Genomic DNA, 115,343 nt, shown 5'->3' on the forward strand with positions numbered 1-115,343 from the left:
AGACTCGGTCAGTCCGAGGACAACCTGTTGAGGCTCCACACCTAGAGCCCGGTTCTGATTGAATCAGAACCGGGCTCTAATCTTTGTTTTGACGCGTTTTCTTTACGCGAACCGGTGTCCACTTCGCTCGAAAACACTCTAGATCGCGTGTGAGCGTCCAAACACCAGCGTGAGATTGTTGGACGGCATCTCGATCACCTCGACAAGCGCCAGACCGGCGCTCGCCGCCAGCGCTTCCACGGCCTCGATATCGCGCACGCCCCATTCGGGATTGCCCTCACGCAGGCTTGAATCGAACACCGCATTGCTGAGGGCGGTGTGCTTGCCGCCGCGCTTGAACGGACCGTAGAGAAACAGCAACCCGTCCACCCGCAAATAGCGTCCGGCGCCGGCCAACAATCCCTCGGCGACGCTCCACGGTGCGATATGAACCACGTTGGCGCAGAACACGGCCAGCACGTCGGCAGGGCCGCGGCCATCCTGCATTTCAGAGCACCAATCCGGGTCGGATAGATCGATCCGCAGCGGCAGCCGGATATTTGAAAGCTGCGCATGTGCCCGCCACGCGACAATGCTTGCGAGATGCCGATCGTTAAGGTCGCTCGGCCACCACGTGATCTCGGGAAGATGCCGCGCGAAATCCACCGCATGCTGGCCGGTGCCGCTGCCAACCTCAATCACATCCCCGGATTTTCCGGCCAGGAAGCGCTGCAACACCGCCCGGATCGCCTGATGATTGCGGTGAAATGCCGACGCGTCGAGGCGGCCGTCGGGCTCAACCGGCCGGCCGTCCTTACCGAATTCGACGACATAGTCAGCCACGAAATTCTCCCGGATTTTCTGGCGAGGCTCATCGGATTTAACCTGCCACGGCGCCAACCGCAAAGCCTGACATGGCGTCCGATACCGTTTATGCTGCGGTCACCCATATTCTGGCAGCCGGAACCATGCCTTGACCGACCATTTCCCGAGGACGCTTTTTCGCACGCTCGCCTTGACGCTCGTGATCGGCGCTGCCGCGCCGTTCCCGGCGGCGCGCGCACAATCGGTCTCCGAGGGTCAAAGACTGGCTTTCGATCGCGGCAAGGGCAATTGCCTCACCTGCCACGAGATCAAGGGGGGCGACCTTCCCGGGACCATCGGGCCTGTGCTGCGAGACATCAAAAGCAAATATCCCGATCGTAACGATCTCGTCGCGATCCTCACCGATGAAACCCGGCGCAACCCGCAAACCGTCATGCCGCCGTTCGGGCGCAATCGAATTCTGACCGAGCAGGAAATCAACGCGATCGTCGATTTCCTGCAGACCTTGTGATGGCCCGCGGCATAGCGTCGCGCGGCGCAGGAGACCTCAGATGAGAACCGTTCACACCGACTTGCCGGCCACGCGCCGCCTGATCCTCAGGGGCGCCGGCGCGATTGCGCTGACAGGCCTTGGCATCATGTCGTTCGGTATCGCTCCGGTCTTCGCCGCAGCCAACGACAAATACCCGGATGACGCGTTCAAGCAGAAGGGCGCTGCGGACGCGATCAAATCGCTCTATGGCCGCACCGCCGAACCCTCGGACAAGGTCAAACTCGATGCGCCTGAAATCGCGGAAAACGGCGCAGTGGTTCCGATATCGGTCACCACGACGCTTGCGGACGTGACGTCGATCGCATTTCTGGCCTCGGAGAACCCCAATGCGCTGGCGGCGGTTTACCGGATTCCGCCGGGCACGCTGCCGAACGTGGCCAATCGCCTCAAAATGGCGAAAACCTGCGACGTCATCGTGATCGTGGAAGCCGGCGGCAAGCTTTATAGCGCCACCAAAGAGGTCAAGGTGACCGTCGGCGGCTGCGGCGGATGAGCACGTGATCCGCACGGTTTTGAATGCAAGGTTTTTGAATGAAGGAGTATCCTGATGGCATCGACGATTCGCGTGCGCGCGACCTCGAGCGGAGAGACCACGGAAGTCCAGGTGCTGATCCAGCATCCAATGGATTCCGGCTTCGTCAAGGATGCCAAAGGCGAGACCATTCCGCCGCATTTCATCCGGGAATTGACCTTCGAATATGACGGCAAAAACGTCTTCATCGCGGATTGGGGCGCTGCGGTCTCCAAGGACCCCTATGTCAAATTCAGCTTCAAGGGCGGCAAGAAGGGCGACGATTTGAAAATTAGCTGGATCGATAATAAAGGCGAGACCGACACCACCACGGCGAAGATCCAGTGAGTTTGCGATCTTTCATCCGCATGGCCTTGGCCGCTGTTGCGCTGGCCGCGTTGACGCTGGCAGCACCCGCCGCCGATACGCCCGATCCCGTAGCCGATGCGAAAGCGTTCCGGAATTTTTTCGTCACGAAGTTTCCCAAGGTAAAGCTCGAGGACTTCGTCAACGGTCCGTATTCGATGAATGAGGGCATGCGCCGGCAATGGGAAGAGAAGGAACAATTCCCGCCCTATGAGTTCTCCCTCGATACCGGCAAGGAAATGTTCTCCAGGCCGTTCAAGAACGGCAAGAGTTACGCCGATTGTTTTCCGAATCAAGGCATCGGCGTCCGTCAGAACTATCCCTATTTCGACACCAACGAAGGCAAGGTCATCACGCTTGAACTGGCGTTGAACAAATGCCGCGAGGCCAATGGCGAATCCGCGCTCTCCTATGTGCGGGACGACATGGCCGCGCTGACCGCCTATATGGCGTTCACCTCGCGCGGCAAGCCGTTCGACATCAAGATTCCCGACGATCCCCGCGCGCTCGAGGCCTACCAGAACGGCAAGCGCTACTTCTATACGCGGCGCGGGCAGCTCAATTTCTCCTGCGCCACCTGCCATGTGCAAAATCCCGGCGAGCGGATCCGCGCCGAAATACTCGCGCCCGCGCTCGGAATTTTAAACGCAATGCCGATCTACCGTTCCGAATGGGGGGGCATGGGCACGATCAGCCGGCGCTTTACTAGCTGCAACAGCCAGATTCGCGGCGTGCCGCTCGAACCGCAGGCCGAAGAATACCGCGACCTCGAATATTACCTGTCTTATGTGAGCAATGGACTGCCGATTTCCGGCCCGGGATCGCGGCCATGAACATGACGGGAATCATCTTGCGGATATCGACCTTCACGCTGGCCTCCCTGCTGGTGATCGCCAACGCGACCTCGGTACCGGCCGCAAGCTCCGAGGCAGATTTCAAGGCCGCCTATGCCGCCGCTGAAGCCACCAACAAGGAAGCCGGCGGGTTGCGTAACCAATGGACCGTGACGGCAGAAGCCCTGGCCGATGCCAGGAAGGCCGCCGACAAGGGCGACTTCGACCGCGCCGTTGCGTCGGCAAAGGAAGCCGAAGCGCTCGCCAAGGCATCGATCTTCCAGGCCACCAGCGAAAAAGAAGCCTGGAAGAATCTCGAGATACGGTAGGCCCTGGGAGAGATGCGCAGACATCGCATGACCATTCGCCGCCGGGATTTGCTTAAACTCGCAGGCGCGGCCGCACTTGCGGGCGGAGCGCCGCGCCTGGCGCGGAGCGCCGACAATTCAGGCGTCTACGATCTCGAACGCTTCGGCAATGCGCGCATCCTGCATATGACCGACACCCATGCACAGTTGCTTCCGGGATATTTTCGCGAACCCAGCGTCAATCTCGGACTTGGCACGATGCAGGGCCAGCCGCCGCATCTGGTCGGCCGCGCCTTTCTGGATCGTTTCGGGATTAAGCCGGATAGCGCCGACGCCTATGCATTCACCTCGCTCGATTTCGAAAAATCCGCCGCGCGCTTCGGCAAGCTCGGCGGCTTCGCGCATCTGAAAACGCTGATCGATCGCCTGCGCAACGATGTCGGCCCGGGTCGCTCGCTGCTGCTCGACGGCGGCGATCTGTGGCAGGGAACAGGCTTGGCCAATATCATGCAGGGCGCCCACATGGTCGAGGCCGCCAACCTGCTCGGCATCGAGGCCATGACCGGCCATTGGGAATTTACCTATGGCGAGGACGCGCTGCGCCGCAACCTCGAACGCTTCAAGGGCGAATTCTTGGCGCAGAATGTCTACCTGACCGACGAAGCCGCGTTCAACGACGCCAAAGCCTTCGACCCTGCGACCAAGCGGGTGTTCAAGCCGTCCATGATCAAGGAGATCGGCGGGCATCGCATCGCGGTGATCGGCCAGGCCTTTCCTTACGTGCCGATCGCTCATCCAAAGCGTTTCACGCCGGACTGGACGTTCGGCATCCGCGACGAGGAATTGCAGAAACTGGTCGACGGCTTGCGAAACAACGACAAGGTCGATGCCGTGGTGCTGCTGTCGCACAACGGCATGGACGTCGACCTCAAGCTCGCCAGCCGCGTGCGCGGCATCGATGTCATTCTCGGCGGCCATACCCATGACGCCGTTCCGCAGCCTGTCCCCGTGACCAATGCCGGCGGCATCACGCTCGTCACCAATGCCGGCTCGAACGGAAAATTCCTCGGCGTGCTCGATCTAGAAGTCGCGCGAGGCCGGGTCAGCAATGTCAGATACCGGCTGCTGCCGGTGTTCTCGGAATTGCTGAAGCCCGATGCGGCGATGGCGGCACTGATCGAAAAGACCCGCGCGCCGCAGGCCGCCGTCTATGCCGAGAAGATTGCGACCGCAGATCGCCTGCTCTATCGCCGCGATAATTTCAACGGCACGGTGGATCAACTGATCTGCGACGGGTTGCGTACGCAGTTGGAGGCGGAAATCGCACTGTCGCCGGGCTTCCGCTGGGGCTCCAGCTTTCTGCCGGGCCAGCCCCTGACGATGGAAGACGTGCTGGCCGAGACCGCCATCACCTATCCGGAAACCTACGTCCAGCGAATGACCGGCACCCAGATCAAGGATGCCCTTGAAGACGTCTGCGACAATCTCTTCAACCCCGACCCGTACCATCAGCAGGGCGGCGACATGGTTCGGGTCGGCGGCTTTATTTATACGTGTACGCCCGCGGAAGGCATCGGGCGCCGGATTTCCGATCTGAAGCTCGGCAATGGTCGCGCAATCGAGGCCGGCAAGACCTACAAGGTGGCCGGATGGGCGTCGGTCAATGAGCAGAAAGGGATTCCGGTTTGGGATGTCCTGGCCCGGCACCTCGGCGGGGGCAAACCGCCGGATGGGCGCAACACCGGCGTAACGCTCAGGGGTGTGGACGGCAACCCGGGCATCGCGGGATAGGGGTGAGACATTTGGCGCAGATACGCCGGAGTTATGTTCAGCCTTTTTGCATGGTAGTAACAGGAATCAGTTCGCAGGCGCGCCATCCATGATCTTTCGCCAGCTATTCGACAGCGTATCGGGAACCTACAGTTATCTGCTGGCCAGCCGCGCGGGCGGCGAGGCGTTGATCCTCGATCCCGTGCTCGAGAAAGTTGACCGCTACTGTCAGTTGCTGCGCGAACTCGATCTGCGGCTGGTCAAGGCCGTCGATACGCATCTGCACGCCGACCATGTCACGGGGCTCGGCGAGCTGCGCGACCGCACCCACTGCGTCACCATCATGGGCGAACAGACCAGGGCCGACGTGGTCGCGATGCGCGTCTCCGATGGCGACAAGGTCATGATCGAGGGAATGAGCCTCGACGTCATGTATACGCCGGGCCACACCGACGATTCCTATAGTTATTTGATGGGCGATCGCGTGTTCACCGGCGATACGCTCCTGATCCGCGGCACCGGCCGCACCGATTTCCAGAACGGCAGCGCCCGGGCGCAGTATGATTCGATTTTCGGCCGGCTGCTCAAATTGCCGGATGAAACGATGGTATTCCCGGCCCACGACTACAAGGGCGATACAGTTTCCACCATCGGCGAAGAGAAACGCTACAATCCGCGGCTGCAGGTCCGCTCAGTCGATGAATATATCGAGCTGATGAACAATCTGAAGCTGCCGAATCCAAAAATGATGGATGTCGCAGTGCCGGCCAACATGCATGTCGGCCTGCATCAGGACGAACTGGCCAAACAGGGGCAGGCGCTCAGCGCCCTTGAGGCGATCGAGGGTCTCGGCCGTCCCGATATCCTGCTGGTCGACCTTCGTGAAACCAGCGAGCGCATCAAGCACGGAATGCTGTCAGGCGCGCTTCACGCGCCGTATCCCGGCATCGACGAAAGCCTGCAGCCCGGCGGAATGTTGCGTGAAGTGGCGGCTGCGACCGGGCGGCGCATCGTGTTTTTCTGTGCCTTCGGCGAGCGCTCGGCGATGGCGGTGGCTGCCGCCAAGACCGCGGGCCTCGACAATACCGCACATATCGCCGGCGGCATCGACGCCTGGAAGAAAGCCGGCGGCCCGGTGCAGACGGGCTGAGCTAGATTTCTGCCCACGGCACGATCACAGCCTCGCGCCGATATTCTGCGCGGTAGGCGCTGATCCGAAACACATCCGCCATCACCTGTTCCGACAGCGCCTCGGCGGGAGCGCCGTGCGACACCAGACGGCCATCCGAGAGCACCCGCACCGTATCTGCGAATCGTGCGGCGAGCCCGAGATCATGTGTCACCACGATCACCAATGTGCCGTTGTCGGCGGCCATGCGCAGGCTTTTCATCACATCGATCTGGTGGCGCGGGTCGAGCGAGGATGTCGGCTCGTCCGCCAGGATCACCGGCGCCTCGACCGCGAATACCCGCGCCAGCGCGACGCGGCTGCGCTCGCCTCCGGACAACTCGGTGACGCGGCGATCGCTGAATGCGACGACATCGGCCACCTGCATCGCGCGCAACACCGCGTCGGAGTCTTTCGCCGACAAACGCGACGGGTCGGTCGCGCCATGCGGATACCGGCCGAGCGCCACAATATCCCGCGCTGGCAGCGGCCAATGCACGATGTGGCCCTGCGCCAGATAGCCAAATCGCCGTGCTCGCTCGCGCAACGACAGCGACGACAGTTCCTCACCGCCGACTTGAATGGCGCCGTTGGAAGGCACCAATCCGGCCAGCGCACGCAGCAACGTGGTCTTGCCGGCGCCGTTCGGCCCGACCAGCGCGACCAGATGGCCTGAGCTCAGCGACAACGAAATATCATTCAGGACGACACGACCGGCCAGCGTCACGCCGAGACCTCGCGCAGTAAGAATATCTGGCGCGGTAAGAAAGTCCGGCGCGGTCATGCGACGCCTCCACCGAGCGCGCGCCGCTCGCGCATGATCAGATAAAGGAAGAACGGTACGCCGATGATCGACGTCAGCACACCGACCTTGATGTCGCTGGTCGATGGAATGAGGCGCACCGCAATATCGGCCGCCAGCAGCAATGCCGCGCCGGTCAGCGCGCTCGGAACCAGCAGCCGCGCCGGATCGTGACCGATCAGCGGCCGCATCAGGTGCGGCGCGACCAGGCCGATGAAACCGATCGTGCCTGATACCGCGACCGCGCCGCCGACGCCGAGCGCAACGCCCGTGATCACCAGCAGCCGCAGCCGATCAACATCAACGCCAAGGCTTTGCGCCGTTTCCTCGCCAAGGCTGAGCGCGCGGAACGCATTGCGCTGGCTGAACAGAATGACCGCACCCGCGACAATGAACGGCAACGCCAGCACGACATGGCGAAAGCTGCGATCTTCCAATGAGCCGAGCAGCCAGAACGCAATCTCGAGCACAATGAAGGGATTGCTGGAGAGATTCATCACCAGCGCGGTCGCGGCCCCGGCAAGGCTGGATATCGCAAGCCCGGCCAGAATCAGAAGCAACAGCCCGGCGTTGCGGCCCGCGATCACGAGCAGCGCAAACACCGAGGCGAACGCGACCACTATCGCCGCGACCGGAAGCGCCCAGGACCGCACATCAGCCACGCCGAGCGCAATCATCAGCACGGCGCCGAAAGCGGCCGATTGCGGCGCCCCAAACAACGAGGGCGACGCCAGCGGATTTCGCAACAACCCCTGCAGGGCTGCGCCGGCGAGGCCGAGCATGGCGCCGATCGCGCATCCCAGAATCATGCGCGGCAGCCGGATTTCATTGACGATCACCTGCTGAACGTCGCTGCCGCTACCGAACAGGGCTTCGATCACCGTCAGCGGCGACAACCGCACCGGTCCGATCCCGAGCGAGACCAATGCCAGCATGACGACGAGCACAATAAGTACTGCGACCACGCCGGCGCGCCGACGTGCCGCAGCGTCGACCGTCACAATGACGTTCTCAGCTCTCATCAATCCATTCCCGGACCTATCCCAGCGCAGACATTCGATTCATGGCACAAAGAAGCGCATGCGACAAAATAGACGCATCGTCCCGTCAGGATTAACAGAAAGCGGCGCCGCGACATTCAACTGTCCTGCAGATCGCTGATTTGAACTGAAAAACGCTGTTTTCCGGCATTTCAGGCCTCAAAGAAGCCCTTTCACCGGGCAAATGCGTGGTAAGACTGCATCCGGGGTTGTCGCACGCTGGTGCGCGCCGATGAATTTTGAGGCCTTTGATGAATGACGAACCGAAAACTGCCGCCGAATTGAAGGAGATCCGGCTGAACCGGAAGATCGCCCAGGATGCCGAAGGCATCAAGGCCATGGCCGATATCGCTGCTGCGGATATTGCAATAAGAAAGCGGACGGCAGATCTGCGCGCGATCCGATTGGCAAAAGAAGCCGCCGACCGCGAGAAGCCAGTAGAACCCAAAACCAAGTCCAAAAAGAAGAAAACGAGCTAAATGATAAATGACGACGACAGCCGCGTCGATACGCGGCTCAACGAGGCTGAACACGTGGCGAACGAACCGAAAAACAGCAAAGCCGAGCGCGACGCCGCATTCAAGGCCGTTACCGACAATATGGCGAAGCTGAAAGCGTTGCGTCTGGCCCGCGAGGCCGTTGAACCCCCACGCCCGGCTCCAGCGTCCAAAAAGGCACGCGCCAAACCGAAGGCGTCTGGAGAAAAGGGCCCGGCGCTATCCGACTGGCTGGCAGGCCAGCAAAGCGGCGGACGAAGAACTTAAAGCCTCTCCGATTTCGGCGCGGGACAAACACGGTGCGTTTGTCCCGCGGAAACCAGTCTTCCTTTTTGTGAAGCTCTACACCGGCGCGGGCCACTCGACCATCGAGCGGGTCTTGGTCGCGGCATCGTAGACCTGCACCTGAAGCATCTGGAACTGATTCTTCAATGCCATGCCCGCCTCTTCGGCGGCTTCGACTGTGGCGTGGTGCGATTTGAAGTGTCCATCCACTACCAGCGAGTAGCCGTCAGTCGGCGCCTTGTCGGCGCGAATGATTTTACGCGGCTGGTGTTCTTCTGCTTCGATCTTCGGCTTCTTCATACGTGGCTCCTGAATCATGGTCCGATCAAATCGGACCGTGATCTCATTTGTTTGTTGTGAGCATGATCTGTGGACAAACGCTCGACGTCAGTCCGGAGGAAAACCGGCTTCCGCTTTTCAGAATCATGCTCGGGTTGCGGCTTCCCTTTACACCGATTGTCGGAAAAAGGCAGGGAAAGATTGTCCAATTCCAGCTGATTTGCAGCTAATATACTCCTGCAAAGGCGGTGAGATTGAGGTCGCGGGCGTGACTCTTGCCGCCGAACAGAGGATGCGACATGGACGGAACCGGTAGAGATAATCAACCTCCCAAAAATGAACCTCCAAAGAAAGACGGCGGCAAAGCAGGGAAACCACCGCTGGCCGCGACCGAAGACGACGACAGCGAAGACGGCGACTTCGCCACGCCGAAGCGTGACCGCAATGGCGACGACGATCAGCCGCTTTGAGAGATTGAAATATCCCGCAAAATTCCGCGGTTGATGTTCACGCCAGAGCTGTGTTTTTGAGGGCTGCCATGCAGCCATATTCATAGACAAATAACCGGCTCGGCCGATAGTTTCCCGCGCAAACCGGGATCCGAAATGGCCGACGTTCTCGCCGCATCGCAGCAAGCCAAACCTCAAGCGAAGGCCCAGGCGAAGACCGACGAATCGCTGCGCACCCTCGCCGCGATTTCGACGGCACATTGGGTCAGCCATTTTCACATCTTCGTGCTGCCGATGCTGTTTCCCTTTCTGAAGCAGCAACTCGGCGTCGGCTATATCGAATTGGGCTTTGCGCTGACTGTCTTCGCCGTCACATCCGGCCTGACGCAAGCGCCGATTGGCTATCTGGCCGATCATATCGGCGCCCGCAAAATCCTGCTGATCGGCCTCACCGTAGGCGGCCTCGCGCTGATCATGCTCGGCCTGCATCTGAGTTACGCCTGGCTGATCGCCAGCGCGGTGCTGCTGGGGCTCGCCAACAGTGTCTATCATCCGGCCAATTACGCGATTCTTTCGGCCCACATGAACGGGGCGCGGATGGGCCGCGCCTTTTCGATCCACTCCTTCGCCGGTTTCCTCGGCGGCGCCGTTGCGCCCGCCATCATCGCGGCGCTGGTGGCGATGACCGGAGGTCTGGGCGCGCTGATCATCGCCGGCGCTGTGGGGCCGCTGGTCGCGCTATTGCTGCTCGTCGTCGGCATTCCCGATGCAAGTGCAGCGGACCGGCAGATCGAGGGCACGCAAGCACCGCGGCAAAACGTCATCACACCTGCTCTCATTGTGCTGACGATCTTTTTCATGCTGCTCAGCCTGTCCAGTGCCGGCATCAGCAATTTCGGCGTGGTCGCGCTGATGAGCGGCTATGGCGCATCCTTTTCAAACGCCAATATCGCGCTGACGGCATATCTCGGCGCCAGTGCGATCGGCGTGCTGGCGGGCGGCTTTCTCGCCGACCATACCCAGCGCCATGGACGGGTGGCTTCCGGCTGCTTTGCGATCAATGCGGTTATTGTCACCGTTATCGCGACGATCGATTTGCCGTTGCCGCTGCTGATGGCTGCGATGGCGTCGGCGGGATTCCTCGGCGGCGTGATCGCGCCTTCGCGCGATATGCTGGTACGCAACGCAGCACCTGCGGGCGCCGCCGGCCGCGCCTTCGGGATTGTCTCCACCGGCTTCAATGTCGGCGGCATCATCAGCCCATTGCTGTTCGGCTGGATCATGGATCAGAATTTGCCGCATTGGGTATTCGGCACGTCGGTCGTGTTCATGGTCCTGACGGTCCTGCTTGCGCTCGTCACCGAACGCGGGCCACAGGACAGTTCAGCGGCCACTGACGGAAAACCGGCGTATCCCGGCGCCTGATCCCGGACATTTCATCAAGACTGAGATCGTCACCTCAGGGATTGTCAGGCGAATTTCGGTTGCGGGACTTCACCCGCCAGGCGTGCGCGCTCGGTATCGGGCCAGAGCAGCAATAGGCCAAGCAGTCCGGACACGACCAAAATGACGGCGTTGATCGTAAAACCTGTCATGTAGCCATCCAGCATGCCTGACGCGCGCTGGATCACGCCACCCATCACCAGCGGCGCCAGAATCCCGGCCAACGTGTAGATCGCGCCGTAGATCCCGATGATGGCGCCGCGCTGGGACACCGGCGTGAACTCTCCGATCATCGGCGCACAGACCACATAGATTGATGCACAAAGCCCGGAGCCGATCACCAGCAAGGCGATCTGCAGGTTCGCGCCTTCGGCATAGGGAACAGCGGCGAAGACCAGCCCGCTGACGATCAACGGGACCGAACCAAGCACCCCGCGCGCGCCGCGGGTGGAAACGCCGCGCGCCATCAGCACCTGCGACGCCCATCCGGTCAGCAGCAAGACCACCGCACCGGATATCCATGGCAAGATCGAAATCCACCCCGCATCCGTTTGCGAGAAGCCAAGCCCTTTGACGATGAAGGGCGTGAACCAGGTCAGCCCCAGCGAGAGCGCCCAATAGGCGCCGAAAGTCGCGACGCAGCAGCCGACAAAGGTCCGCGAGGTCAGCAGCCGGAGATAGGGAATACGAGGCTCCGCGATCGCCAGCGCGGCGGTTTGAACCAGCGGGCCTTCCTTGCCCATAACCAGCCACGCCACCACCCACATCAGACCGACGATGCCGAGCGCGCCGAACGCATGGTGCCAGTTGTAATTGACGATCACCCAGTTCAACGCCGGTACCGCCAGGATGATGCCGAATGCCGAGCCCTGCGCCAGTACCGCGGTGGGGAGAGCCCGCTTGTCGTCCGGAAACCATTTGTAGATCGCATGCACGGCTACCGCGCCCGCTGGCCCCTCACCGGCGCCGAGGATCACGCGGCAGATCAACAGCGTGGTGAAACTGACGGTGCCCACCATCGGAAACTGCGCCAGCGCCCATATCACCGCCAACACGAGCAAAACCCAGCGCGTGTCGATGCGATTGACGATGAATCCGACGACGATGGCCGAAATCGAAAACAGAAAGAAGAACGACGAGCCGAGCAACCCGAATTGCTCCGGCTCAAGCTTCAACTCGGCCATGATCGGCACGCCGGCAAGGCCGACTACGATCTTGTCCGCGAAATTCACCAGCATGAAGAGAAACAGCAGAAACGTGATTTTCCAGCCGCCCTTTGGCGTCGGTTGCACGATCATGGCCTCTCCTCGTTCGCCGGCTCCGTCCGATTCAAGCCGCGCTTTATGCTATCCAAGGCTCGTTAATCAATGCAACCGGACATTTAGACGAGATCTGGCTTGCATTACAGCAACATCGGCGGCCGCGAATGCTGCCTGACGCTGCTTCCAAGGCAAATTGCAACCAGATCACGATCGCGTCGCCGGCGACATTGAGACCGTGATCTCCGGCGATCGTCTTGATATGTTGCATGGCTGACAGAGGGGTTTTCATGGTCGCACGCTTCGCATGACAATTGGCCACCAGATCGTGCTGAGCGTCCGCAACCTGACCAAGGCCTATCGCTCCGCCGGAGAAGAGATCGCCGTGCTCCGCGGGGTGAATCTGAGCATCACGGCGGGCGAGCGCGTCGCGCTAACCGGCGAATCCGGCAGCGGCAAGAGCACGCTGCTGCATCTGATCGCGGGCCTGGATCAGGCCGACAGCGGCGAAATCAGGCTCGACGATACCTTGATTTCGGATCTCAGCGATGCCGGCCGCGCGGCAATGCGGCGCGACCGGCTGGGACTGGTGTTTCAGCAGTTCAATCTGATCCCGAGCTTGAATGTCAGGGACAATCTCGTGTTTCAATCGCGCATTGCCGGCCGGCATGATGCGGCCTGGCATGCGGAACTGGTCGAACGGCTTGGGCTCGGCGACCTCCTGAACCGCTATCCCGAACAATTGTCCGGGGGCCAGCAACAACGCGTCGCAATCGGCCGCTCGCTGGCGATAAAGCCGCTACTTTTGCTGGCCGACGAACCCACCGGCAACCTCGATGAGGCGACCGCCGATGACGTGCTCGCGCTGACGCGTGATCTGGTGACCCGAACCGGCTGCGGCTTTCTGATGGTGACCCACAGCACGCGGCTGGCTGCGACGCTCGACCGGCACATCAATCTCAGCGCGGGGCTGGTCGCATGAGCCGCATCCTGTGGATTCTCGCGGTTCTACTCAGCCACTGGCGCCGGCACCCGATGCAACTCGCAACCTTGCTGATCGGACTGATTTCCGCGACAGCGCTGTGGAGCGGCGTGCAGGCGCTGAATCAGCAGGCGCGCAGCAGTTACGACCGCGCCGCGGCCGCTTTCGGCGGCGCCAGAACGGCTGTGCTGGTCAGCCGCAACGGCGCAACATTTTCGCAGCAGCTCTTTGTCGATCTGCGCCGCGCCGGATGGCCAGTGTCGCCCGTTCTCGAAGGCCGCGTTCAAATCGAAGGGCGATCGTTCAGGCTGCTCGGGGTAGACCCCGTCACGTTGCCGTCGGAAGTCGGGAATGCACCGGCGATCGGCAGAGCCGGCTTGCAATCTTTCGTCACGCCGCCGGGAGAAATGCTGGTCTCGCCCGAGACGCTTTCCAGTCTTGGCGTTGCGGAAGGCACCTCGCCACAGGCGAACGGCAGCATCTTGCCGCCGCTGCGCGTGCAGGCGCAGCTTGTGCCCGACCTGCTGGTGGTCGATATCGGTATCGCCCAGCAACTGCTCAAAATGCCCGGCCAGGTTTCCCGGCTGTTGATCGGCAAGACCAAGGGTACGCGCACGCCGCTTGAAAATGTCGCCGGCGACAAGCTCCGCCTGATCGAGCCAGACGCCGAGACCGATCTCGCACGTCTCACCGACAGTTTTCATCTGAACCTGACCGCGTTCGGACTGCTGTCCTTTTTCGTCGGGCTGTTCATCGTCAATTCCGCGATCGGCCTGGCCTTCGAGCAGCGCTTGCCGATGCTGCGAACCTTGCGGGCCTGCGGCGTATCCGCGCGCCTGCTGAACACCGTGTTGCTGGTTGAGCTGATATCGCTGGCGCTGGTGGCGGGCATCGTCGGCCTGGTGTGCGGGTACCTGATCGCCGCGGCGCTGCTACCAGATGTCGCAGCCTCGCTGCGCGGCCTGTATGGCGCGCAGATTCCCGGCCAATTGACGCTCAAGCCGGAATGGTGGGCCGCGGGCCTCGTCATCAGCGTGCTCGGCGCATTGGCGGCCGCGACCGCCAGTCTGTTGAAAGCGGTCCGCCTGCCGCTGCTGGCAGCCGCGCAGCCCTATGCCTGGCAACAGGCGCAGCACCGATGGCTGATCTTGCAAAGCGCGGTTGCGCTCGCCGTGTTCGCCGCCGCGGCGGCGCTGTTGTGGTACGGCGATTCACTGCTCTCGGGATTTGCCGTGCTCGCAGGCTTGTTGCTCGGCGCGGCGCTGGGATTGCCGGCGGTCCTGGAGCTGATGCTGTCGCTGGGCCAGCGGCGGGCGCATCATGCGCTCGCGATATGGTTCTGGGCCGATAGCCGCCAGCAGCTTTCCGGATTATCATTGGCATTGATGGCGTTGCTGCTCGCGCTCGCGGTCAATGTCGGCGTCGGCACCATGGTCGAAAGCTTCAGCCGAACTTTTATCAGTTGGCTCGACGGAAGATTGGCGGCGGATGTTTATATCAACGCTGCCGACGATGCGCAGGCCGTCGACATCAAGACGTGGCTTCGCGATCGTCCCGAAGTCGATGCGATCCTGCCGGGCGGCCGGGCCGAGACGCAAATCGATGGTGCGCCGGTCGAGATTTTCGGCCTCGCCGATCACGCCACCTACCGCGATCGCTGGCCGCTGTTGCAATCAGCCGACAGGGCCTGGATCCGGCTGCGCGCCGGCGATACCGGTTTTATCAGCGAGCAATTGGCGCGGCGCATGAAGCTCGCTGTCGGCGATCAGATCGAGGTCCCAGCACCGGGCGGAAACTGGACGCTTGAGGTGGTCGGCATCTATGCGGATTACGGCAACCCCAAAGGTCAGATCGCCGTCAATTTCGCGGCGCTGACTCGCCGCTTTCCCGGAATACCACTGACGCGCATGGGCCTGCGTGTGGCGCCTGCCGCGGTGCCGGCGCTGATATCGGCGCTGCAGGATAAATTCGCGCTCGATAGCCGCAACCTAGTGGATCAGGCGACACTGAAGGCGGAATCGACACGCATCTTCAACCGGACCTTTGCGGTGACCGCGGCGCTGAACGCTTTCACGCTCGGGGTCGCCGGTGTCGCCTTGCTGACCAGCCTGTTGACCCTGAGCAATTCCCGCCTGCCTCAGTTGGCGCCGCTATGGGCGATCGGCATCACACGACGGCGGCTTGCCGCCATTGAATTACTGAAGACGCTTTCAGTCGCGCTGATCACAACCCTGCTCGCGCTGCCGCTTGGCCTTTTGGTTGCCTGGTGCCTGCTCGCGGTGGTGAATGTAAAAGCATTCGGCTGGCGGTTGCCGTTTCATGTCTTCCCACTGCAATTACTCGAACTCCTCGGCGTCGCCATGGCGGCGGCGCTGATCGCCGCTTTGCTTCCCGTTCTCAGACTGGCGCGCATGCAGCCGGCGGCTCTCGTCAAGATTTTTGCCAATGAGCGGTAAGTCTCCGATATCCCGTCGCGCTTTTGCGGGCGGAGCGCTTGCCCTCGCGCTCAGCCACCAAAACGCTTTGGCGCAGGGCTTTGCCGGCCTGGGCATGAGCGGAAGCGGCTTCGCGCCTGTCGTTCCCGGCAAGACTTTTGTCTTTCCTGCCGACCATGGCCCGCATCCGCAGTTTCGGATCGAGTGGTGGTATGTGACGGCTAACCTCAGGGATTCCACCGGCACGGCGTATGGCGCGCAATGGACCTTGTTTCGTCAGGCGACGGTGCCGGGCGCCCAGCAGGAGGGATGGGCCAACCAACAAATCTGGATGGGCCACGTCGCGGTGACCCGCGCGGATACGCACAGATACAGCGAAACATTCGCGCGCGGCGGGATCGGCCAGGCCGGCGTCGAGGCTAAGCCTTTTCAGGCCTGGATCGATTCCTGGGAGATGCGCGGCTCTGACCAGATGCGCGACGCCATGCTGGCGCCGCTTGAACTCAAGGCTTCGGGCGCGGACTTCGCCTACACGCTGCGGCTCGACGCCGATCGTCCGCTGGTGCTGCAAGGCGACGCCGGTTACAGCCGCAAATCCGAGCGCGGGCAGGCCTCGTATTATTTCAGCCAACCGTATTTTGAAGTCAGCGGTAGCATCACCATCGACGACAAGCCCACCGGCGTGACCGGAAAGGCCTGGATGGACCGGGAATGGAGCAGCCAGCCGCTTGCTGCAGATCAAACCGGATGGGACTGGTTCTCGCTGCATCTGGACTCCGGCGACAAGCTGATGTTGTTTCGGCTGCGTCAGACCGACGGCAACAGCTACTGTTCCGGCAACTGGATTTCGCGCGACGGCAAGTCCGAACAGCTCTCGTCCACCGACATCACGATGACACCGAAGGCCCAGGCCGAGATCGCAGGACGTAAGCTTCCGATCACCTGGGACATTGCGATTCCCTCGCACGCCCTGACGATCGAATGTAGCCCCTTGAACGCCCGGTGCTGGATGGGAACGAGCTTTCCCTATTGGGAAGGGCCGATCAGCTTCAAGGGCAGCCACACCGGGTTAGGATATCTTGAAATGACCGGCTATTGAGATTGCAAACGGCAATATGCCGGGGGCGATCTTCACGCCCGGAACGATGTTTCACGATCGGCTTAAAAAGGATTCCGCGATGTTTCAGTTCACGGCACTCGTCACCTTGCTGTCGATCCTGTTTTATTTCTTCACCAGCATGCAGGTATCGAAGGCGCGCGTGGCGTTTGGCATCAAGGCGCCTACCGTCTCCGGTAATCCGGACTTCGAGCGGGTGTTCCGCGTCCAGATGAACACGCTGGAATGGATGCCGATTTTCCTGCCCTCGCTGTGGCTGTTTGCGTTCTATATCAGTGACGCGCTGGCCGCGGCCCTCGGCCTGGTCTGGATTATCGGCCGCGTCCTCTATTTGACCGGCTACTCGCAGGCCGCCGCCAAACGGGGGCTAGGTTTCGGAATACAGGCCGCCGCGGCCATTCTGCTTTGGCTGGGCGCGCTCGGCGCCATTATCTGGCGCCTTATTCATGCCTGAAATGGGATCGTTCGGCTTCGCAAGATCTGTATCTGCCTGTTGCAAAAGGCAAAACATCAGGGAACAAGCACTGCGAGCAAACGCCGCAGGCCCTTATTTGACTTCAAGCCGGTCCCAAGTTTAAGTACCTAAGCGGCAGTAGAGCGGCACTGCCTCATTTTAGAATGTTGGCTTTTGTAGTGCTTTCCGCACGCGAGAGCTGTAGCGAGCGCATCGCATTATGAATCATTATTTCAAGCGCCAGCTTGCGGATTATGTCGAGTACCACCGCAACCCCTGGAACAGCGTGATGCATGTATTTGGCATCGTGTTTTTATTCCTTGGCGCGATTCTTCCCATCAGCCTCTGGTCTTTCGATGCCTTTGGCATACCAACCACTATTGTGCCTGTCCTCGTCCTGCCGCTCTTGATCTATTGGTTCTTGCTCGACGCGGCCCTCGGCATGGGGATCCTGGGTGCTGCGGTCATTTTACTTTCAACCGCTGCCTTTATCGTGAATCACGCAAGCACCGCCAGCGTGTGGGCTATCTCGGCTGTCCTGATCGTCATCGGCATCGGCTGTCAAATTGTCGGACATCGCGTGTTCGAACGACGCCAGCCGGCACTGGTGGACAACCCAAGTCACTTTCTGCTCGGACCGATGTTTGTAATGGCAAAATTATTTATCGCGCTTGGCTTCCGGCAGGATCTGGCCGCGATCCTCGCAAGCGCTCCGCAGCCAGAGGAACATCAGGTCGAGCTGCTGCCGCGTTCATGACCAGAATACTTGTCACTGGCGGCAACGGCTTTATCGGACAGCACCTGGTATCGGCGCTCGTCGCCCGCAATCGACAGGTGCGTGTTCTCGATCTGATTCCCCCGGCTCACGCCTTGCCGGATGTGCAATACGTCCAAGGCTCGGTGCTCGATCCCGATCTGGTGGATGAGACACTGCACGACATCGGCGAAGTATATCACCTCGCGGCGCTTCCGGGGATGTGGTTGCCGAACAAGGCCAACTTTCAAGCCGTGAACTATCACGGCACGGAAATTGTCATCACGGCCGCACGCAAAAAAGGCGTTTCACGTTTTCTGCATTGCTCGACCGAATCCATCCTATTCCCCGCACCATCATCACTCCCCGTCGGCCCGCAAGGCTTGGCGCCACTCGATGACATGCCGGGCCTGTATACGCGTTCGAAAATGCTGGCGGAGCAGTATGCCGTGCATGCCGTATCAACCGGCTTCCCGCTGGTTATCGGCACGCCGACGATGCCGATCGGCCCCCACGATCACAACCTGACGCCACCGACCGCGATGCTCCTGCATTTCATGGACGGACGTTTGCACCTGTATCTCGATTTCATCGTGAATCTCGTCGATGTGCGCGATGTCGCAGCGGGCCTGATTCTGACGATGGAGCATGGGCAGATCGGGCATCGCTACATTCTCGGCAGCGAGGGTGTCAGGCTGAAGAGAATTCTGGAATTGGTGGCGGCGATCAGCGGCCGCCGCAATCTCGCCGTTCCGGTTTCCGGCCGCTTCGCGGAACTGGCTGCTTCCGCGATCGAGTTCATCGCCGATCACGTGACGCGCCGTACCCCGACCGGTACCGCGGAAGGTGTCCGAATTGCATTGCGGGCGACCGACTTACCGATCGAAAAGGCGCGGCAAGAGCTCGGCTATGCGCCCCGGCCGGTTGAGCCCGCGCTGCGCGACACAATTACCTATCTGCTTGGCAGCCGTGGCAGGCAATAACGAGCAATTTCGCCTCGAATCCCGGCAGATCCGTCATTTGCCAGCACAAGGCAATCAGGAATATAAGCTGACCCATGATACATGATCAGAACCCAATTTTGGCTTTCGTCTGGAGCGGATGGACCGCTACCTGGCCCACGGCATTGCTCGCCATCATCTGGGCCGCATGGCTCATCAGCTGGGGCATCGGCTCGTTCTTTTCCGGGCGAACCGAAAAGCATGTCAGGACCTGGGATTCGCGGGCCTATCGTATTCCCATTCTCGTCGGCGCCGTCCTGCTGACACCATGGACCGAGCGTATCCTGGGCATCCAGCCGCTCTGGAATGTCGGCACCGGCGGTACATATTTACTCGCCGTACTGACCGTGGCCGGCACGCTGTTTACATGGTGGGCGCGAATTCATCTGGGACGATTCTGGTCGAACGCCATCACGCGCAAGGAAGGTCACCGGGTGATCGACACCGGTCCTTACGGACTGGTTCGCCATCCGATCTATACCGGACTGATTGCTGCGATGCTGGCGACGGGCATTGCGGTGGGGACCATCACCGCGCTGCTCGGCACCGTCCTGATCGCCTTCGGGCTCTGGCAGAAGGCCCGCATGGAAGAAGGTTTTCTGACCGCGGAACTCGGCGCAGAGGCTTACGGAAGCTACTGCCACCGCGTTCCCATGCTGGTTCCATTCCTGCCGCAAAGCTGAACGCTTAGCATATAGAGATATCAGCTTTATCAGCGCTTGGGCGGCGACTGCGCCGAGACTTCCGCAAGCGGCGCCATATGGCGGGGGACGACGACACGTTCGCCCGGCACCAGCGGTGTATTGCCTGCTCCCTTATTGGCCTGGGTCACCGACCAGAGCGGCACGTGGTAAAATGTCGCGATCGTCTGCAGGCTATCGCCCGGGCGGGCGAACACCGACATGCCGCTGTCCCACAGGTCGATGGCGGCACTGGGCGGAACGACATAACGAAGCGGCAGCGTCTCTCCCTCAAACCCGCCGGACATGGTTGCGACCTGCAAAACCTTGCTGACCAGCTGCTCCTGGATGGTGTCGTTTTTTTCGATATTGATGTGCCAGACTTCTTCATGCTCCGAGAGGTCGAAGCTTGCGAAATGACCCCGGAATCCCCGCTTCGCCTTGATATTGCTGCCCCCGAAAACGCTCTTCGACAGAAAGATATTGAGATAGCGCTCGATATTAAGCGGCACCTCGGGACTAATCTGAGGCGGGTCGATCGTAACCACGAAGCTCACCGGAATATTTTCGGCCTCAAGAATTTCGGAAAATATCAGCGCGCAATACCCACCCATGGAGTGCCCGATCAGAATGATCGGCTGCGGCTTCTCGCGATATTCGCGGACCGCACCCGCGGCGATGATGCGGCAAATCGTGAACTCATAAACGTCGGCGGTGATGCCGATCTTTTCGATCCGCTCCGTCAGATGGTCCATCCCGCGCGAGAAGATCGGACCGAGCGCGCCACGAAACAAGTAAACCCGCGCATGGGGCACGGCGGGCGGGGGAGCGGCGTCCGGCGAAGGTGTCGCGATCCCGGTCTGTGCAGCGACCGGACCCATGAAAGCCAGGTCAGGGTCGCCACACAGCAGCAGGGCCGACAGCAGCGCGCCAAAAACGATCTTCGCAACGGACGTCGGCTTGATCATGCGCACCACGAATCATCCTAAACGCCGTTGACTCATCGCATATAGAGCCAGTCGGCATGTTCCGGGAATAGCCGGTGGGACACGCCATATGCGGACAACAGATTAGATTCGCCGGATTGGTAAAATTATGGCGTCGATCGACGCCCAAGGCCGCCGGCGTGGCGTTTACCTTTACCGGGCGAAGGCCACAGCATCGATGGCGCTGATCACTTTGCGCTGCATGATCTCGTTCTTCTCGATGTTGAGATGTCCGACACCCGGGACGTTCACGTTCACATTTTCCAGCTTGCCATGCAGACCAGCCGTCGGCTTCACCGGCTCGCCATTGCCATTGGCGATGTAGAAATTGATGTAACGTCCGACGCGCCCGTGCAGGCTGGTGCGAAACACCGAATCCAGGCCGATCGCCAGTTTGACGGGCGCACCGAGCTGGTCGAGCCGCGCGACCATGTCAGGCAGCACCGTCGCACCCGAGGAGTGCCCGACCAGAATGATGGTCTTCACCTTCCCGCTCTTGTAGTCCGCGGCAGCTTGCTCGGCGAGCGAAGCCCAGCCGAGATAATTGGTGACGGTGACCGGGATACCCTGTGCTTCCAGTTTTGCCGCGATGTCATCCAGACCCATCGAGAAGATATTGAGCACGCCACGCAGCAGATAAACGTGAGCCGTCGATCCCTGAGCTAGAGGCGCCGCCTCCACGGGTGTGCCGATCGAGAGCAGCATCATCGACAGCGCGATGGCTGCGGCTTGCAGCGGTCGTATCCATCGCCGGGCCAGCAAGCGACGTCCGCTGATTGATCCCGTGTAACCGCCAAATGACGTCATTGTTTCCTCGTGGAGGCATAGCCGAGCCGGCCGGAAAGTAGCCTCCGCATACTCGCATCTGCAACAAAAGGCAAAACGCCCGGGAATTTAATCCGGGCGTCGTGGCTCCCTTGCAACACCGTCGATAGATCGGGATTCTGCTTGGAACTTGGTAGGGTATTTCACAACTGCGCGTGACCGGCGCATCGTCCGAACATCACGAAATTGCGATCACTTGGTGAGCGGGCAGCCGCTCTCCTTGGCGGACGGGAACGCCTTGTCGCCGGGCACCACTGCGAGCTGCTTGTAGTAATCCCAGGGCTTCTTGGACTCCGACGGTTTCTTGACCTCGAACAGATAGAGGTCGTGCACCATGCGGCCGTTTTCGAGCACCTTGCCGCCCTGGGCAAACACGTCGTCGACCGGCAGTTCCTTCAGCTTCTTGGCCACCGCGTCGGAGTCCTTGGTGCCGGCGGCTTTCACCGCTTTGAGATATTGCAGCGTCGCGGAGTAAGTGCCGGCCTGAATCATGTTGGGCATGCGGCCGGTCAGCTTCATGAAGCGTTCCGAGAACGCGCGGGTCTTGTCGTTCTGGTCCCAGTAGAAACCCTCCGTCAGCACCAGCCCCTGCGCGGCCTGCAGCCCGAGGCCGTGCACTTCGGCGAGCGTCATCAGCAGGCCGGCCAGCTTCTGGCCGCCGGCGACGATGCCGAATTCCGCCGCCTGCTTGATCGAATTGGTGGTGTCGAGACCGGCATTGGCGAGCCCGATGATTTTCGCCTTCGAGCTTTGTGCCTGCAGCAGGAACGATGAGAAGTCCGACGAGTTCAGGGGAATGCGAACCGATCCCAGCACCTTGCCGCCATTTGCGGTGACGATCTCGCTGGTATCTTTTTCGAGCGCATAGCCGAAAGCGTAATCGGCGGTCATGAAGAACCAGCTATCGCCGCCAGCCTTGACCAGCGCGCCGCCGGTACCGACCGCAAGCGCGTGGGTATCGAATGCCCAGTGAAAGCCGTAGGGCGTGCAGGCGTCACCGGTGATGCGTGAGGTCGCCGCACCGACGACGATGTCGATCTTTTTCTTTTCCCCGGATAGCTGCTGCACGGCGAGCGCCACCGACGACGTCGTCAGTTCGGTGATCATGTCGACACCCTCGACCTCATACCAGCGTCGCGCGATGCTGGAGGCCAGATCGGGCTTGTTCTGATGGTCGGCGGTGATGATCTCGATCTTCTGACCGAGCAAGGTAGTGTCACCAAAATCCTCGATCGCCATCTTGGCGGCCTCGAAGGAATACTTGCCGCCGTAATCAGCATAAACACCGGATTGGTCGTTCAGGATGCCGATCTTGACCCCCTGCGCCGACGCCGGAACCGCAAGCAACAAACCGCATGCCGTAACGGCAGCCGGCAACATTCCCGATTTCATATTGGCCTCCCCAGGATTCTTGTTAGGGTTCTTGTTTCGAGATTCTCGTTTCGAGCATGATATTTTATAACCCTGCGACTGCCCACCTATTTCGCATGCGCCATTAGTATCGAATGCGTCACGACGCGAAATCGATGATCGGCGATCCGCTATCCGGCGGACGCCGGGGTTTTCTTATGCGATCCATCCGCGAGGTTGCGCACGATCATGTAGAAGATTGGCGTGAAGATCAGCCCGAACAAGGTCACGCCGAGCATGCCGAAGAACACCGCGACGCCGACCGCCTGACGCATTTCCGATCCCGAGCCGGTTGAAACAACTAGCGGCAGCACACCGAGAATGAACGCGAAGGACGTCATCAGGATCGGACGCAGCCGCAGCCGGCAGGCCTCGATGACCGCTTCCAGACGCTCGCGGCCCTCGAGCTCGATATCGCGGGCAAACTCGACGATCAGAATGGCGTTCTTCGCGGCCAATCCCACCAGCACCACAAAGCCGATCTGGGTCAGGATGTTGACGTCCTGCCCCATCACCCGCACGCCGATCGTCGCAGCCAGCAAACACATCGGCACGATCAAAATCACCGCGAACGGCAAGCTCCAGCTGCCATATTGTGCGGCCAGCACCAGGAATACGAACAGCACGCAGATCGGAAACACATAGAGGCCCGCATTGCCGCCGGTGACCTGTTGATAGGACAGGTCGGTCCAGTCGTACGAGAAACCGCTGGGCAGTGTTTGCTCCGCCAGCCGCTTCATGATGTTGATCGCCGTCGTCGAACTCGTTCCGGGCGTCGTATCGCCCTGAAGTTCGGAGGATGGATACAGATTGTAGCGCGCGACCCGGTCGGGTCCCGAGGTGTCGTGGAAATCCACCACACTGCCGAGCATCACCATGTCGCCAGCCGCGTTGCGCGTGCGCAAACGGGCGAGATCGGAAGTCTCCTTGCGGAATGGCAGATCCGCCTGCGCGGTGACGTGGTAGGTCCGGCCGAGGATATTGAAGTCGTTGACATAGGCGGAGCCGAAATAGGTCTCGATGGCATCCGTCACACCCTGGATCGGCACACCAAGTTTCTGCGCCTTGATGCGATCGATATCGACGAACACCTGCGGTGTATTCGCGGTAAATGGCGAGAACACCGAGGTCAGCCCCGGCTCCTTGCCGGCCGCCGCGACGAGTTCATCGGTGGCCGCCGCCAGCAATTCGGGACCACGGCCCTGCCGGTCCTGGATACGCATGGTGAAACCGCCGCCGGTACCGATGCCGGGAATCGACGGCGGCGGAATGACGATAATGAAAGCACCCTCGAGCGCCGACAGCCGCTTTCGTAGTTCGCCCGTGACGCTGGCGGCGGTCAGTCCCTTTTTCAACCGCACTTCCGGTTCGTCGAATACCGGAAATAGCGCGGCTGCATTGCTGGCCTGGGTGCGGGTCGCACCGGACAATCCGGCGAACACCGCCACGCGAACGATACCGGGCGTGTCCAGTGCAATCCTCTCGATCTCACGGACGACCTCGGTGGTTCGCGCCAGCGAGGCGGCGCCGGGCAATTGCACCGAGACGATGATGTAACCACGATCCTGCGCCGGGATGAACCCTTGCGGTGTTGTGACGAGCAGCCATCCGGCACTGCCGATCAATGCCACATAGATCAGCAGCATGACAACCGAATGCCTGATCACGAATTCGGCGGCGCTGCCATAGAGATGCGATAGCCGGTCAAAGCCGCGGTTGAAAACGCCGGTGAACTTTTCCCAGCCGCGCCCGATTATATTCCAGCTTGGGAGGGGACGCTTCTCCGCGTGCGGCTCCAGGATCAGCGACGCCAGCGCGGGTGAAAGCGTCAGCGAGCAGAAACAGGAGATCGCGGTCGCCACCGCGATCGTGATAGCGAATTGCTGAAAGAACTGTCCGGAAATGCCGCCGAGGAACGCGGTCGGCACGAACACCGCGCATAGCACCAGCGCGATCGACACCAGCGCGCCGCCGACTTCCTCCATCGTGCGCAACGCCGCATCACGCCGGCTCATGCCGTCGCGCAGATGCCGCTCGACATTCTCCACCACCACGATCGCGTCGTCGACCACGATCCCGACCGCGAGCACGAGGCCAAACAGCGTCAGGTTATTGATTGCAAAGCCGAGCGCAGCCATCGCCGCGAAAGTGCCGACCAGCGACACCGGGATCGCGACGATGGGAATGATGGCGGGACGCCAGCCCTGCAGAAACACCAGCACGACAATGACGACGAGGGCCATCGCTTCATAAATCGTCTTGATCAGTTCGCTCACCGACTGCGCGATGAACTCAGTCGGGTTGTAGCCGATGTTGTAGTCGAGCCCCTTCGGGAAGTCGGCCTTGAGCCTGACCATCGCATCGGAAATGTTTTTCGCCGTCGCCAGGGCGTTCGAGCCAGGACGCTGGGTCACCAGCATCGCGACCGCGGTTTTCCGCAGCAGGAAACTGTTGGTGGTGTAATCCAACGCGCCCAGTTCAATCCGGGCCACGTCACGCAGCTTCACTGTGCGCCCGTCGGATCCGGCCTTGACGAGGATATCCTCGAATTGCCGGATATCCTTCAACCGGCCGGTGAAGGTGAGATTGGGCTGGAAAGCCCGGTCCGCGATCGGCGGCGCGGCGAGCTGGCCGCCGGTGATCTGCAGGTTCTGGGCGCGGATCGCGGCCAGCACGTCGCCCGCGGTTAGTCCCAGATTCGCGATCTTGTCGGGATCGAGCCACAGCCGCATGGAATAATCGCGCGCGCCGAAAATCTGAATGTCGCCGATGCCATCAAGCCGAAGCAACTGGTCGCGCACCTGAAGCAGCGCATAGTTGCTGATATAGAGCTGGTCGAACGTGTCGTCGGGCGACAGCATGAACACGACCATCAGGATGTCGGGGCTGTTCTTGCGCGTGACGACGCCGTTGCGCTGCACTTCATCCGGCAATTGCGGCTGCGCGATCGCGACCCGGTTCTGAACCAGCACCTGCGCCTTGTCGAGATCGGTGCCAAGCTTGAACGTGACGGTGATCGTGAGCTGGCCGTTCGAGGTCGCCTGGCTGTAGAGGTAGAGCATGTCCTCGACGCCGTTGATCTGCTGCTCGATCGGCGCGGCGACGGTATCGGAAACGGTTTGCGCGGAGGCGCCGGGATATTGCGTGGTGACCACCACGGTCGGCGGCACGACTTGCGGATATTCCGCCACCGGCAACGTGGTGTAGGCGATGGCGCCGACGATCAACAGCACGATCGACATCACCATCGCCAGGATCGGACGATTGATGGAAAGCTGGCCGAGGTTCATGTCTTGTTACCGGCAGGAGCGGCCTTGGCGGCGTGCGGGCTTACCTTCGCCCCGACGCGCGCGCGCTGCAGGCCCTCCACAATCACCCGGTCTTCCGGCTTCAAGCCCTCGCGGATCACGCGCAGGCCATCGTCGAGCGGACCGAGGGTGACCGCCCGCGCCTCCACAGTATCGTCATCCTTGACCACGAAGACGATCTTGCGCGTCTGGTCGGTCGCCACGGCCACATCCGGTATCAGCAGCGCTTCGTAGGGCGCGCTGCCGATCAGCCGCACCCGGCCGAACTGGCCGGGCAGGATCGAATAATCCTTGTTCGGGACCACCGCCCGCTGACGCAGCGTACCGGTCGAAACATCCAGCCGGTTGTCGATGAAATCCATCTTGCCTTCACGCGACGGCTTGGTTTCGCCGGTCAGCGTCACTTGGACCGGATTTGGCGTGTCGCGCGAACTGGGACGCTTACCTTCAAAGTACAGCCGATTGTCTTTGAGATAAGTCGCCTCATCGACATCGAAATAAATGTAGATCGGATCCAGCGAGACGATCGAAGTCAGGAGCGTCGATGCACCGTCGCTGCCCTGCACGAGATTGCCGACGCTGACGAGATGGCGGCTCACCCTGCCGTCGATCGGGGCCACCACATGGCTGAATTCGATATTGAGCTGCGCGGCCTTGAGCAGGCCTTCGGCCTGTGTCTCCGCAGCCTTTGCCGCCTGCAAAGCCTGGCGGCGCTGATCGACCACCTGTTCGGAGACCGCACTGGTCTGGACCAGATTGAGGCCGCGATCGAGTTCGCGCTTGGCAAGCTCCGCCTTGGCGCGCGCATCCGCGAGCTGGCCGTCAGCCTGTTGGGCAACGGCTTCGAAGGGACGGGAATCGATGACGTACAACAGGTCTCCGGTCTTGACGAAGGCGCCGTCGCGGAATTCGACGCTGTTGACGAATCCGCCGACCCGGGCGCGGACCTGAACTTCTTCGACCGCTTCAAACCGCCCGGTGAACTCGTCCCAATCCGTGACCGTGCGCTTGGTCGGCTGCGCAATCGTCACCGGTGGCGCGGCAGCCGCGGCTGGCGCTGGCGGCTTATCGCCGCAGCCGGACAAGGTGACTGCGATCAGAACGACCAACGGCCCAAGATGGCAGAATGAACGGACATTGACAGGCCGAGCTAACCGCTCCGATTTCTCCGTCACGCGCAATTCCATCTCCTCTGCACTTTTTGCCGCGATCAAACGAGGCACCGTCACCTGCGGCAGGATCAAGACGAGATCGCCCCGCAGTCTGTTCAAGAACCGGCCGGGATCAAGCAAAATCGTTACGCACCGGCGCGGCAGGCTCCTAGCTACACCCGCGCCAGCCGATATTATTGTAAAAATCTACCAGAGACCGCATCGACCGCTGGTAGCACCGGGACGCTCGCCCAAGCATCCGTCCAGACGTCTTAAAACTGTCGCGCAAAGCGGGGCGGGGATCATTTTGTGGTTCCCCTCCTCGCAGTTACTCCGCTAAATTGTCTGCAAAGCTACAATAAAAATCAGATCGTCCGGGGAGGACAACGTCGTGCACAAGGGACGTGCTGTTTGCAGTGCGGCAGGCGGAAGCATGTTCGGCCGTCGCGCCGCCATGGTCGAGCCGAGCGATGAGTCTGCGGCCCGCGCGTTTCCTGCGGCCGTCGCCATGCGCGATCCCGCAACCTCCGCGATCGATAAAATCCCCAAACGAAAGACCGACAGTCCCGCGCAGATGCGCGGAATGCTTTTTCTGGCCGCATAAGATCATCGGAGGAAAAATGTATCCCGGCAAGCAAGCTTATCTCCGTCCCCTGCAGCCCGCCTTCATCATGGCAAACTCCGGCGAGACCGTGAGCTATGCCGAGCTGGAAGCGCGCAGCAATCGCCTCGCGCATTTGTTTCGCAACCACGGCATGAAGCGGCTCGATCACTATGCGATCTACATGGAGAACAACAGCCGCTACCTCGAAGCCTGCGCCGCGGGCGAGAGATCCGGCCTGTATTACACCTGCGTCAATTCGTACCTGACGGGAAGCGAACTGGCTTACATCGTCGATAACAGCGAATCCCGCATTCTCATCACATCGGTTGCAAAGCTTGAGGTGGCGCGGGAGGCCCTCAAGCTCTGTCCGAAGATAGAACTCTGTATTATCGTCGATGGCGAGAGCGAGAGCGAGAGCATCGTCGGCCTGCAGGAAGCGACGCGCAGATTGCCCAGGACACCCATCGCGGACGAGTGCATCGGCACCGCGATGCTTTATTCGTCGGGTACGACCGGACGGCCGAAAGGCATCTTGCGGCCGCTGGCCGAGAATCCGCCGGCACAGCAAATGCCGCTGTTCGATTTCCTGCAAAGGCTCTGGCAGTACCGCGAAGGCATGATCTACCTGTCGCCGGCGCCGCTTTATCATTCGGCGCCACAGGCCGCGGTCAACCTCGCCATCCGGATCGGCGCCACCGTCATCATCATGGAGAGCTTCGATCCGGAGCGTTATCTCGAACTGGTCGAGAAATGGGGCGTGACCCACAGCCAGTTGGTGCCGACCATGTTCTCGCGCATGCTGAAGCTGCCGGAAGCCACGCGGCGTCGCTACGATCTGTCATCTCTCGAGATCGCGGTCCATGCCGCGGCGCCCTGCCCGTCCCTGGTGAAGGACGACATGATCAAATGGTGGGGACCGATCATCCATGAATATTACGGCGCCACCGAAGGTCTTGGATTTACCGCATGCAACAGCACCGAATGGCTGGCGCACCGGGGAACCGTCGGCAAGGTGCTGCTCGGCGAACTCCACATTCTCGATCAGGACATGCAGCCATCCCCCGCCGGCAAGCCCGGCACGGTCTGGTTCAAGACCGCATCGCCGTTTGAATATTTCAAGGACCCGAACAAGACCAGCGAAGCCCGCTCGCCCGATGGCAGCATGAGCACCGTCGGCGACGTCGGTTATGTCGACAGCGACGGCTATCTGCATCTGACCGATCGCGCGACCTTCATGATCATCTCGGGAGGCGTGAATATCTATCCGCAGGAATGCGAAAACCTCCTAATCACCCATCCCAAGATCGCGGACGCCGCGGTGTTCGGCGTTCCCAATGCCGATCTTGGCGAAGAGGTCAAAGCGGTGGTGCAGCCGATGCCGGGGATCGCGGCGTGTCCGGATCTCGCCGAGGAGCTGATTCAGTTCTGCAGCCAGTCGCTGTCGCGCCAGAAAGTGCCGCGCTCGATCGACTTTGAGGCGGAACTGCCGCGGCTTCCGACCGGAAAACTCTACAAGCGGTTGTTGCGCGATCGCTACTGGGGCGACAAGACCTCGCGAATTCTGTGAGGGAACGTTATCCGATCCTGCGCGGTATTCCGCGCCAAACAACACGTCTGGATTGTGCCGGCGAAGAAACCTACCCGCTTAATCGGCCCGCCATTTCCAGCTTTGTGGCAAAACCGCGGCTTGATTGATCGCTCGGTTTTTGCTGAAATACGGGCAGGCTGAGGTGTCAAATGAAGTGGATCAAGGAGCGCGACCTTTTTATCGCGCAAACCATGGCGTTCGTGCAATCCGTCACCGGCAAGAAGCCGGCGGCTGAAGCGCGGATGACCCCGCTGGACCTTCTGTTTCAGTCGCCCCTGGTCCAGTCCCCTCTGGCCCAGTCAGCGCCGGTTGACGAGATCGCGGCGGAAGATCGGCGAGTCGAGATTTTGAAGGCCGAGGCCGTACAGGCAGCCGCTGTGCAGACGGGGACGCTGAAAATCGAGACCGCGCAGTCCACTCTCTCGTCCCCGGCCATCACTGACGTCCGCCAGGAAATCCGCGGAAGGATCGCTGCGTTTCGCGCCCATCAGGAGCTTTTCCACCGGGAACGCGATGCCTATTACAATTCGGTCCTGACACGGGTTCACGCAGCGACGGGGCATGCGTCCGGGGCGCCGGACGACCAGCCCTCCAAGTCTTGATTCTAAAGTCCTGATCCGGGCCTTTTGCCCTCGGAAACGCCTCCCATGGCGTGAATTTTGCAACTTTTCACCGGATCGCCGTTGCCAGTAACGCGCGAAACTAACCTGAGGAGCAACGCCATGATGCTACTGAATCGCAGAAATTTGCTGGGCACGGGATCGGCCATGCTGGCGCTTGCGGCATTCGGCAACAAGTTCGCGCTGGCAGCGGGAACGCCGGGATTGACCACCCACATGCTCGACACCGCCAATGGCAAGCCTGCGGAAGGCGTCAAGATCGACTTCAGCGTACTCGAGGGCAGTGCCTACAAGCTGATCCGGACGGTTCACACCAACGCCGATGGCCGCAACGCTGAGCCCCTGCTGACGCCGGAAAACATGAAGGCCGGCCAATATGAGCTGGTGTTCTATATCGGCGAATATTTCACCAAGCTCGGCACCGTGCTGCCCAATCCGCCTTTCCTGGAGAAGGCCGTGATTCAATTCGGCATGGCCGATGCTGCATCGCATTATCATGTGCCGATTCTGGCCACGCCCTGGAGCTACACCACCTATCGCGGCAGCTAACCTTCCACCGAGGTCAAGCGAGGGCACCGACATGATGATCCATCGCAGGACGTTGTCTTCCTTGATTGGCGCCCTCGTGCTTGCCTTGATGTCCGTCTTGCTGCCTGGGCCATTCACGATTGCAGCCGCGATCGCCGGCCCGGCAGACATGGCGCCGGTCAACGCCATGGACCGCGCCGCCTTCGTTCAAAAGTTCGGCGGCATTTTCGAGAACTCGCCCTGGGTTGCCGAGCAGGCGTGGGAGAAGCGGCCGTTTGCCAGCCTCGATGACATGCATGCGGCCATGGTCGCCGTGGCGAAATACGCCCCGGCAACCCTGCAACTCACGCTGCTGCAGAGCCATCCTGATCTGGCCGGCAAGGAAGCCCAGGCCGGCGCGATGACGGCGTCATCGGTCGCCGAGCAGGCCAGCGCCGGGCTCAACGCGCTCTCGCATGACGAGATGACGCAGATCTCGAACCTCAACGCCGCTTATAAGAAGAAATTCGGATTCCCCTTCATCATCGCGGTGCGCATGCACACCAAGGAGGGCATCCTGTTCGAATTTAACCGCCGGCTGCAGAACGACACCCAGACCGAGTTCGCCAATGATCTGCAGAACGTCTACATCATCACGCGGTTGCGGCTGAACAAGCTGCTGGATGCAAGCTAGCGTTTTCGAGCGAAGTGGGCACCGGTTCTCCGTTCCGATTCAATCGGAACGGAGATTTTAAAATCTTCGCGCGACATTTTGCTGGTCGCTGGCCAGATTTTCGGCCTCGACCGCCCGGCGAAATCCATCGCGGGCTTGCAAGCGTTGCCAATAGGCCGCGACCGCCGGTCCAAAATCCCTGGAAAGCCCGATCCTCTGCGCCAGCAATAGCGCGTAGCCGACCGAGATATCGGCCGCGGTAAAGCGGTCCGCGCAAAGCGTCTCGCTTTTGGCTGTTGCGGCTTCCACCGCGCGCAACCGGCCGAAGAACCATTTCGCGTAATCGGTCGCCACCTGCGGACTTCGTCGTTCCTCCGGCTCAAGCTGCGTGTAGCGCAGCACCAGCGTCTGCGGAAATGTCAGCGTCGCCTCGCCGAAATGCAGCCAGTTGATAAACGCGCCGTAGTCGGGCTCATCGACGCCAACCGCGAGCGGTGTCGGTCCGTAGCGCGACACCAGATACTGCGCGATCCCGGCGGATTCCGTCATCCGCGTTTCGCCATCGAGCAAGAGCGGAATGGTGCCGAGCGGATTGATGCCAAGATATTCCTTGGCGAAGACCCTCGGCGGAAACGGCAGCATCTTGAGTTCATAGGGCAGTCCAAGCTCTTCGAGCGTCCAGAGCGGCCGGAACGAGCGCGCCGCCGCGCAGTGATAAAGCGTGATCATACCGTTTCGCCTTTATCATTGAGGGCGACATGCGGCGATCAACCAGGTTCATGCGCCTGCCACGTTAGAATTATTCGATGCAACAAAATTATCAGTGCAACAAGATGGTTCGATCCCGTGATTTGCTACCACGAAGTGTGCTAGCATTGGGGGTCTGATCATGGTGAGGGGGCGGGAATGCACCTTGCGAGAGCGCCTATCGGCCTGCTGATTGCGGGCGCCGTTGCATTTGCAGCAACCGCCACAGTTCGGGCGCAGCCTGCCGCAAGCGGGCCCCCGGCGGTAGGTATCATTGAAGTGGCCAAGCGGCCGATTACCGAATCCAGCGAATTTCTCGGCAGGATCGAGGCAGTCAATCGGGTTAACGTGGTCGCGCGCGTAACCGCCTTTCTGGAAAAGCGGCTGTTCAAGGAAGGCACCGAGATCAAGACCGGAGATAAACTCTATGGTCTTGAGCGCGCACCGTTCGAGGCCGATCTCGCGTCGAAGCAGGCGCAGGTGGCGCAGTTGCAGGCGACGCTCGAAAACGCCAAATTGACCACCGACCGGGCGCGGACCTTGCTCGGCGGCCCGGCCGGTCAACAATCGACCTACGACGCCGCGATTGCCAACCAGCGCAGCTTCGAAGCGCAGGTGCAGTCCGCCCAGGCCCAGGTGCAATCCTCCCAGATCAACCTCGACTATACCGATATCCGCTCGCCCATCGACGGCTTGGTCGGTCGCACCGCTGTGACCGAAGGCAACGTTGTCACCCCGGGGGCGGGCGTGCTGACAACCATCGTCAGCCAGGATCCGATGTACGTTACCTTCCCGATTTCGGTGCGCGAGGAGTTGGCGTTGCGCGAACGTTACGCGACGCGAGGCGGTTTCAACGCGGTCGTGATCAAGCTTCGCCTGCCGGACGGTCGCCTTTATGAACAGACCGGCAAACTGAACTTCGTCAACAACACCATCGCGCAAAGCACCGACACCTTCCTGATGCGCGGCGACATCCCCAATCCGACACTGCATGATCCTGCCACCACGGACGGTTCGATACGCGAACTTACCGACGGCGAATTTGTCACCGTGTTGCTGGAAGGGGTCCAGCCGGTCGAGGTGCTGGCGGTTCCGCGCTCCGCCGTGCTGTCGGACCAGCAGGGCGATTATGTTTTCACGGTCGGCGCGGACAACAAGGCCGAGCAGCGCAGGATTCAGCTTGGACAGTCGACCTCCACGGTGGCCGCCGTCATCAGCGGGATTTCGCTCGGCGACAAGGTGATCGTTGAGGGCCTGCAACGGGTGCGCCCGGGCCAGCCAGTCTCGCCCGGGCCGGCGAGCGCGCTGATCCAGTCCAGCATGAGGGCCGTCGCAAGTGACGGCCGTACGCAGATCGATGGAGGCGGCGCCGGCGAAGCGAAGCCAGCGGGCAACGGCCGATGATTTCCTCCGTCTTTATCGACCGTCCCCGTCTCGCGATTGTGATTGCGATCGTCATCAACATCGCGGGTGCCCTCGCGCTGCTGCAGATTCCGGTATCGCAATTTCCGGACATCGTGCCACCGCAGGTCACCGTGACGGGCGTATTCCCCGGCGCCTCCGCGGATGTGGTTGAGACCAGCGTCGCCCAGCCGCTCGAGGCGCAAGTGGTCGGCGTCGATCGCGCGCTGTATATGAAATCCACCAGCGGCAACGACGGCAGCTACACGCTCACGGTGTCGTTCGCGCTCGGCACCAATCCTGACATCAACACCGTGAACGTGAATAACCGCGTTCAAACCGCGATTTCGCAACTGCCGCCCGAGGTGCAGGCGCAGGGTCTGGTGGTGCAGAAAAAATCATCGGCGATCCTGCAGTTCATCGTGCTCTACAGTGACAATGGCAAGCAGGATCCGCTGTTCATCACGAATTATGCCATCATCAACGTGCTCGACGCGATTTCTCGCACTCCCGGCGTCGGCCAGGCCAGCCTGTTCGCGAAACTGAATTATTCGATGCGAATCTGGTTCGATACGCAGCGGCTCACCAGCCTCAATCTGGCGCCCTCCGACGTCATCGCCGCAATCCGTGCCCAGAGCGTGCAGGCGCCGGTCGGCCGCATCGGCGCGCGGCCGATCAGTGACCAGCAACAATTCCAGTTCAACGTGCAGACGCTGGGAAGGCTGACCACCACGGAGCAGTTTGGCAAAATCGTATTGCGGGCGAATCCGGATGGCTCGGTGCTGCGGATCAGCGACGTCGCCCGCGTCGAAATCGGCGCGCAAAATCTCGACAGCGAATCGCGGATCGATGGCCGCGCCGGTGTGCCGATCGGCATTTATCTTGCGCCCGGTGCCAATGCCGTGACGACGGCGAAGGCCGTGCAGACGACCCTGCACAACCTGTCGGGACGGTTTCCGGCGGGGCTCACCTATCTGGTACAATACGATTCCACCACGTTTGTGAGCGACACCATCGCCGAGGTGCTCAAGACGCTTGGCGAAGCTTTCGTCCTCGTGGTGATCGTGGTGTTTTTGTTCCTTGGCAATTTGCGCGCCACCGTGATCCCGGCAGTTGCGGTTCCGGTCAGCCTGATCGGCGCCTTCGCCGTGCTGCTGGTGCTCGGCTATTCGGCCAATACAGTGTCGTTGCTGGCGATGGTGCTCGCGATCGGCATCGTGGTCGATGACGCCATTGTTGTGGTCGAGAACGTCGAGCGCGTGATGGAGGAAGAACCGGATCTTTCGCCAGCCGACGCCACCAAGAAAGCCATGGCCCAGATCACCGCGCCGATCATCGCTATCACGCTGGTGCTGCTGTCGGTGTTCGTGCCGATTGCCTTCATTCCCGGAATTTCCGGCACGCTGTTCCGCCAGTTCGCGGTGACGATCAGCGCCGCGATGGTGATCTCGGCTATGAATGCACTGACACTGTCACCCGCTTTGTGTGCGGTGTTCCTGCGTCACAACGGACCGCCGCGCGGCATCATGGGGCGCGTGCTCGGCGGCATCGACTGGGTTCGCGACCGCTACGCCAGCGGCGTCCGCAGGCTGGTGCGAATGGCCGCACTGTCGCTCGTGCTGGTGGTGGTGTTCGCAGGCGGCGTATTCGGCGTGTCGCTCTTGACACCGACCGGGTTCCTTCCGGAAGAGGATCAGGGCGCATTCTTTATCTCGGTGCAATTGCCGGACGGCGCATCGGTGGCGCGTACCAGCGAGGTAACCAAGCAGGTTGAAGACCTGCTGAAGCAGATGCCCGCCATCGAACACACGCTCTCGATCGTCGGCTTTTCGCTGCTCGACGGAGCCTCCGAGCCGAACAACGCCTTCATGGTAGCGCGGCTGAAACCGTTCGCGGACCGCAAGGCGGCGGCCGATTCGGCGCAGGCGCTGATCCGGCGTACGTTCGGCGCGGGCTCGCAGATCCGGCAGGCCAACGTGCTCCCGTTCAATCTGCCGCCGATCATCGGGCTCTCGACCAGCGGCGGTTTCGAATACCAGCTCGAAGCGCTGGAGGGGCAGGATCCGGTCGCGATAGGCAGCGTTACCAGCGGGCTGATCGGCGCCGCCAACCGTAACCCGCAGCTCGCACGCGTGTTCTCGACCTTCACGGCGACCAACCCGTCGGTTTTTCTCGACATCGACCGCGCCAAGGCGCAGGCGCTCGGTCTCAACATCAGCGACGTATTCACCGCATTGCAGGCGACGCTCGGCGGCATCTATGTCAATAACTTCAATCTCTATGGCCGCACCTGGCAGGTCAACGTTCAGGGCGAGGCATCCGATCGCGGCGACATTTCCGACATCTGGCAAATCTATGTGCGAAACGCCACCGGCGAGATGGTGCCGATCCGCTCCATCGCGAGCCTCAAGATCGTGACCGGACCGCAGGTGATCACCCGCTATAACAATTACCGGTCGGTCACGGTGAACGGCAGCCCGGCCGCGGGCATCTCGTCGGGCACAGCGCTCGCCGCCATGACGGACATTTCCAGTAACACGCTGCCGGGGGGCTACAGTTTCGAATGGACCGGCACCGCCTATCAGGAGCACGAGGCCTCCGGCCAGACCGGCACCATTCTCGCGCTGGCGGTTCTATTCGCTTATTTGTTCCTGGTTGCACTCTATGAAAGCTGGATGATCCCTATACCCGTGCTGCTGTCGGTCGTCGTTGGCGTGCTCGGGTCTTACCTCGGCATCAAGATCGCCGGCTTGAATCTCGATCTTTACGGCCAGATCGGGCTGGTGGTGCTGATCGCACTGGCCGCCAAGAACGGTATCCTCATCGTCGAGTTCGCCAAGGAGCAGCGCGAGAGTGGCGTCGCGATCGCAGACGCCGCGATAGCCGGTGCGCAGATGCGCTTTCGCGCCGTGATGATGACCTCGATTGCCTTCATTCTCGGTTTGCTGCCGCTGGTCGTCGCCACCGGCGCCGCCGAGATCAGCCGCAGGGCTGTCGGGACCGCTGTTTTTGGCGGCATGCTTGCCGCCAGCTCGATCGGGATCTTCCTGGTGCCTATGCTTTACGTGACGTTCCAGCAATTGCGCGAACGGGCGAAGAAGCGCTTCGGCGAAGCCGGCAACATGCCGCATCCACCGGCGACCCGCGCCTGAAGAGAGCGCAGAGCGGGGTTGGATCGGACGCCGGTGAACACTGGTCCCGCGCTGTTGCGTGATGACTGGCACCAAACGTAAGCTTGATAACAAGACTGCAAAACGGGAGGCCGAGCGTGACAAACCTGACGAGATTTGCCCTGGGCACGCTCGCCATCGTTGGCATTGCGTTTTGTGGAGGCGCGATGGCGCAGACCCCAAATGCGCCTGCACCATCGGCGGCCACATCAAACTCGTTTCCGGCATGGGCCTATCCATGGGCGCCGGATTTCAAGTCCGCGCCCGATGACGGCGTGCCGAGGCACGTTCCCGACAGCACGCAGGCGTTCACCATCACGCAGGAGCGCGATCTTTTCTTCGCGCCGGACTGGCATCCTGACGATCATCCCGCGATGCCGGACGTCGTCGCGCATGGCAGACCGCCCGACGTGCGGGCCTGTGGCGCATGTCATCGCGTCGAAGGCACCGGTGGCCCCGAGAACGCCAGTCTGGCCGGTCTTCCCGCGGCCTATATCGCCCAGCAGATGGCCGACTATAAGAGCGGCGCGCGGAAATTTGCGGGCCCGCAACGCGTTCCGGTGCTGCTGATGACGGCGATCGCCAAGGCCACCAGCGATGAAGATGTCCAGGCCGCCGCCGCCTATTTCTCCTCGCTCAAGCCCAAATCATTGATCAAGGTCGTCGAGGCCGACACGATCCCGAAAACGCAGATCGCACGCGTGTTCTATGCCCTCGTGAAAGATGGCGGCACCGAACCGATCGGGGAGCGCATCGTCGAAACTCCCGTCAACGCGGAACAATTCGAGCATCGCGATAGCCGCTCGCAATTCATCGCCTATGTCCCGAAGGGCAGCATCGCGAAGGGCGAGGCCCTGGCCAAAACCGGGGGTGCCGGCATCACGACGCCTTGCGCGACCTGCCATGGTCCGGAGCTGAGAGGTGCGGCATCCGTTCCCGGCATTGCCGGACGTTCGCCGAGCTATCTCGTGCGCCAGATCTACGATTTCCAGCAGCATGCGCGCGCCGGAAGCGGCGCCGCTCAGATGGCGCCGGTGGTCGAAAAGCTCTCGCCTGACGACATGATCTCGCTGGCGGCCTACGTTTCGTCCCTGCAGCCCTGAGAACGATCGAATCGCGTCGCGGATGTAGCCGATAGTAAGGCCGGGGGCGCGGTTCCCCGGTCTTTCGCCAATTTGGCTTTGCCCGTACAATCCGGGACCACGAACCGCGCTGGCCTTTCCATGCCAGCCCATCGCAACCGGATTGCGGAATGAAGGCGCGCGCCAGCAACCTGATGATCGGATCGACCACGCTTGCGGTCATTGCCGCGGCGTTTATCGGCTTTCTCGGGATCCGGAAAATCCACACCCTCCAGCAACGCGGCCCGCTGCGCATCGTGTTCGAAGGTTCCGCCAGCGGCCTGCACAAGGGCGGCAACGTGAATTTCGACGGGGTTCAGGTCGGAGAAATCCTGTCGCTTACGCTGGACAGCCCCCGCAAGATTGTCGCGCTGGTCTCGATCGATAACAGCGCGCCTATTCGCAAGGACACGATCGTCGGACTGGAAGCGCAGGGGCTTACCGGCATATCCGCGATATCGCTGATCGGCGGGGCTGCCGCCGCGCCTCCGGTGCCACTGGATGCCGACGGCGTTCCAACCCTGACCGCCGACCTCAGCGAGGCCCAGACGATCCGCGATACCCTGCACACTATCGACCGTATTCTCGTCAACAACCAGACCGTGATCAAAGACGCGATGCTGTCGTTCGAAACCTATACCTCGACCCTGGCCGGCAGCGATGAGGCGATCGATATGATCATGCGCAAGGCGACCGGTGCCTTTGACGGCGTCGAGAGCGCGCTGGCAAAGGTCGACAATGTGCTTCCGGGAATTTCGCGCGGCAACGACGGCGAACTGTTTCAGAAAGTGAAGTCAATTCGCGAACTGGCCGAGAGCTTCAACAAGCGTTCGGGTGTGCTGATGGAGGAAGGGCGTCGCACTCTCCTCGATATCAGCGAGTCGGCGGTCAAGGTGACCCGCAAATTCGACCCGCAGGCCGTCAGCGGTGACGGCCCCGCGCCGCCACGGAAACCGATCCCGAGGCGGCAGTAGGGCAACACGTTGCAGCTCAGACCCGCAATCCGGGATCGGTAGCTGATCGCGGGATCAGTGGCTGATCATCCAGGGGCGCGCGGTCGGAAAACTTTTGCCGCCGCTTTTGGACTTCGCCACTAAACGCGACGGCTTGGTCGAACAACATCCGCACCCCGGCGCATGGGACGCCTTGTATTCGCCGACGGTTTTGGGCGCATTGGAGCTGCGCTCGTTGGTGGCGTGAGCCTTGCGCTTGTCCGACGGCATGCAGAAGAAATTCGGCGCGGTCAGGATCACGCGCGGCGATTCGCCGTCGCATTGCGGGCAATCCTGCGGCGCATCGCATTCGGCCATCGGCCGCATGTCCGTGAACGGGCCGCAATCGTTGCAGAGATACTCATAGAACGGCATTTCATTCCCTCAGCGTTTACGCTCCAGACCTTCGCGGCGGCGGATGCGGGGCGGCGGATCCTTGAGCCGCTCCGCATCCGGTCGCCGGGAGCTTTATTTATCCTGCGAGAGCGGCATCTGGATGTCGCCCTTGATGTGTTTGATCGGACCCGCCGACGACGGCATAATGTCGAAGTCGAAGATCTCGGTCGGCAGCCACAGCGTCGCGCAGGCGTTCGGGACATCGACCACGCCGGAGATGTGGCCCTGACATGGCGCCGTTCCCAAAATCGAATAGGCTTGGGCGCCGGAATAGCCGAACTTCTTGAGATACTCGATCGCGTTCAGGCAGGCCTGCCGGTAGGCGATGTGCACGTCGAGGTAATGCTGCTTGCCGGCTTCGTCGACCGAGATGCCTTCGAAGATCAGGTAATCCTTGTAGTTCGGCGTGATCGGCGACGGCTTGAATACAGGATTCTTGATGCCGTATTTCGCCACGCCGCCCTTGATAATGTCCACCTTGATGTGCAGCCAGCCCGCCATTTCGATCGCGCCGCAGAAGGTGATTTCGCCGTCACCTTGGCTGAAATGCAGATCGCCCATCGAAAGACCGCCGCCGGGCACGTAGACCGGGAAGTAGATTTTTGAGCCGCGCGACAGATCCTTGATGTCGCAGTTGCCGCCATGCTCGCGCGGCGGCACCGTGCGCGCGCCTTCGGCGCCGACCTTGGCCTTGGCATCACCCTTCGCCTGGCCCGCATGCGCGGTCGCGGCGAACGGCGGATTGGCGAGGCCCGGCACGCGGGTCGGGTTGGTCGCAATCAGCGCATTCTCGCGCTCGTTCCAGGTCGCCAGCAATTTCGGATCCGGCAGACAGCCGATCAGACCGGGATGGATCAGGCCTGCGAAATTCACGCCGGGGATGTGGCGCGATGACGTATAGAGGCCCTTGATGTCCCAGATCGATTTCTGCGCCAGCGGGAAATGATCGGTGAGGAATCCGCCGCCATTTTTCTTCGAGAAGAAGCCGTTGAAGCCCCACAGGCTCTCCTTCAGCGGACCGACATCGAGCAGGTCGACTACCAGGAGGTCGCCGGGCTCCGCGCCCTTGACGCCGATCGGACCGGACAGGAAGTGTACGATCGACAGATCGATGTCGCGCACGTCGTCGGCGGAATCATTGTTCTTGATGAAGCCGCCGGTCCAGTCATAGGTCTCGATGATGAAATCGTCGCCCGGATTGACCCATTCCACGATCGGAATATCAGGGTGCCAGCGGTTGTGAATCTTGTCGTTCTCGTAAGGCGACTTGGAAAGATCGACCTTGACTAGTGTATCTGGCATAAAAAAGCTCCCCTTGGTTTACACACTTGGTTTAGGAATCAGACCGACAGATATTTTGAAATCTGTGCGGCATCGACGCCCTCTCTCGCGTCGTCACGGACGATCTCGCCATTCTCGATGACCAGCACGCGATCAGCGATATCCAGCGCGAAGCTCAGTACCTGCTCGGAGACCACGATCGACAATCCACGTTCGTCGCGAATGCGCTTCAGCGTGCGGGCCATGTCCTTGATGATCGAAGGCTGGATACCCTCGGTCGGCTCGTCGAGCAGCAGGACTTTCGGCTTGGTGACCAGCGCGCGCGCGATCGCGAGTTGCTGCTGCTGACCGCCGGACAGATTGCCGCCGCGGCGGCCCTTCATTTCCAGCAACACCGGAAATAATTCATAGATGCTGTCGGGCACCTTTGTCTCTCCCGACACAACCAGTCCGGTTTCGATATTCTCTTGCACCGTCATGGTCGAGAAGATCATCCGGCCCTGCGGCACATACGCCAGGCCCTTGGCGACGCGCTCGTAGCTTTGCAATTTGCTCAGCTCCGCGCCTTCCATGGTCACCGAGCCGCTCTTGGTCGGCACGATGCCCATCAGCGACTTCATCAGCGTGGTCTTGCCCATGCCGTTGCGGCCCATGATCGCGACGATCTCGTTGGGCGCGACAGAAACATTCAAGCCATGCAGCACTTCGCTCTGGCCGTAGGCGACATGCAGATCGGAGATAGCCAGCATTAAAGTGTTCCTTGTCTGTCGCGGAGCACGACCCCTCCGGGAAGCCCGGCGCCGTTCTCCGCCATCATGCGCTAGTGCCCGAGATAGACTTCAATCACCTTGGGATCGTTCTTGACGTGCTCCATCGAGCCTTCCGACAGGATCTGGCCTTGATGCAGCACCGTGACCTTGTGGGCGATGTCCTCGACGAATTTCATGTCGTGCTCGATCACCAGCACGGAGCGGTCCTTGATAATGCGGTTGAGCAGTTCGGCGGTCTTGACCCGCTCGCTGACGCTCATGCCGGCCACGGGCTCGTCGAGCATCAGCAGGTCCGGGTCCTGGATCAGCAGCATGCCGATCTCCAGCCATTGCTTCTGGCCGTGGCTGAGAAGATCGGCGCTCATGTTGAGGCGGTCTTTCAGGAAGATCATCTCGGCGACTTCGTGAACCCGGTCACGCACCACGGCGTCGCGGGTAAAGGTCAAGGCACCGAACACGCTGCGGCCGCGCGGAAAGGATATCTCGAGATTTTCAAATACCGTGAGATCGTCATAGATCGACGGCGTCTGGAACTTGCGCCCGACGCCGGTCTGAACGATTTCGTTCTCCCTCATCTTGGTCAGTTCCTTGCCGCGGAACTGAATCGAGCCTGATGTCGCCTTGGTCTTTCCACAGATCAGATCGAGCACCGTGGTCTTACCGGCGCCGTTGGGGCCGATGATGACGCGGATTTCGTTTTCATCGACATAGAACGACAGATCGTTGACCGCCTTGAAGCCGTCGAACGAAACCGTCAGCGCCTCGACTGCGAGCAGGAATTCCTTGGGCTGGTGACCTATCAGCATGACCTATCTCCTCACTCCGCCGGCGCGCCATCGGCGACGGAATTGTCGGTCCATTCCTTGCCGGGCTTGGCTTTGCGTGATGAGAGCAGGCTATCGATGCGCGGCTGCACATAGTCGCCCCAGATGCCCGCAAGGCCATTCGGGAAGGCGAGCACCACCGCGATGAACAGGCCGCCCAGTCCGAACAGCCACAATTCAGGGAAGGATTCCGACAGGCTGGTCTTGGCGAAGTTCACCAGCAGCGTGCCGTACACCGCGCCCAGGATCGAAAGCCGGCCGCCGACCGCCGTATAGATCACCATTTCGATCGACGGCACGATGCCGACAAAGGACGGCGACATGAAGCCGACTTCGAGCGCGAACATGGCGCCGCCTACCGCGGCAAAGATCGCCGCGACGCAGAAGGCGAAAATCTTGAAATTCGCGACGCTATAGCCGGAGAAACGAACCCGGTCTTCCTTGTCGCGCATCGCCACCAGGATGCGGCCCAGTTTCGAATGCCGGATAAATTGGGCGATGAAGATGCAGACGAACAGACAACCGACCTCGAAGAAATAGAGCACGACCTTGGCATGGTCAGGCCGGATGTCCCACCCGTTCAAGGTGCGCAGGTCGGTCATGCCGTTGATGCCGCCGGTATAGCCCTGCTGACCCACGATCAGGATGGTCAGGATCGCGGCGACGGCCTGGGTGATGATCGCAAAATAAGTGCCGCCGACGCGGCGTTTGAACATTGCCGCGCCGATGATCAGGGCAAAGATGCCCGGCACCAGAATGACGGCGGCGATGGTGAAGCTCAGACTGTGAAACGGCTTCCAGAAGAACGGCAGCGACGTGATCTGGTTCCAGTCCATGAAATCGGGAATGCCGGGCGTCGACTGGATCTTGGTATTCTCCGGGCTCGAGGCTTCGAGCTTGAGAAACATCGCCATGCAGTAGCCGCCGAGGCCGAAGAACACGCCCTGCCCGAGACTGAGAATGCCGCCATATCCCCAGCAGATCACCAGGCCGAGCGCGACGAAAGCATAGGTCAGATATTTCGCAACCAGATTGAGCCGGAACACGTCAAGACAGAGCGGCAGGATCACCACCAGGAAAACGGCGAGCACCAGGATTCCGATCAGCTCCGATCGATTGACAAAGCGATTGGTCATGGCTCAAAGCCCTTTTTGTTATTTGCGGACCTTGAGGGCGAACAGCCCCTGCGGCCGCAGCATGAGAATTCCGACCACTGCAAGCAGCGTTAGAACCTTCGCCATTGATCCCGACATGAAGAATTCGAGGGTCGACTGCGTCTGCGAGATGCTGAAGGCGGAGGCGATGGTGCCGACCAGGCTCGCGGCGCCGCCGAACACGACGACCAGGAAGGTATCGACGATATAGAGCTGGCCCGATGTCGGCCCGGTCGAGCCGATCATCGTGAAGGCACTGCCGGCGATGCCGGCAATGCCGCAGCCAAGGCCGAAAGTGTAGCGATCGACCTTCTCGGTATTGATGCCGACCGCCCCGGCCATGATGCGATTTTGCACGACGGCGCGGACCTGACGTCCCCAGCGCGATTTGTACATGACATAGGCAACGCAGAGCGTGATCAGGAATGTCAGGCACATCACGAAGACGCCGTTGATCGGCACCTCGATACTGTCGGTGACATGCAGCGAGCCAAGCATCCATTGCGGCAGTTCGACGCCGACTTCACGCGCGCCGAACACCGAACGGAAGGCTTGTTGCAGGATAAGACTCAGGCCCCATGTAGCGAGCAGCGTATCCAGCGGACGCTTGTAGAGGTGGCGTATCAGCACCCATTCCACCAGCATCCCGAGCGCACCGGAGGCCAGAAAGGCCAATATCATCGCGAGGAAGAAGTAACCGGCAAATAATCCCGGCAAATACGCCTGGAAGAAATTGGAAGTCATCCAGGTCACGTAGGCGCCAAGGATCATGAACTCGCCATGGGCCATGTTGATGACGCCCATCTGGCCGAAGATGATCGCAAGGCCGAGTGCCATCAGCACGTAGACCGAAAACAGGATCAGGCCCGCAAAGCCCTGCATGACGAAGATCGAGCCAAGATCACCAATCGAATAATCGCCAAACATCGATCTTCTCCATCGGGGAAGTCCCGCGTCGCGAGCAGGTTCGCGACGCGGGGGTCTTAAGCGTGAATCGTAAACTCACGCCAGGGAGCGGTTTGCGCGCAGCTTACTGGTAGCGCTTATCACTGGTAGCCCTTGGGGAACGGATCCGGCTCGACCAGGTCGGCGGTCTCGTAGATCAGTTCGAACTGACCATCGAGCTTGGCTTTGCCGACGCGGGTCTTCGACCAGAGGTGATGATTTTCGTGGATGCGCACGTAGCCTTCCGGCGCACCCTTGAATTCAACACCCGGCGAAGCCGCCGCAATCTTGTCGACGTCGAAGCTGCCGGCCTTTTCAGCCGTTAATTTCCACAGCCACGGGCCGAGATAGGCGGCCTGCGTCACGTCACCGATCACGGTCTTGGCGCCCCACATCTTCTGGAATGCGGGCACGAAGGCCTTGTTGTTCGGATTATCGAGCGACTCGAAATACTTCATGCAGGCATAAGCGCCCGCGATGTTCTCGCCGCCGATGCCGTCGATTTCGTCTTCGGTCACCGAGATGGTCAGCAGCGCCTGCTTCGACAGGTCGATACCGGCCGCCTTGAGCTGCTTGTAGAACGCAACGTTCGATCCGCCGACGACGTCGGTGAAGATCACGTCGGGCTTGGTCAGCTTGATCTTGTTGATCACCGAATTGAACTGGGTGTTGCCGAGCGGATAATATTCTTCGCCGACGACCTTGCCCTTGAGCACGTTTTCGACGTGCTTGCGCGCGATCTTGTTCGACGTGCGCGGCCAGATGTAGTCCGAACCGATAAAGAAAAACGATTTGGCGCCCTTTTCCTTGGCAATCCAGTTCAGGCCAGCGAGAATCTGCTGGGTGGCTTCCTGGCCGGTGTAGATCACGTTCTTGGACTGCTCGAGGCCTTCGTAGAAAGTCGGGTAATAGAGCATGCCATTATATTGCTCGACGACCGGAAGCACCGCCTTGCGCGACGCCGAGGTCCAGCAACCCATGATCGCCGCAACCTTGTCGTTGACGAGAAGCTTCTTGGCCTTCTCGGCGAAGGTCGGCCAGTCGCTGGCGCCGTCTTCCTGGATGAACTTGATCTTGCGGCCGAGGATGCCGCCGGCTTCATTGATCTGCGCGATAGCGAGCTTTTCAGCTTCGATCGAACCGGTTTCCGAAATCGCCATCGTGCCGGTGGCCGAATGCAGGATGCCGCAGGTCACTTCGGTATCGGTTACCGCAAGACCAGTGGTGTTGATCGCGGAAGTCGCCGGAACATCGGCGAAGGATGGGCGCGGCAACATGGTGATGGCGGGCAATGCGGCCATTCCCATGAGCAGTTTGCGCCGGAACGGGGACTGCAGACCCCGCTTGATTTCATCTGACATGACTACCCCATTTTGGTTCGAGGACGCGCTATTGGTCAGATTAGGATGGTGGAAATTGTGCAGTGCACAGATACGCAAGATCGCGTATATTGCACCGCAAAATAGCGACGTAGATTTTTGAAACGGGGTTTGCAGGCGGATCGTTCAAGCGCAGGGGGAGCTCACAGTGGCAGGGCGGCAGCGGATAGACCGCGTAAGACGCCAGTATAATCAATGGGTTGCGAACCAAACCCTGGAGGATTATGCGCTGCGCTTCACCGCCAAAAGCGCGCGGCGCTGGTCTGCGGCCCGGGTTGCCAACACCGCTCTGGGCGCGATCTCGTTCCTGGCGCTGGAAGCGATCGGCGGCACCATCACCCTGAATTACGGTGTCACCAATTCCACCGCCGCCATTCTGGTCGTCAGCGTCATTATCTTCCTGTGCGGGCTGCCGATCGCCTATCACGCCGCCAAATGCGGCATCGATATTGATCTTCTGACTCGCGGCGCCGGCTTCGGCTATATCGGCTCGACCATTACCTCGCTGATCTACGCCTCTTTCACCTTCATCTTCTTTGCGATCGAAGCGGTGATCCTCGCGACCGCACTGGAGATGTGTTTCGGAATCCCGCGTCCGATCGGCTATCTCATCAGCGCCGTCGTCATCATTCCCCTGGTCACCCACGGCATCACGCTGATCAGCCGCTTCCAGCTGTGGACGCAGCCGCTGTGGATCATCCTGCACATCATGCCGTTCGCGGCGATCGCCTATGCCAATCCGCACTCCTTTGCGGAATGGACGAAATTTGCCGGCGAACACGGCAACCCCTCAGGACATCTTGATCTCCTGCTGTTCGGCACCGCCGCCTCGGTGGTGTTCGCGCTGGTAGCGCAAATCGGCGAGCAGGTCGACTTTCTGCGCTTTCTTCCGCGCGACCGGCGAACGTCGAAGACGTCGTGGTGGATCGCACTGTTAAGCGCCGGCCCGGGCTGGATCATTCTCGGCGCGCTCAAGCTGTTGGCCGGATCGTTCCTGGCCTTCTTTGCGCTGAGCCACGGTGTGTCCACCGAGCACGCCGCCGAGCCCGCGCACATGTATCTCGAAGCGTTTCGTTACGTGCTGTCGGAGCCGAATCTCGCACTGGCCCTGACCGGGACCTTCGTGATCCTGTCGCAGTTGAAGATCAACGTCACCAACGCCTATGCCGGTTCGATTGCGTGGTCGAACTTCTTTTCCCGCCTCACCCACAGCCATCCGGGCCGCGTAGTCTGGCTGGTATTTAACGTGCTGGTCGCACTGCTGCTGATGGAGATCGGCGTCTACAAGGCGCTGGAACAGACGCTGGCGCTCTATTCCAATGTCGCGATCGCCTGGGTCGGCGCGCTGGTCGCCGACCTCGTCATCAACAGGCCGCTTCGCCTGCGCCCGCAGCACATGGAATTCAAGCGCGCGCATCTCTACGACATCAATCCGGTCGGCGTCGGCGCAATGACCATCGCGACCATCGTCTCGATCAGCGCCTTCTATGGGCTGTTCGGACCGACCGCGAAGGCGCTGGCGCCGTTCGTCGCGCTGCTGGTGGCCTTCGTTACCGCGCCCTTGATCGCCTTCGCCACCGGCGGCAAATATTATATTGCGCGCAAGCCGAAGCGCAGTTGGCAAAACGTTCAGGCAATCCAGTGCTGTATTTGCGAACATTCGTTCGAGCCCGAGGACATGGCGTCGTGCCCGGCCTATGCCGGACCGATCTGCTCGCTGTGCTGTTCGCTGGATGCGCGCTGCCATGATCTCTGCAAACCGCATGCGCGGATCCAGGCGCAGGTCGCCGAGACTTTTGGCAAGATGCTGCCGCAGCCGATGTATGCAAGGATCAACTCACAGCTCGGGCATTACCTCGGCGTGTTCGCGGTTTCCGCGGGGCTGGTTGGGCTGACGCTCGGCATGATCTACCTGCAGACATCGGCGACGCTTCATGTCGATGATACGCAACTCTCCGACGTGCTCTGGAAAGTGTTCTTTGCGCTGTCGATCATCATCGGGGTGGTGGCGTGGCTGTTCGTGCTCGCGCAGCAAAGCCGGCGCGCGGCCGAGGCCGAGACCAGACGGCAGACGACGCTTTTGATCCACGAGATCGACGCCCACAAGCGCACCGACGCCGAATTGCAGCGCGCCAAGGAAGTCGCTGAATCGGCCAACCTCGCCAAGAGCCGCTATGTCGTCGGATTGAGCCATGAACTGCGTTCGCCGCTGAATGCCATCTCCGGATATGCGCAGTTGCTGGAACAGGATTCGAGCCTGAACACCAAGCCACGCGATCAGGTGCGCGTGGTCCGCCGCAGCGCCGATCATCTGTCGGGTTTGATCGACGGCATTCTCGACATTTCCAAGATCGAAGCCGGCCGGCTTTATCTGTCGCGCGACGAGGTTCGCGTCAGCGAATTTCTCGATCAACTCGTCGGCATGTTCCGCTTGCAGGCCGCAGCCAAGGGTATCGATTTCATCTTCAAGCGCCCGGCGGTGCTGCCGGTCGTGGTCTATGCCGACGAAAAGCGCCTGCGCCAGATCCTGATCAATCTGCTGTCGAACGCGATCAAGTTCACCCAGCGCGGCAGCGTGCAATTCGTCGTGCATTACCGCAGCCCCGTCGCCGAGTTCGAGGTAATCGATACCGGCCCGGGAATCCAGTCTGATGACCTTGAGCGCATCTTCGCTCCGTTCGAACGCGGCGCGCTCGGCGTTTCGCAGCCGCAAACCGGCACCGGGCTCGGATTGACGATCAGCCGGTTGCTCGCGGGTGTGATGGGCGGCGATATCCAGGTCACCAGCAAGGTTGGGGCCGGCAGCACCTTCCAGGTGAAAATGCTGCTGTCGGAAGTGACCAATCCTACGCGTATTGCGCCGGTCGACGCACCGGTGTTCGGCTATCACGGTCCGCGCAAGACGATCCTGATCACCGACGACGATCCGATCCAGCGCGACCTCTTGCGCGAGGTGCTGACGCCGCTCGGCTTTATCCTGCTCAGCGCACCCGACGGCGCCGCCTGCCTTTCCCTCGCGCAGCATTGCCGGCCGGATCTGTTCTTGCTTGATATTTCGATGGCCGGCATGGATGGCTGGACGGTTGCGGAAACGCTGCGTTCCACCGGGCATCATCAGGCCCGCATCCTGATGGTTTCCGCCAGTGCGCTGGAAGCGCATGGCGCGCCGCTGGCGCAGCCGTTCCATGATGGCTACCTGATGAAGCCGATCGATATTCCCCGGCTGCTGGAATTGATCCGCCAGTTGCTCAAGATCGAATGGCAGTATGAAACCTATCAGGTCGCCGTGCCGCACTGGAAGCCGGAGAGCGGCTCGCGCCCGCCGGTGAGGCATGTCGAGGAGCTGATCGGTCTTGGACAATTGGGCTACATCCGCGCGATCCAGGTCAAGCTCGATGAAATAGGCACCGACCATCCCGAACACGCCGACTTCGTTTCGCAAATGCGCTCGCTGATCGACCGCTTCGATCTTGACCAGTACATGGCAACCCTCAAAACGCTGCACAGCTATGATCACTGAAACCAAAAAGCGCGACGTCGCGCTCGTCGTCGACGACTCGCCGGAGACGCTGCGTCTCCTGACCGACGCGCTCGACGGCGCGGGCATGACGGTGATGGTCGCGATGGACGGCGCCGCGGCGATGCGCATCGTCGACCAGATCACGCCCGACATCATCCTGCTCGACGCCGTCATGCCGGGCATGGATGGCTTTGAAACATGCCGCCGCCTCAAGCGCGATGCGGGCCTGAGCAATGTGCCTGTGATTTTCATGACTGGCCTCGCCGAGACCGAGCACATCGTCAGCGGGCTGGAAGCTGGCGGCGTCGATTACGTCACCAAGCCGATCGTGATCGAGGAAATGCTGGCGCGGATTCGCGTACACTTGGCCAATGCGCGATTGACCCAAAGCGCCCGCGCCGCGCTCGACGTCTCCGGCCGGTTTTTGCTCGCCGTCAGCCGGCAGGGCAAGATCGTATGGGCGACGCCGCAGGCGCAGAAACTGCTGTCGGAAAATCTTGCGGCCGGCTCGGACGACGAGTTCGTGCTGCCTGAGCCGATGCTGCAATGGCTCGAGCAGACCCAGAAGGGCGCCGCCGGATCGAAAGCCCCTGCCGCGGCGTCGTTCCCGGAAAATGAGCAGCTCCGGCTGCAATATATGGGCAAGCTCGCCCCCAATGAATTCCTGCTGCGGCTGGCCAAGGACCAGGGCGGCGATACGCCCGCTGAATTCAGCAGCGAATTGGGGTTGACCACCCGCGAGGGCGAGGTGCTGTCGTGGCTAAGCAAAGGCAAGACCAACCGCGACATCGCCCAGATTCTCGGCCTCAGCCCACGGACGGTGGATAAGCACCTCGAGCAGATCTACGCCAAGCTCGGCGTCGAAAATCGCACTGCCGCCGCCGCCATTGCGACCAGCACGGGCCGGCGCAACTCCTGAGACTGGAAGCCGCCACCGGATCGCGCTGCGGTGGGTGCCGCTGGCGATCCTTAACGCTGCCCGACGGGGCCGGCCTGGCCGGTTCTGGACTGGCAGCGCTTTGTCCCATATCTACTTTGTCCAATACCTGTACGTCAGCTAAACAAGCCGCGCCGGAAGAACCGCGCGCACCGCCGGGAGTTGAAGCCTTTGCCATTACCGACACACCTGTTGCCTACCACCGTCGTTGGAAGCTATCCGCAGCCGGATTGGCTGGTGGACCGTGAAATGCTGTCCAAATCCGTGCCACGCACCCGCATGACCGAAATCTGGCGGATCCCGGAGGCGCATCTCGAACAGGCCCAGGACGATGCGACGGTCGTCGCGATCCGCGACCTCGAACGTGCGGGCATCGATATCGTCACCGACGGCGAAATCCGGCGCGAGAGTTACTCCAACCGTTTTGCCACCGCGCTCGAGGGGGTCGACAGCGAAAATCCCGCGATGACCATCTCGCGTTCCGGCCTGAAAACGCCGGTGCCCCGCGTGGTCGGCAAGATCAACCGCACCGGCCCGGTCGAACTGCGCGATATGGAGTTCCTTCGCCGCAACACCGACCGTGCCGCGAAGATCACGCTGCCCGGCCCGTTCACCATGAGCCAGCAGGCCAAGAACGAATTCTACAAGGACGATGAAGAACTCGCGATGGCGTTTGCCGCCGCCGTCAACGCCGAGGCGCTGGAATTGCAGAAGGCCGGCGCCGACGTAATCCAGTTCGACGAACCCTGGGTTCGCCAGGATCCTGAAGCTGCGAGGCGCTATGCCGTCAAGGCGATTAACCGCGCTTTGCAGGGCATCACGGTCCCGACCGTGCTGCATGTCTGTTTCGGCTATGCGGCTGTTGTGGCCGGCTCGAACAAGCCCACCGGCTATTCGTTTCTGGCCGAACTCGCCGACACCAGCGCCCAGCAAATCTCGATCGAGGCGGCGCAACCCAAACTCGATCTCGGCGTGCTGGCCGATCTCTCATCCAAGAAGATCATGCTCGGCGTGATCGATCTCGGCGATCCCACCGTTGAAACGGCCGCCGTAATCGCCGACCGGATTCGCCACGGTCTGAAATACGTCGCTGCCGACCGGCTGATTCCCGCGCCGGATTGCGGCATGAAATACATGCCGCGCCATGTTGCTTTTGGAAAGCTCAAGGCGATGAGCGATGCGGCGGCGATCGTGCGCAAGGAGATTAGCTGAGGCAGCGCGTTACAGATTCGAATTTCAAAGAGCCCGGACAATCTCAACACCGTCATTGCGAGCGAAGCGAAGTAATCCATCTTACAGCACAGAGAAAGAAAAGAGTGGATTGCTTCGTCGCTTCGCTCCTCGCAATGACGTCAGGATAAATCTTCGCGTTCCCGCGACGCCGTGCGCCCGAGTTGTGCAGGAAACTCCGCCATCTGAATACAGAGGGCGCAGGGAATACCGGGCGCCTGGTGCGCCCGCTGCCGCGTATGCGAAGATCGTAAGTAAAAAAGCACACGCGTTAGTCAGGTCACACCGAGAACACCCGGCATTCCCCGCGCAATGGTTTACGGCTTACTTCGCGCTCTCCCCGGCGATCGGGCTCTTTTGCCACCGTCGCCCCTGAGAAGCTTGCTTCTCAAGAACTTGACGCCAGCGTCGAGGCGTCAGGACCACACGACTTCACCGTCCGCCTCAGCGCCGTTCGTCAAAGGCGCATCCGCGTCCACCGCATCCCGCCTCACGTTCGTGACGATCGCGAAACGTCCCTCTTATGAGGCGGGACGGCGTGGAATATAAAATTGATTCGGGTTCGTGGAAAGCAATATTTCGGAAAATCAGAAATAATCTGGTGGCATCAGCACCGCGGCTACCGGTCGCGATGTTCGATACGCAGGGCCAATGCTTCCGCCAATCCGGTTGTCGGCTTTGCCGCCGGGCGGCGGAACGTTCCGGCGGTTGCCTTGCGCGCGCCCAGAACGGCCAGCGCTTCCGCCTGTTTGATCGCCGCCGCCATCTGATCCACCACAGGCACCGGAATGCGATCCCTGACCTTCTCCGCGAGGCCCGCGAGTGGCGCGCCGCCGAGAATAACGACATCCGCACCATCTTCGGTCACCGCACGGTTAGCGAGCCTGACCAGCAATTCTTCGTTCTCTTCCTGAACATCCGAAACCGAGACGAAGGATTCGTCCAGCATCCGCACACCGGCGCAGCGGCCACCAAGGCCATGCATATCGACGCAGTCCTCGTACCAGGGGCCCAGCGCGCGGGCAAAGGTCACGATGGCAAACCGACGCCCCAGCATGCACGCCGTCAGCATCGACGCTTCGGCCAATCCGATCACGGGCAGATCAAAAAGCTCGCGCGCGCCGAACAGCCCGGGATCGCCGAACGCCGCGATAATGGCGGCGTCGAAATCCCGGTGATGTTCAGCAAGCATTTCCAGTGCAATGGCGCCGCCGATTTGGGCTTCAGCGCGGGTTGCGATGTAGGGCACGCCCCGCGGCGCGGTCAGCGAAACAATGACGGTGCCGGGCGCCACGGCTTTCCTGGCTGCGGCGGTCAACCGCTCCGTGATCGATTCGCTCGTGTTGGGATTGAGCACCAGAATGCGCATCGCCGGATGTCCTCACGACAGGTTAGCGCTCGGTTAGCTCTCTCATCGTCTCGCTGATATCGGGAGCCAGCCGCGGGCGACTGCGCCGCAACTTTCCAAAAATCCGTTGGGCACGCAATCGAATTATTGCAATGCGGGCGCGAGCCAAACGCGGCGCCAATTCGACTTTACTTCCCCTTGGCTTGTGTCGAGGCCGATTTTGATGCATCTCAGAAAGACCTTCAGAATGCCTGGGGGAGCGAGCACCGCCGCTTGCACGCTTTCCTCGCCGAAGAGGATATCACTTCGCGGCTCGTTGGGGGTTGAAATGACTGTCCAAGCTGACGCCGCACCCGTGCAGGCCGCGGAGCCAAAGACCGCTGTCCGCTGGAAGATATTCGTCCTGATGCTGTTCTTGATCTCGATCAACTACATCGATCGGGCCTCCCTATCGGTGGCGATGCCGATCATTTCCAAAGAGTTCAATCTAGATGCCGCGGCCCAAGGCTTTATTCTGAGTTCGTTTTTCTGGACTTACGCCTTCATGCAAATCCCGGGCGGCATGCTGGCGGACAAATACAAGCCGCGTATCGTCATCGCCGCCGCGACGATCGGCTGGGGCCTGTTCCAGGCGCTCGCGGCCGCCTCGACAAGTTCATTCATGCTGTTGCTGACCCGCCTTGGACTAGGTGCTGCGGAAGCGCCGATCTATCCGGCCGGCGGCAAACTCAATGCGATGTGGATGACACCCAATGAACGGGCGCGGGGCGCGACCTTGCTCGACGGCGGCGCGCCGCTCGGCGCAGCACTCGGCGCGCTGGTGATCGCCGGCCTGATCGCGGAATTCGATTCATGGCGGATATCGTTCGTGATTGCCGGCGTCGGCACCGTTCTCTGCGGCGCTTTTGCCTGGTGGTACATCCGCAACAGCCCCGCCGAGCATCCCTCGGTCAACGCCGCTGAAGCGAGCCATATTCAAAACGCCCATGCGCTGGAGGATTTGTCCGATCCCGCTCCGTCCGGCCGTGGCATCGGCGCTTATTTTGCCTACAGGTCGGTGTGGTGCATGTGCCTGGGCTGGATGTTCTTCAATACCGTGTTTTATGGTCTGTTGACGTGGATGCCGACCTATCTGTTCAAGATCCATGGCCTCGACATCAAGCAACTCGGGGGCGCGCTTTTCATCATGTTCTTTTCGGGATTTATCGGCGAACTCGTCGGCGGCCAGATCGGAGACATGTGGCGGGCACGCGGCGGCCAGCCCAATACGGTTTTCAAAACCCTGTTCGGCTTTGCCGCCATCATCGCAACCATTTCGATCTTTTCGGTGGCCTATGTGACGAACGCCGTGGCCGTGGTCGCGCTGTTGTCCTCGACGCTGTTCTTTCTGCGCTGGTGCGGAATGTATTGGGCTATTCCGTCGATCCTCGCCTCCCGAAGCCGGGCCGGGTTTCTGGGCGGATGCATGAATCTCGGTGGCAATATTGCGGGCGTTTCGGTGCCCATCATTGTCGGCCTGATCGTCCAATACACCGACTCCTACTTCCTCGCGCTGATGTTCTTCGCCGCCGCCGGCATCGCGCTGTTGATATGCTCGCTGTCGATCGATTATAGCCGCAAGCTGCCGGTTTGAAGCTGATCGGCCTGCCGTCGAACCCTGGAGTTCTCGTGAATACCCGTATTCGCCTTGGGATGTTGACGCCGTCGTCAAATACCGTGCTCGAGCCCGTTAGCGCCACCATTGTGGCCGACCTGCCGGAAGTCAGTGTCCATTTCGGCCGTTTCAAAGTGACCGAGATCGCACTCTCCGAACAAGCGCTGAAGCAATTTGACGACACCGAGATCCTGCGCGCCGCCGAACTGCTCGCCCATGCCAAGGTCGATGTCATCGCCTGGAACGGCACCTCCGCGAGCTGGCTCGGGCTCGATCGCGACGAACGGCTGTGCGAACGCATTGTTGCCACGAGCGGCATTCCGGCCTGCACGTCCGTGTTGGCGTTCCGGGAAATATTCCAAAGGACCGGCGCGAAGCGGATCGGGCTGGTCACGCCCTATACCGATGACGTTCAGGCAAAAATCATCGAGACCTGGAATGCCGCGGGTCTGTTGTGTCATGCGGAACGGCACAGCGGGTTGCGCGATAATTTTTCCTTCGCCGAGGTTGAAGAACAGGCGATATCGGAAATGATCCGGGCCGTTGCGCGCGAAGGATGCGACGCGGTCGCCATTGTCTGCACCAATATGCGCGGCGCGTCCCTTGTTCCGGTGCTGGAGGTTGAACTCGGGATTCCGATCTATGACTCGATCGCCGTAACGGTGTGGAAGAGCCTGCTGTTGGCCGGCGCCGATCCGGCCCGGGTAACCGGTTGGGGCCGGTTGTTTGGCGATAAGCGGCTGTCATCCAGAACATGGAAGCAAACATGAGCGGATTTGATACGATCATTCGCGGCGGCACGATTGCAACGGCGTCCGACACGTTCTCCTGCGATATCGGCATTCGCGACGGGCGCATCGTCGCCCTCGGCCATGATCTCGGGACTGCAGACGAGATCATCGACGCCACTGGGAAGCTGGTGCTGCCCGGCGGCATCGACAGCCATGTGCATATCTCACAACCATCAGGGCCTGACATCGTCATGGCGGATAATTTCGAGAGCGCGACGCGTTCGGCCGCCTTTGGCGGCAACACCACCGTCCTGCCGTTTTGCCTGCAGGAGAAGGGCCAGTCGCTTCGCCAGGCGTTGAAGGATTATCACGCGTTAGCCGAAGGCAATTGTCACATCGACACCAGCTTCCATATGATTATTTCGGACCCGACCGAACAGGTGCTCGGTCAGGAATTGCCGGGGCTGGTGGCCGATGGATACACCTCGTTCAAGGTTTTCATGACCTATGAGGGGCTGGCTCTCAACGATCGCGAGATCCTGGAAGTCATGAGCGTGGCGCGCGAGACCGGCGCGCTTGTGATGGTTCACGCGGAAAATTACGACGCCATTCGTTTTCTCACCGATCGTCTCGAACTGGCCGGCAAAACCGCGCCGCGGTATCACGCAACGTCGCGGCCGATCGTGGTCGAGCGGGAGGCGACGCATCGTGCGATATCGCTGGCCGAACTGGTCGACGTCGGCGTGATGATCGTTCACGTGTCAAATCGCGAGGCGATGGAGGAAATCCGCCGGGCGCAGGCCAAGGGTTTGCGCGTATTCGGCGAAACCTGCCCGCAATATTTGATGCTGACCGAAAACGATCTCGACGGGCTCAACATGGAAGGCGCCAAATACGTCTGTTCGCCGCCGCCACGCGATGAGGCGAGCCAGGCCGCGTGCTGGGAAGGGCTCCAGACCGGCGTTTTCTCGGTGTTTTCGTCCGATCACTGCCCGTTTCGCTATAATGATCCGCAGGGAAAATTGACGCCGAAAGGCAAGACGAGCTTTCGCTGGGTCCCCAATGGCATCCCCGGCGTCGCAGCCCGACTGCCGATCCTGTTTTCGGAAGGTGTCGTCAAGGGACGCATCGATCTCAATCGCTTTGTCGCGCTGACCTCGACCAATCACGCCAAGACCTATGGTCTCTATCCGCGCAAAGGCACCATCGCGATCGGATCGGATGCTGACATCGCGATCTGGGATCCGAAGAAAAAAGTGAAGTTGACTCATGACCTTTTAAAGGATGGGTCTGACTATACGCCCTATGAGGGTCTGGACATCACCGGCTGGCCGGAACTGACGATGGTGCGCGGGCGGCGCATCGTCGATCACGGCAAACTGGTCGGCAGCAAGGACTTTGGCCGGTACATCACGCGCGAAGTGCGCGCTTAAGGCGACAATGGCATCGTAGGTGCGCTCCCTCTCCCGCTTGCGGGTAGGGCTATCGCATATGAAGAAAGAGATTGGGCCTGCAGTCTTTGTGCGGCCATCCTTCGAGACGGCCGCCTACGGTGTCCCCTCAGGATGAGGACTTTCTGTGCGGCTAAATCTTGAACCCTCATGGTGAGGAGCCTCGTCTTCGAGACGTCTCGAACCATGAGGCCCCAGGCGATTACCGCGGGCTGTTCACCCGGTTCGCTCCGCCGCGTGAGGGGCTCCACGAACCGGCTGAAGAGCCCGCTAAACCCAAACTGTCGGGGATCATGCCGGTCTGAAATGTCGACAATCATCCCGGTTGAACCCGCAAACGCTAGTGTGGAGGGTAGATTTCCCCCACCCGCTGCGCTCCGCGCGGCGACCTCCCCCGCAAGCGGGAGAGGTAAGTGAAGACAGATCACACGTCGATCGCGTCCTTGATCTTCTTGCGGTTCAGCGGCAGGTCACGCAGTCGCTTGCCGGCGGCATTGGCGACTGCGTTCGCGACCGATGCGGCCGCGGGGCCCTGCCCGGTTTCTCCGGCGCCGAGATAGGGCAGTCCAGGCCGGTCGATAATATGCACCTCGATGCTTTGCGGCACGGCGTCGAACCGCACGATCGGATAGGTCTGCCAGTCGATGCTGGTGATGCGGGTATCGTTGAAGGTAACGGCTTCATACAGCGTCCAGCTCATCGACTGCATGATCGCGCCTTCGACCTGGTTGATAATCCCGTCCGGGTTGACCACCTGACCGCTGTCGACCGCGGCCACCGCGCGGACCAGCCGCGGACACCCGGTCTCGCGGTTGATCTCGATCTCGGTCGCGATGGCGCAATAGGCCGCCAGATTCTTGTAGCGCGCAAAGGCGAAGCCATAGCCGCGTCCGTCCGGCGCCTTCTGGCCTTTCTTCCATCCGAAAGCTTCCGCGGTCTTCTTGATCACGTCGCGCCCGCGCGAATCTTCCAGATGCTTCAGCCTGAATTCGACGGGGTCGGCATTGGCTGCGATCGCGAGTTCATCCATGAAGCTCTCGATCGAAAATACGTTGTGATAGGCGCCAAGCCCCCGCATCGCCGAGATGCGTATCGGCATCGCCGGAATGAAGTGATGCACGACATGCGCGTTGGGAAACGTATAGATCGGGATCGCGTTGCGATCGCCGCCGCCTTCCGGCAATGGCAGCGGCTTCGGCGCCGGCACCGCGAAAGGCTGCGCCATGTGCTGGGCCGCGAGCAACGAGCCGGCTCCGCCGGGCCGCATCGAATGGGTGTTGCTCCAGACTTCGAAATTCCAGTCCGCGATCGCGCCGCTATCGTCCAGCGATGCCTTCAGCTTGGTCACCATCGCAGGACCATACGGCTCCCAGCCGTGTTCCTGATCGCGCATCCATTGCACGCGAACCGGCACATCAGGCATTTCGCGCGCGATCAAGGCGGCGTCGGCCGCGGCGTCATCGGCGCCGTTGTGGCCGTAGCAGCCGGAACCTTCGGCGTGGATCAGGCGGACTTTTGCCGGCGGCACGCGCAGCATTTCCGCAATGCCCGCGCGATCAGGGAAAACGCCCTGGGTATGGGTCCAGACCGTCGTGACGTCATCGACATGGTGACCGACCGCGCAGGACGGGCCGATCGAGCCGTGCGACTGATAGGGCCGCGTGTACGTCGCCTCGATGGTCTTTAGTCCGACGGCAGCAGGATTTTTGCGCTCGAAGATGGTCGAGTCCTGCGACGGCAAACCGAGAAGTACGCGCGCGATATCTTCCTGCTTCGGCAGGCGCGCAGTCTCATTCCATTTCGCTGATGCCGTCAGCGCCCGCATCGCCTTGATCGCCTGGAATTCCTTTTTGGCGGCCACGCCCAGAAAATTGCCGCTTCTGATAACCTTGACCACGCCGGGCATGGCCTCGATCGCTGCCGCGTCGTAGTCAATCAATTGAGCGCCATAGCTCGGCGGCCGCACCACGCGGGCGTGCACCATGCCGGGCAAGCGCATGTCCTGCACATAGGATGCACCACCGGTGACCTTGGCCGGAATATCGACGCGCGGCACCGGCTGGCCCACGACGGTGTATTTTGAAGGATCCTTCAGCGTCGATTCCGGCTGCGCCTGGATGTGCAACAGGTTGCCCGCAACCAGATCGCCGTAACCGAGGCGCTGGCCGTCAGGCGCAATCACTGCACCGTTTTCGGTGCGCAGATTTTCAGCCGGCACATCGAGACGCCTGGCGGCCTCAGCGATCAGAAGCGCACGCGCCTGCGCCGCCGCGTTCAGGATCGCGGTGCCGCTGTCCTGCATCGAATGGCTGCCGGCGGTATAGCCTTCATTGGCAGTGCGGCCGGTATCGGCGGTGACGACCTTCAGCGACTTGAAGGGCACGTCGAGTTCTTCGGCGGCGATCTGCTGGAAAGCCGTCTTGAAGCCCTGACCGAGTTCGGCCTTGCCGGTGAACACGGTGATGCCGCCATCGGCGTCGATACGAACCCAGGAATCCAGGAACGGCGTTTCCTTGAGGCTGCCGATCCATTTCGGCGGATGCGCTGGCGCCGGTGCGGGGGCGGGCGCCGGAGCAGCCTGGTCCTGCGCAAAGGCATCGCTCAGCGAGAAACTGACGATCAATGCGCCGCCGCCGGCGAGGATCTGACGGCGATCGAGATTGCCAGGACCGTTCATTGCACGCTCCCCTCAAGCGAGGGGGACAATTCGGCGGTATCCATCAGTTGAGCGGCGCGATGCACCGCGCGCAGGATGCGCATATGGGTGCCGCAGCGGCACAGATTAGGCTCGAGCTCGGCACGAATCTGCTCGTCGGTCGGCTTGGAATTTCGTTGCAGCAGCGCCTGCGCGCGCATCATCATGCCGGCGATACAGTAGCCGCATTGCGCCGCCTGCTCTTCCATGAAGGCGCGCTGGATCGGCGCCGGCGCGTCGATGGTGCCGAGCCCTTCAATCGTCGTGACCTGCTTGCCGTCCAAGAGCAGCACCGGCGTCACGCAGGACAACACGGCCTTGCCGTCGACAATCACCGTACATGCGCCGCATTGGCCGAGCCCGCAGCCGAATTTGGCGCCATTGAGCCTGATGTCATCGCGCAGCACATAGAGCAGCGGCGTATCCGGATCGGCATCGATCTGATGATCGTGACCATTGACCTTCAATGTAATCGTCATGGCTTATCTCGCTGCGTTGGATCGGCCGGGGCGTTGTGTGGTGGCGGCGATGTCTGGAGAGATACGGTCTGCGTGCGCCGCGCTTCCTCGATCGTCTTTTCAACGCCGGTCCATGCCGGTTGGTTGCTGAAGCGGGAACGCAGATAATTCAGAACGGCCGCAACCTGATCGTTGGTCATGCTGTTGGCAAAGCCCGGCATGATCGGGCTGCGCTCGCCCTCCACCGGCCGAATGCCGGACAGCACGATATTGGCAACGTTGCGCGGATCGGGACCGCTGATCGCGGTTGAGAGGCCCAGATTAACCCCGCCATAAGGCACCGGCCGGCCGGTTTCGTGGCAGGTCGCGCAGGCGGCCGCATAGATCGACGCACCGGGCACCTCAGTTTGGGAAGCCGGCACTGCCGGCGCTTTGGCTTTCGCCAGCACCTCATTGCCACGGCGCATCTGGTCTGGCGTCGGTGCACCGAACACGCTGGTCATATAGGTTGCGATCGCATGCACGTCGCGTTCATCCACCGACGACAGATTGCTCACCACTTCCGCCATCGGCCCGCGCGCCACGCCGTGATCGGGATGCCAGCCCTGGCGCAGATAGCTGAACAGCGCCGCAGTGTCCCACGGCACCGGCGAGGGCGAGCGCGCGTTGATCGCATAGGCGTTCCAGTTGTCGACATCGCCGCCGGCAAAGGACGCACCGGCGCGTTCGGCGCCCAGCGCGTTGCGTGGGGTGTGGCAGGAGCCGCAATGCGCCAGTCCCTCGACCAGATAGGCGCCGCGATTCCATTCGGCAGTTTGAGCGCTGTCCGGCGCATACGTCCCGCGCCGCAGGAACAACAATTTCCAGCCCGCGACGACAAAGCGCTGATCGAGCGGAAACGACAACTGGTTTGCCGGCGTGGGGGCGTGCACTGCCGGGCGCGTCATCAGATACGCATAGAGCGCATCGTCGTCTTCGTCGGTGACGTTGGTGAAATGGTCATAGGGGAAGGTCGGATAGAGATGCTGCCCTTCCCGGTTGATGCCGGAGCGCATCGCGCGGCGGAAAGCGGCCTGCGACCACGTACCGATGCCGGTGTCGGCGTCCGGTGTGATGTTCGACGAATAGATCGTGCCGAACGGCGTCGGCACCGGCAGGCCGCCGGCGAAGGTCTTGCCGCCGCGCACGGTGTGGCAATCGGTGCAATTGCCGAGCGCCGCCAGATCGCGGCCGCGCTTGACCAGCGCCGGATCGAAAGATTTCGGCGCGGGCGGCTCGATCGCTGCGATCGCCGGTCGCCATGCGACGGCAAAGGCGGCGGCCCCGCCGCCGATCAAGAGTGCCGCCACAGCGCTTGCGATTATTCTTGTCCGGGTCATTTGTCCCTACAGCTTTTTGTAGGCTGTTAGCACAAATTCGGGGACGGCACATAGTTCGGCAGAATCAAATGGCCGCGGTAATTTTCGGTCGCGAAAAGAGGCCGGAATCGCCCGTAAATCGGCGCTTTTCGGCATGAAGTTCAGGCGTGAGACGGAAAGAGTGCGCCCGCCGCTACCGGCAGCAGGCGCCTATTTGACTTCGGGCGCCGGTGAACCTGCCGAAAATACACGCTCGAATGTCGCAAGGTCCGCGGCGGGCAGATCCGAAACCGCCACATAGGTGAAATCCGGATCGCTCCAGCTCCGCACATTATATCCCGCGACCGCCTGGTCGGAGACGGATTGACCTCGCCGCAGCGTGGTCAGGCTGACGGTGTGGGCGGCATGCTTGTAGACGATGGTTGCCACCGGAGCGTGGCCGATGACATCGACGCGGCCACCCAACAGCGTGAAGCCTTGCGCCGCGAGATCCGGCACCTGAGGCGATTCCGGCAGACGCGACGTGAACCACGGCTTGACCGTATGGCGATCGGAGGAAGCCACATCGAACGGCTGGGGCGCCATCAGACCGCGGATATGTCCGGCGACGACCTGGCTCGCAACCTCCTCGCGCTGATCGAAACGATCCAGCGTCATCATGACGGAGCTCGAGATCACGGCACCGAACACCGCCGCCGCGGCCAATGCCCGAAGCGACCAACTGCGTTGACGCAAGGCCGTGATCCGGTTTGGGCGCTCGGCCGCATCCAGAGACGACAGGATGCGCGCTTGCAAGCCCGCAGGCATTTCGGATTGCGGAAACGAACGAAAAGCCTGCCGCAGCGACATCAGCCTAGTATATTCGGCTCGCAACGTCTCGTCTTCCGCCAGCCGGCGCTCGAACGCAGCCGCGGACGCTAGGTCGAGTTCGCCGTCGCAATAGGCGTTCAACTGCAATTCGTCTTTGTCTGTCACGGATGCAATCATAATTTACTCTCGGTCTCCCAGAAGGGCGATCAGAAGCTGTCGGCCCCGGGATAGACGGGACATGACGGTCCCGATGGGAACATTGGTGATCTCCGCAATATCGCGATAGTTCATCTGGTTTATTTCCCGCAAGACGATCACTTCGCGAAATTGCGGTTGCAACTGCGCCAGCGCCTTCTGGACCTGCTCGGCGTCGGCCTTGAAAAGAGCGATCTCTTCCGGCGTCTCTACCCGGGCTCCTTGCGGACCTTCATGTTCAAGTTCCTGTTGTTCCGTGACGCTCAGATCATTGGTGAACACCACCGTCTTCGGCCGGTTCTTCATCAGCCAGCTATAGGCCGTGTTGCGCACGATGGTCAGCGACCACGCCCGCGCATTGACGGCGCCGAACGTCTTGATGCCGCGATACGCCCGCAACGCGGCGTCCTGGACGATGTCTTCGGCATCGGCCGCACTGCCGGTCAGCCATTGCGCGAGACGATAGGCTTCAGCCATGTGCGGCAGAAAGATCTCGTCGAACGCGGCACGTTCATCCTTGTTTTGCACTATCGCAACCGGCGTTTGCTGCTGGCCAGACAATCGTTCTGAACCTTCCGGCCGGGGTTTTAACACGGCACTTTTGGGTTCGGTACACCGGAAATCCGTCCGGTGTACCGAGAGAGGCGTCCTCAGGTTTGTTATGCTCAAGGTGCTCAAGGCCCGTCCGTCACTTTACGATGATCTTTCCCACCATCTTCGGATGCAATCCGCAGAAGTAGCTGAAGGTGCCGGCGCTGGCGAACGTGTAGGAATACGCATCGTCCGTATCCAGCGCCTTCGACCGGAAAGCCTTGTTGTTCTCGACCACGGAGTGGGGAATGTCGTCGTGATTGATAAACTTGACCGTCGTTCCCACCGCGACATTCAGTTCGCCCGGCCCGAACGAGAAGTTGTCGATCGTGACAACATTCGCGTCCTTTGTTTCCTCCGCCGCGACCGTGCCGAACGCCACCATCGCTCCGACGGCGGGGCCCAGCAGCATGGCAATCGCCAGAGCGCGGCCGGGTACAAATCGAGCCGCTGCCGAACGCAGATGGCTGTTCAGATATTTCATGTCCAAATCTCCGATCAGCCCGCCAGCGTCTTGTCGACGAAGGCCAGCGGCTTGTTACCCTGCAGCACGGTGACGGTGGAAAGTCCGAGCATGGACCGAAGCTGATCTGATGGGACAACCATCGGACCCGGCGAAGGCGCACTGCCCGGCGCCGGCTGCGGAAAAGCCGTCGACAGCGCGGTGTGGAAAGTCATGTTGCCTTCGACCTTCTGCGCGAGCTGATGGATGTGGCCATTAAGGATGGTGACCGAGCCGAAGCGCTTGAGCAGCGTCAGCGCCTGGGTGCCGTCTTCGGTGCCCCAGCCCCATTCCTTGTAGAGAACCTGCAGCGGGATATGCGCAAACACGACGATCGGCGTGCTGTTCGACTTGCCCTTCAGGTCGGCCTCAAGCCATGCGAGCTGCTCGGCGCCGAGATTGCCGAGACCGCCGGCCTTGAGATCCACGACGTTGACGAGACCGACGAAATGCACGCCGTGATCGTCGAAGCTATACCAGCCCGCGCCCTTGGCGCCCTTGCCGTAACGCTCCATGTACGCCTTGCCCTGGCCTTCATCGATCAAGTCGTGTTCGCCGGGCACCCAATGCATCTGCACGCCGGTCTCGCCGAAAACCTTGTCGGCGTTGTCGAACTCTTCGGGCTTGGAAAGATGCGTGATGTCGCCGGTGTGGATGATGAAGGACGGCTTCATCGGCATCGCCTTCACTTTGGCGACGGCTTCGCGCAACGTGCCCAGCGCATCCGGGTTCGCCTTCTTGTCGAAGCCGACATGGCTGTCGCTCATCTGCAAGAAGGTGAAACCGGTGGACTCCGCGGCAGCCGCTTCGCCGATGAGACCTACCGAATGGGGAACACCACCGCTCATGGCCCACAGCACGCCGGTGCCCGCCCAGACCATGCATTCCAGCACTTCACGGCGGCCTATGCCCTGCCCGTGATCATCAAGGCCCTTGTTAGCCATGTCATATCTCCCTGCAGGGCCGGCGGCCCCAAATGGCGCTGAATTGCGCCGGTACACGGGAGACTCGATGCATTCGGGCTTTATTCCCAAAACGCTCTCGATTCCTGATTTTTACGAATTTTACCAACGATATCAATTAATTAAGAGTAGGCCGTTCGGAGGAGGCGGTTGCCGGGCACGAGGATCGCGCAGCCAAATCGCTGCTTCCGGATCACGCCGGCGTCCGCGCCGAAATGGCGAGGCAAACCGGCGCGCGTATGGAAAGGACACCCCGAAAGACATCCCTTCGCGGCCCAGGACGTTGAATTCAGGACGTTGAATTATTGTTTAAGAGCCAACGCCGGAACGCCTGACAGCACCAACGATTGGTCACGCGCATGACCAATCTAAAAGGAAATGTGCATGACGAATCTCAGACTGATCGGCGCGGCTGCGCTGCTTTCCACTGCGCTCGCAGGACCCGCAATGGCCCGGCATGTCGTGGTCCATCCGGTGCAAAACCAGAGCACCTATTGCGCGACGATTGAACCGGGAAATCCCTATTCCCCCGCATATGATTACGAAGCCTGGAGCGCCTGGCGCAGAGGCGGCAGTTGGGACGGCCGCGGCGATGCAGCTTGCAGCCGCAACCCGATGTTTGACGGAAGCAGCTTCTAGAGCGTTTTCGAGCCAACGGGTCGCGCGAACGCGCGCCCGATGACAGGCTCCGTGGATACCGGTTCGCGTGAAGAAAACGCGTCAAAGCAAAACCCGGTTCTGATTCAATCAGAACCGATAAGGCTCTAAACCCGTTCAGGCGGACAAACGAAAAGAGGGAGCGGAAATTCCGCTCCCTCTTCGTATAGTCTTAAATCCAGTCTTCGCGTTCTAAGTGAACTTAGAACTGGTAGCGCAGACCGATGGTCGGATCGTAGGACGAGGCCTTGTTCGATTGGCCCGGGACAAAGACGTTGGCGTTGTTGGTTGAGGCTGCGGTGTAACCGTTAGCCAAACCGTCCTTAACCTGCAGCCACATCACGCCAGCATACAGATCGATATGCTTGGCGAAGCGCCAGTCGACAACAAGCGAGACAGCGTCGAGCGAACCGGCGCACTGCGTTCCCTGAACCGGGTTGGTCGCGCAGAATCCGACGTTCGCAGCAGTGCTGGCAAAGTTGTTCTGCCACTCGTGCCAGTAACCACCGTAGATATCGAGGTCGCGGGTGATTGCGTACTTGGCACCAACCCATGCCGTCTGCAGGATCTTGTTGACGGTGTAGTTGGTGTTGTTCGGGTTAGCGATCACGAAGCCCTGATCGAGGTTACCGGCCGCGAGCGGGTTGTTCGGGTTCTGGTACTTGATCCACTCATAGCCACCATAGACTTTCCAGGGTCCGATTGTGTACTTGGTACCGACCTGGAATACGGTGTTGTCGGAGACCGTCGGGTTGATCTGACCCATGCCAGTGGCGAGACCAGCAATCGGTGCCGCTGCGACCTGCGCAGCCGTCAGCGGCGCACCGATAACGATCGCGTCGTAGGTCTTGGCGCCAGCGAAATCGATCGACCAGCCCATATAGTCGAAGCCGATATCACCGGAGAACACGTTGCCGACGCCGCTATTGTTGCCGTTGCGGAGCGCGACCAAGGCCGCCAACCGCACCGGACCGACGCCGACAGCATACTTGTAGGCATTATCGAGGATCGCGTTCTCGGTGGCGCCGCCGCCCGCGTTGGCACCCTGGGCACCCAGCAGCGAGAAGGCCTGCGCACCGCCGATCGGATCATAGTTGATGACGTTGTCGCGGATCAGGTTGCTCTGACGGCCCATGGTGAACGCACCGTAGGTCGGGGAGTCGATGCCGAAGTAGGCCGCGGTGGCGAACATCTGGCCGTTACGCGACGAGTCGCCGTAGGAGTTCTGAGCAGACAGGGCCGTGTTGAGGCCGTTGTTCTGCGCAACCGAAGCGATGCCGTTGTCGCCCATGCCGGAGGCCGGGTTGAACGCAGCCTGGACGTTGAAGATGCCGTAGAGGCCGTCCGCGATTTCCTGCTTGCCACGCAGACCGATGAACGAGACGCTCATCGCATTGCCGGTGACCCCGAAATAGGAGCCGAACGACTGCTTCTGAATCATATAGGAGTTCGGGTTGGCGGAGAACGGCGAGTACGGCGAACCGTGCTGCTGATAGCCGACGCCCATATCGAAGGCGCCGTAAACGCAAACGCCCTTCCAGCAGATGTCGTCGTTGACCGGCGGCGGAGCCTTGACCACTGCCTTGTAGGGCAGGTCGGCGGCCATCGCGTCGGTCGGGTTCACATTACGCGCGGCCTGAGCCTGCGCGGGCTGCTTCTCGAGCTTCTGCTGGCGCTTTTCGAGATCCGAAAGGCGCTTCATCAGCAACTGGTTCTGTTCGCGAAGTTGCTTGGACTGAGCCTGGATATCCGTCAGCTCGTCAGCGTGAGCCATCGCCGCGAAGGCGAAGACGGCCACCGATGATAAAAGGATCCTTTTCACTTAATTCCCCCGAGTAATTAGGTGCGGCACCAAAGAAACCCGCCACCTGCCATCATCACGAAGCCTCGGCTGAGGCCTCCCTAGACGGTCACTCTGCTTCAGGGAATTGGAAAATCCTGTTACCCAGACGCAACAGTGCGACCGGAAGCCAACGTTTCGGGGAATAAACCTCGAAACGCGCCGGTCGTGTTGCTCGGGCGACACAGTCTGTCAGATATTTATAGTTGAGCTACATCAATGTTAGCAACCTAAGGTATTTATCTTTCCAGGTAGATCCGGCAGGTAGCCCGTTAACGGACAACCTGCCGGTCTCAGCTTTTTGGGTTCAAACCGAAGAATTACGAGCTGAACCAATCGAGCTTTTGTCGAAGACCAAGACATTGAGGACCGAAGTCTCCAATGTCTTTGCCGTTATCCAATCATCAGAACTGGTAGCGCAGACCGGTGGTCGGAGCCCAAGACGAAGCGTGGCTCGGTCCGTTCACATTGGTTGCGGTGTTCGAGTTGTTGGTTGCGGCTGCGGCGTAACCGTTGGAGAAGCCGCCCGAAACCCGCCCGTACATCACGCCGGTGTACCAATCGACGTGCTTGGCAAAGCGCCAATCAACCACGACCGATGCAACGTCCTGTGCACCGTTGCACTGCGCGGATTGATTGGTGTTAGCCGCACACAGTGCCACGTTCGCGCCCGAGGAGAAGTTGTTCTGCTGCAGGTGCCAATAACCACCGGCGATATCGAGGTCGCGGGTGATCGCGTATTTCGCGCCAACCCAACCGGTCTGGGCGATTTTAGCGACGTTGAAGTTGGTGTTGTTCGTGAGGACCAGGATAGCACCCTGCTCGATGGCACCCGGCGCCAGCGGGCTGTTCGGGTTCTCGAGGCGGATGTACTCATAGCCGCCGTAGAACTTCCACGGTCCGATCGTATACTTCGCACCTACCTGGAACACGGTATTGTCGGAAACCGTGCCCGAGATGAATCCGTTGCTGCCCGTGCTGAAACCGGCAGCGTATGCGGTGTTCATCTGCGCAGACGTCAGCGGGGTCGTGATGGTGCCGACAGAGTCGAAGATCTTGCCGCCGGTGAAGTCCACCGAGAAGCCCATATAGTCGAACCCGATGTCACCGAAATAAGAGTTGCCGGGAGCAGAACCATTGCCGCCGTTGCGGGCCCCAATCATGGCCGCCAAACGCACCGGACCGATACCCACGGCGTACTTGTAGGTGTTGTCCAGGATCGCGTTCTCGGTTGAACCGCCGCCGGCGTTGGTGCCGGACGTGCCGAGCAGCGAGAAGGCCTGCGCACCGCCGACCGGATCATAGTTGATCGTGCCGTCGCGCAGCAGCGAACTCTGACGGCCCATGGTGAACGCACCGTAGGTCGGAGAGTCGATACCGAAGTAAGCTGCGGTAGCGAACATCTGGCCGTTACGCGAGGAGTCGCCGAAGGCGTTCTGGGCACTCAGGTTACCGCCGAGGCCGTTGTTCTGCGTGATCGAAGCCAGGCCGCTGTCGCCCATGCCGGAAGCCGGATTGAACGCCGCCTGCAAGTTGAAGATGCCATAGAGGCCGTCCGCGATTTCCTGCTTGCCGCGGATACCGAGGAACGAGACCGACATGCCGTTGCCGGTGACACCGAAATACGAGCCGGCATTTTGCTTCTGGATGAAGTAGGAGTTCGGATTGGCGGAGTACGGCGAGTATCCCGAACCGTGCTGCTGGTAGCCGACGCCCATGTCGAAGGCGCCGTAAACGCAAACGCCCTTCCAGCAGATGTCGTCGTTAACCGGCGGCGGAGCCTTCACTGCTGCCTTGTAGGGCAGGTCGGCGGCCATCGCATCGGTCGGGTTCACAGTACGCACGGCCTGAGCCTGCGCGGGCTGCTTTTCAAGCTTCTGCTGGCGCTTTTCGAGATCCGAAAGGCGCTTCATCAGCAACTGATTCTGTTCACGAAGCTGCTTGGATTGAGCCTGGATATCCGTCAGCTCGTCAGCATGAGCTGCCGCCGCGAAGGCGAACACAGCCACCGAAGATAAAAGAATCCTTTTCACGTAACTCCCCCGAGTAATTAGGCGCGACACAAATTATTCGCGAACCTGCCAGTACCTGGAGCCTCGAATGAGTACTCCTAAGGCGATTCACTCTGCATCACGTCACCCGGAAAACGTGTCACATGCGCGCAACATCGGATTTTGAAGCCGCCAAAATTCCTTAAATAGGAGTTTAGTTACTAAACTTTTTGTTATGAAAAAAAGTTTAGTATTCTAACATCCCGTTTAGTCTTGCGGCGAAACTCATCAGTACTCCCGTACAGTTCAAACCTCTCTCCAGGATTCGAAACGAGGTAATTTCGATCCGGGACATCAATTCAGGAAGTCAAAGACAGAGACATTTCGAAATCGCGCGACTGATGCGAACCGTAATGTCTCTGTCTCTTTGTTATGCTCCGATCAAATCATCAGAACTGGTAGCGCAAACCGACGGTCGGATTGTAGGACGAGGCCTTGTTCGGTCCGAGCGGATTGGTGGCGGTATTGGAGTTGTTGGTTGCGGCTGCGGCGTAACCGTTAGAGAAGCCACCCGAAACCCGCGCCCACGCCAAACCACCGTACAGATCGACGTGCTTGGCAAAGCGCCAGTCAAGCAAGACCGACACCATGTCCTGCGCACCGTTGCACTGCGCGGATTGATTGGTGTTAACCGCACACGCCTGCGCCGTAGCCGCTGTGGAAGTGAAGTTGTTCTGCCACAAGTGGTAGGCACCACCGGCGACGTCGAGGTCGCGGGTGATCGCGTACTTCACGCCAACCCAACCGGTCTGGGCGATTTTAGCGACGTTGAAGTTCGTATTGTTCGTGAGGACGAGGACAGCGCCTTGCTCGATGGCACCCGGCGCCAGCGGATTGTTCGGGTTCTCGAGGCGGATATACTCATAGCCGCCGTAGAACTTCCACGGTCCGATCGTATACTTCGCACCTACCTGGAACACGGTATTGTCGGAAACCGTGCCCGAGATGAATCCATTGCTGCCCGTGCTGAAACCGGCAGCGTATGCGGTGTTCATCTGCGCAGACGTCAGCGGGGTCGTGACAGTACCGACAGAGTCGAAGATCTTGCCGCCGGTGAAGTCCACCGAGAAGCCCATATAGTCGAATCCGACGTCACCGAAATAAGAGTTGCCGGGAGCAGAACCATTGCTGCCGTTGCGGGCCCCAATCATGGCCGCCAAACGCACCGGACCGATACCCACGGCGTACTTGTAGGTGTTGTCCAGGATCGAGTTCTCGGTTGAACCGCCGCCGGCGTTGGTGCCGGACGTGCCGATCAGCGAGAAGGCCTGTGCGCCACCCAACGGATCATAATTGATCGTACCATCGCGCAGCAGCGCGCTCTGACGACCCATGGTGAACGCACCGTAGGTCGGAGAGTCGATACCGAAGTAAGCTGCGGTGGCGAACATCTGGCCGTTACGCGAGGAGTCGCCGAAGGCGTTCTGAGCACTCAGGTTACCGCCGAGGCCATTGTTCTGCGTAATCGACGAGAGGCCGTTGTCGCCCATGCCGGAAGCCGGATTGAACGCCGCCTGCAAATTGAAGACGCCGTAGAGGCCGTCCGCGATCTCCTGCTTGCCGCGGATACCGACGAACGAGACCGACATGCCGTTGCCGGTCACGCCGAAATACGAGCCGGCATTTTGCTTCTGAATCAAGTAAGCATTGGGATTGGCGGAGTACGGCGAGTATCCCGAACCGTGCTGCTGATAGCCGACGCCCATGTCGAAGGCGCCATATACGCAAACACCCTTCCAGCAGATATCGTCGTTGACCGGCGCCGGAGCCTTGACGTAGGCCTTGTAGGGCAGGTCGGCGGCCATCGCATCGGTCGGATTGATGCGCGGCGCGGCAGCCTGAGTGGGCTGCTTTTCGAGCTTCTCTTGACGCTTTTCGAGATCCGAAAGGCGCTTCATCAACGCCTGGTTCTGTTCACGAAGCTGCTTGGACTGAGCCTGGATGTCCGAGAGCTCATCGGCGTGACCTGCCGCCGCGAAGGCAAACACGGCCACTGAAGATAAAAGAATTCTTTTCACGTAACTCCCCCGAGTAATGGCGCGATACAAATTGTTCGCGAACCGACGAAAACGGAGTCTCGAATGAGTACTCCCTAGGCGATTCACTCTGCAGCGGGCCGCTCGGAAAACATGTCACATGCGAGCAACAACGAATTTTGAAGCCGTCAAAATTCCTTAAAAACGGCGTTAGTAATTAAACAATGGAGTCGGATATTAAAAAATATTGTAATGAACAAAGTCGTGATCACGACGTGATCTCCAATCACGCGATCGCAACTCTCGAGAAACTTTCGCCTCGCTTGACGTTGATCCCGGATCAAAACGGGGGGATTCCGATCCGGGACCACGTTAAAGACAGAGACATTTCGAAATCGCGCGGCGGATGCGAACCGTAATGCCTCTGTCTGTCGTCACGCTCTGATCAAATCATCAGAACTGGTAGCGCATACCAACGGTCGGCGCGTACGTGGATACCTTGTTGACGCCCGGAGTCGCGAGCAGGAAGCCGTTGGCAAGACCGTTCGACACCTGCGACCACATGATACCGGCGTAAGAATCGAAGTGCTTCGCAAAGCGCCAATCGGCGACGAACGAAACCGCATCCAACTGTCCGCTGCAGCCCGAAGAGATCGCGGTGTTGCAGGATCCCGTCGGGTTGGAGCCATTGCCGACGATGAAGCTGTTCTGCTCTTCGTGGTAATAGGCCAGCGTCAGATCGAGATCGCGCGTCGCCGCATACTTGCCACCAATCCAGAACACTTGCAGGACCTTGTCGGTGGTGAAGTTGGTGTTGTTGACGACGCCCGCGGTGTAACCGCCTTCGATGAACGCACCGGCCGCCAATGGATTATTCGGGTTGGCGAAGTTGATGTGCTCATAGCCGCCGAATACCTTGAACTGACCGATGGTGTATTTGGCAACCAGCATAAAGGACGTGTTGTCGGATACCGTCGCGCTGATCGCTCCCAATCCCTGGGGCAGGCCGAGACCGTTGATCGCCGTGACTTGCGCCGCCGTCAGAGTGCTGGCGGAAATCGCGTCTTCGACCTTCGATCCCAGGGCATCGAACGAGAAGCCCAGATAGTCGAAGCCGACATCGCCTTGGAACGCGTTGCCGGTGCCGCTGTTGCCGCCGTTGCGGAGCTGGGTTTCGACAGCCAGACGAACCGGACCGACATTGACGCGATATTCGAACGAGTTGTCGAAGACGCGGTTTTCGGTGTCGCCGGCACCGCCGGTGGCGCCCTGGAAGCCGATCACCGAGAACGCGTTCGAATTCGCCATCGGATCATAATTGACGACGGCGTCCGACGTCAGCGCGCTCTGGCGACCGTAGGTGAACGTACCCCAGATCGGCGAGCTGATACCGGCATAGGCCGCGTTGTTGAACATCTGGCCGGCCTTGGAGGAATCGGCGAAGGAGTTCTGCGCCGCGAGGCCCAATCCGTTGTTCTGCGCGATCGATCCGATACCGTTGGAACTCGTGCCGCTTTCCGGGCTGAACCCGGCCTGCAGGTTGAATACCGCGTAGAGATTGTCCGCGATCTCCTGCTTGCCCTTCAAGCCGATGAATGACGAGCTCAGCGCATTCGGCGCCGCGCCGAAATACGAACCGTTGCTCTGCTTCGAGATCAGGTAGTTGACGCCGACGGTGGATTGGCTGTTCAGCGGAGCGCCGTGATTCTGGTAGCCAACGCCCATGTCGAAATTGCCGTACACGCACACGCCATGCCAGCAGATGCTGTCATCCGCTGACGGGGGCGCCTTGACGGCCGCCTTGTAGGGCAGGTCGGCAGCCATCGCATCGGCCGGGTTGGCGCCGCTTGCTACGCGCGGCTGCTGCTCGAGCTTCTGTTGCCGCTTTTCGAGATCGGCGAGGCGCTTCATCATCGCCTGGTTCTGTTCGAGACGCTTCGCCAGCGTCTGGTTCTGCTCGCGAAGCTGCTTGGCCTGAGCCTGGATATCCGAGAGGTCGTCTGCGTGAGCCACCGCCGCGAAGGCGAAGACGGCCACCGATGATAGAAGAATCTTTCTCACGTAAGTTCCCCAAAAAAAACGCGGCACACACACGATCCGCGAACCAAATTACGGAGCCTTCGAATGAGGACTCCTTGGCTGCTCTCTGCTCCCATGCGCGCACAAATTCTGTGGCCAGCGCGCCACAGAAATCAGGAAGGCGACAGGAATCGCCCGCTTCAACCAACATGTGAACGCGACGAAAAATTCCGTCGCGCTGATGTGAGTTCGGTGAAGTCGATCGTGAGAGGATCGTCATAAAACCGTCAGGAGCCATGAGCGCAATTTGCACGGCTCTGCGGCAATCGCATCTTGCCGTCGCGATCCAAAAGCAGCATGCTTCACAAAAATATGACCGGGGCTCGTCCCCGGCGTGCAGGGAGGCGACCATGAAAGACGCGAGCAGCAAAGACGCGGCCGATAAACCCGCAACTCCCAAAGGCTCGGGATTTGACCGGCGCGACTTTCTCAAGACCGCCGTTGTCGGCGGCGCGGCTGCGGCAGGTAGTACGGCCGCGATCGTCGCGCCCGAAGTCGCGCAAGCCCAGCAAGCTGCGCCGGCCGCACCGGCGACACCGACCGGATACGCCTTTCTCAATCTCGACGAGGCGGCCTTTGTCGAGGCCCTGGTCGATCACATGATCCCCGCCGATGAGGTCAGCCCGAAGGGCACGGATCTTGGCGTCAACATCTATATCGATCATGCGCTCGCCGGCGCCTGGGGCAAGGGCGACCGGCTGTACATGCAAGGCCCCTGGAAGCTTGGTGCTCCGAGCCAAGGCTACCAGTTGCCGCTGACCCCGGCGCAGCTCTATCGCGCCGGCATCGAGGCGACCAACGCGCATTGCCGCAAGACCTACGGCAAGACATTCGACCGGATCGAGGACGCGCAGCGCCAGGAAGTTCTGGTCGGCCTGTCGACCAGCAAGATCGTCTTCGACGGCGGACTGCCGGTGCGGGTGTTCTGGACCACGCTGTACCAGACCGTGGTGGAAGGCATGTATTCCGATCCGATCTATGGCGGCAATCGCAACAAGGCCGGCTGGGCGATCATCGGTTTTCCCGGCGTCATCGCGGTGCATCACGACGATGTCGAGAAGTATCGCGGCAAACCGTTTCCGAACAAGCCGGTCGGCATCGCGGACATGAGCTGAGGGGGACGCGTCATGGTCACAAAACTCAAGGAAGTCGATGTTGTCATCGTCGGGCTGGGCTGGACCGGCGGCATTCTGGCCAAGGAACTGACCGAGGCCGGCCTGAAAGTGGTCGCGCTGGAGCGCGGTGCGCAGCGGTCCCCCGAGAATGATTATTCGCTGCCCAATATCCGCGACGAGCTGCGCTATGTGGTGCGCCACGATCTGATGCAGAACACCGCGCGCGACACCATTACGGTGCGTAACAATCCGCAGCAGGACTCGCTGCCGATGCGCCGGCTCGGCTCCTTCCTGCCCGGTGAAGTCGTGGGCGGGTCCGCCGTGCACTGGAGCGGCCACACCTGGCGCTGGACCGACATGGAATTCAAGGTCCGCTCCAATTACGAGGAGCGCTACGGCAAGAAATCGATTCCCGAAGATATGACGATCCAGGACTGGGGCATCAGCTACGCCGAGCTCGAGCCTTATTATGACAGATTCGAATATACCGCGGCGGTTTCCGGCAAGGCCGGCAATATCGGCGGCAAGATCCAGGCCGGCGGCAATGTGTTCGAGGCGCCGCGCGCGCGCGAATATCCGCTGCCGCCGCTGACCCCGATCCTGGCGAGCGAAATATTCACCAATGCGGCGCGCGAGGCCGGGTATCATCCGTTCCCGCGGCCGTCGGCGAATGCCTCGCAGTCCTACACCAATCCGGACGGCTCGAAATTCGGCGCCTGCCAGTATTGCGGCTATTGCCAGCGCTTCGGCTGCGAGGCCAACGCCAAGGGCAGCCCGCACATCACGGTAATCCCGATTGCGATGCGCAATCCAAATTTCGAGCTGCGCACCAATGCCTGGGTCACCAAAGTGCTCAAGGCCTCGGACGGCAAGCGCGTCACCGGCGTCACCTACACCAACGTGCTCAACGGCGAGGAATTCGAGCAGCCGGCCACCATCGTGCTACTCTGCGCCTACGCGATCAACAATGTGCATCTGATGCTGTTGTCGGACATCGGCACGCCTTACGACCCGGTCACGCAGAAGGGCGTGATCGGCAAGAACTACTGCTACCAGACCGGCGCCACCGCGACGTTGTTCTTTGAAGGAAAACACTTCAATCCCTTCATGAACGCCGGCGGTTCCAACGCCTCGATCGACGACTTCCACGCCAATTGGGACTTCGACCGCGCGCCGCATAATTTCGTCGGCGGCTATGTGGTGGCGGGCGGCTTCAATACCGCGCTGCCGATCGGCTACCGGCCGATGCCGTCGGGCACGCCGCAATGGGGCAGCGACTGGAAGCGAGCGACCGCGAAATGGTACCAGACCGCGATGGTGATCAATGCCAGCGGCAGCGTGATGGCCAACCGCTACAATTGCTTCGATCTCGACCCGACCTATCGCAACGCGTTCGGTCTTCCATTGATGAGAATGACGTTCGACTACAAGGACAACGAGCACAAAATGGGTGGTCACGCCGCCAAGGTGATCAACGACATCGCCAAGTCGATGAATCCCACCAAGCTCAATCCCGCCTCCGCACGGACCGATCCCTGGACCGTCGTGCCCTACCAGAGCACCCACAATACCGGCGGCACCATCATGGGCACCAATCCGCGTGACAGCGCGCTCAACAAATATCTGCAGAGCTGGGACTGTCACAATCTGTTCGTGATCGGCGCCAACGCGTTCCCGCACAATTCGGCGTACAACCCGACCGGACCGGTGGGTGCGCTGGCTTACTGGACCGCGGACGCGATCAAGAACAAGTACCTGAAAAACCCCGGTCCACTGGTGCAGGCATGATCGACACGATGCGTGCGGCGATGGTGTTGATCCTGACATTGCTGCCGGTCGGCGCGGCCCGCGGCGACGGCGACCCGGCCCGTGGTGAAGCCCGGTTCCAGGAATGTGCGGCCTGCCACAAGCTCGCGGCCGGCGCCAATGAGGTCGGCCCGAGCCTGCACGGGCTATTCACGCGCAAAGCCGGCGAACTGGCCGATTTTCGCTTCTCCCCGGCGATGAAGCGCAGCGGCATTGCATGGACGCCGGAGACGCTCGACAAATACATCGCCGATCCGCAAGCCACGGTGCCGGCCAACCGCATGCCCTATGCCGGCATGGCGAGCGCCGGCGACCGCGCCGATCTGATCGCCTATCTGGTGAAGGCGTCGCAATAGGCGCGGAGAACGAAGCGGAGAGAGAATGCCATCACCGGGTCAGGTCGCGGGTGATGACGAGGTCAGACGTTCTTGAGTTCATCATTGCCGGGCAAAGCCGTCCGAAGGACGGCGTCGCTTCCGCTCGCCTATGCCCGGCAATCCATCCTCTTCGAAAAGCTACCTTGCGAAATTCGATGGATGCCCGGATCAGGTCCGGGCATGACGAGCGGGTGTTGTGGGGGACGGCGGGGCAGCGCCTCCGGCGTTCAACGCGAGCTATTGCTCTGGCGACAGGCTAACCATCTGGCGCCCGCCATTCATTTCCTTGAGCTTGTTGACGTAATTCTCGGGACGCAGCCAGCGGACAGGCGTTTTCAATCCCATAAAGCTCGCGATATCGCCGATGAACGCCGTGCAATTGGACACTTCGGCGCTCCAGACCGGTGAATTCGCCTTCAGTTTCTGGATGTAGGCAAAAACCTTTTTGGCGTCCGGCTCAGACAGATACACCCTGTAACTGGCGGTCAAGTAGTCCGGATCGAGATCGCCATAGCTTGCCCCGGTCTCGGACGGCACCCACGTCACATATCCGAGCATATAGGCTGCGGTGTCTCCCGCAGGGGTCAGACCCGCGACTTCAACTTTTCGCTCGCTGGTCTTGCCGTACCAGACGAAAGCGTGCCCCCAACTTGCCGCCGTTCGGGCCCTGAAATCGACGTAGTACGGCCCCTTCCCCAACTTTCGCGTTGAGAGCGGAGCCGGCTTCGATTCCTCACCGGAAGCAAGCGCATTCGCGTCTGCGGCGCGCTTGTGGACCTCGCTTGCCGCAGCCGATTGAATGCCGCCGTGGAGCAAAGCAGCCACGGCGAAACACCCAAGCAAGCGCAATCCTGATCGCTTCGACCTGTTACTCACAGTTCGTCCCTTACAATCGACCAAAGATCGAATTCAACGAACCCTGATCAACAGCGCGATCAATACTTCGCGGCGATCGGCGCTTTGCCAACCGGGCTCTTGCCGATCGGGGACTTGCCAATCGGCATCTTGCCGACCGGAGCTTCCTGATAGACAGGCTGTTTGCGCGGCAGATCTGCAGCGCTGGCAGCCGTCACCATCGTGGCCGTCATCAGGGCAAGCGTTGCGCTCGCCAAAATCAAAGTTTTCATCACGGTACTCTCCCCAGGTTAGAAAGAACGAGGCTGCAACTCACGCGCCCTCAGATATACCATCACCATGAAAGCCGGAATACGTTCACAGTGCGGCAAGGCGGGTCCGATCGAGAAATAGGTCGAAACTGCGGCAGATATGACACACATGGGAACCTAATGCGCAACGCGCGTTAGGTAGGGGCACAGGGAATGGCGCCTATTCCAGCGGCTCGACCTTCACGATCGAGGCACCGTGGTTGTTGCCGGCCCAGAATGTCACCTGCGGGGTGGAATTGTCGACGAACACGCGCCTGATATTGGTGCTGCGCGGCAAGAGATAGTTGACCGCCTCCCCGGTGGCGGGATTGAGGCGGGTGACCTGGTCGCTCAGCATCGAGCCGGTCCAGGCTTCGCCGTTGCGGTCAGTCGTGACGTCGTAGGGCGACGACCATTTCGGCGCGATCTGCCACTCCTTGAACAGGCTGGTTTTGGTATCGAACATGCCGATGCGGTCGCCACGATATTCGCCGAACCACAACCGATCCTGCGCATCCATCGAACCGCGCCGCGGCGCGGAAGCCGGCGTCGGGATCTCGTACAGATCCAACTCGCCGGTTTTGGCGTCGATCCGTCCGATGTGACGCTGACGGAAATCGGTGAAGTAGACGTTGTTCCTGGAGTCCGGAACCACGTCGTAAATATTGTGCGGGCCCGGCACGCCCTTGAACGGCTCAAAGGTTTCGATTTTGCCGGTGGCGATATCGAGCCGGTGAATGCCGGCAAAGCCGTTGTTCTGCGCCCAGACCTTGCCGTCGACGCCGGAACTCTGCGGACTGACCATATTGATCTGCGCCGCGTCGAAGTTCTCCTCGCCCTGCAGCGGCCAGTACTTGAAGGTTTCGGTCTTGCGGTCGAATTTCGCGATCGTGGCCTGGTACATGTTGCCGAACCACAGATTGCCGTCCTGGTCGCTGCGCAAGCCAAGCAGTCCGGTCGGAAAGTCCGGCTTGTGTTCCTTGATCGGGAATTCGGTGATCTTGCCGGTCTTGGGATCGAGCTTGCCGAGATTCTGCTCGCCAAAGTTCGAATACCAGACCATGCCGTTGTTATCGACGATCACGTCATGCGGTTCGATCGTCTCGCGCGGCAGGTCGTATTCGGTATAGATGACGCGGGTGGACGCGCCGGTCGGGCGCGGCAGCGTCTTCAATTCGAAATTCCACTTCGCGCGTGAACTGAGGTTGATGCTGGCAAGATATTCCGCCGCGGCCCTGTAGACCTGCACCCGCTGATCGCCCTGCTCTTCCATCCGGCGCTCGGCGTGACGCAGTTGCGGGTGCATCGGAATGCTCTGGTTCACATAGCTCTGCATGCGTGGCAGGATCATCTTCAGGAAATCGTCGGCGCTGTATTTCGAGTTCAGCGGCCGCGACAGCGTGTGACAGCCGACGCAATTGAGCAATTGTCCCTTCTGGGCGTCGGTGCCGGGCATACTGGCAAGCCATTCTGCATTGGTTAGCTGCGCGGCGAGATTGTCGGTCTTGCGCAGGGCGAGATCGGCCGTCGCGCTCTTGTCCGCCGCGACCGCAATCTGACTTTTTCCATCGAGGTCGTAACCCACAGCCCGGATGTTCAGGGAGTATTGGCCCGGATCGAGCCGGCCGGCCGGAAAACTGTAGCGGCCGTCCTTGCCGGTCACGACGGTGACCGTCACGGTCGATCCGTCTTTTTTGGCGCTGACCAGGACGCCTTCGAGCGCCTCTTGCCCAGCGGTGACTTTGCCTGCCAAAGCGGGACCGGCCTGCGCCGCCAATGGACCGGTACCAGCCAGCCATGCGGCGGCGACGAGGCCACCGATGCTCATCACCAACGAAACACGCGGCATGACCACCTCCCTGGATTTTGCTTATTGTTATTTGTTACCGGAAGTGTAGAGGGCATATTTTGAAAAGACTAGGGGGCGCTTGCAGCGGCAGGCCCGCACCGGCGCAGTTGTGCTATGCTGCCATCGCAGCGTCGCCAGATCGAAATGGGGAAGAACACATGAGTATCGACCATGCCAGGGACAGCAGCGCAAATACATCCAGCGTTCTCGCCGCGATCTTCGGCAATGCCACGGTCGATCGGGTCTATGCGCCTTACGGACTTTGTGTGTTGCGCGTCGCGATCGGGTTTGACTGGATTGTGCACGCCTTCCTCAAGACTTCCCGCGGCATGGAAACCCACGCGGCGCTGCTGGCGAAGAACGGCATCACGCCCCTGCTGGCATGGCCGACATTCAGCGTTGAAGTGATCGGCGGTGTCGCGATCCTGCTCGGCTGGTACACGCGCCAATGGGCCGCTTTCCTGCTAGTGTTTCTGGCCGTCGTGGTCTGGATCAAATGGCCGGTCGGCTGGGGTTACTCCAACACCGGCGGTGGCTGGGAATATCCGCTGTTCTGGCTGGTGGCGCAGGCCGCGCTGGTACTCGCGGGCAGCGGCGCCTTTTCGCTGCAGTCGGGCCTCGGCCAGGCCAAGGATTGAGCGAGCGGCGATAAATTGGCCGGCGTATCCAGACGATGTTCTTCGAGCTTAACTTAAAAAACAGCCAATAGAATTGAGCTTTCTAGCGAGGCTCGTCATGCCCGCATAGCCATCCGAAGGACGGCGTCGCTTCCGCTCGCCTATGTCCCGGCCGCGACGAAAGAGCAAATCATTTTCATGCGGCTGAAATGCTGGATGCTCTTTCAGCCAGAGCTATCAGGCCGCGTGCTCGGGCTGGAGCTGAGCGACGATCATCGCCTGCAAGGTTTTGACCGACTGGAAATTCTCCGGCGTGATTTCCGACTGCGGAATCGTGAAATCGAATTCGGCTTCCACGCCCAGCATCAGGTTGACCATGTCCATCGACGTCAGCCCGGCATCCACCAGCAGCGATTCGGAATCGATCTCGGCGGCAATCGAGTTCTGTTCGAGGATACCCTTGACCAGCGCAAGGACGCGGTCCTGAACATCGGCGTTAAAGGCATTCATGTCTGAGCTTTCCATCTGTCATCGCCTGGCAGGACGACTACCGCACTGATCGTAAATTTATAACTGCCGCGCATTCGAAAAACAGCGACTCTCCTTTGACACAAGTTCTCATTCTGATCTTAACGCTAACGCGCCTTTCGCAATCCTTGATGGGTATCAGGAAATGATGGATATCCCGACATGTTTGATTAACCGAGACGCCTGAAATGAAAGCCATTTACCCTGAATTTCATCGACGCATTTGAATTAAATCCTTAAGCCACGCACGATCGAATGATGCTGTTGCGCGATCGATGTGGAATTCAGGCGCCAGATTTTTGCGCAGACATTCCGCACCGACAAAGCCCCGGAGGTTGTATCGGCCATGAATGTGCATGCCAGATCACGTAACGCGACGAACAGATCAAGCGAGCCGCCATTTCTTGAGCGCGATTCATTTCTCCCGCGTACCGCAAGTGTCGCGGCCATAGCCGCCGCGGAAGCCGTGGACGTCGATCGCCAGGCGCGCTTCCCGCAGGCCGCCATCGACGCCGCCCGCGCGCAGAAGCTGCTGGGTGCTCAAATCCCGCAGGCATTTGGCGGCGACGGCGCGTCGATCTTCGATGTCACCGACATGTGCTACACGCTCGGCCGCGCCTGTTCCTCGACCGCGATGATCTTTGCGATGCATCAGACCAAGGTGGCCTGTCTGGTCCGGCACGGAACCGGCAGCGACTGGCACGAAGCGCTGATGCGCCGGGTCGCGGCAGAACAATTGCTGCTGGCGTCCTCGACAACCGAGGGGCAGAACGGCGGTAACGTCCGTTCAAGCTCCGCCGCCATCGAGCCGACGGCAACGGGGATCTCGCTGGTACGCAACGCGACGGTGATTTCCTACGGCGCACAGGCCGACGGCGTCGTCACCATCGCCCGCCGCGCCAATGACGCCGCCGCCTCCGATCAGGTGCTGGTGGCCTTTACCAAGGACAATTACACGCTTGAGCGCAGTCTCGAATGGGAGACGCTGGGCATGCGCGGCACCTGCAGCGCCGGGTTCGAATTGAAGGCGAACGGTCTGGCTGAGCAAGTGTTCCCGGAAGCCTATGACAAGATCCATGCGCAGACGATGACACCGGTGGCCCATCTGTGCTGGGCTTCGGCCTGGGCCGGGATTGCCGCCGCTGCCGTCGAGCGCGCGCAACTGTTCATTCGCAAGGCGGCGCGGGGCGCGGGCGGCCAGATGCCGCCCGGGGCTGCGCACTTTACCGCCGCCAAAATGTCGCTCGCCAAACTGCGTGCGATGATCACAGCTAGTCTCGACACCTATGCGGCCCATGAGCATGACGAGCGCGCGCTGTCTTCACTCGATTTCCAGTCGCAGATCAATTTGCTCAAGGTCGAAGCCTCCGAATTGGCGGTGACGACCGTCATGAGCGCCATGCGTGCCTGCGGATTGTCAGGCTACCGCAATGACGGCGACTTCAGCGTCGGCCGCCATCTGCGTGACGCGCTCTCCGCGCCGTTGATGATCAACAACGACCGAATCCTCACCAACATCGCCACCGCCAGCCTGATGAGCAGCGTACCCGCCAGTCTTCGCGATTAAGGAAGCCCCAGACATGAACGTCATCGTCCGAACCACCCCGACCGACGCCGTTGCACAACCGGCCGATCCCCTGGATTATCTTGCCGGCGCCCTGTTCCACACCATGGGCACCGATGGCGTCTATGCCCGGACCGCGCTTTATGAAGGCGTGATCGAGCGGCTCACCGCCTTGATCACGCGCCATCGCGAGGCCGGTACCGAGGTGATGCGCTTTCCGCCGGTGATGAACCGCGGCCAGTTGGAGAAATCCGGCTATCTTAAAAGCTTCCCCAATCTGCTGGGCTGTGTTTGCGGCCTGCATGGCACCGAACAGGAAATTCATTCCGCCGTCAGCCGCTTCGACAAGGGCGGCGACTGGACCACCTCGCTGTCGCCGGCCGATCTCGTGCTGTCGCCGGCGGCCTGTTACCCGGTCTATCCGATCGCGGCGAGCCGCGGCCCGCTGCCGACAGGCGGCCTGCGATTTGACGTCGCGGCCGACTGCTTCCGCCGCGAGCCGTCCCGTCATCTCGACCGCCTGCAATCGTTCCGGATGCGCGAATATGTCTGCATCGGCAGCCCCGACGACGTTTCTGCGTTCCGCGAGCGCTGGATGGTCAAGGCCCAGGCTATCGCACGCGACCTCGGCCTGACCTTCAAGGTCGATTATGCCAGCGATCCGTTTTTTGGCCGCGTCGGCCAGATGAAAGCCGTCAGCCAGAAGCAGCAGGAACTGAAATTCGAACTGCTGGTTCCCTTGCGCTCGGAAGAGCAGCCGACGGCCTGCATGAGCTTCAACTATCACCGCGACCATTTCGGCACGACATGGGACATCGTCGATGCGGCGGGTGAACCCGCCCATACCGGCTGCGTGGCGTTCGGAATGGATCGCCTGGCGGTCGCCATGTTCCATACCCACGGCATCGATCTCGACCACTGGCCGGCCGGCGTGCGGGAAATGCTCGGCCTGTAACAACAGGTGCGAGCGGCAGAGCAACGATTGTGACCGGGCAGAGCTTCCGATGCCGTGAGATTTCCGAGGCCGATATCGATGCGGTCGCGGATCTCCTCACGCGCGGATTCTTCGGCCGGTCGCGCGATTACTGGATGCAGGGATTGCGCCGCCAGGCGGAGCGTGAGGTCCCCCAAGGCTATCCCCGCTTCGGCTATATGCTCGACCATGATGGGCTGCCGGTCGGCGTTCTCCTGCTGCTGTACACGTCGCGGAGCGACGGCCACGGAATGGCGATCCATTGCAACCTGTCGAGCTGGTATGTCGAGCCGGCATTCCGGAATTACGCGCCGCTGCTGACCAAGATCGCGCAGAAGCACAAGGAAGTCACCTATCTGAATATCAGCCCGGCGACGTGGACGTGGCCGATCATCGAGACGCAGGGGTTCAATGCCTATTGCAGCGGATTGTTCTTCTCGGTACCGGCATTGTCGCGCGCCGCTTCGCGCGTGACCGTCGAAACCATCGCTGCGGATGCAACGGCTGTGGAGGGCCTCACTCAAACCGAAGTCGAATTGTTGACCCGGCATGCGCGATATGGCTGCCTCAGCCTGGTGTGTCGTGCCGCGACCGGCGAAGTGTTTCCCTTCATCCTGTCGCAGTTGCGGATTCGTCGCGGATGGATCGCGCCGCCGGCGATGCAACTGATCTATTGCCGCAATATCACAGAATACGTCCGATGTGCCGGTGCCATCGGCCGAATGCTGATCCGGCGAGGCAAGTTCGCTGTGCTCCTCGATTCGAATGGACCTGTGCCCGGCCTTGTCGGCGTCTTCTCCGAGGCGCGCGGCCGCAAATATTTCAAAGGCCCGCACCGGCCCCGGCTGGCCGATCTCACCGATACGGAATTGGTGCTGTACGGGCCGTAAGCTGCGTCATGGTTCGAGACGCGCTTCGCGCTCCTCACCATGAGGGATCTCTCAACCGTGCGCAAAATCCCAGTAGAGTTTACGCGCCCGGCCGTAAAACGGCCCCGGCTGCAGGTTGCGATCGTCGATCCGGATCACCGGAGCGACCTTGGCGAAATTGCCGCTGGAGAAGATTTCATCGGCGCTTAGAAAATCGGCGTAGCTCAGGATGGTCTCGACCACGGTGACGCCGTCGGCGCGCAACAGATCGATCACGCGCTGCCGCGTGATGCCGTTCAGGAAAGTGCCGTTCGGCGCCGGCGTATAGACCACGCCATCCCTCGCCATGAAGACGTTGGAATTGCCGAATTCCGCGACATTTCCGAGCATGTCGAGCATCAGGCAATTGTTGAAACCGCGCGACTGCGCCTCGATCAGCGCCCGCGAATTATTAGGGTAAAGGCAAGCGGCCTTGCAATCCACCGGGGCGCTTTCCATCGTCGGCCGGCGAAATGGCGACAGCGTGATCGCCGAGCCCGATGCCGGCGGCATCGGCGCGACATAGATGGACAGGCACCAGTTCGTCGTTTCGGGATCGAACAGCACGCCGCCGCCGCTGCCATTCTGGGCCCAATACATCGGCCGGATGTACAGTTCGGCCTTGGCGTCGAAGCGGGCGATGCCTTCCCGGGCCAGTTCCATCCAGGTCGCGGTATCGACGACGGGCTTGAGCTTGAAATTGATCGCGGACTGATTGACCCGCGCGCAATGGCGGTCGAGATCGGGCGCCACGCCCTCAAAGGCGCGTGCGCCGTCGAACACCGTCGAGGCCAGCCACGCCGCATGCGTGCGCGGACCCATGATCGGCACATTGCCCTCATGCCAGTCGCCTTCAAAGAAGGTCCAAGTCTGGGAATAGCTGACGGGTTTTACAATCGGGGGCATTGTTGTCATCCACGCCGCAGGGCGCATAATAGCGCCACTATTGTCGCAATTCCCTAAGGATTCCTCCCTAGGAATCGCACTGGACGTAGCGGAACCGGTATGCCTCTCGATCCCCTGGCCAAACGCTTTCTCGCCATGACCGCGGCGGCCTCGCCAGCCGATCGATCGCGGCCAAGCGCGCAAGACCGTCCTCAAGACCGCATCCAGGAACGCCGCCAGGCGCTCGCAAAGCTGATGCAGTTCGTGCGCGCCGACGTGACCGTTGCGGCCGGGATCGATGGCCTGTTGCCGGGTCCGGCCGGCGATATTTCCTACCGCCTCTACGCGCCCGCAAATGCCACAGATGATCTCCTGCCGGGCTTCGTGTTCTTCCACGGCGGCGGCATGGTCGCTGGCAGTATCGAGACGCATGACCGCGTCTGCGCGGCGCTCGCGCAAACCACGGGTTGCCGCCTGATCTCGGTCGATTATCGCCTCGCACCGGAACACAAGTTTCCGGCCGCCATCGAGGACGCAATCGCGGCGACCCGGTGGGTTTCCGAGCAAGCCACATCGCTCGGTATCGATGCCGCCAAACTGGTTGTCGGCGGGGATTCTGCAGGCGCGACCCTTGGTGCTGTGGTTTGCCAGCACGCATTGCAAACCAACGGCCCCGTGATCGCGTTGCAATGCCTGATATGTCCGGTGCTCGATTTTGACGAACCCTCGCCGTCGCGTCAGGCGTTCGCCGAAAATCACCTGCTCGACAAGGCCACCATCGATGCGGATCTCGCCGACTATTTGTCCGGCGGTGCTGAGCTTTCCGACCCCAGAATTTCACCGCTTCGCGCCAATGATCTGGCCGGGCTTCCCGCCGCCATTGTCCATACTGCCGAATTCGATCCGATGCGCGATGAGGGCAATGCCTACGCCCGAAAGCTGATGGCGGCCGGCGTTACCGTGGAACATATTTGTCACGACGGCATGATTCATAATTTCCACGCCATGGGCGCCATCCTGCCGCAGGGAAAGCTGGTGCTGCTGCAGATCGGCGAACAGGTCCGGCGCATGGTCGGCTGAGGGCCCGATATGGTTACCCGACGATATCAAATTCATTCAAATTTTTATCAATTCGTTGACCTCCATTAGGGATATTTCGTCAATGTCGGCGCGATTTATTGTCCCGTTGACCTCCCCGCTCTAAAAAATGCACGGGCGAGAGAACGCATCATGAAATGCGTCGCGGAGGTGGACCATGCGTAACGAAACGATTGCAATTCACGCCGGCTATGATCCCGATCCGACGACCAAATCCGTCGCGGTTCCGATCTACCAGACGGTCGCTTACGCCTTCGACAGCGCCGATCACGGCGCCGCATTGTTCAACCTCGAAGCGGAAGGTTATCGCTACTCCAGGATCGCCAATCCGACTACCGCCGTCCTTGAAAAACGCGTCGCCGAACTCGAAGGCGGTGTCGGGGCGCTGGCGGTCGCAACCGGACAGGCCGCGCTGCATTTCGCGCTGGTCAATCTCGCCGACACCGGCGGCAACATCGTTTCCGTTCCACAGCTCTATGGCACCACGCACACCTTGATGGCGCACGTGCTGCCGCGCCAGGGCATCACCACGCGCTTTGCCGAAAGCGACAAGGCCGATGCGATCGAGAAACTGATCGACGAAAACACCAAGGCGGTTTTTTCCGAAACCATCGGCAATCCCGCCGGCAATGTCTGTGATATCGAGGCGCTGGCGAAAGTCGCGCATCGCCATGGCGTACCGCTGGTGGTCGACAACACCGTCGCGACGCCGATTCTGTTGAAACCCTTCGATTACGGCGCCGACATCGCCGTGCATTCCCTGACTAAATTCCTCGGCGGGCACGGCACCACGCTGGGCGGCGCGATCGTCGACAGCGGACGTTTTCCCTGGACCGAACAACCGCGGCGTTTTCCGGCTTTCAACGAACCGGACCAATCCTATCACGGGCTCGTCTACACCAAGCAGTTCGGGGCCAGCGCTTACATTCAGCGCGCACGCAGCGTCTATCAGCGCACCATGGGATCGGTGCTGTCACCGTTCAATGCGTTCCTGCTGTTGCAAGGCATCGAAACCGTCGCGCTGCGCGTCGAACGGCATGTCGAGAATGCCCGCAAGGTCGCGGAATTCCTGCGCGCCGACCCGCGTGTCGCCTGGGTCAATTATGCGGGATTTCCCGACAGCCCCTATTACGAACTGGTGCAGAAATATCTCGACGGCAACGCCTCGTCGCTGTTCACCTTCGGCATCAAGGGCGGCATGGAAGCCGGCAAGACCTTCTACGATTCACTGAAGCTGATCACACGGCTGGTCAATATCGGCGACGCCAAGTCGCTGGCCTGCCATCCGGCCTCGACAACGCACCGGCAGATGTCCGCCGAGCAGCAGCGCGTGGCCGGCGTATTGCCGGAAACCATCCGGCTGTCGATCGGCATCGAACACGCCTCCGACATCATCGAAGACATCGACCAGGCACTTGCAGCAGCCAGCGCACGCCACCCGCAGCTTGAAGCGGCGGAATAGACCGGTCGAGCCAGGCATGCCCCTTCTGCACGACAGGCGTCGATTGATTGTCAGCCCCGCGCTGGCGCCTGCGCAGATGCGTGAGACCGATCGATTCGACCGCGGTGAGGAGGCCACGGACGGCGTGCTCACGATCGGGCTCATCAACAACATGCCGGACGGCGCGCTGCAATCGACCGAACGGCAATTCATGCGGCTACTGACTGCCGCCGCCGGCAACAATCGCGTTCGCTTCCACTGCTTCGCGCTGCCATCGGTTCGCCGGTCGCAACCGGCGAAATGGCGGGTCGACCAAAAATATACCGACATTGCCGACCTCGATCATTTGCACATCGACGGATTGATTGTCACCGGCGCCGAGCCGATCGCCACGACGCTTCCGGAAGAACCGTTCTGGCAGGAACTCGCCGAGATCGTCGACTGGGCCAAGACCAACACCCGCTCGACCATCTGGTCGTGTCTCGCCGCCCACGCCGCGGTGCTGCATCTCGATGGTATCGAGCGGCATCGGCTCGATACCAAATGCTCCGGAATATACGACTGCGCCAACATGACGGACGATTGGCTGATGCGGGATTTGCCGCCATCGATCCGAATTGCGCACTCACGCATCAACGAGCTGCGCCAGATCGAGCTGGATGCCCGGGGCTACCGCTCATTGACGCATTCGGCGGAGGCTGGCGTCGATATCTTTGCCAAGCAATTTCAAAGCCAATTCGTGTTCTTTCAGGGCCACCCTGAATATGATCCGCTGTCCCTGGAGCGGGAATATCTGCGCGATATCTCGCGCTTTCTGGCCGGCGAGCGCGATAGTTATCCGGCCTTTCCGGTCGGCTATTTCGATGCCGCGACCGAAGAAAGACTGATGGATTTCGAGCGGCGCGCGCGTCTCGAGCGACGGCCGGGCCTGAGCGCCGAATTGCCGGACCGCACGGTTCGGCCTGATAGCGCTACCGGCGCGACAGCGACGATGATCTTCCGCAACTGGCTCGATTATCTTTCCGGCGACGCGCAACCGGTTGCGCCGTCGATGGACCGCGGAGCGCTGCGATGATCGACATTTCAGAGCGTTTTCGAGCGAAGTGGATACCGGTTCGCGTGAAGAAAACGCGTCAAAACAAACGAGCAGAGCCCGGTTCTGATTCAATCAGAGCCGATATGGCTCTGGCCGCCGGTCGAATGAAGGCGGCCTGACCCATGCGTTCAGATTGGTCTGCATTCAAGGCGCGTGTGAGCAACCGTTTGGCGCGGGATCTCGGCGCTGTGCCGTTTCGGCTGCAAAACAAGGCCCCGATGGTCAGCTTCACGTTCGACGATACGCCCAGGAGTGCGGCCACCGCCGGCGCTCCTATTCTCGATGAATACCAAGCGAAAGGAACTTTCTACATCTCCGGCGGGCTGGTGAATCAATCGTCGGACCATTGGATGGGGATCACCAACGACGAGATCATGGAACTGCATCGCGCGGGTCATGAAATCGCCTGCCATACGTTTTCGCACGTAAGAGCCACCGACCTCGGTGCGGCGGCATTGACAGCAGAGATCGAGAAAAACCGCAGCTACTTTCTGGCGCTCGACCCGTCGATCCGGATCGAGAATTTTGCCTATCCCTATGGCCTGGGTACGGTATTGCACAAGCGGCGGCTCAAACAGACCTTCCGCTCGTCGCGCGGCATCATGCCTGGCGCCAACAGCGGGACGGTCGATTTGCAGTATCTGAATTCCACGCCGCTGATTAATCGCCATATCGATTGTGACGGGATCGATCGCGCCTTCGACGAAACCATCGCCACAAACGGCTGGCTTATTTTCTACGGCCACGACGTAGCGACCTCGCCCAGCCCCTTCGGCTGCACGCCCGCGCTGATGCGGCACGCGCTGGCCGCGGCATCGCGCCGGAACGTCCAGATCCTGAGCGTGGCGGAAGCGTTGGCGTTGGCGGGCGCGTAGGTCGGGCCCCATTTTTGCGGGTCACATGGACAGCCCGAATCAGCAATAGACCTGCTAGGATCGTGGTCCGGGCTTCGGCCTCGGAGATCGATCCTTTCCAGTTTCTGTTCGGGCCAATAAAATCCATATGTCCGTTTCTGCGCTCGCCCCGATCCCCAGCCGTCTCTCCGACATCGCCCCCGACCCGCTTTCAGTGCTGAATTCGGTGTTCGGCCTGCCCGGCTTTCGCGGCGCGCAGGAAGAGATCGTTGGGCATGTCGTGGCGGGCGGCAACTGCCTGGTGCTGATGCCGACCGGCGGCGGCAAGTCGCTGTGTTATCAATTGCCGTCATTGCTGCGCGAAGGCTGCGGCATCGTCGTCTCGCCGCTGATCGCGCTGATGCGCGACCAGGTCGCGGGATTGCTCGAAGCCGGCGTCAAAGCGGCGGTGCTGAACTCGACGCTCTCGTACGAAGAAGCCTCCGCGATCGAGGCGCGGCTTTTGGCGGGCGATCTCGATCTGCTTTATGTGGCGCCCGAACGCCTGCTGACGCCGCGCTGTCTCGCCTTGCTCGGCCGCGCCAAGATCGCATTGTTTGCGATCGATGAGGCGCATTGCGTTTCGCAATGGGGGCATGATTTTCGCCCGGAATATATCGGCCTGTCCGTCATCGCAGAGCGCTTTCCGAATGTGCCGCGCATCGCGCTCACGGCTACGGCCGACGACCTCACCCGCAAGGAGATCGTCGACCGGCTTGGGCTAGCCGATGCGCCGAGATTTGTCGCGAGTTTCGATCGCCCGAACATCAAATATGAAATCGTCGACAAGCAGAATGCCCCGGCGCAACTCAAGGCTTTCATAAGCGAACGCCATTCTGGCGACGCCGGTATCGTCTATTGCCTGTCGCGCGCCAAGGTCGAGGACACCGCCGCCGCGTTGAACAAGGCCGGCATCGAGGCGCTGCCCTATCATGCCGGTCTCGACGCCAACATTCGCGCCCGCAATCAGGATCGCTTCCTCAACGAAGACGGCGTCGTGATTGTCGCGACGATCGCGTTCGGCATGGGCATCGACAAGCCCGACGTGCGCTTTGTGGCGCATCTCGATCTGCCGAAGAGCATCGAGGCCTATTACCAGGAGACTGGCCGCGCCGGCCGCGACGGCAAACCGTCCACCGCGTGGATGGCCTATGGCCTGTCAGACATCGTGCAGCAGCGGCGCATGATCGACGAATCCACCGGCGCCGAAGCGTTCAAGCGCGTGTCGATCGGCAAGCTCGACGCGCTGGTCAGCCTGGCTGAAACCGCCAATTGCCGGCGCACCCGCCTGCTCGGCTATTTCGGTGAAACCCTTGCCGCCACCAAATGCGGCAATTGCGACAACTGCCTGTCGCCGCCTTTAGTCCGCGACGGCAAGGTCGCCGCGCAAAAACTGTTGTCCTGCGCTTATCGCACCGGGCAACGTTTTGGCGCCATGCATCTGATCGATGTCCTGATCGGCCGCGAGACCGAACGCGTTCAGCAATTCGGCCACGACAAGCTTTCGGTGTTCGGCATCGGCGCCGAATTCAACGAAAAGCAATGGCGCGGCGTGATCCGGCAACTGGTCGCGATGGGCCATCTGCAGCCCGACGCCGAGGCCTTCGGCGCGCTGAAACTGACGGAGACCGCGCGCGGCGTCTTGAAAGGCGAGACCGAGGTGATGCTGCGTGAGCAGGCCGCCGGCCGCCCCAGCCGGACCAAATCCCGGCGCGGCGATATCGCTGTATCCGCTGGCCAAAGCAAGGCGGGCGATCCCTCGCTGATCGGCGCGCTCCGGGCGTGGCGTTCGGAAGTCGCGCGGCAGCGAGGCGTCCCGGCCTATGTCGTGCTGCATGATGCAACCATCGATGGCATTGCATCGTCGCGCCCGACGACATCAGGACAGCTTCGCAATATCCCGGGAATTGGCGAGAAGAAGCTTGAGCACTACGGCGACGAACTGATCGCGCTGGTGAAGGCGAGTGGCGGTTAGGCGCAATTTCGGTCCAACAGCTTCATCCTTCGAGACGCATCGCTTTGCGATGCTCCTCAGGATGAGGTCGGGGCCAGGATAAAGGCTTGGCCGGACAAGCTGTCAGACCCTCATGGTGAGGAGCGCGTCTTCGCGCGTCTCGAACCATGAGGCCGCGGGAGGCGCAGCTTCGGCCGATTACACGAACGCCACGCCCTCGCCGGCCACAATCGAAATGCCGACCGTCGAACCGGTCGGCCAACGCGCCATCGTTTCGTGGCCAGCGGATCGCACCAGAAGCCGATCCCGAGAGGAATCCTTGCATTCGATATAAGTGTCGACGTGGCCGCCTTGATAGACATGGGCAGCGATGGTGCCGCTGGTTGCGCAGGACGGCGTGGCTTCGGTCATCACGAGATGTTCGGGCCGCACGAACAGATCGATTGGCGCGGATGCCGCGACATCCATCACAGCGCCGCTCGGCACCTTCACCTTGATAACGCCAACACTGATGACGGCCAACGCGCCTTCGATGCCTTCGAGCCGGCCGCGCAGCACATTGGTGTCGCCGACGAACGAGGCGACGAACCGGTCGCAGGGCTGGCGGTAGATTTCCTGCGGGGTTCCGAGCTGGCGGACTTTGCCTTCGGACATCACGGCGACCCGATCGGACAGGCTCAGCGCCTCGCCCTGATCGTGGGTGACGAAGATGGTCGTCACATTCAGCTTGCGCTGGATTTCCCGCAGCTCCACCTGCATCGACGCGCGCAGATTTTTGTCCAGCGCCGAAAAGGGCTCGTCGAGCAGGAGAACCGTCGGATTGATCACCAGCGCGCGCGCCAGCGCGACGCGCTGCTGCTGGCCGCCCGAGAGCTGGCGCGGCGTGCGGTCTTCAAAACCTGTGAGTCTCACCAGCGCCAGCACCTCCTGGACGCGACGGTCCCGCTCCGGTTTGGCGATGCCACGGACCTTCAAGCCATAGGCGACATTGCCGGCCACGCTCATATGCGGGAACAGCGCGTAATTCTGAAACATCATGCCGATCTCGCGCTTGTAGGTCGGCACATCATTCATGCGCTCGCCGGCGATGCGAATTTCGCCACCGTCCGGGCTGAGAAATCCCGCCGCCAGGTTAAGCAGCGTCGTCTTTCCGCAGCCAGAAGGGCCAAGCAAGGTCATGAACTCGCCGGGCTTGATCGACATCGACACATTGTCGAGAGCCGTGACCGCGTCAAAGCGCTTGGTCACATTGCTGAACCGAACCGCGCCTTCATCAGGGACAGCAGCTGTTTCCTGTTGCGCTTTCGCGCCGATATCAGCGGCTTTGTTCAATGTTCAACACCTTACCCAGACCCAAAAACGCGTTCGCGAACACAATCAGCGCGGCGGTCGCCACGATATACATCACTGAAAGCGCCGCCATCGAAGGATCGGCAAACTCCCTGACATAATTATACATTGCCACCGGCAGGGTCTGCGTGCGCTGCGATGTGACGAACAACGAAGCCGTGAATTCATTGAACGACAACATCGCGGCGAACAGCCAGCCGCTGACCAGCCCCGGAACCAGCAGCGGCAGCGTGATGGTCAGCAGCACCCGCAGCGGCGACGCGCCGAGGCTGGCCGCGGCGCGCTCATAACTCTGGTCGAGATTGCGCAGCGACACATAGACGCTGCGCAGCACAAAGGGCAGCACCAGCACAACGTGGCAGGCAATCACCACCGCAAAGCCGCGATTCCATCCGATTTGCGCGGCCAGAATGAGAAAACCTAGTCCGACCGTAAAATGCGGGATCACGAGCGGCGACACCAATATCGCCTCCAGCACCTTCTTGAAGCGAAAAGTGTAGCGATGCAGCGCGAAGGCAAACATGGCGCCGATCACCAGTGCCAAGCTCGAGCTCCAAGCCGTGACGACCAAGCCGTTGCGGAAACCGTCCCGAAAATCCTGATAGGCGATGGCCTTGGCGAACCAGCGCCACGACCATGCCTGCGGCGGAAAGGAAAGAATCGCCTTGTCGTTAAAGGCCGCGATCGTAACAACGACCGCCGGCAAGATCAGGAAGCCAAGGATCAGCACAACGGCAAACTTGCCGGCGAAACCGAGCAGGCGTTGATAGGCCGAGCACGGCATCTTAATGCGGCCCGATATTTTCGAGCCGGCGCGACGCCAGCCGCAATCCGCTCAGGACCACAATCGTCAGCGCCAGCCCAGCCACGCACAGGCTTGCCGCGAACGGGAAATTGAAGCTGGCGAAACCAAGCTGGTACACCAGATTGGAAATCATATTGACCCTCCCGCCGCCGATCAGTTGCGGGGTCGCGAACGCGCTGAAGGTCCACGCAAAGGCCGTGGTGACGCCGGCCACCACGCCCGGCATCGACAAGGGCAGCGTTACCGTCAGGAACACACGGATGGGGCCGGCGCCGAGGCTTTCGGCGGCGCGCTGGTAATCGCGGTCAATATGCGACAGGCCCGCGGCCAGCATGATCACCATGACAGGCATTGTCACATGAACCAGCGCCACCACCACGCCAAAGGTGGTGAACATGAACTGGACCGGCTGCCGGATGATCCCGAGGTTGAGTAAAATCGAATTGATGAACCCGTTATTGCCGAGCACGATGATCCAGGAATAGGTGCGCACCACCTCTCCCAGAAACAATGGCGTGACGACGATCACCAGCAGAATGGATTTGATCGCGGCGCTTTGGGTTCGCACCAGCGCGTAGGCCAGGGGGTAGCCGACGATCAGCGTCGAGACCGCTGTCAGGAAACAGATCACCACGGTGTCGAAGAATACGCGCGCGTAGAGCGGCTTCAGCAGATCGATGAAGTTTGCAAAGGTGAAGCCGCCGGGATCGAGCGAGCCGGGAACATAGGCGCGCAGGCTGAATTGCAGTACGGCCACCATCGCGGCGAGGAAGCTGAATGCGCACAGCCACGCCGGCGCCGTGAAGGCGCGGAGAAAAGGCTGCGGATTCACAGAAAGACCTGGGTTGGAGCGTTACCGGTTCTGATTGAATCAGAACCGGGCTCTACTCTTTTGTTTTGACGCGTTTTCTTCACGCGAACCGGTAGCCACTTCGCTTGAAAACGCTCTGGCATCAATTCATGATGTTCTCGGCAAACCACTTGCGCCACTCCGCGGTTTTCTCGGCACGCAGCTTGGCGTCGATATTGATCTGCTGCTTCCACTGCGCCGCCGTGGTGAAGACGCCCGGAAGCTTGGCGATTTCCGGATCGATCTTGGCGTTGAGCACCGCCGGGCTGCCCTTCTTGATCCTGGCAATCTCGGCCTGGATCTGCGGATCGTAGAGCGTGTTGATAAACTTGTAGGCGAGATCGGCCTTCTTCGAGCCTTTCATGATCGCCACGGTATCGATACCGAGCACGGCGCCTTCCTTCGGGATCGCCAGCGTGATCGGAACGCCCTGCCCGATCATGTAATACGCGTTCATCGACAGCACGATCTGCACCGGCGTTTCTCCGCTGGCGAGCAATTGCTGGCTGTTGGCGTCGTTGGTGTAGAACGCCTTGAAGTTGGGTTTCAGCGCCTTGAGCTTGTCCTGTCCCTTTTCCCAATGCGCGGCGTCGCCACCTGACAGAAGTGCCGAGACCGCGATGATGTGGCTGGGATCGAAATCCGGCCCGGCGATCTTGCCCTTCATTTCGGGCTTCCACAGATCGTTCCAGCTATCGAATTTTATCTCGCCCAACAAATCGGCGCGGTAGCCGATCGTATAGACATAGGCCCAGGCTCCGAGATGGAACGGACTGATGCGGGCTTCATCGGCGAGGTTCGCCGCGTTTGGAATTTTCGAAAGATCGAGCTGCTCGAACAGCCCGTCATTGGCATAGAGCCAGCCGACATGGGATGTCGTAAATGTAATATCGCTCTCGGGATTGCCCTTGGCGAGCTTCTCTTTATTCAGCCGGTCGATAGTGCCGCCGGTGATGAACTCGACCGGGACGCCGGTGTCGGCGGTGAATTTCTTGGCGACGGTCTCCGCGATCAGATCGCGCCAGCTACCGCCCCAGATGCTGATGACCAGCTTGTCCTGCGCCTGCGCCGGCACTGACATCGCAAGCACGAAGATCGCGAGTAAAAAGCGCCTCATGGTCTATCCCCCGTTGGTACTGTTCTCGATAACACCCACTCGATCTCGCGCCGCGCTACCGGAACAGTCTGCATCCGCGTTGGATCGACAACAAGACTGATCTTTCCTACATTCAGCGCCATCAGGTCACGCCGCGAGACTTGAAGTAGTCTGAATAGGATTCAGCAGCGGCAAGTTGCTTGCTCGCAAGGGAGTTGATTGATGGTGGCTTCGGGTAAGCAATCCGCAGATCCGCATCGGCCGTCCGAGATCCTCGATACTCTGAAAAATCTTGGTTTTGGCGTTGCAATTGCCGTGCCGGATAGCTGGCTTGGCGAGATTCTCGTGAAGATCGAGCAGGAGCCGACGATGCGGCTGGTGCGGGCGACACATGAGGAAGAGGCGCTGGCGATCGCGTGCGGCACGAGGCTGGGCGGCCTGCGCACAGCGATGTTTGTGCAGAATGCCGGCTTGCTGAGCATGGGCGCGGGCATGGTCTCGCTCGCCCAGCGCTATCAGTTTCCGCTGCTGATGCTGGTCTCATATCGCGGGACCATCGAAGACCCCGTGTTCTATCACACCCCCAAGGGACGGGTGACGGAGCCGGTGCTTAAAGGCATCGGTCTCGCTTATGCGCTGGCCGATCGCCACCGGCCGATAGGCCCTCAGATCGAGCGCGCCGCGACCTATGCCGAGGAAGCCTCGTGCCCGTTCGCGCTGCTGCTGTCGCAGGAGGATGTCCAATGGTGAATGCAGCAATTTCTCCGAGCCGGGCCGACTATTATCAGGTCCTCGCCGACACGCTGCCGAAAGATGCGCTGGTGGTGACGTCGCTCGGCAATGCTTCCTATCTGTGGGCGGCGATGCATCATCGTCCCGAGAATTTCTACTTTGAAGACGCGATGGGTCTGGCGCTGCCGCTGGCGCTTGGGCTGGCGATCGCGCAACCGGAGCGGCCGGTGATCGTGGTCGAGGGCGACGGCGCCCTGATGATGCATATGGGCGCGCTGGTCACTGTCGGCGCGGTCGCGCCCGCTAATTTGACCGTGTTGCTGATCCAGAACGGCGTTCACGCCGCTTCCGGCGGGCAGGCTTTGACCAACGCCAATCTCGATCTCGCCGCACTGGCGCGCTCCGCCGGGATTGGCCGGGCACAAAATATCGCAACGCCGGAAGCATTTGCTTCCGCAATGCGCGCTCCCGCCGACGGCGACGGCACCCGCTTTCTGGTTTTATCGGCGAGGCCGGATACTGAAGTGGTGAAGCCACCGATTGCGTTCGATCCGGTGCTGACCAAACATCGCTTCACAACTGCGATCGGCGCGCCGCGTTATGTGCCGACGATGTTTGGTGGCGGACGGCTGCAGAAGGAATAGCCGCGTCTACCTTCGCCGCTTCATCCTTCGAGACGCATCGCTGCGCAATGCTCCTCAGGATGAGGTCGGAGAACCCTCATGGTGAGGAGCGCGTCTTCGCGCGTCTCGAACCATGAAAGCCCCAGGCGCAAGAAACGACAAAGGGCGGCCATGAGCCGCCCCTTTCTTACCCGCGATGAAGCCGGAAAATTACATCGGCGGGATCACGCCGTCCTTGCCGAACAGCACGGCGCCGCCATTCAAAGCGCCATCGGTCTGGCGCATGGTCGGCACGAATACGATCGCACCGGGCTTGATCTCTTCCTTGGTGGCCGGAACGATGGTCACGACAGGAACATTGGCGGGAACGTCGATTTTCTTTTCACCGCCCTTGTAGGTGACGGTGATGGTCTGGCCTTCGACCCCCTTGACCGCATTGGCCACCGTCGCATTCGTCATCATGCTGTTGGAGCCGAGATCCCAGGGGTAATGGCCTTCGCCGGTGCCGCGCATCTTGTCGGGAAACACCACGACCTCGAGGGATCGCAACGTCGAATCCGGCTGGGTCACGGTGGCGGTGCCGATGAAGGTACCTTCCTTGATGTCGGCCATCGAGGACTTTACCACGGCGAGCGCTGCAAAATTATCCGACAGATTGACGGTGACGTCCTTGCCATCCTTGGCATGAACGACGAGCTTGGTGCCCTCAAGACTCACGACCGAGCCGCGTACGCGGACGGGGGTGCCATCCGCAAAGGCGGACGCGGAAACGAGCGCCATCGGAATGAGAGCTGCTGCGAAAGCAAGCGCCAGACGTCCATAGTGCTGCGAGAGCCTGATCATAACCCCTCCTGTGTATTGCGACGGCCACTGGATGCGGCCTTGATGTGGGTGTTGAACCGGAACACCGGGGCGACGGAACTATTCCACCGACGCGTGGTCACTGATAAGTTACCGCAATGCCACGCTGACAAAATCGGCCAGCGCACGAACAAATGACGCGATCCCGAACGTCGAAGTTCATAAAGAAGGCAGGAAAAACAATGAACCACGTACTCTTCTCACTGTGCGTCACCATCGTCATGTCTGTCGCATTGCCGGCGCACGCGCAGAATTCGTCGGCCGTCGAGCGACGCATCGTTTCGCGCGGCAACGTCGATATCGAGGTTCTGTCGCAGGGCTCAGGCGCCGTGATCGTGATGCTGCCTTCGCTGGGCCGCTCCGGCGAAGATTACGATGCCGTTGCCGCGATGTTGGCCTCCGAAGGATTCCGGGTGCTGCGGCCGCAACCCCGCGGGATCGGACGCAGCAAGGGACCGATGGACGGCTTGAGCATGCACGATCTCGCCGCCGATGTCGCAAAAGTCATCGAAAACGAAAACAAGGGATCGGCGATTGTTGTGGGGCATGCCTTCGGTAATTTTGTCGCCCGGCAAATCGCGGCCGACCGGCCCGATCTGGTGCGCGGCGTGGTGGTCGCGGCGGCGTCTTCCGGCAAGGTCCCGCCGGGCTCGACCGAAAAGCCGATCGGCCCGGACATTCGCCAGGCCATCGACGGTCCCTCCGATGCATCTATGCCCGAAGCGAAACGGCTGGAGTATCTGCAGATCGCGTTTTTTGCGCCGGGCAATGATGCGAGCGTCTGGCTCGGCGGATGGAATTCCGAGGTGCACCACATGGAATCGCACGCTCGCGAGCATACGCCGGTCGATGATTACTTCGCGGCCGGCACCGCGCCGATACTGGATCTGCAGGCCGAGAACGATCCCGTCGCGCCACGCCGCTTTGCCGGCGTGCTCAAGTCAATGCTGGGAGACCGGGTGACGATTGTCGTCATCCCCAATGCAAGCCATGCGCTGTTTCCCGAACAGCCCAAGGCGGTCACGCAGGCGATCGCGAGTTTCGCCCGGCGAATTTACGGGATGTAACCGATTCTATTTGCCGGCCAGTCCGTCGGCCTTATCGGCGCTGCGGGTCGCCTCGCCGAGAAACGCCGTGAGATCCGCGACCACCACATCGACATGAGGCTGCTTCGACAAAGGTTCGACCGGATCAATCGACGGATCGATCACCAGCACGGTCTTCATGCCCAACTCGTGCGGCACGACAAGATTGCCGGGACGATCCTCGAACATCGCGGATGTCAGGGGATTGACTCCATGCGCATCCAAAAAGCCTGAAAAGGCGCTGAGATGCGGTTTGCCGAGGAAATCGCTGTCCTCGATACTGGCGATGGCATCAAACAGATCGGACATGCCCATGACCTCCAGCGCAGCGACGGCGTGGCCGCGGGAGGCGTTGGTGAAGACGATCCGCCGGCCTGGAAGTGCCCGCAGCGCCGCGATGAGCGCTTCATTGCGCCCAAGCACCGACAGATCGATATCGTGAATGAAGTCCAGAAAGGCACGCGGCGCGATGCCATGCAAATCGATCAGACCGTGGAGCGTTGCGCCATAGCGTTGATAGTAATCGAGATGCACGGCCTCGGCAGCGGCGTGATCGATCTTCATCTGATCGGCGATGAACAGAACCACGCGCCGCTTCATTTGATCATGGAGACCGATCGAACGCGGATAGAGCGTATCGTCCAGATCGAACACCCATGTATCGACATGAGCGAATTCGCCGAGCGAACCGCCCGCCTTGTCGTATTCCAGCGCGGGCGCAAAATCCGTCATGGAGCTTTCAACGCGTTATACCGGCCGACGCCCCGCCGGACGTCAGCGCGCGGCTTCGTTCAAGCGCTGAATGGTGCGATGCGCGCTGGGTTTGATATCGCGCACATCGAGGCTGATATCAAGCGCACGAATAGAGTGCGTGAGATCGCCAACCGAGATGATATCGACGCCGGTTTCAGCGATCGGCACAATGGTCTGCTCGTTGATACCGCCGGAGGCTTCGGTCATGGCCCGGCCGTTGACCAGCTTGAGGCCGGCGCGCATCTCGTCCATGTCCATATTGTCGAACATGATGATCTCGACGCCGCAGGCCAAGGCTTCTTCGACCATTTCAAGCGTCTCGCATTCCACCTCGATCTTGAAGGTGTGCTGCGCGGACGCGCGCAATATCTTGATCGCGTTGGTGATCGAACCTGCGATCTTGATGTGGTTGTCCTTGACCAGAATGCAGTTGGCGAGGCTGAAGATATGATTGTGTGCGCCGCCGACCCGCACCGCATATTTCATGATCATGCGCAGACCCGGCCAGCCCTTGCGGGTGTCGGTGAGCCGCACTTTGGTATGCTTGACCAGATCGACATAGCGCCGGGTCTTGGTGGCAATGCCGGACATCTGCTGTAGCCAGTCGAGCGAATTGCGCTCGATGATGAAGAAGGTCGAGGCGCGCGCCTTGACGCGCAGCAACACGGTGCCGGGCCCGACCGGATCGCCATCCTGCACCGCATATTCGATCTGCGCCTCGGGATCGATCTGCTTGATGGTCTCATCCGCCAATAACAAGCCGCAGACGATGCCATGGCCCTTGGCGTAGATCTGCGCCGTCTGCACCGGGTCTTCACCGACCAGGAATCCGCCGGTGGTATCGCCGGGACCGAGTTCTTCGCGCAGCGCCTGCTCGACCAGCGGCCGGATCATAAAACGATTAAGTCTCATCGGATCAATCCTTCAAAGCCTAAGATGAAAGTTTATTGGTGAATGCCTTGCCAGCCTTCATCACGAGATGAAGCCGCTCGCGTTCTTGCATGACCTTGATATCGTCCAACGGATCGCCATCGACCACGAGAATGTCGGCGACCTTGCCGGCGGCCAGCGCGCCAAGCTCGGGACGCTCGATGCATTCCGCCGCCTTGCTGGTGGAGGCGACGATGACTTCCATCGGCGTCATGCCGAGCCAGTTCACCATGAACTCCAGCTCGACCATGTTCTCGCCGACCAGCAGGCGATGCGACTGGTCGGTGCCCATCGCCACCTTGACGCCACGGCGCACCGCTTCCTTCCACACCGGAATTTGCGCCTGCATCAAATCGTAGATCTGCCGGTCCTTGACGTCCTCCTGGCCCATCTGGTGACCGGCCCAGGACTTGTCGTCACCGCGCTTCTTCATCGACAGCGGCACCAGTGCCAGCGTCGGAACCCACCACGTGTTCATCTCGATCATCTTGTCGACGCAGCCTTCGTCGATGAACCAGCCATGTTCCAAAGTGTGAATACCGGCCTGCACAGCGTTGCGGATGCCGTCGATACCTTCGGCATGAACCGCGACGCGGCGCTTTTTGGCGGCAGCTTCCTCAACGGCGGTACGGATTTCCTCGATGGTGAATTGCGGTTCGTCCCAACTGTCGGTGATCGAGGTGATGCCGCCGGTCGCGCAAATCTTGATGAAGTCTGCCCCGCGCATCAGCAATTCGCGCACGACGCGGCGGATTTCCTCGACGCCGTCAGCTACGGTGTTGGGCAACCACGCGCGTTTTTGAATCCGCATGTCGGCCGGCACCCAGTAATCGCCGTGGCCGCCGGTCTGCGAGATCATGCCGAGCGAGATCAGCAACCGCGGGCCGTCGATCAAGCCCTCTTCAATCGCGGCGCGAAAGCCCGCATCGGCGCCGCCCATATCGCGCGCGGTCGTTATGCCGCAGGCCAGCGTCTCGCGGAAGATGTCGATGGAACGCAGCACATTGTAGGTCGGCGCATTCAACAAATGCTGCCGCATGTCGCGGGCCCGATAGGTGCCGTGGACGTGGCAATCGATAAATCCCGGCAGGACCGTGCGGCCACTCGCGTCGATCCGCCTGGCCTTGGAAGGAATTGCTACGTTTTTCTCGGAACCCGCCGCAATTATTCTCCCGTCCTCGATGACGACAACACCCGAACGGATCGGATCGCCGCCGAGCCCGTCTATCAAGGTACCACCGACAATCGCAGAGAGCATTCACGCAGTCCTTTGTAACCGAGCTGGAAGGCTAACAGGCCCGAAATTAAGGCGTAGTGCCAAAGGCCATTAAATTCATGGGTCCACTTGCGCGCTCACGCAAGTGCCTACTTAGGCCGGACCTATATGCCCGCCAAGCGCCTTCAGGACAGGTCCACCGTCACGGTCTTTTCCTCGGTATAAAACGCCAGTGCGCTCATGCCGAGTTCGCGCCCGATGCCGGAACGCTTATAGCCGCCGAACGGCGCAAACACACTCATGGAACTGGCGCTTGGCAAACCGTTGACCGCGATCATGCCGGTGCGCACGCTCTTGGCAACCCGCAGCGCGCGCCCGATATCGCGCGACCAAACGGAGCCATTGAGACCATAGGCGGAGTCATTGGCCTCGCGGATCGCTTCCGCCTCGGTATCGAACGGCGTGATGCTGCACACCGGACCGAAGACTTCGTCCTGATAGAGCGGCAGTTGCGGCGATACGTTGCCAAAAGCGGTCGGCAGATAGAAATTACCGCTCTTGAGATCATCGGGGCGATGGCCGCCGGCCAGCAGCGTGGCTCCGCTCTGCTGCGCGGCGCGAACACTGTGATCGACCCTGTTCCAATGATCAGCAGAAATCAGCGGACCGAGCGTGGTCGCGGGATCAAGCGGCGAGCCGAGCTTCAATTTGCCGAGCTCCTCGACCAGCGCTTGCGTAAAGGGCGCAACCGCTGACTTCTGCACCAGAAATCGCGAGCGCGCCGAACAGGATTGCCCGGCGTTGCCGAATGCAGCCCCGACCGCGCTCCTGGCGGCTTTGGCAATATCCGCATCGTCAAACACGATGCAGGCATTCTTGCCGCCGAGTTCCAGCGCGACCTTCTTGATGGTCCCGGCGGCGGCGCGCATAACTGAAATGCCGACCGCCGTCGAACCGGTGAAGGAAATGCCGTCGATATCAGGATGCTCCGCAAGCACCTGGCCTATCCCGGCGCCGCCCGGCAGTACATTGACAATTCCCTTGGGTACGCCGCAGCCGGCGATGATCTCGGCGAGCAGCAACGTGGACAGCGGCGTCAAGGGCGACGGCTTCAGCAGGCTGGCGCAACCGGCGGCGAGCGCCGGCGCGAGTTTCCAGGCGGCGGCCAGCAGCGGAAAATTCCATGGCGTGATCTGCGCGACAACGCCTAGCGGCTCGCGCAAGGTGAAGTTCAGGATATTTTCAGCGACCGGAATGGTGTCGCCAAAGAACTTGTCCATGGCGCCGGCGTAATAGCTGAAGACCCGCGCCGCGCCGGCGACTTCCCGGCGCGCGCCGGTGATCGGCTTGCCGCCATTGACGCATTCCAACAGCGCCAGATCTTCCGACCGCGCCGTGATGCCATCGGCGATTGCGCGCAGGATCTGGCCACGTTCGAATACCGGCATCCGCGGCCAATCGCCTTCGTCGAAGGCGCGGCGTGCGGCATTGATCGCGGTTAACACCTGTTCGGAGCTTGCCGGCGTTACGCTGGCGATGACTTCCCCGGTAGCAGGGTTCAGCAGCGCTTCAGCCGTTCCCGCCGGCTCGACAAAAGCTCCGTCGATGAAAGCTGTCAGCCGAAGCCTGGGAAGCGCGGCTGGCACGATCAGGCCGCCGATTTCACGGCCTGCATCTGTTCATACAAATGCGCGGCGGCATCGCCGGGAGACTTGCTGCCGGTAATGAGGCGGCCAACGATGGCGAAGCGGCGCTTGCAGGTGGCGGCCGCCGCGAAGGATGTCTCGATGCTGCCGCCGAGCGCGCCGAAGCCCGTCAGCAGGACCAGCGGCGACGCGACGTTTGAAGCGATCCACGCCGACCATCGCTTGATCTTGGCGGTATCGTGCGCCGGCAGCACAAAATGATCGGCCTTGTTATGCACCGCGCGGACCAGAATGCGATCGAGCGCATCGTCCAGCATATAGCCGCCGCCGGAAACACCGTAATCCGGAACCGGAATTTCGCCCCCAACGAAGGGAATCAAACCGGCGCGGATCGCCTCGCCCACAAAGCCATCCACCGCCGTCGGCCCTGCGACGGGAAATAAAATCAGCCCGTCGACGTCGGCTTCCTTGCACAACGCCGTGTATTTTACCGCCATGTCCGGCATGTCGGGGCCGGCTTTCTGATGATCGTAAACAATCGGCAGATCGGTCAGATCGCGCAGGCGGCGGACCGATTCGGTCAGGCCAAAGCGTAGCACCGAGGTGAGGCCGAGCTTGTAGCCGGCGACGCCTTCGCGTTTGGACGTTTCGCGCACTACCCGTTCGAGATGTTCGGGTGAATCGATATCGAGCGCGGGCACGATGCCCATTTCGCCCTTGAGCGCTTTTGCCATGAGATCCTCGCCGTCAATTATAAACTCAAGATTAGGCCGGCGCACCCCCATTACCCAAGGTCCGCGCCCTATCGCGTTGATGGTACCAGTCGAACGCCGGCACCATCAACCGCGTTCCCGCCATGTTGTCTTCACTCAAACCACCCGGTTGAGCGCCGATCGCCTGACGCTTGCCGCAAGCCGCGCCAGCGCATCCATCAAAATCTGCTCATCGACATCCCGCCCGATCAACACGATACGGTTCTGCCGGGCGTCGCCGGGCCAAGCCTTGAGATCATCAGGCGAATGCAGCAGGCCCTGCACGACGTGCAGCACGGTCGGGCCGGTAGCATCCTCGACATCGAGCATCGCCTTCATCCGCAGCAGCATCGGGCCGAATAGATTGATGGTGTGATCGAGCCACGCTTCCAGCGCATCCTTTTCGATGGTCCCACGGAATGCCAGCGACGCGGTCGCGATGGGCGCGGGCTCTCCCGAGCAGATCATATTCGCCGGCTTGATCAGCGCGCGCGGCAGATCCAGCACCTCCGGCCAGAACATCGCCATCGTCGCCGTATCCGGCAGGATGATCTCTTGGACCGCGTGTGGATTGATCGACGCCAGCGCCTGCTGCACCGTCGGCGTTGCGTCGGCTGTCACAAGGTCTGTCTTGGTCAGCAGCAGCCGGTCGGCGAGCGCTATCTGCATCCGCGCTTCCGGATGTTTTTCCACCGTGTCTGCAAAGGCTCGCACGTCCACCACAGTCACGATCCCGGCAAAGGCAAAATTCCGGTTGAAGAACGCATCGGCGATCAGGTCTTCGAGAACGTTGGCGGGATCGGACAATCCGCTGGTCTCAACCACGACGCGCTTGAACGGTGCGAGCTTTTCATCGCGGGTTCGCCGCCACAGATTGGTCAGCGCCGGCGCAAGACTCCCCTTGGTGCGGCAACACAGGCAGCCGCCTTCCAGCATCACCACCGTATCGGCGCCCTGCTCCACCAGCATATGATCGAGCCCGACATCGCCGGCCTCGTTGATGACCACGGCGGTGTCGGAAAACGCCGGCGTCGCCAGCAGGCCATTGAGCATCGTCGTCTTGCCGGCGCCAAGAAATCCCGTCAGCAGAACGAGCGGTATGCGGTTCATGCGTCGATTTGTCTGTGCAGCAGGCGGATGGCAGCAGCCACCGCTTCCAGCCGGACGTTATCACGGCTGCCGGGGAACACATGGCGCTCTGACAGGATCGGAACGCCCTTGCGTGCGGCCGCGATAAAGATGGTTCCGACCGGGTTCTTGGCGTTGCCGCCGCCGGGGCCGGCATAACCGGTGACGGCGATGGTCACTGCCGCACCCGAATTCGACAGCAATCCTTCCGCAAGGCCTTGCGTGACTTCGGCGCTGACGGCGCCGTGTTGCGCCGATACGGATTCGGCGACACCCAGTCCCGTCGCCTTGGCGGACTCGTGGTACAGCACGTAGCCACGATCGAAAATCTGCGACGCACCGGAAACCGAGGTCAGGCAGGCGCTGACAAGGCCAGCGGTGACGGTTTCGGCGGCGGCCAGACGAATATTCTTTTTCTTCGCTGCCTCGAGCGCGGCCGAAGCCAGCGCCAGCAATTCCCTGGGAAAAATCGTCTCGCCGTCCTTGAGTATCGTTGACATGTCGGCCTCTCGCAGTTGTTCGATATCGAACGATGGATATTAGCGCAGCATGAAGTCAACTGGCGCGTGGGCTTGGTTCCAGAAAGTGGTCATGAACTGGACCTCCATTTCGGCCCGACCGCTTGCCGCAACGCCAAATTTCGTCTTTGCTGGCGGCGCCGATGCCCTGGGGTTTTCCGTGCTGATTTCTCTTGACCGCGACAATTCGCAAAGCCTGCAGGAGCAGATCTACACGCGGATCCGCGAGCAGATTATGGCGGGGGTTTTGCGGCCGGGTTCGCCGGTGCCGTCGTCGCGGATTCTCGCCGCCCAGCTCAAAGTATCGCGCAATTCGGTGATCTTCGGCTATGAGCGGCTGATCAACGAAGGCTATCTGGTCGCGCGCCCCATGGTCGGCACTTTCATTGCCGACATTCTGCCGGACCAGGCGGTAGGCGCGACGCCGAACGACAGCACCGAGGATCTTTCCGAAATTTCGGAATCCCGCGGGGCCCACGTGTTTTCCGGCCGGCAACACGGCATCCTGAACAATTCCAGTATCCCGATCGATTTCTGGACCCAGCGCACCGATCCGCGCGCCTTTCCGTTGAAGACATGGCGCCGGCTGGTGATGCAATCGCTGGCTTCCGCGGGACATAACCTCACCGAATATGGCGACCCCTGCGGGCTGATGGCGCTGCGCACCGAGATTGCCGAGCATGTCGGCAGCACGCGCGGCATTCAGGTGCGGCCCGAGCAAGTGGTCATCCTTGCCGGCGCGCAGCTCGCGCTCAATCTCGTGCTGCGCCTGCTCGCCTCTCAGGGCGACGAGATCGTGGTGGAGAATCCCTGCAACCAGGGCGCCGCCTATCTGTTCGAGAGTCACCACATGCGGCTGCGGCCGATCACCATTGACCGCTCGGGGATCGATGCCAACGCCGTCGCCGCCACCGACGCGCGGCTGGTTTACCTGACGCCCTCGCATCAGTTTCCGATGGGCGCGACGCTTTCACTTGAGAAGAGGCGGACGATCCTGCGCTGGGCGCAACGCACCGGCGCCTATGTGATCGAGGATGATTACGACAGCGAGTTCCGCTACGACGGCGCGCCGCTGCCGGCGATGAAGGCGCTCGGTCCCGACCACGTGATCTATCTCGGCACCTTCTCAAAATCGCTCGGTGCGGGACTGCGAACCGGCTTTGCGATTTTTCCCGAACATCTGGTGGATGCCGCCGCGACCGCCAAGGCGCTGCTGGACAATGGCCAGGTCTGGCTCGAACAGGCCGCGCTCGCGCGCTTCATGCAGAATGGCGGCTTCATGCGGCACCTGCGGCGCAGCCAGCAGCATTATTTTTCACGGCGCAACGCGCTGATCAGCCGGATGCGCGAGCGTTTTGGCGATGTCGATCTGCTGGGTACCGAAGCCGGAACGCATATCGCCTGGCGACTGCCCGCCGCGTTCGTCCCGGCCCATAACATCAAGGCGATTGCCCGCACGAAAAATATCGGCATCTACACCGTGCAGTCCGGCGGCGGCCACGAATATGACGGATCGCAATTCGAGCAGAACTGGCTGCTGCTCGGCTACGCCTCATTGTCGGAAGACCAGATCCGCGCGGGTATAGATCGTCTTGAGGAAGCTTTGAAGACGAACGAGATCACGCATGGGAGCGCGCAGCTTTCGCGCTCGCCGCTGGCGCCAAGCTGATGGCGATGCATGACCGCCGATAACACCTACACCGAACCGACCACCGGCTATTGGCAGGAGCTGACGCCAGAGGTCCCTGCCCGCTTCTCGGCGACGGCACCGTTTCGCTTCGGCTATCCGGTCACGCTGCCCTGCGGCCGCATCCTGGTTTTGCCGCTGCGCCGATTGCCCGATGGCCATCGCGCCGTCGCGTCGCTGATTGCCAACCAGGCCTCGAACATTGTTGTGGCGGCGCTGGCGGACCATATGGCCGCGCAGGCCCGTGCGCTCGATGCCGAAATCATTGCCGGGCTGCCGACGCTGGGCCTCGCCTTCGCCTCACTGGTGGCCGAGCGGCTCGGGCAATCGCGCTATGTGCCGCTCGGGTATTCGCGAAAATTCTGGTACGACGACGCGCTGTCCGAGCCGGTCGTCTCGATCACCAGCCCGGAGGCTGGCAAGCGACTGCGGCTGGATCCGAACCTGTTGCCCCTGATCGAGGGGCGGCGGATCGCGCTGGTCGATGATGCTATCTCCACCGGCGCGACAGCGGTCGCCGCGGTGCGGCTGTTGCGCAAGGCCGGCGCCGAAGTCGCCGGCATGATCGTCGCGATGAAGCAAACCAATCGCTGGGAAGCGGAAGTCGCGGCACTCTCTGCCCCGCTTGCGGTCCGCGCGGTATATGGCTGCCCGCTCTTCCAGCGCAGCGACGCCGGCTGGATGCCGCTTAGTGAGACGCAGCCAGCTATTCCCTGAAATTACAAATCACCCGAAGAAGTCAGTAGCGGACAGAGTTTTCGCCAACCGCGCTAAACAATCAGTGTTTCTTTGCACTCGCGCTCTGTTCCGCCGTGCAGGAAATCAGCAGCGTGAATGTCCTCGCGTTGCGCGCGATGTCGGACGTTTTCAGCTCACTTTTGGCGTCAGCGGTTTGATAAGACACCACGCTGTTGTCCAGAAAATCCCTGAGCATGCCGGTCTTGATCGCGAAATTTATATTCTCGGGGATATTGCCGGTCGCCTTGGCGAATTTCAACGCGTTCAGCTTCGCGGCAACCATTCCAACCACCTGGCCGGCATTGTCCAGCAGCGGGCCGCCGCTGTTCCCCGGTTGAACCGCAGCGCTGATTTGCAAATAGCGGGTATCGTTCAGGACGCCGCTCAGCGAACTTACGATCCCGGTCGTGACCGTGAGGTCGGACGTCAGCAACCCGTGAAACGGATAGCCAATGGCCGTGACGCTGTCGCCGGGACGGATCGCCTTGTCCCTGATAGTCGCGACATCCTTGAACGGACTCGGCGCCTGAAGCAAAGCCAGATCGTTTGTTTCGTCGCTTGAAACGAGACGCAGCTTGACCGGCGCATCGCCGCTCAAATTACCCATGATATCGCCGACACAGCCATCGACCACATGCTGATTGGTGACGATATGCCCGTTATTGCTGATCACGAATCCCGTACCGGTTTGAGTACCCGTCTTGGGCGCCGCCTGCGCAGGCGGAGCGGATTCTTCCGCGCTCGCCACAACTGCTTTTGCCGCCGGTTTCGGAGCAACCGCCACGAACTCCCCGACGTTACCGACTCCGACCTCCTTCACCTTCGACACACAATTGACCAGTGTCGGCAGCAGGACAGACGTGCCGGTCATTGCAAATTGAAAGAGCTGGCCTTGGGCAAAGGCGGACATCGCTTTCGATTTGCGGAATTGAGCGATCAAGGCCGAATTGTCAGGCATATCCACCGCAAGCAGATTTTTGCTGATAACGGCCGCCTGCACATTGAACGGCTGCTGCCCATCGAATGTGAGAACAATCGGGAAATTCTGGCCGGAATTCAAATTCCAGCTTTCGCTGGCAAATCCCAATTTCCAGGACATATTGGCGCCAACGATGACGAAAACCGTGATCCCGCTTTTATACGGAGCCAACGCCATGCAGGAGGTGAATTCCCCATTGGTGTCGTTGGTGAATGCACCGCCCTTCCAATTTCCGACATTCAGCGAACCGTAAGGCCCGCGTGCCTGCGCACCGGAAATCGCCAGCACAAGACTCAAAGCAACCAAAACAGTACGCCGCATAACCGCCCCCGGTGTGTCTCGACACGTCTACAACTTGACGGAGGCTCCGGCAGAGTCAATACGCGCCATTCCAATTTTGGAAGAGCTTGGTGAATAGCCGGGGGAGAATGAACCGGCACGCATGGAGGCCATTCTTCTGCGCGATAGACAACATTGCTTCCGCGCGTCAGAATTACTTCCGACACCGGGGGTAGGACACCATGAAAATTCAGATGTTTGCGGGGCGGCCAATGGCGGCCTCGATGTTGGCGGCTGTTTCGATCGCTCTCTTGGCGACGACTGCGATACCCGCCCACGCCCAGCAGCGCAGCTCTGCTGCGGCGAGCGTCGGCAACAACGATCTTGGCGGCGTGGTGCGCAGTGCGAAGGGGCCGGAGGCCGGCGTCTGGGTGATTGCCGAGACGACGGATACGCCGACGCGATTGACCAAGATTGTCGTCACCGACGATCGCGGCCGTTATCTGGTTCCGGATCTGCCAAAAGGCAATTACCAGGTCTGGGTCCGCGGCTATGGGCTGATTGACTCCGTGAAAATTCCGGTAACCCTTGGTCAGACAAACCTTGGCAAGACGCTCGACCTGACGGCGGTGCCCGCGCCGACGCCGGCCGCCGCCGCGCAATATTATCCGCCGATCTACTGGTTTTCGTTGCTATCGGTACCTGCGAAGACCGAATTCCCGATCGATCAAATCAAGAGCCAGGGCGAATGGTTGAACACCGTCAAAAGCGGCGCCTGCCAATCCTGTCATGCGCTGGGCACACCCGGTACCCGGACCATCAGCAAGCGACTCGGCACGTTCAAGGACTCGGCCGACGCCTGGGCGGAACGGCTGACGGCCGGAAGCGCGTCGGCGTTCATGGCGCGTGACATCACCAAGCTCGGTACGCAGCGGGCGCTCGAACTGTTCGGCAAATGGACGGACAAAATCGCGGGAGGCGAACTGCCGTTCGTGACCCCGTCGCGTCCGGAAGGCATCGCGCGCAACGTCGTGGTCACCGAATGGGAATGGAGCGAACCGACCGCCTATCTGCATGACGAAGTCGCGACCGATCGCTGGGACCCCTCGGTGAATGCCAAGGGCAAACTCTATGGGTCTACCGAGGACAGCACGGACTTCATGCCGGTGCTGGATCCCGTCGCCAGCGCCGATAGCGGCGTACAAATTCCAGTGCGCGATCCGAACACGCCGAATGTCACCGCGCGCCCGCATGGCTTCTCGCCATCATGGGGACCCAACGCGATCTGGAACAGCCAGACCATCACGCATAATCCGATGATGGACGAGAAAGGCCGGATCTGGCTCACGTCGCAGATTCGTCCGCCGGCCAACCCCGACTGGTGCAAGGCCGGATCGAGCCAGCCCTCGGCCAAGGCGTTTCCGATCAACCTGTCGAACCGCAATATCGCGATGTACGATCCGCCGTCGCAGAAATTCACGCTGCTCAGCACGTGCTTTCCCACCCACCACCTCGCCTTCTCCCGCGACCACGACAGGCTGTTCTTCTCAGCCGGCGTCGTGGGTCCCGCCGTGTTGGGCTGGCTTGACGTGAAGAAGTTCGAACAGACCAAGGATGAGGAAGCGTCGCAGGCATGGACGCCCTTCATCGTGGACACGTCTGGGGACGGCAAACGGGGCGACTATGTCGAACCCGACAAACCGGTCGAGCCCGGCAAGGACAAGCGCATCGCCGTCAATGAATACGCGATCGCCGTCAGCCCCAGCGATGGGGCCGTCTGGGGCACCGTGATCGGCTATCCCGGCGCGATCGTGCGCACTGTACTGGGCACAAACCCGATCGAGACTGCTCTGTCCGAGATTTATGAGCCGCCGCTGCCGGGCTACGGTCCGCGTGGCGGCGACATCGATGCCGACGGCGTTTACTGGGCGGCGCTCGCTAGCGGGCACGTCGGCAGTTTCGACCGGCGCAAATGCAAGGTGCTGAACGGTCCGACTGCGACCGGGCAACACTGCCCGGAAGGCTGGACGCTGTATCAGTTGCCCGGCCCGCAAATGCGCGACGTGAAAGACGCCGGGAGTGCCGAGGCGAGTTATTATGTCTGGGTCGACTGGTTCAACACATTCGGTCTCGGGAAGAACGTGCCGATCATCATGGGCAATCTTAACAGTTCGATCTTCGCGCTGGTCGACGGCAAATTGATCAACTTCACCGTTCCCTACCCGATGGGCTTCTTTCCCAAGAACGTCGATGGCCGGATCGACGATGCTTCCACTGGCTGGAAGGGCAACGGGTTGTGGACCACCTATGGAACGCGAGCCATGTTCCACCTTGAAGGCGGAACGGCCAATCGCCCGCGCGCGGTGCGGCTGCAGCTTCGCCCCGATCCACTCGCCCACTGACCGGCGAAATTGGCGAGAGCGGAAATCGCTCTCGCCGACATTCCTGAAATGCGGAAAGCCAAGTACGCCATGTTTCGAATCCTCGCCATCGCGGCGTTTTTCGTTGCCCTAGCGGCTCCCGTGAAGGCGCAGACCTTTCCGGACCGGCCCGTCCGCATCCTGGTGCCTTACGCGCCCGGCGGGATCACCGACATTGCGGCGCGGCTGGTCGGCGGCAAACTTGGCGAATATTGGGGCCACCAGGTCGTCGTGGAAAACCGGCCAGGCGGCAATGGCCTGATCGCGATGACGGCCGCCGTCAGGGCAGATCCCGACGGCTATACGCTGGTCATGGCCAGCGGCGGCGATGTTGCGCTCAACCCCGCGCTGATGGAGAAAATGCCCTATGACGTCGAGCGCGATCTCGTTCCGATCACGGGCGTCAGCGATGCGCCGATCGTGCTCGCGGCCAACAGCGCCAGCCCGTACAAATCGGTCGTGGATGTGATCGCCGCCAGCAAGGCAAATCCGGGCTCCGTCGACATCGGCACGCCGGGGATCGGCAGCATCACTCATCTTGTACTGGAGTGGTTCGCACTGAGCACCGGCACGAAGCTGCAAAACGTGCCGTTCAAAGGCGGCGCCCCCGCTGTACAGGCGCTTGTCTCCGGCGTGGTGCCTCTCGGTATCATGGCCAGTTCGTCGGTCGCGCCGAATCTCGCGGGCGGGACCTTGCGCGTGCTCGGCGTCACCTCGGCCAAGCGATCAACACTCAATCCCGAATGGCGGACGCTCCAGGAGCAGGGCGTGGCGGATGTCAACGCGTCGAACTGGACGGCATTGTTCGCGCCAAAGGGAACACCTCAGGCGATCGTCGATAAACTCAATGCCGATGTCGTGAGGGCGCTCAATTCACCCGACGTCAGAGAACGCTTTGCATCGGGCGGCGTGCAGGTCATTCCGTCCACGCCGGGCGAACTCGCGGCGCGATTGAAGAGCGAACTGGCGATCTTCCGGACGGTGATCGCCAAGTCCGGCATGCATCTCGAATAGAGTGCGGCTGGCCGCCTCACATCAGGGGCGTCCAGTTCACGGGCGTCCAGTGCGTGGCCGCAGCCATGCCATGATCACGTCGTGCGGCGTCCGGCGGCTGCGCGGCAGGCTGTATCGTTGGAGCATGGTTTTTGCAAAAGCCAGTGCCTGCCCGCCGGATTGCCGTTTCTCGCGCGCCAGCGCCATCCACTCGCGAATAATGGCGCGTCGTGTTTTTCGCGTGACCATCTGGATTTCCTTTTGCGGCTATTCCGATCATCGGATGGCGCGCTATGCCGCCTGTTGGACCGGATAGTCCTGCGATCGTCGCGCCAGAATCGCGCAACCGCATTCATGCACGGCGCCGCGCACGATCACGAAGCCGCGTTTCGCCACGGAGGCGCGAAGGCTGTCATTCGCTGCCGGCTTCTGAGCATCGACCCAAACCACCAGCACCGCGTGAGGGCTGAGGAAGTTCATCAGCCAATCCATCGTCGGCTCAAGCGCGTGAAGCGTGCGTCGGCGCCAATCCACCAGCGCAACATCGTACTGACCGGTTGGACGGCCGCAATTGCCCGCGGCTGCCGCCAGCAAATATCCACGCCGGTGCAGTTCCATCGTCAATTCTATCCCCTTCGAGCCGGCGACCAGGATGCGTTGGCGCGTTGAGCAGCCCGCGAGCGCGAGCATCGGATCGACAATTCGGTCGCCAGCGGCAATTTGAGCGGAAGACATTTGAGGAGAAGACATTTGAGCAGAAGACATGGCATCACCTGTTTTCATGCGAGATTGCTTGACTCACATGGGCCAATATCTTCCTGACGAGATTTAATTTCGAGAGTGCCCCGGCCTCGGTTTTATATGAGCCGCATAAGATCGCCGTGAGGCACTATTCCGCTTTTAGAAAACTACGCTCCGAATCCCCTCGAATCCATACACCTTCGCTGTCATCTTTACGGGCGAGCATTCACCGATCGTGGTGCGCCTCCGACGAATGGTCCGGCATCCTGATCGCGCAGTTGATGTGTTCTCGTGTCTTGCTGCGCGTGGAAATTCCGTAAATTCGCCGATGAGGCATTGCGCGTTACCTGGAGGCCAAGATGCCGGTCTATTGTGCATATATCGTTGGGCTTCACGACCGAACCATCGGCGTGGTTCAACTGGATTGTCATGACGACGAGTCCGCCATCAAATCCGCGAGACGGCTCGTCGACGACCACCCTGTGGAGGTTTGGCAGACGGACAGGCCGGTGGCCAGACTGGACGCCCTGTCCAAACAGACGCACAAGACATAGCGCCGGCGATGGGCTCACAAGCCTGGTAATGCCGCGCTTGTCACGACGGCGACCATGACCCCGGATGTTCGTTTAGCGGTATCTCATTTCACCTGGCTTGCGGTGTGATGAACACTACCGGATGCGGCGACCATTCCCGGGCGAGCTTTTCGGCCTCGGCGATCTCGGCGCGGGTCATCAGCGCAGCTACCTTGTCACGCTGCTCCAGCGCCGTTTCCTTCGATGAACCGAAGGAAGCCACGCCAAGCGGGTCTGGCGATCTGATGTCGCCAAGCTTCGCCGCCAGCGTGAACCACATATAGGCCTGGACGTTGTCCTTTGAGATGCCGCGTCCCGACGCATACATCGCCGCGAGATTGTATTGCGGGCTATGCATCAGCGTCAGATGGCTTGAATCGTAGACCTTGTTGGCAGCACGGCGATACCACGCCAGCGCATCGGCGTCGCTTTGCTGCAAGGAGAGACCGTTCTCATAGGCGATTCCGAGAATATTCTGCGCGTAAGGAGAATCCTGTTCGGCAGCCAGGCGAAACCATTTGACCGCCTCGTCGTAATCTCTGGGAACCCCAAGCCCGACGGCGTACATATCGCCGAGATTGTTCTGTGCCGCCACGAAATCCTGGTCTGCGGCGCGGCGAAACCAGTTCACCGCCTCCGCACTGTCTTGCGTCACACCCCAGCCCTGCCGATACATAATCCCCATATCGTTCTGGGCGATCGCCAAACCTTTGTCGGCAGCCGGGCGAAGCCATTTGATCGCCTCGGCATAGTTTTGCGGCACTCCGATGCCCTTCGCATACATCGCACTGAGCCGATGCTGGGCATAGCTGTTGCCTTGATCGGCCAGCGACCGGAATAACCGCAGCGCCGTCGGATAATCTCCATGACCCGCAGCAGCGGTGGCATCCTCGAGCGGACCGGCAATGACGGGGGCGCAAGCCAGAACCGTCAGGACGATGGCGAGCATCTGCGCGACAGAACATCGTCTGAGCATATGGTTGGACCTCAACCATCGAAATCTTCAAGACCGCATGGCGCTGGTTCACGGATGCGGAATAACCGGGGGGTAGTGTAGCTGCGCTATCCACTCCGGCGCCAGCCCTTCGCGGCCCTGGGAAAGCCGCTCGTGATGCGGGATCCTCGCCGATGACAGCCGACCTACTGCGGCTTTATGGGCTCAGCCTGTTTGGCGCCGTCCCGGCCTTTAACGGCCACCGCCTGACGGTCGCGGGCGGCGAGTAACTCTTTCTTCAGTTTCGACGTTTCGTCGGTGGTCAGGGTCGGTGTTTGCCGATCCGGCGGCATATCCTCCACCGGGAGATAGCCGCTCGTTTTCGCAGGCGCGACGACCTCGGCCCGCGCGTCCATCAACGATGAACCCGTCGTGGAAGTCGCACAGCCGCCAAGCGAGAAGCTCAACAGCAGCAGCGCTGCTGCGGCGCGCCCCGCCATCCGTTCATTGAAATACGCAATACCCATCCGTACTCGTTCTACTGATATTGCGGGCCAATTATGACTGTGGGCCACGAGCCGGCGCGGTTCTGCCGGACTGGTTAAAATGCAGTTTCGGCGAGATGAACGGCGAGATTAACAAAGGCGGCGCAAATATGATTTTACCGGCAGCGATGCCGGCGCTGTAGCAAGGCGGTCACACTCGGACTCAATATCGAT

At 60.9% G+C, this 115,343-nt stretch carries 106 protein-coding genes; 54 read left to right on the forward strand and 52 right to left on the reverse strand.

Annotated elements, in window-relative coordinates:
• Positions 1 to 138: 138 nt before the first annotated feature.
• Positions 139 to 822 carry a DUF938 domain-containing protein gene (locus HB676_RS21700; protein WP_213740248.1) on the reverse strand — a complete coding sequence of 228 codons (684 nt, stop codon included), beginning with the start codon at positions 820 to 822 and terminating at the stop codon, positions 139 to 141.
• A 172-nt stretch (positions 823 to 994) separates the two neighbouring features.
• Here HB676_RS21700 and soxX point away from each other — a divergent pair, with 172 nt between their 5' ends.
• The 7 genes from soxX (at position 995) to HB676_RS21735 (ending at position 6,295) form a co-directional block, all read left to right on the forward strand.
• Entirely contained in the window at positions 995 to 1,315 is a 321-nt protein-coding gene (gene soxX, locus HB676_RS21705; protein WP_213740543.1) for a sulfur oxidation c-type cytochrome SoxX, read from the forward strand.
• Between the two features lie 40 nt (positions 1,316 to 1,355).
• Entirely contained in the window at positions 1,356 to 1,850 is a 495-nt protein-coding gene (soxY, locus tag HB676_RS21710; protein WP_213740250.1) for a thiosulfate oxidation carrier protein SoxY, read from the forward strand.
• A gap of 54 nt (positions 1,851 to 1,904) precedes the next feature.
• Positions 1,905 to 2,216 (forward strand): thiosulfate oxidation carrier complex protein SoxZ, encoded by a 312-nt coding sequence (gene soxZ, locus HB676_RS21715; protein ID WP_213740252.1) that lies wholly within the window; start codon positions 1,905 to 1,907, stop codon positions 2,214 to 2,216.
• 20 nt (positions 2,217 to 2,236) lie between these two features.
• The gene (gene soxA / locus HB676_RS21720) at positions 2,237 to 3,067 is read left to right on the forward strand and encodes a sulfur oxidation c-type cytochrome SoxA (protein WP_213740545.1); all 831 of its coding nucleotides are present in this window, start codon (positions 2,237 to 2,239) and stop codon (positions 3,065 to 3,067) included.
• Between the two features lie 2 nt (positions 3,068 to 3,069).
• Complete coding sequence (locus tag HB676_RS21725; protein WP_213740547.1) at positions 3,070 to 3,396, forward strand: hypothetical protein; 327 nt, start codon at positions 3,070 to 3,072, stop codon at positions 3,394 to 3,396.
• Between the two features lie 27 nt (positions 3,397 to 3,423).
• Positions 3,424 to 5,166 carry a thiosulfohydrolase SoxB gene (soxB, locus tag HB676_RS21730; protein ID WP_213740254.1) on the forward strand — a complete coding sequence of 581 codons (1,743 nt, stop codon included), beginning with the start codon at positions 3,424 to 3,426 and terminating at the stop codon, positions 5,164 to 5,166.
• Positions 5,167 to 5,254: 88 nt separating this feature from the next.
• Positions 5,255 to 6,295 (forward strand): MBL fold metallo-hydrolase, encoded by a 1,041-nt coding sequence (locus HB676_RS21735; protein ID WP_213740256.1) that lies wholly within the window; start codon positions 5,255 to 5,257, stop codon positions 6,293 to 6,295.
• Position 6,296: 1 nt separating this feature from the next.
• Here HB676_RS21735 and HB676_RS21740 read toward each other — a convergent pair whose 3' ends face one another.
• Positions 6,297 to 7,097 carry an ABC transporter ATP-binding protein gene (locus HB676_RS21740; protein ID WP_213740258.1) on the reverse strand — a complete coding sequence of 267 codons (801 nt, stop codon included), beginning with the start codon at positions 7,095 to 7,097 and terminating at the stop codon, positions 6,297 to 6,299.
• Positions 7,094 to 8,137: an iron ABC transporter permease gene (locus HB676_RS21745; RefSeq protein ID WP_213740260.1), complete on the reverse strand. Its 1,044-nt coding sequence runs from the start codon at positions 8,135 to 8,137 to the stop codon at positions 7,094 to 7,096. The genes HB676_RS21740 and HB676_RS21745 overlap by 4 nt, the downstream gene beginning before the upstream one ends.
• Positions 8,138 to 8,406: 269 nt before the next feature.
• On the opposite strand from HB676_RS21745, the gene HB676_RS21750 reads away from it, so the two are divergent.
• On the forward strand, positions 8,407 to 8,634 hold the full coding sequence (locus HB676_RS21750) for a hypothetical protein (protein ID WP_213740261.1): 228 nt from the start codon (positions 8,407 to 8,409) through the stop codon (positions 8,632 to 8,634).
• On the forward strand, positions 8,635 to 8,919 hold the full coding sequence (locus HB676_RS21755) for a hypothetical protein (protein ID WP_218625817.1): 285 nt from the start codon (positions 8,635 to 8,637) through the stop codon (positions 8,917 to 8,919).
• A gap of 75 nt (positions 8,920 to 8,994) precedes the next feature.
• Here HB676_RS21755 and HB676_RS21760 read toward each other — a convergent pair whose 3' ends face one another.
• Positions 8,995 to 9,237, reverse strand: a complete 243-nt coding sequence (locus tag HB676_RS21760; protein ID WP_213740262.1) for a hypothetical protein — start codon at positions 9,235 to 9,237, stop codon at positions 8,995 to 8,997.
• Between the two features lie 278 nt (positions 9,238 to 9,515).
• Between HB676_RS21760 and HB676_RS21765 the strand changes: the two genes are divergently transcribed.
• Positions 9,516 to 9,686 (forward strand): hypothetical protein, encoded by a 171-nt coding sequence (locus HB676_RS21765; protein ID WP_213740263.1) that lies wholly within the window; start codon positions 9,516 to 9,518, stop codon positions 9,684 to 9,686.
• Between the two features lie 135 nt (positions 9,687 to 9,821).
• A complete protein-coding gene (locus tag HB676_RS21770) occupies positions 9,822 to 11,090 on the forward strand; it encodes an MFS transporter (RefSeq protein ID WP_213740264.1) in 1,269 nt (422 codons plus the stop codon).
• A gap of 44 nt (positions 11,091 to 11,134) precedes the next feature.
• Here the strand turns inward: HB676_RS21770 and HB676_RS21775 are convergent, their stop codons facing one another.
• Positions 11,135 to 12,406, reverse strand: coding sequence for an MFS transporter (locus HB676_RS21775; protein ID WP_213740265.1), 1,272 nt, complete (start codon positions 12,404 to 12,406; stop codon positions 11,135 to 11,137).
• A gap of 289 nt (positions 12,407 to 12,695) precedes the next feature.
• On the opposite strand from HB676_RS21775, the gene HB676_RS21780 reads away from it, so the two are divergent.
• The 7 genes from HB676_RS21780 to HB676_RS21810 all read left to right on the forward strand — a co-directional run bounded on the left by HB676_RS21780 (position 12,696) and on the right by HB676_RS21810 (position 19,793).
• A complete protein-coding gene (locus HB676_RS21780; RefSeq protein ID WP_213740551.1) occupies positions 12,696 to 13,349 on the forward strand; it encodes an ATP-binding cassette domain-containing protein in 654 nt (217 codons plus the stop codon).
• A complete protein-coding gene (locus HB676_RS21785) occupies positions 13,346 to 15,805 on the forward strand; it encodes an ABC transporter permease (RefSeq protein WP_213740266.1) in 2,460 nt (819 codons plus the stop codon). The genes HB676_RS21780 and HB676_RS21785 overlap by 4 nt, the downstream gene beginning before the upstream one ends.
• The gene (locus HB676_RS21790) at positions 15,795 to 16,883 is read left to right on the forward strand and encodes a lipocalin-like domain-containing protein (protein ID WP_213740267.1); all 1,089 of its coding nucleotides are present in this window, start codon (positions 15,795 to 15,797) and stop codon (positions 16,881 to 16,883) included. Before HB676_RS21785 ends, HB676_RS21790 begins: the two co-directional genes overlap by 11 nt.
• Positions 16,884 to 16,962: 79 nt before the next feature.
• Positions 16,963 to 17,355, forward strand: a complete 393-nt coding sequence (locus HB676_RS21795) for an MAPEG family protein (protein ID WP_213740268.1) — start codon at positions 16,963 to 16,965, stop codon at positions 17,353 to 17,355.
• 220 nt (positions 17,356 to 17,575) lie between these two features.
• A complete protein-coding gene (locus HB676_RS21800) occupies positions 17,576 to 18,112 on the forward strand; it encodes an Mpo1-like protein (RefSeq protein WP_213740269.1) in 537 nt (178 codons plus the stop codon).
• Positions 18,109 to 19,092 carry an NAD-dependent epimerase/dehydratase family protein gene (locus HB676_RS21805; RefSeq protein ID WP_213740270.1) on the forward strand — a complete coding sequence of 328 codons (984 nt, stop codon included), beginning with the start codon at positions 18,109 to 18,111 and terminating at the stop codon, positions 19,090 to 19,092. Before HB676_RS21800 ends, HB676_RS21805 begins: the two co-directional genes overlap by 4 nt.
• 74 nt (positions 19,093 to 19,166) lie before the next feature.
• Complete coding sequence (locus tag HB676_RS21810) at positions 19,167 to 19,793, forward strand: isoprenylcysteine carboxylmethyltransferase family protein (RefSeq protein WP_213740271.1); 627 nt, start codon at positions 19,167 to 19,169, stop codon at positions 19,791 to 19,793.
• Between the two features lie 29 nt (positions 19,794 to 19,822).
• Here HB676_RS21810 and HB676_RS21815 read toward each other — a convergent pair whose 3' ends face one another.
• The 5 genes from HB676_RS21815 to HB676_RS21835 form a co-directional block, all read right to left on the reverse strand.
• A complete protein-coding gene (locus HB676_RS21815; RefSeq protein ID WP_249780403.1) occupies positions 19,823 to 20,758 on the reverse strand; it encodes a LysM domain-containing protein in 936 nt (311 codons plus the stop codon).
• 171 nt (positions 20,759 to 20,929) lie between these two features.
• Positions 20,930 to 21,484: a hypothetical protein gene (locus HB676_RS21820; protein WP_249780404.1), complete on the reverse strand. Its 555-nt coding sequence runs from the start codon at positions 21,482 to 21,484 to the stop codon at positions 20,930 to 20,932.
• Between the two features lie 309 nt (positions 21,485 to 21,793).
• On the reverse strand, positions 21,794 to 22,993 hold the full coding sequence (locus HB676_RS21825) for an ABC transporter substrate-binding protein (protein WP_213740274.1): 1,200 nt from the start codon (positions 22,991 to 22,993) through the stop codon (positions 21,794 to 21,796).
• Positions 22,994 to 23,142: 149 nt separating this feature from the next.
• Positions 23,143 to 26,301, reverse strand: coding sequence for a multidrug efflux RND transporter permease subunit (locus tag HB676_RS21830; protein ID WP_213740276.1), 3,159 nt, complete (start codon positions 26,299 to 26,301; stop codon positions 23,143 to 23,145).
• Positions 26,298 to 27,590, reverse strand: coding sequence for an efflux RND transporter periplasmic adaptor subunit (locus tag HB676_RS21835; protein WP_249780389.1), 1,293 nt, complete (start codon positions 27,588 to 27,590; stop codon positions 26,298 to 26,300). Before HB676_RS21835 ends, HB676_RS21830 begins: the two co-directional genes overlap by 4 nt.
• 313 nt (positions 27,591 to 27,903) lie before the next feature.
• Here HB676_RS21835 and HB676_RS21840 point away from each other — a divergent pair, with 313 nt between their 5' ends.
• From HB676_RS21840 to uraD, 5 genes are all read left to right on the forward strand, one after another.
• Complete coding sequence (locus HB676_RS21840; RefSeq protein WP_213740278.1) at positions 27,904 to 28,074, forward strand: hypothetical protein; 171 nt, start codon at positions 27,904 to 27,906, stop codon at positions 28,072 to 28,074.
• 16 nt (positions 28,075 to 28,090) lie between these two features.
• The gene (locus tag HB676_RS21845) at positions 28,091 to 29,641 is read left to right on the forward strand and encodes an AMP-binding protein (RefSeq protein ID WP_213740280.1); all 1,551 of its coding nucleotides are present in this window, start codon (positions 28,091 to 28,093) and stop codon (positions 29,639 to 29,641) included.
• A gap of 170 nt (positions 29,642 to 29,811) precedes the next feature.
• Positions 29,812 to 30,264, forward strand: coding sequence for a hypothetical protein (locus HB676_RS21850; protein WP_213740281.1), 453 nt, complete (start codon positions 29,812 to 29,814; stop codon positions 30,262 to 30,264).
• A gap of 165 nt (positions 30,265 to 30,429) precedes the next feature.
• Complete coding sequence (uraH, locus tag HB676_RS21855; RefSeq protein WP_213740554.1) at positions 30,430 to 30,831, forward strand: hydroxyisourate hydrolase; 402 nt, start codon at positions 30,430 to 30,432, stop codon at positions 30,829 to 30,831.
• Between the two features lie 31 nt (positions 30,832 to 30,862).
• On the forward strand, positions 30,863 to 31,483 hold the full coding sequence (uraD, locus tag HB676_RS21860; RefSeq protein ID WP_213740282.1) for a 2-oxo-4-hydroxy-4-carboxy-5-ureidoimidazoline decarboxylase: 621 nt from the start codon (positions 30,863 to 30,865) through the stop codon (positions 31,481 to 31,483).
• A 57-nt stretch (positions 31,484 to 31,540) separates the two neighbouring features.
• Here the strand turns inward: uraD and HB676_RS21865 are convergent, their stop codons facing one another.
• Positions 31,541 to 32,191 (reverse strand): glutathione S-transferase family protein, encoded by a 651-nt coding sequence (locus tag HB676_RS21865; protein ID WP_213740283.1) that lies wholly within the window; start codon positions 32,189 to 32,191, stop codon positions 31,541 to 31,543.
• A gap of 177 nt (positions 32,192 to 32,368) precedes the next feature.
• Here HB676_RS21865 and HB676_RS21870 point away from each other — a divergent pair, with 177 nt between their 5' ends.
• The 4 genes from HB676_RS21870 (at position 32,369) to HB676_RS21885 (ending at position 38,875) form a co-directional block, all read left to right on the forward strand.
• Positions 32,369 to 33,613, forward strand: a complete 1,245-nt coding sequence (locus HB676_RS21870) for an efflux RND transporter periplasmic adaptor subunit (protein ID WP_213740284.1) — start codon at positions 32,369 to 32,371, stop codon at positions 33,611 to 33,613.
• On the forward strand, positions 33,610 to 36,762 hold the full coding sequence (locus tag HB676_RS21875; protein ID WP_213740285.1) for a multidrug efflux RND transporter permease subunit: 3,153 nt from the start codon (positions 33,610 to 33,612) through the stop codon (positions 36,760 to 36,762). Before HB676_RS21870 ends, HB676_RS21875 begins: the two co-directional genes overlap by 4 nt.
• 116 nt (positions 36,763 to 36,878) lie before the next feature.
• A complete protein-coding gene (locus tag HB676_RS21880) occupies positions 36,879 to 37,883 on the forward strand; it encodes a c-type cytochrome (RefSeq protein WP_346347400.1) in 1,005 nt (334 codons plus the stop codon).
• Positions 37,884 to 38,032: 149 nt separating this feature from the next.
• Positions 38,033 to 38,875 (forward strand): MlaD family protein, encoded by an 843-nt coding sequence (locus HB676_RS21885; RefSeq protein ID WP_213740286.1) that lies wholly within the window; start codon positions 38,033 to 38,035, stop codon positions 38,873 to 38,875.
• A 54-nt stretch (positions 38,876 to 38,929) separates the two neighbouring features.
• Here HB676_RS21885 and HB676_RS21890 read toward each other — a convergent pair whose 3' ends face one another.
• From HB676_RS21890 to urtA, 7 genes are all read right to left on the reverse strand, one after another.
• Complete coding sequence (locus HB676_RS21890) at positions 38,930 to 39,268, reverse strand: zinc ribbon domain-containing protein (protein WP_213740287.1); 339 nt, start codon at positions 39,266 to 39,268, stop codon at positions 38,930 to 38,932.
• 93 nt (positions 39,269 to 39,361) lie between these two features.
• Entirely contained in the window at positions 39,362 to 40,591 is a 1,230-nt protein-coding gene (fmdA, locus tag HB676_RS21895; RefSeq protein WP_213740288.1) for a formamidase, read from the reverse strand.
• Positions 40,592 to 40,629: 38 nt separating this feature from the next.
• Positions 40,630 to 41,319, reverse strand: coding sequence for an urea ABC transporter ATP-binding subunit UrtE (gene urtE, locus HB676_RS21900; RefSeq protein WP_213740289.1), 690 nt, complete (start codon positions 41,317 to 41,319; stop codon positions 40,630 to 40,632).
• 71 nt (positions 41,320 to 41,390) lie between these two features.
• Positions 41,391 to 42,146, reverse strand: a complete 756-nt coding sequence (gene urtD / locus HB676_RS21905; RefSeq protein WP_213740290.1) for an urea ABC transporter ATP-binding protein UrtD — start codon at positions 42,144 to 42,146, stop codon at positions 41,391 to 41,393.
• 11 nt (positions 42,147 to 42,157) lie between these two features.
• Positions 42,158 to 43,300 carry an urea ABC transporter permease subunit UrtC gene (urtC, locus tag HB676_RS21910; RefSeq protein ID WP_213740291.1) on the reverse strand — a complete coding sequence of 381 codons (1,143 nt, stop codon included), beginning with the start codon at positions 43,298 to 43,300 and terminating at the stop codon, positions 42,158 to 42,160.
• 18 nt (positions 43,301 to 43,318) lie between these two features.
• On the reverse strand, positions 43,319 to 44,245 hold the full coding sequence (gene urtB, locus HB676_RS21915; protein ID WP_213740292.1) for an urea ABC transporter permease subunit UrtB: 927 nt from the start codon (positions 44,243 to 44,245) through the stop codon (positions 43,319 to 43,321).
• Positions 44,246 to 44,364: 119 nt separating this feature from the next.
• Positions 44,365 to 45,624, reverse strand: coding sequence for an urea ABC transporter substrate-binding protein (gene urtA / locus HB676_RS21920; RefSeq protein WP_213740293.1), 1,260 nt, complete (start codon positions 45,622 to 45,624; stop codon positions 44,365 to 44,367).
• Positions 45,625 to 45,790: 166 nt separating this feature from the next.
• On the opposite strand from urtA, the gene HB676_RS21925 reads away from it, so the two are divergent.
• The 3 genes from HB676_RS21925 to HB676_RS21935 all read left to right on the forward strand — a co-directional run bounded on the left by HB676_RS21925 (position 45,791) and on the right by HB676_RS21935 (position 51,311).
• Positions 45,791 to 49,162 (forward strand): ATP-binding protein, encoded by a 3,372-nt coding sequence (locus tag HB676_RS21925; RefSeq protein WP_213740295.1) that lies wholly within the window; start codon positions 45,791 to 45,793, stop codon positions 49,160 to 49,162.
• Positions 49,152 to 50,081, forward strand: a complete 930-nt coding sequence (locus HB676_RS21930; RefSeq protein WP_213740297.1) for a response regulator transcription factor — start codon at positions 49,152 to 49,154, stop codon at positions 50,079 to 50,081. The genes HB676_RS21925 and HB676_RS21930 overlap by 11 nt, the downstream gene beginning before the upstream one ends.
• 189 nt (positions 50,082 to 50,270) lie before the next feature.
• Positions 50,271 to 51,311 (forward strand): 5-methyltetrahydropteroyltriglutamate--homocysteine methyltransferase, encoded by a 1,041-nt coding sequence (locus tag HB676_RS21935; protein ID WP_213740298.1) that lies wholly within the window; start codon positions 50,271 to 50,273, stop codon positions 51,309 to 51,311.
• A 637-nt stretch (positions 51,312 to 51,948) separates the two neighbouring features.
• Here HB676_RS21935 and HB676_RS21940 read toward each other — a convergent pair.
• Complete coding sequence (locus HB676_RS21940; protein ID WP_213740299.1) at positions 51,949 to 52,698, reverse strand: aspartate/glutamate racemase family protein; 750 nt, start codon at positions 52,696 to 52,698, stop codon at positions 51,949 to 51,951.
• A gap of 307 nt (positions 52,699 to 53,005) precedes the next feature.
• Between HB676_RS21940 and HB676_RS21945 the strand changes: the two genes are divergently transcribed.
• The 3 genes from HB676_RS21945 to hydA are packed head-to-tail and all read left to right on the forward strand — an operon-like array spanning position 53,006 to position 56,495.
• Positions 53,006 to 54,310, forward strand: coding sequence for an MFS transporter (locus tag HB676_RS21945; RefSeq protein WP_213740300.1), 1,305 nt, complete (start codon positions 53,006 to 53,008; stop codon positions 54,308 to 54,310).
• Positions 54,311 to 54,369: 59 nt separating this feature from the next.
• Positions 54,370 to 55,101, forward strand: coding sequence for an aspartate/glutamate racemase family protein (locus tag HB676_RS21950; RefSeq protein ID WP_213740558.1), 732 nt, complete (start codon positions 54,370 to 54,372; stop codon positions 55,099 to 55,101).
• Positions 55,098 to 56,495: a dihydropyrimidinase gene (hydA, locus tag HB676_RS21955; protein WP_213740301.1), complete on the forward strand. Its 1,398-nt coding sequence runs from the start codon at positions 55,098 to 55,100 to the stop codon at positions 56,493 to 56,495. Before HB676_RS21950 ends, hydA begins: the two co-directional genes overlap by 4 nt.
• 442 nt (positions 56,496 to 56,937) lie before the next feature.
• On the opposite strand, the gene HB676_RS21960 is transcribed toward hydA, so the two are convergent.
• From HB676_RS21960 to HB676_RS21990, 7 genes are all read right to left on the reverse strand, one after another.
• Complete coding sequence (locus HB676_RS21960) at positions 56,938 to 59,190, reverse strand: molybdopterin cofactor-binding domain-containing protein (RefSeq protein WP_213740302.1); 2,253 nt, start codon at positions 59,188 to 59,190, stop codon at positions 56,938 to 56,940.
• Entirely contained in the window at positions 59,187 to 59,687 is a 501-nt protein-coding gene (locus HB676_RS21965) for a (2Fe-2S)-binding protein (RefSeq protein WP_213740303.1), read from the reverse strand. The genes HB676_RS21960 and HB676_RS21965 overlap by 4 nt, the downstream gene beginning before the upstream one ends.
• On the reverse strand, positions 59,684 to 61,015 hold the full coding sequence (locus HB676_RS21970) for a cytochrome c (RefSeq protein ID WP_346347401.1): 1,332 nt from the start codon (positions 61,013 to 61,015) through the stop codon (positions 59,684 to 59,686). Before HB676_RS21970 ends, HB676_RS21965 begins: the two co-directional genes overlap by 4 nt.
• Positions 61,016 to 61,234: 219 nt before the next feature.
• Positions 61,235 to 61,999, reverse strand: coding sequence for an anti-sigma factor (locus HB676_RS21975; RefSeq protein ID WP_346347402.1), 765 nt, complete (start codon positions 61,997 to 61,999; stop codon positions 61,235 to 61,237).
• 15 nt (positions 62,000 to 62,014) lie between these two features.
• Complete coding sequence (locus tag HB676_RS21980) at positions 62,015 to 62,707, reverse strand: sigma-70 family RNA polymerase sigma factor (protein ID WP_249780390.1); 693 nt, start codon at positions 62,705 to 62,707, stop codon at positions 62,015 to 62,017.
• A 10-nt stretch (positions 62,708 to 62,717) separates the two neighbouring features.
• Positions 62,718 to 63,104, reverse strand: coding sequence for a cupredoxin family copper-binding protein (locus tag HB676_RS21985; RefSeq protein ID WP_346347403.1), 387 nt, complete (start codon positions 63,102 to 63,104; stop codon positions 62,718 to 62,720).
• Positions 63,105 to 63,118: 14 nt separating this feature from the next.
• Complete coding sequence (locus tag HB676_RS21990) at positions 63,119 to 64,066, reverse strand: metallophosphoesterase (protein ID WP_213740307.1); 948 nt, start codon at positions 64,064 to 64,066, stop codon at positions 63,119 to 63,121.
• A 402-nt stretch (positions 64,067 to 64,468) separates the two neighbouring features.
• Between HB676_RS21990 and HB676_RS21995 the strand changes: the two genes are divergently transcribed.
• Positions 64,469 to 64,723, forward strand: coding sequence for a hypothetical protein (locus HB676_RS21995; protein WP_213740308.1), 255 nt, complete (start codon positions 64,469 to 64,471; stop codon positions 64,721 to 64,723).
• Between the two features lie 220 nt (positions 64,724 to 64,943).
• Here HB676_RS21995 and HB676_RS22000 read toward each other — a convergent pair whose 3' ends face one another.
• The 4 genes from HB676_RS22000 to HB676_RS22015 all read right to left on the reverse strand — a co-directional run bounded on the left by HB676_RS22000 (position 64,944) and on the right by HB676_RS22015 (position 72,669).
• Positions 64,944 to 66,563 (reverse strand): porin, encoded by a 1,620-nt coding sequence (locus HB676_RS22000; protein WP_213740309.1) that lies wholly within the window; start codon positions 66,561 to 66,563, stop codon positions 64,944 to 64,946.
• A gap of 422 nt (positions 66,564 to 66,985) precedes the next feature.
• Positions 66,986 to 68,614: a porin gene (locus tag HB676_RS22005; protein ID WP_213740310.1), complete on the reverse strand. Its 1,629-nt coding sequence runs from the start codon at positions 68,612 to 68,614 to the stop codon at positions 66,986 to 66,988.
• A gap of 407 nt (positions 68,615 to 69,021) precedes the next feature.
• Positions 69,022 to 70,620, reverse strand: coding sequence for a porin (locus HB676_RS22010; RefSeq protein ID WP_213740311.1), 1,599 nt, complete (start codon positions 70,618 to 70,620; stop codon positions 69,022 to 69,024).
• 441 nt (positions 70,621 to 71,061) lie between these two features.
• The gene (locus HB676_RS22015; RefSeq protein ID WP_213740312.1) at positions 71,062 to 72,669 is read right to left on the reverse strand and encodes a porin; all 1,608 of its coding nucleotides are present in this window, start codon (positions 72,667 to 72,669) and stop codon (positions 71,062 to 71,064) included.
• Positions 72,670 to 73,037: 368 nt separating this feature from the next.
• On the opposite strand from HB676_RS22015, the gene HB676_RS22020 reads away from it, so the two are divergent.
• Genes HB676_RS22020 through HB676_RS22030 form a run of 3 tightly spaced genes read left to right on the forward strand, consistent with a single transcriptional unit; the run spans position 73,038 to position 75,964 of the window.
• Entirely contained in the window at positions 73,038 to 73,802 is a 765-nt protein-coding gene (locus HB676_RS22020; protein ID WP_213740313.1) for a gluconate 2-dehydrogenase subunit 3 family protein, read from the forward strand.
• Between the two features lie 12 nt (positions 73,803 to 73,814).
• On the forward strand, positions 73,815 to 75,590 hold the full coding sequence (locus tag HB676_RS22025; protein ID WP_213740315.1) for a GMC family oxidoreductase: 1,776 nt from the start codon (positions 73,815 to 73,817) through the stop codon (positions 75,588 to 75,590).
• Positions 75,587 to 75,964, forward strand: coding sequence for a c-type cytochrome (locus HB676_RS22030; protein ID WP_213740317.1), 378 nt, complete (start codon positions 75,587 to 75,589; stop codon positions 75,962 to 75,964). The genes HB676_RS22025 and HB676_RS22030 overlap by 4 nt, the downstream gene beginning before the upstream one ends.
• 258 nt (positions 75,965 to 76,222) lie before the next feature.
• Here the strand turns inward: HB676_RS22030 and HB676_RS22035 are convergent, their stop codons facing one another.
• The 3 genes from HB676_RS22035 to HB676_RS22045 all read right to left on the reverse strand — a co-directional run bounded on the left by HB676_RS22035 (position 76,223) and on the right by HB676_RS22045 (position 78,979).
• A complete protein-coding gene (locus HB676_RS22035) occupies positions 76,223 to 76,861 on the reverse strand; it encodes a hypothetical protein (protein WP_213740319.1) in 639 nt (212 codons plus the stop codon).
• Between the two features lie 59 nt (positions 76,862 to 76,920).
• Positions 76,921 to 77,112 (reverse strand): hypothetical protein, encoded by a 192-nt coding sequence (locus HB676_RS22040; RefSeq protein ID WP_213740321.1) that lies wholly within the window; start codon positions 77,110 to 77,112, stop codon positions 76,921 to 76,923.
• A gap of 199 nt (positions 77,113 to 77,311) precedes the next feature.
• Complete coding sequence (locus tag HB676_RS22045) at positions 77,312 to 78,979, reverse strand: carboxypeptidase regulatory-like domain-containing protein (protein WP_213740323.1); 1,668 nt, start codon at positions 78,977 to 78,979, stop codon at positions 77,312 to 77,314.
• Positions 78,980 to 79,137: 158 nt separating this feature from the next.
• Between HB676_RS22045 and HB676_RS22050 the strand changes: the two genes are divergently transcribed.
• Complete coding sequence (locus HB676_RS22050) at positions 79,138 to 79,617, forward strand: DoxX family protein (protein WP_213740325.1); 480 nt, start codon at positions 79,138 to 79,140, stop codon at positions 79,615 to 79,617.
• A 216-nt stretch (positions 79,618 to 79,833) separates the two neighbouring features.
• Here the strand turns inward: HB676_RS22050 and HB676_RS22055 are convergent, their stop codons facing one another.
• A complete protein-coding gene (locus HB676_RS22055; protein ID WP_213740326.1) occupies positions 79,834 to 80,106 on the reverse strand; it encodes a phosphopantetheine-binding protein in 273 nt (90 codons plus the stop codon).
• Positions 80,107 to 80,470: 364 nt separating this feature from the next.
• Between HB676_RS22055 and HB676_RS22060 the strand changes: the two genes are divergently transcribed.
• Genes HB676_RS22060 through HB676_RS22070 form a run of 3 tightly spaced genes read left to right on the forward strand, consistent with a single transcriptional unit; the run spans position 80,471 to position 83,551 of the window.
• The gene (locus HB676_RS22060; protein WP_213740327.1) at positions 80,471 to 81,691 is read left to right on the forward strand and encodes an acyl-CoA dehydrogenase family protein; all 1,221 of its coding nucleotides are present in this window, start codon (positions 80,471 to 80,473) and stop codon (positions 81,689 to 81,691) included.
• 13 nt (positions 81,692 to 81,704) lie between these two features.
• Entirely contained in the window at positions 81,705 to 82,643 is a 939-nt protein-coding gene (locus HB676_RS22065) for an amino acid--[acyl-carrier-protein] ligase (RefSeq protein WP_213740328.1), read from the forward strand.
• Positions 82,644 to 82,672: 29 nt separating this feature from the next.
• On the forward strand, positions 82,673 to 83,551 hold the full coding sequence (locus tag HB676_RS22070; protein WP_213740329.1) for an acyl-CoA acyltransferase: 879 nt from the start codon (positions 82,673 to 82,675) through the stop codon (positions 83,549 to 83,551).
• 51 nt (positions 83,552 to 83,602) lie between these two features.
• Here HB676_RS22070 and HB676_RS22075 read toward each other — a convergent pair whose 3' ends face one another.
• The gene (locus tag HB676_RS22075) at positions 83,603 to 84,475 is read right to left on the reverse strand and encodes a branched-chain amino acid aminotransferase (protein WP_213740330.1); all 873 of its coding nucleotides are present in this window, start codon (positions 84,473 to 84,475) and stop codon (positions 83,603 to 83,605) included.
• Between the two features lie 99 nt (positions 84,476 to 84,574).
• Here HB676_RS22075 and HB676_RS22080 point away from each other — a divergent pair, with 99 nt between their 5' ends.
• The 6 genes from HB676_RS22080 (at position 84,575) to recQ (ending at position 90,957) form a co-directional block, all read left to right on the forward strand.
• Entirely contained in the window at positions 84,575 to 85,534 is a 960-nt protein-coding gene (locus tag HB676_RS22080) for an alpha/beta hydrolase (protein ID WP_213740331.1), read from the forward strand.
• A gap of 175 nt (positions 85,535 to 85,709) precedes the next feature.
• Complete coding sequence (locus HB676_RS22085) at positions 85,710 to 87,014, forward strand: O-acetylhomoserine aminocarboxypropyltransferase/cysteine synthase family protein (protein ID WP_213740332.1); 1,305 nt, start codon at positions 85,710 to 85,712, stop codon at positions 87,012 to 87,014.
• Positions 87,015 to 87,030: 16 nt separating this feature from the next.
• Positions 87,031 to 88,068 carry a homoserine O-succinyltransferase gene (locus HB676_RS22090; RefSeq protein WP_213740334.1) on the forward strand — a complete coding sequence of 346 codons (1,038 nt, stop codon included), beginning with the start codon at positions 87,031 to 87,033 and terminating at the stop codon, positions 88,066 to 88,068.
• The gene (locus tag HB676_RS22095) at positions 88,065 to 88,208 is read left to right on the forward strand and encodes a hypothetical protein (RefSeq protein ID WP_213740336.1); all 144 of its coding nucleotides are present in this window, start codon (positions 88,065 to 88,067) and stop codon (positions 88,206 to 88,208) included. The genes HB676_RS22090 and HB676_RS22095 overlap by 4 nt, the downstream gene beginning before the upstream one ends.
• 48 nt (positions 88,209 to 88,256) lie before the next feature.
• Positions 88,257 to 88,964 (forward strand): polysaccharide deacetylase family protein, encoded by a 708-nt coding sequence (locus HB676_RS22100; RefSeq protein WP_249780391.1) that lies wholly within the window; start codon positions 88,257 to 88,259, stop codon positions 88,962 to 88,964.
• 127 nt (positions 88,965 to 89,091) lie between these two features.
• Complete coding sequence (gene recQ / locus HB676_RS22105; protein ID WP_213740340.1) at positions 89,092 to 90,957, forward strand: DNA helicase RecQ; 1,866 nt, start codon at positions 89,092 to 89,094, stop codon at positions 90,955 to 90,957.
• A gap of 177 nt (positions 90,958 to 91,134) precedes the next feature.
• Here the strand turns inward: recQ and HB676_RS22110 are convergent, their stop codons facing one another.
• From HB676_RS22110 to HB676_RS22125, 4 genes are all read right to left on the reverse strand, one after another.
• Positions 91,135 to 92,268 carry an ABC transporter ATP-binding protein gene (locus HB676_RS22110; protein WP_249780392.1) on the reverse strand — a complete coding sequence of 378 codons (1,134 nt, stop codon included), beginning with the start codon at positions 92,266 to 92,268 and terminating at the stop codon, positions 91,135 to 91,137.
• Positions 92,252 to 93,070, reverse strand: a complete 819-nt coding sequence (locus tag HB676_RS22115) for an ABC transporter permease (RefSeq protein ID WP_213740342.1) — start codon at positions 93,068 to 93,070, stop codon at positions 92,252 to 92,254. Before HB676_RS22115 ends, HB676_RS22110 begins: the two co-directional genes overlap by 17 nt.
• A 1-nt stretch (position 93,071) precedes the next feature.
• A complete protein-coding gene (locus tag HB676_RS22120) occupies positions 93,072 to 93,923 on the reverse strand; it encodes an ABC transporter permease subunit (protein ID WP_213740344.1) in 852 nt (283 codons plus the stop codon).
• Positions 93,924 to 94,044: 121 nt separating this feature from the next.
• A complete protein-coding gene (locus tag HB676_RS22125) occupies positions 94,045 to 95,058 on the reverse strand; it encodes an ABC transporter substrate-binding protein (RefSeq protein WP_213740346.1) in 1,014 nt (337 codons plus the stop codon).
• A gap of 201 nt (positions 95,059 to 95,259) precedes the next feature.
• Here HB676_RS22125 and HB676_RS22130 point away from each other — a divergent pair, with 201 nt between their 5' ends.
• Positions 95,260 to 95,787, forward strand: a complete 528-nt coding sequence (locus HB676_RS22130) for a thiamine pyrophosphate-binding protein (RefSeq protein ID WP_213740348.1) — start codon at positions 95,260 to 95,262, stop codon at positions 95,785 to 95,787.
• Positions 95,781 to 96,413 (forward strand): thiamine pyrophosphate-dependent enzyme, encoded by a 633-nt coding sequence (locus HB676_RS22135; protein WP_213740350.1) that lies wholly within the window; start codon positions 95,781 to 95,783, stop codon positions 96,411 to 96,413. Before HB676_RS22130 ends, HB676_RS22135 begins: the two co-directional genes overlap by 7 nt.
• Before the next feature lie 189 nt (positions 96,414 to 96,602).
• Here HB676_RS22135 and HB676_RS22140 read toward each other — a convergent pair whose 3' ends face one another.
• On the reverse strand, positions 96,603 to 97,235 hold the full coding sequence (locus HB676_RS22140) for a hypothetical protein (RefSeq protein WP_213740352.1): 633 nt from the start codon (positions 97,233 to 97,235) through the stop codon (positions 96,603 to 96,605).
• A 200-nt stretch (positions 97,236 to 97,435) separates the two neighbouring features.
• Here HB676_RS22140 and HB676_RS22145 point away from each other — a divergent pair, with 200 nt between their 5' ends.
• Positions 97,436 to 98,320, forward strand: coding sequence for an alpha/beta hydrolase (locus HB676_RS22145; RefSeq protein ID WP_213740354.1), 885 nt, complete (start codon positions 97,436 to 97,438; stop codon positions 98,318 to 98,320).
• A 6-nt stretch (positions 98,321 to 98,326) separates the two neighbouring features.
• Here HB676_RS22145 and HB676_RS22150 read toward each other — a convergent pair whose 3' ends face one another.
• From HB676_RS22150 to HB676_RS22180, 7 genes are all read right to left on the reverse strand, one after another.
• Entirely contained in the window at positions 98,327 to 99,070 is a 744-nt protein-coding gene (locus HB676_RS22150) for a pyrimidine 5'-nucleotidase (protein WP_213740357.1), read from the reverse strand.
• A gap of 42 nt (positions 99,071 to 99,112) precedes the next feature.
• Positions 99,113 to 100,003 (reverse strand): carboxylating nicotinate-nucleotide diphosphorylase, encoded by an 891-nt coding sequence (gene nadC, locus HB676_RS22155; protein ID WP_213740359.1) that lies wholly within the window; start codon positions 100,001 to 100,003, stop codon positions 99,113 to 99,115.
• 19 nt (positions 100,004 to 100,022) lie between these two features.
• A complete protein-coding gene (locus HB676_RS22160) occupies positions 100,023 to 101,279 on the reverse strand; it encodes an amidohydrolase family protein (RefSeq protein ID WP_213740361.1) in 1,257 nt (418 codons plus the stop codon).
• A gap of 143 nt (positions 101,280 to 101,422) precedes the next feature.
• Positions 101,423 to 102,883: an aldehyde dehydrogenase family protein gene (locus tag HB676_RS22165; RefSeq protein ID WP_213740363.1), complete on the reverse strand. Its 1,461-nt coding sequence runs from the start codon at positions 102,881 to 102,883 to the stop codon at positions 101,423 to 101,425.
• A gap of 2 nt (positions 102,884 to 102,885) precedes the next feature.
• Entirely contained in the window at positions 102,886 to 103,617 is a 732-nt protein-coding gene (locus HB676_RS22170) for an orotidine 5'-phosphate decarboxylase / HUMPS family protein (RefSeq protein ID WP_213740365.1), read from the reverse strand.
• 135 nt (positions 103,618 to 103,752) lie between these two features.
• Complete coding sequence (locus tag HB676_RS22175) at positions 103,753 to 104,745, reverse strand: GTP-binding protein (protein ID WP_213740367.1); 993 nt, start codon at positions 104,743 to 104,745, stop codon at positions 103,753 to 103,755.
• The gene (locus HB676_RS22180; RefSeq protein WP_213740369.1) at positions 104,742 to 105,263 is read right to left on the reverse strand and encodes a CinA family protein; all 522 of its coding nucleotides are present in this window, start codon (positions 105,261 to 105,263) and stop codon (positions 104,742 to 104,744) included. The genes HB676_RS22175 and HB676_RS22180 overlap by 4 nt, the downstream gene beginning before the upstream one ends.
• Positions 105,264 to 105,312: 49 nt before the next feature.
• Here HB676_RS22180 and HB676_RS22185 point away from each other — a divergent pair, with 49 nt between their 5' ends.
• Both HB676_RS22185 and HB676_RS22190 read left to right on the forward strand, forming a co-directional pair.
• Complete coding sequence (locus HB676_RS22185) at positions 105,313 to 106,950, forward strand: PLP-dependent aminotransferase family protein (RefSeq protein WP_213740371.1); 1,638 nt, start codon at positions 105,313 to 105,315, stop codon at positions 106,948 to 106,950.
• A 9-nt stretch (positions 106,951 to 106,959) separates the two neighbouring features.
• Positions 106,960 to 107,685, forward strand: coding sequence for a phosphoribosyltransferase (locus HB676_RS22190; protein WP_213740373.1), 726 nt, complete (start codon positions 106,960 to 106,962; stop codon positions 107,683 to 107,685).
• Between the two features lie 61 nt (positions 107,686 to 107,746).
• Here HB676_RS22190 and HB676_RS22195 read toward each other — a convergent pair whose 3' ends face one another.
• Complete coding sequence (locus tag HB676_RS22195) at positions 107,747 to 109,006, reverse strand: serine protease (protein WP_213740375.1); 1,260 nt, start codon at positions 109,004 to 109,006, stop codon at positions 107,747 to 107,749.
• A gap of 200 nt (positions 109,007 to 109,206) precedes the next feature.
• Between HB676_RS22195 and HB676_RS22200 the strand changes: the two genes are divergently transcribed.
• Both HB676_RS22200 and HB676_RS22205 read left to right on the forward strand, forming a co-directional pair.
• Positions 109,207 to 111,366: a carboxypeptidase-like regulatory domain-containing protein gene (locus HB676_RS22200; protein ID WP_249780393.1), complete on the forward strand. Its 2,160-nt coding sequence runs from the start codon at positions 109,207 to 109,209 to the stop codon at positions 111,364 to 111,366.
• A gap of 69 nt (positions 111,367 to 111,435) precedes the next feature.
• Positions 111,436 to 112,398, forward strand: coding sequence for a tripartite tricarboxylate transporter substrate binding protein (locus HB676_RS22205; RefSeq protein ID WP_213740376.1), 963 nt, complete (start codon positions 111,436 to 111,438; stop codon positions 112,396 to 112,398).
• A 36-nt stretch (positions 112,399 to 112,434) separates the two neighbouring features.
• Here HB676_RS22205 and HB676_RS22210 read toward each other — a convergent pair whose 3' ends face one another.
• From HB676_RS22210 to HB676_RS22225, 4 genes are all read right to left on the reverse strand, one after another.
• Positions 112,435 to 112,626 (reverse strand): hypothetical protein, encoded by a 192-nt coding sequence (locus HB676_RS22210; RefSeq protein WP_213740378.1) that lies wholly within the window; start codon positions 112,624 to 112,626, stop codon positions 112,435 to 112,437.
• A gap of 42 nt (positions 112,627 to 112,668) precedes the next feature.
• Positions 112,669 to 113,142 (reverse strand): hypothetical protein, encoded by a 474-nt coding sequence (locus HB676_RS22215; RefSeq protein ID WP_213740380.1) that lies wholly within the window; start codon positions 113,140 to 113,142, stop codon positions 112,669 to 112,671.
• Positions 113,143 to 113,760: 618 nt separating this feature from the next.
• Positions 113,761 to 114,639: a tetratricopeptide repeat protein gene (locus HB676_RS22220; RefSeq protein ID WP_213740381.1), complete on the reverse strand. Its 879-nt coding sequence runs from the start codon at positions 114,637 to 114,639 to the stop codon at positions 113,761 to 113,763.
• 191 nt (positions 114,640 to 114,830) lie between these two features.
• Positions 114,831 to 115,151, reverse strand: coding sequence for a hypothetical protein (locus tag HB676_RS22225; protein WP_213740383.1), 321 nt, complete (start codon positions 115,149 to 115,151; stop codon positions 114,831 to 114,833).
• Between the last annotated feature and the right edge of the window lie 192 nt (positions 115,152 to 115,343).

Source organism: Bradyrhizobium sp. dw_411 (assembly GCF_018449695.1).
Taxonomy (GTDB): Bacteria; Pseudomonadota; Alphaproteobacteria; order Rhizobiales; family Xanthobacteraceae; genus Bradyrhizobium.

Excerpts from the sequence above, each read along its gene's own strand:
- HB676_RS21790 (WP_213740267.1), top strand. The coding sequence starts at position 15,795 with ATGAGCGGTAAGTCTCCGATATCCCGTCGCGCTTTTGCGGGCGGAGCG.
- hydA (WP_213740301.1), top strand. The coding sequence starts at position 55,098 with ATGAGCGGATTTGATACGATCATTCGCGGCGGCACGATTGCAACGGCG.
- soxY (WP_213740250.1), top strand. The coding sequence starts at position 1,356 with ATGAGAACCGTTCACACCGACTTGCCGGCCACGCGCCGCCTGATCCTC.
- recQ (WP_213740340.1), top strand. The coding sequence starts at position 89,092 with ATGTCCGTTTCTGCGCTCGCCCCGATCCCCAGCCGTCTCTCCGACATC.
- HB676_RS22185 (WP_213740371.1), top strand. The coding sequence starts at position 105,313 with ATGAAGTCAACTGGCGCGTGGGCTTGGTTCCAGAAAGTGGTCATGAAC.
- HB676_RS21865 (WP_213740283.1), bottom strand. The coding sequence starts at position 32,191 with ATGATCACGCTTTATCACTGCGCGGCGGCGCGCTCGTTCCGGCCGCTC.
- HB676_RS22085 (WP_213740332.1), top strand. The coding sequence starts at position 85,710 with ATGCGTAACGAAACGATTGCAATTCACGCCGGCTATGATCCCGATCCG.
- HB676_RS21825 (WP_213740274.1), bottom strand. The coding sequence starts at position 22,993 with ATGAAATCGGGAATGTTGCCGGCTGCCGTTACGGCATGCGGTTTGTTG.
- HB676_RS22055 (WP_213740326.1), bottom strand. The coding sequence starts at position 80,106 with ATGAATGCCTTTAACGCCGATGTTCAGGACCGCGTCCTTGCGCTGGTC.
- HB676_RS21805 (WP_213740270.1), top strand. The coding sequence starts at position 18,109 with ATGACCAGAATACTTGTCACTGGCGGCAACGGCTTTATCGGACAGCAC.
- HB676_RS22030 (WP_213740317.1), top strand. The coding sequence starts at position 75,587 with ATGATCGACACGATGCGTGCGGCGATGGTGTTGATCCTGACATTGCTG.
- HB676_RS21810 (WP_213740271.1), top strand. The coding sequence starts at position 19,167 with ATGATACATGATCAGAACCCAATTTTGGCTTTCGTCTGGAGCGGATGG.
- HB676_RS22170 (WP_213740365.1), bottom strand. The coding sequence starts at position 103,617 with ATGGCAAAAGCGCTCAAGGGCGAAATGGGCATCGTGCCCGCGCTCGAT.
- HB676_RS21795 (WP_213740268.1), top strand. The coding sequence starts at position 16,963 with ATGTTTCAGTTCACGGCACTCGTCACCTTGCTGTCGATCCTGTTTTAT.
- HB676_RS21950 (WP_213740558.1), top strand. The coding sequence starts at position 54,370 with ATGTTGACGCCGTCGTCAAATACCGTGCTCGAGCCCGTTAGCGCCACC.
- HB676_RS21945 (WP_213740300.1), top strand. The coding sequence starts at position 53,006 with ATGACTGTCCAAGCTGACGCCGCACCCGTGCAGGCCGCGGAGCCAAAG.
- HB676_RS21725 (WP_213740547.1), top strand. The coding sequence starts at position 3,070 with ATGACGGGAATCATCTTGCGGATATCGACCTTCACGCTGGCCTCCCTG.
- HB676_RS22025 (WP_213740315.1), top strand. The coding sequence starts at position 73,815 with ATGGTCACAAAACTCAAGGAAGTCGATGTTGTCATCGTCGGGCTGGGC.
- HB676_RS22195 (WP_213740375.1), bottom strand. The coding sequence starts at position 109,006 with ATGCGGCGTACTGTTTTGGTTGCTTTGAGTCTTGTGCTGGCGATTTCC.
- HB676_RS22060 (WP_213740327.1), top strand. The coding sequence starts at position 80,471 with ATGAATGTGCATGCCAGATCACGTAACGCGACGAACAGATCAAGCGAG.
- HB676_RS22045 (WP_213740323.1), bottom strand. The coding sequence starts at position 78,979 with ATGCCGCGTGTTTCGTTGGTGATGAGCATCGGTGGCCTCGTCGCCGCC.
- HB676_RS21870 (WP_213740284.1), top strand. The coding sequence starts at position 32,369 with ATGCACCTTGCGAGAGCGCCTATCGGCCTGCTGATTGCGGGCGCCGTT.
- HB676_RS21995 (WP_213740308.1), top strand. The coding sequence starts at position 64,469 with ATGACGAATCTCAGACTGATCGGCGCGGCTGCGCTGCTTTCCACTGCG.
- HB676_RS22075 (WP_213740330.1), bottom strand. The coding sequence starts at position 84,475 with ATGCCCCCGATTGTAAAACCCGTCAGCTATTCCCAGACTTGGACCTTC.
- HB676_RS22080 (WP_213740331.1), top strand. The coding sequence starts at position 84,575 with ATGCCTCTCGATCCCCTGGCCAAACGCTTTCTCGCCATGACCGCGGCG.
- HB676_RS21800 (WP_213740269.1), top strand. The coding sequence starts at position 17,576 with ATGAATCATTATTTCAAGCGCCAGCTTGCGGATTATGTCGAGTACCAC.
- HB676_RS22095 (WP_213740336.1), top strand. The coding sequence starts at position 88,065 with ATGATCGACATTTCAGAGCGTTTTCGAGCGAAGTGGATACCGGTTCGC.
- HB676_RS21760 (WP_213740262.1), bottom strand. The coding sequence starts at position 9,237 with ATGAAGAAGCCGAAGATCGAAGCAGAAGAACACCAGCCGCGTAAAATC.
- HB676_RS22205 (WP_213740376.1), top strand. The coding sequence starts at position 111,436 with ATGTTTCGAATCCTCGCCATCGCGGCGTTTTTCGTTGCCCTAGCGGCT.
- HB676_RS22115 (WP_213740342.1), bottom strand. The coding sequence starts at position 93,070 with ATGCCGTGCTCGGCCTATCAACGCCTGCTCGGTTTCGCCGGCAAGTTT.
- soxZ (WP_213740252.1), top strand. The coding sequence starts at position 1,905 with ATGGCATCGACGATTCGCGTGCGCGCGACCTCGAGCGGAGAGACCACG.
- urtE (WP_213740289.1), bottom strand. The coding sequence starts at position 41,319 with ATGCTGGCTATCTCCGATCTGCATGTCGCCTACGGCCAGAGCGAAGTG.
- HB676_RS21965 (WP_213740303.1), bottom strand. The coding sequence starts at position 59,687 with ATGACGATTACATTGAAGGTCAATGGTCACGATCATCAGATCGATGCC.
- HB676_RS21740 (WP_213740258.1), bottom strand. The coding sequence starts at position 7,097 with ATGACCGCGCCGGACTTTCTTACCGCGCCAGATATTCTTACTGCGCGA.
- soxB (WP_213740254.1), top strand. The coding sequence starts at position 3,424 with ATGACCATTCGCCGCCGGGATTTGCTTAAACTCGCAGGCGCGGCCGCA.
- urtC (WP_213740291.1), bottom strand. The coding sequence starts at position 43,300 with ATGACCAATCGCTTTGTCAATCGATCGGAGCTGATCGGAATCCTGGTG.
- HB676_RS21820 (WP_249780404.1), bottom strand. The coding sequence starts at position 21,484 with ATGATGCTGCTCTCGATCGGCACACCCGTGGAGGCGGCGCCTCTAGCT.
- fmdA (WP_213740288.1), bottom strand. The coding sequence starts at position 40,591 with ATGCCAGATACACTAGTCAAGGTCGATCTTTCCAAGTCGCCTTACGAG.
- HB676_RS21830 (WP_213740276.1), bottom strand. The coding sequence starts at position 26,301 with ATGAACCTCGGCCAGCTTTCCATCAATCGTCCGATCCTGGCGATGGTG.
- HB676_RS22190 (WP_213740373.1), top strand. The coding sequence starts at position 106,960 with ATGACCGCCGATAACACCTACACCGAACCGACCACCGGCTATTGGCAG.
- HB676_RS22140 (WP_213740352.1), bottom strand. The coding sequence starts at position 97,235 with ATGATCAGGCTCTCGCAGCACTATGGACGTCTGGCGCTTGCTTTCGCA.
- HB676_RS21785 (WP_213740266.1), top strand. The coding sequence starts at position 13,346 with ATGAGCCGCATCCTGTGGATTCTCGCGGTTCTACTCAGCCACTGGCGC.
- HB676_RS21815 (WP_249780403.1), bottom strand. The coding sequence starts at position 20,758 with ATGATCAAGCCGACGTCCGTTGCGAAGATCGTTTTTGGCGCGCTGCTG.
- HB676_RS21885 (WP_213740286.1), top strand. The coding sequence starts at position 38,033 with ATGAAGGCGCGCGCCAGCAACCTGATGATCGGATCGACCACGCTTGCG.
- HB676_RS21960 (WP_213740302.1), bottom strand. The coding sequence starts at position 59,190 with ATGAACGGTCCTGGCAATCTCGATCGCCGTCAGATCCTCGCCGGCGGC.
- HB676_RS22040 (WP_213740321.1), bottom strand. The coding sequence starts at position 77,112 with ATGAAAACTTTGATTTTGGCGAGCGCAACGCTTGCCCTGATGACGGCC.
- HB676_RS21845 (WP_213740280.1), top strand. The coding sequence starts at position 28,091 with ATGTATCCCGGCAAGCAAGCTTATCTCCGTCCCCTGCAGCCCGCCTTC.
- HB676_RS21940 (WP_213740299.1), bottom strand. The coding sequence starts at position 52,698 with ATGCGCATTCTGGTGCTCAATCCCAACACGAGCGAATCGATCACGGAG.
- HB676_RS22150 (WP_213740357.1), bottom strand. The coding sequence starts at position 99,070 with ATGACGGATTTTGCGCCCGCGCTGGAATACGACAAGGCGGGCGGTTCG.
- HB676_RS22135 (WP_213740350.1), top strand. The coding sequence starts at position 95,781 with ATGGTGAATGCAGCAATTTCTCCGAGCCGGGCCGACTATTATCAGGTC.
- uraD (WP_213740282.1), top strand. The coding sequence starts at position 30,863 with ATGATGATCCATCGCAGGACGTTGTCTTCCTTGATTGGCGCCCTCGTG.
- HB676_RS21735 (WP_213740256.1), top strand. The coding sequence starts at position 5,255 with ATGATCTTTCGCCAGCTATTCGACAGCGTATCGGGAACCTACAGTTAT.
- HB676_RS22220 (WP_213740381.1), bottom strand. The coding sequence starts at position 114,639 with ATGCTCGCCATCGTCCTGACGGTTCTGGCTTGCGCCCCCGTCATTGCC.
- HB676_RS22225 (WP_213740383.1), bottom strand. The coding sequence starts at position 115,151 with ATGGGTATTGCGTATTTCAATGAACGGATGGCGGGGCGCGCCGCAGCA.
- HB676_RS21755 (WP_218625817.1), top strand. The coding sequence starts at position 8,635 with ATGATAAATGACGACGACAGCCGCGTCGATACGCGGCTCAACGAGGCT.
- HB676_RS22210 (WP_213740378.1), bottom strand. The coding sequence starts at position 112,626 with ATGGTCACGCGAAAAACACGACGCGCCATTATTCGCGAGTGGATGGCG.
- urtA (WP_213740293.1), bottom strand. The coding sequence starts at position 45,624 with ATGTCAGATGAAATCAAGCGGGGTCTGCAGTCCCCGTTCCGGCGCAAA.
- HB676_RS22050 (WP_213740325.1), top strand. The coding sequence starts at position 79,138 with ATGAGTATCGACCATGCCAGGGACAGCAGCGCAAATACATCCAGCGTT.
- HB676_RS21890 (WP_213740287.1), bottom strand. The coding sequence starts at position 39,268 with ATGCCGTTCTATGAGTATCTCTGCAACGATTGCGGCCCGTTCACGGAC.
- HB676_RS22175 (WP_213740367.1), bottom strand. The coding sequence starts at position 104,745 with ATGAACCGCATACCGCTCGTTCTGCTGACGGGATTTCTTGGCGCCGGC.
- HB676_RS22215 (WP_213740380.1), bottom strand. The coding sequence starts at position 113,142 with ATGTCTTCTGCTCAAATGTCTTCTCCTCAAATGTCTTCCGCTCAAATT.
- HB676_RS22160 (WP_213740361.1), bottom strand. The coding sequence starts at position 101,279 with ATGCTCTCTGCGATTGTCGGTGGTACCTTGATAGACGGGCTCGGCGGC.
- urtD (WP_213740290.1), bottom strand. The coding sequence starts at position 42,146 with ATGCTGATAGGTCACCAGCCCAAGGAATTCCTGCTCGCAGTCGAGGCG.
- uraH (WP_213740554.1), top strand. The coding sequence starts at position 30,430 with ATGCTGGCGCTTGCGGCATTCGGCAACAAGTTCGCGCTGGCAGCGGGA.
- HB676_RS21850 (WP_213740281.1), top strand. The coding sequence starts at position 29,812 with ATGAAGTGGATCAAGGAGCGCGACCTTTTTATCGCGCAAACCATGGCG.
- HB676_RS21765 (WP_213740263.1), top strand. The coding sequence starts at position 9,516 with ATGGACGGAACCGGTAGAGATAATCAACCTCCCAAAAATGAACCTCCA.
- HB676_RS22090 (WP_213740334.1), top strand. The coding sequence starts at position 87,031 with ATGCCCCTTCTGCACGACAGGCGTCGATTGATTGTCAGCCCCGCGCTG.
- HB676_RS21745 (WP_213740260.1), bottom strand. The coding sequence starts at position 8,137 with ATGAGAGCTGAGAACGTCATTGTGACGGTCGACGCTGCGGCACGTCGG.
- HB676_RS22065 (WP_213740328.1), top strand. The coding sequence starts at position 81,705 with ATGAACGTCATCGTCCGAACCACCCCGACCGACGCCGTTGCACAACCG.
- HB676_RS21750 (WP_213740261.1), top strand. The coding sequence starts at position 8,407 with ATGAATGACGAACCGAAAACTGCCGCCGAATTGAAGGAGATCCGGCTG.
- HB676_RS21985 (WP_346347403.1), bottom strand. The coding sequence starts at position 63,104 with ATGAAATATCTGAACAGCCATCTGCGTTCGGCAGCGGCTCGATTTGTA.
- HB676_RS22180 (WP_213740369.1), bottom strand. The coding sequence starts at position 105,263 with ATGTCAACGATACTCAAGGACGGCGAGACGATTTTTCCCAGGGAATTG.
- HB676_RS21770 (WP_213740264.1), top strand. The coding sequence starts at position 9,822 with ATGGCCGACGTTCTCGCCGCATCGCAGCAAGCCAAACCTCAAGCGAAG.
- HB676_RS21840 (WP_213740278.1), top strand. The coding sequence starts at position 27,904 with ATGTTCGGCCGTCGCGCCGCCATGGTCGAGCCGAGCGATGAGTCTGCG.
- soxA (WP_213740545.1), top strand. The coding sequence starts at position 2,237 with ATGGCCTTGGCCGCTGTTGCGCTGGCCGCGTTGACGCTGGCAGCACCC.
- HB676_RS22145 (WP_213740354.1), top strand. The coding sequence starts at position 97,436 with ATGAACCACGTACTCTTCTCACTGTGCGTCACCATCGTCATGTCTGTC.
- HB676_RS22125 (WP_213740346.1), bottom strand. The coding sequence starts at position 95,058 with ATGAGGCGCTTTTTACTCGCGATCTTCGTGCTTGCGATGTCAGTGCCG.
- HB676_RS21990 (WP_213740307.1), bottom strand. The coding sequence starts at position 64,066 with ATGGCTAACAAGGGCCTTGATGATCACGGGCAGGGCATAGGCCGCCGT.
- HB676_RS21775 (WP_213740265.1), bottom strand. The coding sequence starts at position 12,406 with ATGATCGTGCAACCGACGCCAAAGGGCGGCTGGAAAATCACGTTTCTG.
- nadC (WP_213740359.1), bottom strand. The coding sequence starts at position 100,003 with ATGAGACTTAATCGTTTTATGATCCGGCCGCTGGTCGAGCAGGCGCTG.
- HB676_RS22130 (WP_213740348.1), top strand. The coding sequence starts at position 95,260 with ATGGTGGCTTCGGGTAAGCAATCCGCAGATCCGCATCGGCCGTCCGAG.
- HB676_RS22200 (WP_249780393.1), top strand. The coding sequence starts at position 109,207 with ATGAAAATTCAGATGTTTGCGGGGCGGCCAATGGCGGCCTCGATGTTG.
- HB676_RS22020 (WP_213740313.1), top strand. The coding sequence starts at position 73,038 with ATGAAAGACGCGAGCAGCAAAGACGCGGCCGATAAACCCGCAACTCCC.
- urtB (WP_213740292.1), bottom strand. The coding sequence starts at position 44,245 with ATGTTTGGCGATTATTCGATTGGTGATCTTGGCTCGATCTTCGTCATG.
- HB676_RS21930 (WP_213740297.1), top strand. The coding sequence starts at position 49,152 with ATGATCACTGAAACCAAAAAGCGCGACGTCGCGCTCGTCGTCGACGAC.
- HB676_RS21875 (WP_213740285.1), top strand. The coding sequence starts at position 33,610 with ATGATTTCCTCCGTCTTTATCGACCGTCCCCGTCTCGCGATTGTGATT.